This window comes from Lederbergia citri (assembly GCF_018343625.1).
Lineage (GTDB): Bacteria > Bacillota > Bacilli > Bacillales > Bacillaceae_C > Lederbergia > Lederbergia citri.
The window spans coordinates 1,280,351-1,395,693 of record NZ_JAGYPG010000002.1 but is presented as its reverse complement, the minus strand read 5'-3'; the positions used below and the strand labels follow the sequence as shown (position 1 = coordinate 1,395,693).

The window sequence follows — 115,343 nt, the reverse complement described above, 5'->3', positions numbered from 1 at the left end:
GAATCTGGCGAATTCTGATCTGTACCGACATAGGCATAAAAAAGATCCGGCCGAAGCTTTGCCATCATGATACCAATTAGACTGCCGGCAGAGCTTCCAATAAGAATTATTTTTTGATGACCTAATTTTCCACGCAAGTATTCTGCTACCTCTATCCCATCCTTTGCGAGACGCTCGAAAGTGATGGCGCCGCTGCCGTCTTTACCATTCTTTCCAAAAGTCGTTCCAGCTCCACGCTGATCCCACTGAACGACAATGAAGTGCTTCTCCCATGAACGCAACAACGGACTGAAGATGGAATACGTCGAAGCTGGACCGCCGTGAATCAATAACAAAACAGGGTGATTCCGATTCTCGCCACGAATCGTGATCCACTGATCGATACCGCCGATTTTAACGTAACCGCCTTCAACGATGCTGTTAGCTGTGGTGATTTGAAGTTCTTTGGCATTCTTTCTCTGATTTCTTTTTCTCAGAACAATTTCTTTCAGGATATTAGTTTGGCTCATTTGAACATGCCCTCTTTCCTTTTTTAATGAGTGAGTGACTTACTCATTATTAGAATGAGGTATTTTATGGAAACTGTCAACAAGAAATTTCCATCAATTTATTCTCACAGAAGAACGATGTTTTGGAATCAATCTACCCTCTATTCGATTTGATGGTGAAGTTATCGCAAACTAAGTAAACGGGGTTTTTGTGTCAATCAACAAATTTATTACTTTTATGCTTTTTCCCTTTGAAATAAAAGGGGTTAATTTGACTTGTTTCTTCTTTTGAATACCTTCTTTACATTTATACTACTTTTTTAATGGTTATAAAGTCTGAAAAAGGGCGAATGCCTCATTGCTAAGCGAAAAACGCTTATGTATGATAGGAAGAGAATTTAAAGAAGTATTTAACGTTAATGCGTGAGAAAAATATGAAAAGGCAGCTCATTTCTATCCTCAAGCCCGCTTTTAAACCGAATGTCACTGGACTTGTTATTCAAGGTATTGTTGTCATTTTTTATCGATAAAAAGATTAAATATATGGTTTACAAAAAGATATTTCCTTTTATAATAAGAGTTGAGTGTTTTTTAAAGAACGAAGTGTTCTTTAAAAAAGTGCAATAAATGTATTTAAAACAAAGAGTGGTTTATGAGAGGGTAGGATGGTTATGTGCAATGTATCCGAATCGTTTTCATGTTAACTACAGTCGAACAGAACCTCAAATATTCTTTTTAAAAAATACTCTTCATACTTATTGTCATGTAGTACGCACTCCGAATACATTCGCTTTTCGTGGATGAGTGCTAAGCCTCCTTAAGCTTATGCCCAAGGTCTTGCCAATTTAGTACGTTCCACAAGCAGTCTTTGTATATTCGAACTGCTTAGCGCATCATCAAGGTTTTTTATCAATATTGTCGCCCCATTCAATGGATCTGCTGTTGAAAATCATTTACAAAATCCCTCATTCTAAACGAAGGCTTATTTTTCTAGATTCTTATAACAAGAGAATCGCAGCCTTCTGGATTCAGACCTTGAGTTGAAAAATGGGATTGAAGGATATACTAGCTCGATATATCAACAGACAGGTGATCGATTCATATCAAAATATTTTTCCCTTCACTATTTTCCTTACACCAAACAGGGAACTAGGAATCTAGTACGAATTCAGCTAACCAAAACATCAAGTTGTTCTACAATATTCTTCTCAAAAGGTTAGAAAGCTAATAAAAGGGGCCGTTATGTTCTTTTCGTTCTTTATAAAGAATGACCTTTGCATTAGTTTGATCGTAAAAAGACTGATGAATATTTACTTCTTAATTTGAAGGTGGATGTATGACAAGAAAAAGATTAGTATTGATTCAATTTTCACGGGCATTGGTACCGATAATGGTAATGCTTTTTCACTTATCTTTAACGATGCATGAATATTTTGATTTCAATTTATTCGGCTTGCATGCACTTCCTATGTCGGGAGGGGTGAGTTACTTCTTTGCCCTCTCAGGTTTTATGATGTATTACGTTTACCGAAACCATTTTGGCCAAATGGACCAAATGAAAAAATACGTGATTAACCGCTTTATACGCATCTATCCGCTTTATTGGATTTTAACGATTGTATTACTGCCATTTCTGTTTATTTTTCCGTGGTATGGAGTAGGACATGAAACAGAGCTTGAAACGATTATTTCTTCTTTTTTATTAAGCCCGAATCCAAGTGGAGAGCCGCCGGTTCTTATACCGGCCTGGTCATTGAAATTTACTGTACTTTTTTATTTGATGTTTTCGCTTTTATTTTTACCAAGGCCAAGAATAGCAATGGCCATCCTGGCGATTTGGGGAGGTCTGTGTGCAGCCGTCTTCATTGGTTACATCCCTGTCTACAATTTTATTACTGAATTTTTGCTGAACGAGATCAATCTTATCTTGCTCGGAGGGATCCTGGCAGCTTATGTTGTCACACACGTAAGAATTAATTGGTTCTTTTCATTTCTGTTCGCTATAACAGGTTTTCTTGGCTTTCCGTTTATGTGGAAAAATTCACTGAATCCGATTATCAATATCAACTTTGATCTCGGAACTGGCTTTGCTTCCATTCTTCTCATTATAGGTATTGCATCAATCGATCTTAAGAAAGATATACGGATTCCTAAGCAATTGAACTATTTGGGAAATGCAGCTTTCTCAATCTATCTATCTCATAATCTTGCCCTGGATTTTTTCTCTGAAGTATTTAGCAGGTTCCCAATTTATGAAACCATTGGAGGCTGGATACTAAGCATTGTTTTCTTTGTCATTATGATCAGTTTCGGCTCCCTCGTTCATTCTTATTTTGAAACTCCGCTAATTAACATTCTGAGGAAGCGTCTATTAAGGTATAAGGTCAAGATTAAAGGAGTCAAAACAGTGGTTGTCAGGTATTAAAGAAAACACAAAATAAATTTTTGTGTTAAAAGCGAAAGAATAGAAAATGCAAATCCACGATATGTCATTTAATCCTTCGTGGGTGGACTTATTATGGGTGCCAGTTCATGATTCAGAAGGCAGCCAAATTGCCTGGAGTACATCATCTGCCAGGTAATGCAATCAGAATAAACAAGAAAGAGCATGAGAGGCAGGGGTCTAGGCCCATAAATAAGAAGAGGTGAAAACATGAGAGTATTGATTACGGGAGGTTATGGCTTCATTGGTTCTTTCGTTGGTGAAATGTTTGCGATGGAAGGACATGAGGTGCATATTATCGATAATCTCTCTACGGGGACGAAAGAAAATACAAAATTTAATCATATCCTTTACCAAATAAATGTAGAGGATCCGTTATGTGAAGAAATATTTAAGACGTTTAAGTTTGATGTAGTCATTCATTTGGCTGCCCAGGTCAATGTGGCAGTATCGATGGATGACCCTTATATCGATTCAAAATACAATGTCCTAGGACTGTCAAATATGCTTAACCTAGCAAAAAAGTATGGTGTAAGTAAAGTTGTATTTGCTTCTTCAGCAGCAGTATACGGACTGAATGAGGAAATTCCATTAAAAGAGGACTCTCTTTGTGATCCTGTATCACCATATGGAATGAACAAATGGATTGGTGAAATGTACTGCCAAAAGTGGAGTGAAATCTTTGGATTAGACACCCTATGTTACCGGTTTTCCAATGTTTACGGCCCACGGCAGGGAACGGTCGGAGAGGGTGGTGTTGTCTCCATTTTTATCCAAAGAGTCATTAACGGAAAAGATTTAATTGTTTACGGAGACGGGGAGCAAACGAGAGACTTTATATTTGTTCAGGATGTAGCAGAAGCAATTTACCGGGGGGTAATAAACAATCTTTCTGGGATATACAATCTGTCAACCAATACTGGAGTCAGCGTAAATCAATTAATTGAAACGCTCGGTGAGTTGACTGAAATAGAAAATGTAAAATATGAAAAAGAGCGGCAGGGCGATATTAAGCATTCTCGTCTAGACAATACCAAAATAAAAAATGACCTGGACTGGGAACCGTTTCATACGTACGAGGATGGCTTAGCAAAAACGTATCATTGGTTTAACGAACATAAACAAAAACCGGATCACCAAGCAGAGAAAAAGAAAATAAACATGCCAGAATGGTTTAACCGTTCAAAACCTATACTGCCGTATTTAGAGAATCTAGGAATATTCCTATTCATTTTCTCGATTAGTGCTTTGGTTGATATTCATTACTATATGGTAGATTACCAGCTCGTATACATCATTCTTGTCTCCATCTTAATCGGTAAATTCCAGTCGGTCTTATCAGTTGGAATGGCCTCGATGTGGTTCTTGACTGAAAATTTATTAATTGGAAGAGATGCGATTTCTTTACTTATTGACCCAAGTTCACTCGTACATATCAGTGTGTACATTTTTACTGGGCTTACAATCCGCTATGCGCTTGACAGAAGGGAAAGCTTGCTTACTAATTATCGCGAGGAAGCTACAGTTATAAAGGAAAAATACCATTTCCTTAACCAATCCTATGAGGATATGGTAAAGGTAAAAGAAGAGCTCCAACACCAAATTCTCTACACAGAAAATAGCATTGGAACTGTATATCGAATTATGAAGGACTTGGATAGTCTTGAGCCGCAAGAGATTTTTCAATCCTCCATTTTTACAGTCGAAAAATTGATGAAAACGAAAAAAGTTGCTTTGTATATGTATGATTCGTCATTCAGTAAGTTAGTGTTGCAAGAGAAATCAAAATTTTACAAAATTAATGAGATTATCAGTCTTGAGCAAGAAGAACATTTTATGGATGTTTTAAATAATAATAAGTTGTTTGTTAATAAAAACCTGAAAAAAGGTCTCCCATCATTAATCGTTCCAGTTCATGTAAATGGCACTGCGGTAGGAGTAATTTGTGCAGACGGATTAGATTTTGAACAACTGTCTCTATTCTATATCAACATGATAAATGTCATCGCGAAGTTAATTTCCTCGTCCTTAACTTGTGCCTATGAGCATCAGCTTATGTTGGAAAATAAAAGCTTGGAAGATCGAATGCTAGATTTAAGCAGGGTGAGAGTGAATGTTTAAGTGGCTAATTCTGTATTACCTTTTTTGTTTAGTCTATGGTTTCTTTTTAATATTGAAAAACCGAGAAAATGGGTTTATTAAAACCATCATTATCACCTTTTTTCCAGTGATCGGGTTTCTACTTTCATACTTGCTGTTCAAATCACAAAATAATGAAAAAAATGAAAATACAAACGAGGAAAAAAGTGATGAATTTTTATTACTTCCTCAAAGCACCGAAATCCAAGTGGAACGAGAAATTAACATCATCCCGTTTCAGGATGCTTTGCTATCAAATGATAATAACCTTAAGAGAGAGATGCTGATCGATAGCTTAAAGAACGGAGTAAAAGATATCGGGGTTCTAAATAAAGCCATTAAAAGTGATGATACAGAAACTGCCCATTATGCTGCCACAGCTATCATGGAAATTCAAAGAAAATATGTTACTGCTTTGCATGATTTAATGAAGAGGCTTGAGGAAAGTCCTTTTGATTACGAAGTGATGGATCGTTATGCAGAAACGCTAAAAAAATATGTTGATAGTGGCATGATTGATCAAGAAACCAAAATTCAATATCAGATGCAATTTTCAGATCTGCTCGAAAACCTCTTGAATAGCCCATTGCGATGTAAACAATATTTCGTTGATAAAATCAATTGTGATGTTGAATTAGGCAACTTCAAAAAAGCACAATTTTATAGTCAACAGTTTATCGAAGCATACCCCCTTGACGAAGCATCTTACTTAACAGCAATGAAGGTTTATTATGCAGTGCAAAACCGGAAAAAACTAGCTGAGATATTGAATACGTTGAGAAAAACACCAATTCAATTATCACCAAAAGGGTTAAAAGCCCTTCATTTTTGGTCATAGGAGGGTAATAGTGAGCAACAATGTTAGTTTGATCAAAATGATGATCATGGTCGCGTTCGTGATTTTGTTTGGAGGAGTCATCCTGATTACACAATTAGAATCTTTTCACTTGTTCAAGATGCATCAGCACAGTTTGGCAATGGCTAATAAAGCATCTCAAGAATCGTCTCCTCCTCCCGCAGAAATACAAGACATTGAACAGGATCAATTTTTGCTTGTTTATGACCCTGATACCGAGTTAAGTGTCTCGCTAAAAAATAATGTCGAGAAGACTTTATTGTATATGAAAAAAATGTTTGCTTCTGTACCAGTAAAAAAAATACCGAATGATATAAAAGAATATAAAAATATTATTATCCTGTTTCCTAACCTGGATCTAGTCAAAGATTTTACAATTTTAACAGATTACGTTTCCCACGGAGGGAAAATGTTTTTTGCGATAAGACCCGATATTGTGGAAACGTATGAAAGCATTCATGAGATGATTGGAATAAATGAGTCTGACCCGCCGTACAAAGATACATTCAGCGTCAAGATTGAATCAGATTTCCTGATCAATTCAAGGGGGTTACAAATCACAGATGAAAATTTAATTTGGAATTCTGTGTTGGATATTAGTCTCAAGGAAAATAGTACGGTTTTAGCGAGTACCGACAATATGATTCCATTTTTATGGAGTACCCCTTACGGGAAGGGAACATTTATGGTATTTAATGGAACGATGCTCGAAAGCGAAATGAATAGAGGCTTCATCGCAGGCTCGCTAAGCTATTTAAATAATAATTTTATTTATCCAATATTAAATTCCAAGGTTGTTTATATTGATGATTTTCCTGCACCATTTCCAGATGGTACCCACGATCTCATTTTTAGGGATTATAAAACGAATACAATGAGCTTTTTCCACAAAGTGTGGTGGCCAGATATGCTAAAAATGGCTCAGGAATATGACGTGAAATATACAGCTGGAATTATCGAGACCTACAACGATGATGTAGATGGTCCATTTAATGAACGATTAGCTGAGCATAATTTGAAAATTTTTGGCCGGGATTTGCTTAAGATGGGTGGAGAGTTGGCTGCACATGGATACAACCACCAATCATTGACTCTGGATCAGGGTCAAGTAGTAAGTCTGGGATATACAGCATGGAAAGACGAAAAGGATATGGTTGCTTCTTTGCAGGAATTAAATCAGTTCGTGCAAGGGATTTTTCAGGGTTACACATTGAAAACGTATATTCCTCCATCGAATGTCCTGAGTGAGGATGGGAAAAAGGCTATTAAGAAAGCAATTCCATCAATCTCCAATATTGCTTCTCTACATTTACCTGATGATGAAGGAATCTCTTATATCCAAGAGTTTGAATACTCGGAGGAGTATAATGAAATTCCTCGGTTGACCTCAGATTATCACTATGCACAAGAAGTTCAATGGATCGTTGCAAATGGAGCTACGTTATATGGCGTCTTCTCACATTTCATTCACCCTGACGATATACTTGATGAAGAACGAAGCGGGAATAAGACATGGCATGAAATGTCGTCGAGTTTTCGTAAAATGCTTAAGGATGTAAAAGAAAAATATCCGTGGATGAAAAGCCAGACGGCTTCTGAAAGTACGGAGTCATTAAGAAGTTTTCAAGATGCGAAAGTGTTTTTTTTACAAGATGAAAAGATCATACAAGGTTATATCGGTCATTTCCGAGGTGAATTGGATTTTATCCTTCGCAGCGATAAGAAGATTGTAGATTCTTTGGGCTGTGAAGTGGAAAAAATAGATAGTAATCACTATTTGGTGCACGCTGTATCACCTGAGTTCACTATAGAACTGGGGGATGAATCATGAAAATTTGTCTTATTGCAGAAGGTTCCTATCCCTATGTAGTCGGCGGAGTGTCAAGCTGGGTACAAACATTGATTACATCGATGCCGGAGCATGAGTTTATCATCTACGCGATAGGTGCAGATGAAAAAGACAAAGGAAAATTTAAATACGACCTTCCGAACAATCTGATAGAGGTAAGAGAAATTTTCTTAAATTCAAGTTTGAATGTATCCGTAAAATCAGGAAAGAGATATATGTTAAAGCAAGGGCAAAAACAAGCAATAAAATCATTGCTCGTTAATGGAGATGGAAACTGGGAGGAATTTTTTTCACTTTTTAAAGGAAGATACAGATCCATAAATACTGATACAGTTACTGAGTTTATAACAAGCAAGGACTTGTACGATATTGTAAAAGAGGTGTGCTTCGAGCATTTTCCTGAACTTCCTTTTACGCAGTTATATTGGTCAGTAAGATCGATGCTTTTGCCTTTACTGTCTGTCCTCGCAAGTCCACCTCCAGAAGCCGATATGTACCACAGTATATCAACAGGATATGCAGGCATCGTCGGTGCATATAGCAAATATTATTATGACCGCCCATTTATAGTGACTGAGCACGGAATTTATACGAGGGAACGTGAGGAAGAAATCATTAAGTCGGACGGAATAAAAGGGATGATGAAAGGCCTGTGGATCAAGCATTTTCATAGTTTATCTAAAGGGGCATATGCATCAGCTGATCAAGTTATTACATTGTTTAATAAAAACAAAGAAATTCAGATTGAAATTGGCTGTCCGGAAGAAAAAATAAGAATTATTCCTAATGGAGTTAAACTCGAAAGCTATTCATTTCTGCCTCAAAAAGGAAAAGAGGATGAAGAATTTGTTGACATTGGAGCAGTCGTAAGGGTGGTTCCAATAAAGGATATTAAAACAATGATCCAAAGCTTCGCCATTGTAAAGAGGGCAATTCCAAATTCAAGATTCTATATTCTTGGTCCAAAAGATGAGGATCCAGACTATTACGAGGAATGTTTGCAATTAGTAAATTTTTTGGACCTTCAGGATATTTATTTTGCAGGTACGGTTAATGTTAAACAATACATTGGCAAAATGGATATATTGGTTCTTTCCAGCATTAGCGAAGGGCAGCCTCTCGTACTACTTGAAGGGATGGCTAGTGGAAAACCTTTTGTTTCCACAGATGTAGGAAGCTGTAAAGAATTATTGTATGGATTGGATGATCGCTTTGGATCTGCTGGATATATTGTTCCGGTTATGGATTATGTGAAAATGGCACGGGCCATTATAAATTTGGCCCAAAAACCAAACATTCGTATAAAAATGGCGGAGAACGGCCGTAACCGTGTGAAAGCTAGCTATTCCTTGGAGACCTTTATTCAGCAGTATAGAAAAATTTATGGAAAAAGAGGTTATTCCGATGGCGGGAATAGGATTTCAACTAAAAAAGTTAGTCGGTAAAGAAAAGTTTTACGGTGGTCTCAGAGCCTTTGTCTATTCTTCAGTGATTATTTCGGGTCCGATGATATTATGTATTGTCCAGTTACTAATAGGCCAAAAACTTCTATCTCTGTCCGGTGCTGAGCTTTTTGAGCGGGAACTCTTATTATCGACTACGATGTACAGTTTTGTTTTTTCGCAAGTAATAACCGGAGGATTACTAATGGTTGTTACTAGATATGTTTCCGATCAAATTTATATGAATAAAGAAGAAAATGTTATGTCCTCACTCTATGGTTCGATAGCGATTATTTTAGTAATTGGCGGGTCGATATCGACCGCTTTTTATAGTTTTTCTCCATTAGGGACGACATTTAAAATAGTTGCATATCTGCTTTTTATTGAATTGTTGATTACGAATATACTGGCCATCTATATATCTGCAGTAAAAAAATATATGCATATCGTTAAAGCATATGGTTTCGGAGCCATTACTTCTATTTCTGCCATGGGGTTATGTCTTAAGATTTTTAATACATTAAAGGCTGAGTATTTTTTAGTTTGTATGGCTGCAGGCTTTATAATCGCCATTGTTCTTTTAATTAGAAGTGTAAAGGAACGCTTTCCAAAAGCTAATAAGAATTACTTTGACTTTTTATCATATATACAAAAATACCCATCGTTATTCTTTATCGGATTATTTTATGTCATAAGCTTATTTGGACATATATTTATCGTTTGGAGCAGTGATATACAAGAAAAAGTCGGCGATACTTTTGTGATGGCCCCACTCTATGATGTACCTATTTTTTACGCTTATTTATCCATCATCCCTGCGATGGTCATGTTTGTCGTATCTATGGAAACATCGTTTTTTGAAGCGTATAAAAAATACTACGAAAAAGTATCAGGAGAATATTCACTCGGTGAAATAAGTGAAGCTAGAAAGAAAATGTTCCATGTATTAACGCGTGAATTAGTTTATATCATGGAGTTTCAGTTAATTTTTACAATCCTTGCGATTGCTCTTGGTACTACTATCATACCTCTGACAATAGAGCAAAGAGCTATTTTTAATGTCTTAGTCATCGGAAATTACTTTTTTATTATCATGTTTGTCCTCATGCAAATCCTTCTCTATTTTGATGATCGCAAGGGAGCAGTTATTGTAATCTCTACGTTTATGTCTGTCAGTTTGTTAAGCATGACAGTTATCGTTTTATTTGGAGGCAACTATGGGTTGGCCAGCTTCATATCTGGAATGATAGGTTTGATTACAGCCTTTTTGAGACTTTTTCATTACGTGAAAAATCATGAGTATTATACATTTTGTTCCCAGCCGCTGTTTCCAGTAGACAAAACAAGCTTTATGGACAGATTTGCTCATAGGATGAATCGGTTGAATGGAGGAGAAAGGGGAAACTAACAACTTCCTCGAAAAGTGTTCTGGCCAACCTTCTTTAAGGTCTTTCAAATAGGATAACGAAGGGGAACATGGAGTGAAAAAGCACATGGTTATGGCACTGATCATTTCAATACTTTTGCTTTCGGTTTTTAGCAATAAGGAGACGTTCAAGATTGAAAAGGACGATGAAGTAGTTATTAATCCTTTTATGGGGTTTGCTCCTCCTGCAGAAGGAGGGCCTTACGTTCAGCCTCATTCACTCGTTTATGCCAACTTTAGCTGGAAGGACCTTGAGCCAGAGAAGGGATTTTATGATTTTGAAAAAATAGAAGAAAAATATCAGTTTGATTATTGGAAGAAAAATAATAAGAGGTTGATTTTTCGAATAGTATTGGATTATCCAGGAAAAGTAGGTCACAAAGATATACCTGAATGGCTTTATAATGAGATTGATCAGGATGGTACCTGGTATGAGCATGAGTGGGGGAGCGGATTTAGTCCAAATTACGATAACCCAAAGCTGATTGATTATCACAAAAAATTAATAGAGGCACTCGCTAAAAGATATAATGAGGACCCCTATATATCGTTCGTAGAATTAGGGAGCCTAGGTCATTGGGGTGAATGGCATACTTTACAGCAAGACGGGATTCAGATTCCTTTTCCGAAGCTGCCTGTTGTCGAAATCTATGTAAAACACTATATTGAAAACTTTACAAATAAAATATTATTAATGAGGCGCCCCCATCAGATCGCAATGGATAACAAGATGGGATTTTACAATGATATGTTTGGAAGATTGGACCATACTGTTCAAGAGTTTCATAGCTGGGTTAAAAATGGCTATAAATTTTGGTTAACAGGTGAAAATCATCCTCCTATGCCGGATGCCTGGAGGACAGCGCCAATTGGGGGAGAGTTTGCGCCAACGCGCAATTGGGGGGATTATTTTTCCTCTACTGCCATTTCTTCTGTCATGGAGCAGCTAGAACTAACTCATGTCAGCTGGTTAGGTCCAAGTTCCCCGGCGAATTACAGTCCTTCTGGAGAACATCAAAACGCAATAAATCGTTTTTTAAGTAAAATGGGTTACCACTTCAGATTAACTGAGGCAAGATATCAAAAGGCCGCTAAGGCAGGGTCTAAATTCTCATTGGAGATGAAGTGGGAAAATAGTGGAGTCGCGCCTTTCTATTTTGATTGGCCTCTGGAAATTTCACTTGCGAATCAAGATGGGAAGATTGTCCATAAAGAGAAAGGGGCGGCAGATATTCGGGAATGGCTGCCAGGCGAACATTCAATAAAAGAAGTGATCTCCATTCCACGAAATTTGAAAAAAGGTGTTTATGAGGTAAATGTTGCTATATTGGATCCTGATAAGGAGGAGCCGGCGATTTACTTGGAAATGAAAGGTAAGAGAGATGATCTGAGGTACAAAGTAGGAGAAATTAACGTCAAATAGAAAAGTAAAACTCGTCTGTGTACAATGAGAAGTAACAAGCTCTACTGCTTTTTAAAGGTAGAGAGCGAAAGACACCCTGTTCGGCATATAACAACATTATCGAGTAAGTGGCAGCTAATTTTACTACTAATTAGCCCCTTACTCGAGTTTTTTTATCTACGCTTTAAATCCCTACAGACTTAATAACAATCACTATCAAGGCTGCAGCACCCATCCAATAGAGTAACGAAATAAAGTTGTTTTACACCAGAAATAAAAAGGTGTTTTCTGCCTTTTGGGAGAATATAAGATTTATTCGCAAGGGAACAGGGGGAAAGAGTGGAAAAAGCAATCTTTTGTGAGATTCTGCCGAATTATTATGTCTATATAAGATGAGGATGAAATGCAAATGGTCAAAAAGAGGTTGATTTCGATTCCTGCTAAAGTAGTCAGTATTGTATTTATCGTAATTGCTATCCTTGGACTTAGCGCAAGCACAGCATCTCAAATTTTAACTGGCGGCCATGGGGTTCTTTTATACATTATCAATGCAGTAGGAGATCTATTTGTATTGTTTGGAGCCATCCAGCTTTTTCGCGGCAATCAAAACGGGAAGGCTCTAGTCATTGTCGGTAGTATTCTTTTTGGTGCCTACGGTATCTTCAATCTAGGAGAGTCGCTTTTGGGTGGAGCAGTGACAGTTTTTATCGCATTGATATTCATCCTATTAACGAGATATGTAGTGTTTAATAATTGAAAAATAGAAGTGCTTTAAAGTAAGGCTTTGTTACTTAGATTAGTAATAACCATAAAAAAACACTCAATATACGGGGCAAGATAATCTGTTTGAGGGGGAAGGTATATGCAAGAAAAGGAATTTGTTACACATAGAAATCCAGATAGTAAATACGAAGGGCTTATTACATATGGTAATAGAGATATTGAGGTACCTAAAAATGCACTGATTTCGATAACATTAGGTGATAAATTTCCTGTTTGGAAAACGATCGTGAATGGAATTGTAAGTCAATTTGTAATGAAACAAATGAAGAAATCTCCTAGATTACTTTATGCCGAAATGAAAGGTAATGTAAAGGAAGGATACGGACTTACTATGACTGTGTGGGAGCCTAAATCAATGAAGCAATTTAGAGATAATGGTGCTCATAAATTTGCAATGAGATTCTTTAGTTGGGTTTTTTATGGGGGAAAAACCCATGCTTACTTTTTATCATACAAATATAATGGTTCTATCCCAACAAGCGACGAAGCCTATGATTTAGTAAAAGAATATGGCAGATTTTATGATGGTGGGAAGTTGATTCGTCATAGTCGTCCTCCCATTTTTAATGAATAGTTGATAACTGGAATGGAACATTTAAAAATAACTTCGCTTTTTAATTTTTTTTTCAAGTTCCGGGCCGTCATATCGGAAGGAGGAGACTATGAGTACAATAAACTTTAAAGTTATACCATCACCACACATTTTGAGTCGTGATATTGAGTGCATCCGGATAACGTCACAAAATGATACAAAAGCACTCGAAGTTAAGGTATGTCCTAGCGGTTTTCCCGGTATTGTATTCAATGTTGCCTCTGACGGCTCTTCTGCTATTGAAAGTATTGCCACCCGAATGGCAAAAGCCTCGAATGTGCCCCGATTGTTTATGCATGGGCAAGGTTCGGAACCGAGTATCATGTGTTTCAAAAGCGAGCCATACATATCAATACAAGTGGTGTTCAAGTCTCACGCTCTTTATACTTTGTTTGGCATGGATGCGTCCTCACTCAACCAAGGATTTCTATTACCCGAACAATTTGGTGCAACAATGCTTGAGATACAGCTTTTGGACGCTAATACAACTGCCGAGCGGGTTAATATACTCGGTGAATTTCTAATTGCAAAACTGCAGCAAACCAATAAGAGAGACGAACTAATCGAGCAGATACTGGATTATATTCGTGAACACATAGAATCAGTTACAGTGAAGAACTTAGTGTCGGCATTTCATATATCGGAGCGGCAATTCCAGAAGCGATTTGCCCGAGTCGTTGGCATGCAGCCACAGGTGTACATTAGGGTAAAGCGTATAAATGAGGCACTGCGATTGATGAATACGGGGCAATACGAGCGATTGTCGGATATCGCATACATCCTTAATTTTTATGACCAATCTCATTTTATTCGGGATATGAAAGCATTCTCCTGGGTGAGTCCAAAGAATATTATGATGAAAGTAAGTGAGTTTCATAGTGACCAGGCTGGGTCGTCGTATTTATAGAAAATGACGGTTTCTTAATTTATAAATCACTTTTTCTGACTATAATGGAGTGTGTAAAACACAACGAAGGGTGCTTAACAATTTCCAAAGTCAAAGGATAATTATTGTGAATTTAAAATCATATGGTAAATTTGCGGAAGGGTCACAAGGTAGGTGCGCACTTGATATTGTAAAATGCTATTAGGTCAAGCTCAAATGCGACGGGATTATACAATTATTTACTCAGACGCGGTAGTAATATGTACTTATCCAATGGCTAAGGAGCGATTTAGCATGAGAAGAATTATTATGTTAAACAGAATTTCTATTGACGGTTATTTTGCAAGTTTAAACGACGCAACCTTCGGAATGGATTGGTTTGTTCATGATCCTGAAGTTGACCAAGCCGTGCATTCCAACAGGCACTTGGACACTCTCATATTGGGCGGGGTTACATACAGGGGTTTTGAGCATAGCTGGGTTCCTTTAAGGGACGATCCCCATGCCTCCCAAGAGATGAAGGCTGTCGCTGAAGAGTTAACTAACATGACGAAAGTGGTCTTTTCGAAAAAGCTGAAGGAAGCTACCTGGGAGAACACCAAACTATTCGATGGTAATATTGTCGAAGTGGTAAGGAATCTAAAAGATGAAGCAGGCACCGATATTCTTATTATGGGCAGTGGTACAATCGTCCAGCAACTTGCGGACGAAGGATTAATTAACGAATTTTTGTTTATTGTTACTCCAGTTGTTGCAGGAGAAGGTAAGCCACTGTTTAAACATGTTAAACAGTTTGGTCTTACACTTGTAGAGACGAAAGCCTTTAAGTCTGGAAACGTTTTGCTACATTACGAGGTAAAAAAGTAGAGCTGAGCCTACATTAGAACCTTGAATATGCAGATTATTTAAGAATAGGTCGCGTTTATGGAAGATCATAAGCCTAATTCCTCTGTAAAAACATTGAGGGATTAGGCTTTTTCATATTTCAAAATCATTGAATTTATCCTAACGGTTGGCAGCAAGCGGTACATTACATGGAAACTTCTGGTGAAAAACAATCCAAAGCCGTTCTTAAATTATCAATTATGAAATTTTTTGAAAAAACTAACAAAAGCTTTACACTCTGTTAATAAGGTCAAAACATTTAACTATTAAAATGAGTGTAAAAGGGAGGGTTTTATTTGAGTAGATTGGCATTGTGGCTTCATAAAAAAGAATTGGGGCTGTTTAACTTTATTAATCATTCATGCAATCATAAAAGTTTAAATTTGTTTTTTCGCTCCATCACCCATTTAGGAGGAGCAACATTTACCATTTCAGTTGTTCTGCTAGCTTCCTTATTGCGCCTTTACCATATAGCAATTGGGGAATTGAAAGTATGATTGCTCTCACGATCAGTCATATTTTAGCTTCAATTATCAAAAAAAAATATCAGCGAAATCGACCATATTTAACCTATCCTGAAACAAAGACACTTTCTAAATTACTTAAAGATCATTCGTTCCCTTCAGGGCACACAACTTCAATTTTTTCTATCGTAACACCTTTTATGTATCATGTGCCGTCGATGACGATTTATTTGTTTTTACTCGCTAGTATTGTCGGTGTTTCAAGAATATATATTGGTTTGCACTATCCCTCTGACGTAATGGCGGGTGCTATTCTCGGCGTAGGAACAGGAATCGTCATCGTTTATTTCAATGCAGTTGTTTTTACAATATGAACATCTGGAGGGTTAAGTGATGAAAATCGCATTGTTTACAGATACGTTTGCTCCTCAAGTGAACGGCGTTGCAAAAACGTTGAAACGATTAGCAGCTTACTTGGAACGTGAACAAATTCGACACCAAATTTATGCCCCTCATTTTCCGGGCGAAGATTTATTTATTGATCAAATCCACCGCTCTATTAGCCTCCCTTTTTTTCTTTACCCCGAATGTAGGATTACTTTTCCAAACATGTTAAAAATGCATAACCAACTTGGAGCATTTCAGCCTGATTTAATTCACATCACCACTCCATTCAACCTTGGGCTAACCGGGCTTCACTATGGGAAAAAAAGCGACATCCCTATGGTCGCTTCATATCATACTCACTTTGACCAATATTTAAAATATTATCGGATGGAAGTACTTTCAGATTGGATATGGCGTTATTTTGGATGGTTTTACAAACAACATTTTTCAAAAATTTTTGTCCCGTCCAATGAAACGAAACAGTATCTTCAATCGAAAGGGTTTACTAATCTTCAATTTTGGAAAAGAGGAGTAGATTGTCACTTTTTTCATCCTCACTATGAAACAAATGACTTCAAAAGTCGGTACGGCATTAAGGAACCATTTGTCTTTCTTTTTGTTTCACGCCTCGCCCCAGAGAAAAATTTGGACACACTTGCACAAATTATTGAAATGATGCCCGAATCGATTCGCCATTCTTCCCATTGGCTTATCGTTGGAGACGGACCGATGCGCTTAAAATTGGAAAACCAATTTGCTGATTGGGTGACTTTTACGGGATACCTCGAAGGTGAGGAACTTGCCAAAGCGTATGCGGCAGCTGATTTATTCGTTTTTCCTTCCGCTACAGAAACATTTGGAAACGTCGTGTTAGAATCTCTCGCTTCTAGTACTCCGGTCATCGGCGCTAATGGAGGAAGTGTAAAAGAAATAATCGAGCACGGGAAAACAGGCTTTCTTTGCAATCCTTATGAACCGAGCGATTATATCGAAAAAATAATAACCCTACTGGATAACCCTATTATGTTAAAGACGATGGGAATGGCAGGTAGACAATATGCACTTAAGCAATCATGGGACACCATTTTTGGTCAATTGCTATCGGATTATGAAGAAACAATTTATAGTAACAGAAAAGAAAAGCTGCTCGCTTAACCTATAAAAACATTGAAAACGATACAAAAAACGCCAGGCTTAGATTAAAATCCGCTGGCGTGTATTTGTGTTAAAAAAAGCCCAATTAGTATAACCCTCGTATTTGGACTATAACAACATTATCGAGTAGGGGGCTAATTTTACTATAATTAGCCCTCCTACTCGATTATTTTTTTATTTATGATCTTTGTAATCGAGCCACCACACCAGTAATTATAACCACTAATAACGCCGGAAGCAGCCAACCTAAGCCTTGGTTATATAGTGGTAATGTCTTCTCATAGAAAGAAACAATCGGCACCATCCAACCAAAATAATCAATTTCTAGTGACTCACATAATGATTTCAAACCATCAAAGATGCTGATCAAGAACGTAATCGCAATCGTTAAGATATATACAATTCGTTTATGATGAAATAATGGTGATAAAAAGGTCAATATCATTAATACAATCGCAAGTGGATAAAGGAACATGAGAACAGGGACGGAGAATGTAATAATGTTCGTTAATCCAAAGTTAGCAAAGATGAATGATATAGTCGTAAAAAATATGACTAACGTCTTATAGTTGAACCTTGGTAGTAATGTTTGAAAATATTCAGCACATGCTGTTGTTAAGCCAATCGAAGTCGTTAAACAAGCAAGTATGATTAGAACCGCCAGCATGATGAGTCCAAATTCTCCAAAATAATGAGAAGCCGCATTGCTTAGAACTGGCCCACCGTTCTCAGTGATTCCAAGGGTTTCTGTGCTTGTTGCACCCATATATGCAATTCCAATGTAAATGGCTCCGAGTATAGAAATGGCAATTAGACCTGATTTTACAGTTGCACCAAGAATCCCTCTTTTTGATGTGATTCCTATTGAACGAATGGCATTAACCACAATAATCCCAAATACGAGGGAAGCAATGGCATCCATCGTGTTATATCCGTCTAAGAATCCTTTTACAAAAGCCCCGCTCACATATGCCCCCACTGGAGCCTGAATCGCTCCCATTGGATGTAGGACAACCGCAAACAATAGAATAGTAAGAAGAATCACAAGGCCTGGTGCCAATATTTTTCCTACGTTATCAACAATCTTTGCCGGGTTTAGCGAAAACCAAAGGGTCACAGCGAAAAATAGCAATGTAAAAATGAGTAATCCACCTTGGTGAAATCCTGCATTTACAAAGGGTGCAATTCCAATTTCATATGCTACTGTGCCGGTACGCGGCAATGCAAAAAATGGACCAATGGTTAAATAGAGAAGGCAGGTGAAAAAGATAGCATAAGCTGGATTCACCCTACTAGCAAGCTCTTGCAAGTTGCTGCTACCGGAAAAACCCATTGCTAAAATCCCTAGTAATGGCAAGCCCACTCCAGTAATCAAAAATCCCGCTACAGCTGGCCAAAGATCCGATCCTGCTTGTTGGCCTAATTGTGCTGGAAAAATTAAGTTCCCTGCACCAAAGAATAAAGCAAATAACATTACTCCAATGGCGATATATTCTGAAAATTTTACTTTTTGATTCATCTTATTTATTCCCTTCTTAGATGCCTTATTGTATATTAAATTCATCTTCTAAATGAAATGTAGAATAAAATTTATGTTACTATCTATTAATCTAAAATTCAACAGATGGAAAATTTTTAGTTAATTGTAAAAAACAACATTCACTATAAAAGTCCCGCCCGTTTTTCCCTATATAAATGGCTCTGATCTTTGGTGAAATAAAAAAACAAGTGAGTCTTGTCACTTGTCACATCCTTCATATGGATCACGTATTATTCATTATTCAATAAAAAATGACTTTGAAAGAGGACAAAAATGTGGAGTTTCCTTAGTTTGTGAGGTTTTTTAGCTGTGTTGAGGATTTTGGGTTTTGTGATTTCCGTTATTGCAGTCATATTCAATATTGCCACAGCAGCTGAATACTTTGTTGGTAACTATTTGAAATGTTACGCTGAACATTATTATAAGTTATCCATAAAAATAAAGCCCGATTAAGGAGCCTCTAACGGCTGTTAATCGGGCTTTATCAATTAAAAATTATTTTACAACTGCCAATGAAAATGCTTTATCCCACGATACTGGAACCTGTTAAGAGTTTGAAGGCGAACTTGCAGAATCATCGATTTTTAGGGCTTTTATGCATAACCAAAAAATGGCTACAGGAGTACCGAGGTATGCAATAAGTCCAAGTATATCAACATAGGAGTCGAGAACAGATGATACTCCGGCAAGAATAAGCAGTACTCCCGGCCAGCGTGTCAGCTTGTTATACAGAAATACGGATAATCCGAATAGCGCAGGTCCCGCAAACATTAGGATGGAGCTTGTTATTTCCGCTTCTCTTATCGGTGAAGGCAGTGCATTCTCAGCAACGTTTGCGAGATCCATAGACGAACTAAGTTCATGAATAATAGGGAAAGAGAACGAATGAACTGAGACGATGCCGATTGTCCAAGCAATAGCGAAAAGCGTGATGATGATGCCGATAAATCCGAGTTTTCCAAGATCTTCGATTCGACTGAAGTACGCCGCAATCATCCCGAACATTATAAAAATCCATGCCGTAATGTCCAAATAGTTAAGAATGATAGAATCGGCTCCCCCAGTCGAAACAACGAGAATGAAGTGTGCAATCGTAAATAAAAATCCTAAAATTCCGAACACCGAAAATACCCTAACAGCCTTCGTGAACGTCATGTTCTCAACCTCCTTTAATAATTAATATTCCAATTGTTCAATAAGAACATATGAGTTAAAATTGGTTAATATTACCTATGACATGAGGTAAATAACATTCTGATATTCTCCTATCAATTTATTGGTGATACGATAAAATGAATATAAGCATGGAAAGGGGGATATGTATGTTCCTAGATAAACTGCAAGAACAGTTAAATCAAAATAAATCTCTGTTTATAGGGGAGGACACAGCTTTTCGTTCAGCCGTTTTGATTCCGTTAGTTCAAGTGGAAAATGAATGGCATGTCCTTTTTGAAGTTCGTGCAACTACTATGAGAAAACAGCCAGGTGATATTTGTTTTCCCGGTGGTAAAATTGATGCTACTGATGAATCCCCATTGGCGGCCGCTTTACGAGAAACATATGAAGAATTAGGTGTTGATACACAAAAGGTCACGGTTTTAGGACAATTAAGTCCCTTTGTTGCTTTTCCTTCTTTTGTGATCTACCCATTTATAGGAATCATAGATTACGATCAAATCATTCATTCATATAACAAAGAAGAAGTTGCAGAGGTATTTACGGTACCCGTCAAATGGCTATTAGATTATGAGCCTTATATGCATTTAGTTTCCCTTCAACCAATGCCTTCAACAGATTTTCCTTTTGAAAAAATAATGAACGGTGCCGGGTATCAATGGAGAACTCGTTCAATGGAAGAATGGTTTTTCGATTATGAGAAGTATACCATTTGGGGGTTTACAGCCAGGATTTTAAAGCATTTTATCGAGATGATAAAAGAAGGATAATTTTGATATGCCTCTATCGCCTTGGAACATTCTCTTCGAATTAATTATCGTTACTCCCATGAATAAAATAGAATAATGCTTGCATTCTTCTATTTTATTCATGTTTAAAATCCCTCAATTGAAGCTTTAAATAATTGATTCCCTAAATAATTTGTGTGGTCAATAAAGGATTCCTACCCCAACATGCTGTGCATCTGGAATAATACGATTTTTTATTGTAGGTAAAAATAAATGTATGACTAAAGTATTTATCATAATCAGCTCGCACATGCGTTGGAGATCCCGTTAGGTAAGGAATCCACCATGAGTTGCGTCAGTTTTTACTCTCCATCACCTTAACCGTTCTATTTATTCCCTCTCACTTTTTCTATAAGAAATTGAAATCCATATAAAAGCAAAGTGTCTATAAATAATAGACAGGATAATTGTATTTTTTTCATTCGCACTAATGAGGCAATCCCCCATTTTGTTAGCCACTTATCAATTAAAATATAAACGAAAATCGAATCAGCTATTAAATTTACTAGTAGATATCGGAAAGGCTTGCCATATGTAAATTTTAGAATCCATATGGAACTAACTATAAATGGACCCCATACAAAAGGAAATGAGCCTGATAATTTAGGATGGAGTTTTTCATACCACCACCACCAAGTTCTTTTTTTAGCCATAACATTTTCTAACCGTGTAATGAAGGCAATTAATATCCCTGCTGGAAGAAACCTTTTGAAGGAGCTTTTTCCTAACGAAAGAAGTGAAAGCCACGAAAAGACCATCATTAATATTAGTATTAGCTTGTTATATCTCATTAATTTCATCATTTCAAGTTCCCTCCAGTAAGATCTGTAGAGATAGCGTCCCCTGAAATAGGAAAAAATATGAATGCAGAAACAATCGCTAAGTATCTAGTAATTCACACTCATTAATGGGAAAATCAGTAATTTTTGTGGCTTTTAAAAGATTTTGCTTGACCCTATACAAGAAAAGCCAATTTCAGACCACTTACAATTATCTATGATAGGTAAGAAGGGGATACACATTCTTTGCATTTGAATATGATAGGAATAATTAATTAATTGAGGTGGACTATGGATTGCAATCCTTTACGTTATCTCGCGATAGGCGATTCACTTACTGCGGGTATTGGTGTTCCTTTTTTTGAGCCCGGATTTGTTGAATATTACAAGGGCATAAGTCGGCAAATTTTAAAAAGGCCTATCCCTTATCAAAAATATGCAAGGCCAGGAGCAACGACAGAGGATATTTTAACGATGCTTCATTCCCCGATTGTTATGGAAGCTGTCAGCCATGCAAATATCATTACGATAACAGCGGGAGGGAATGATTTAATAAACGCAGCAAAAGGATTTATAACAAATACAAACGCTGAAAGTGTGGCTCAGGCTATTCAACAATCTAGGGATCATTACTTAAAAATATTAGAAAGACTACACCATCTAGACAAACAGGAACATTACATCATACGGCTAACGAATTTATACAATCCATTTCCCGACATTCCGATAGCAGAGGCGGGGATTAAAGAGTATAATTCGATGATTGCTAGTTTTAATTCGGAAAACAATGTGAAAGTAGCTGATATCTTTAGTATTTTTAAAGGGAAGGAAAAGGCTTTATTGTCCCACGGAGGTATTCACCCCAATGGTGAGGGGTATTATCAAATGGCATTAGCTATTAGTAGATTAGGATATTCCCCGTTGGAGATTTGTCAGGGGGAGAATTGAATTGAAGCTCTTTGCAAGCATGGCATTCGGAGTGGGAAGGTGTGAAGTTTTAGCAACACGAAAAGGGGCTGCCTTTCTGTACATTAGCTAAAAAGTAAGCTGCCCCTCTTTTGCTGATTAACTTTAGAAACAACATTATATTCGATTAGGCTCCTCCAATTTTGCGGCGATAGCCATAACCATTTCTTCCGTCACTTTTGGAACATAAGATTTTAAAACCTCATTAACCATTCGTCCCATTGCGCCTCTTGCAGTGATGTCAAGATGGCCTGTTATCCTCGTTTTATTTTTACCGATTGATTCCGCTAGATAATATCCTCCGCCTGAAAGTTTTCCACTTTCTCCCTTTAAATCGAAGGTGACCTTTGTCGGTTCGATCCATTCTTTTATCGTAACCATTAGACTCATCTTTTTCTTTATAATTCCAATATCACTATAAAATTCCCAGATCGACTGACGGTTCGTAAATTTCCGATGTTGAATATATCCAGGAATAAGTGGGGCCCAGTTATCCATGTCCTTCACAAAATTCCAAACCTTATAAATTGGTAAATCCACCTCAACTTGATGCATTCCGCTTGGCATACCTTTTCCTTCTTTCTATATCGATATGACGACCTTCATGTAATATATGTTCGTTCCAACAAAAGGGGATTTGTCCCCAGCGTATATAGCTTTTTTTGGGAGGAACATGCCAACTGTCATAACCTTCGATTGTTTAGCATAATATTCTTTATTCAATAAAATATGACTTCGAAGGGAGGACAAGAATGTGACGACTAATCAATTTGTACGGTCTTTCGGTGTGATGGGTGTTTTAGGTTTTGTCATTACTGTTATAAGCGTTATCATAAACATTGCAACAGGAGCGGAATCTCTTGTCGGTAACTATTTGAATATCTTGGGATTGGTCTTGATCTTGTTTGGAGTTATGGCAGCATATTTTAGTCAATCTGTTGCTTTAGGGGTTTTTGGTTTTATCGGCTTCATTGTTATGTTCATAGGGTCTATTTGGACAATTGGTATTGTCGAGATAAATTCATTTTCCTATCCTGTAATTAATGATCTTAACTCATCGATGAATATTGGGGAACTTGCCAACAGTGAGCTGCCTTCACCAATAAAAGAGGCAATGATGACATCCAATTATTTAGGAGGTGTAGGCTCAGTTCTTTTCGGTTTAGCCATTTTAATGAAAGGTAATATTATGCGTTGGCCGGGCTTGCTGCTTATTTTAGCAGGGGTAGCATCCTTCTTTGAAAGTATGAACGAATTTTTTGGTTTTATTGGTTTTATACTTTCATTAGTAGCCGTACTTTGGATGTCCATTAAAGTTTTAAAAACTAATAACATTAGTTAAATCGTGTCAGTTACGAGTTTTATTTAAGATCTCTTGGCAGTGTCTTTTAGCACAAAGATTATCCTGAATAGGAGCCTTTTTAAAATAATATAAGGCTCCTTTTGTTGAGAGTTCATCATTTAGTGTATGGATAATTAGAAAACAAGTCACCCTCTACGAAAGCAAGTAGAGGATTATTTTTTATGTTACTTACACCAATTCTTTTGATATTTAGTGAGTAGAAGGTAATAGTGTTTTATTCTCAGAAAAATGAAGGAAGGGATGCATTTTTAATTAAAGTGTATTCCTTTTTTGATTTTAAACCCCATTTTGCCTTGTTTCTTCATCCACTTTTATTATTAAAATAGGAACAAAAGACTTGAAAATATGCAACCAATTGGCCCATTTACAAGAAATGACATTAAATTATACTATTAAACTATCATATTCAATATCACCACGAGCTGTTCCTTTTTATGTAGAAGAGAGGTGGTTAGTGCAGAAAATTGTAAGCGCGAACAATCACTTTCAGTCTTTAAAAACATTAGAGGAGTGGGAAAATGAAAAGGAAAATTGCAGCTAGTTTCCTATGTGGAAGTTTGATATTTAGTAGTTTTACAGCGGTGCAACATGCATTTGCAGAAGATAGTGCTCCTACATCTACGATACAACAACATGACAGCAAACTTTATGAAAAAAGGGGTTATCAATTAGAAGTAATTGCAGATCCTAATAATCCTGATCTTCAAACTATTATTCCGGACTTTGTGGAGCTTTATTTTAAAATGTTTCCAAAACTGCTAAAGGATTATTCGGCTGATTGGAAAAATGCATCCACAAAGGTCATATTGAAATTTGATCCGACCTATGATGGCGTGGCTTATGCAAGTAACGGTACGATTGTTGTAGGCGTCGACTACATAGTGTCTCGCCCATATGATATTGCCCTGTTTACACATGAATTATCCCATATCGCCCAGGCGTATCCTCGTTATGATGATTCCAACTGGTGGTTAGTCGAAGGGATATCAGATTATATTCGTTATGCCTATGGCCCCCATGATGGAAAGTGGATATTACCAGAGGTAGTAAAAGACACAGACAACTATAATAGTGGATACCGGGTTACGGCTCGTTTTCTATTATGGCTAGAACAGCATAAAAATAAGAAGATTGTTGATGAATTAAATGCTCAGCTCCAACAAAATACGTATGATTTAAATTCTTTTAAAACATTAACCGGAAAGTCTATTGATGAACTATGGCAAGAATACAAAGAAAATCCAGACGTAAAGGTAAAATATAAAATAAAAAACGACAAGTGACATTGGTAAATACACATAAACACAAATGACCCTCTACTAAAGGAAGTAGAGGGCCGTTTTTTTAAGCAATATTTTCTTGTTTATTGATATCATCAGCTTCTTTTTTAATATAGAATTTGCCTTTCGTAAAGATCGCAATGATGACGGTAAGTATGGCTGCGAGGACCGAGGCAAAGAAGGCGGCGGTGCTTTGAAGGAATGTTCCCATAAAGCCTGATGCAGCAATGGTGCCTAGGACACTAGAAATCACGAGGGACCAGACCCCGACAGGATTCCATTTATGCAAGTTTTCTTGCCGTGCTTCATAATACACAGGGCCAATTTTTAAAAGCTTTTTTACGATCGTTGCATCTGTTACTAAGATTGACGCCCATGCTAATAGAAATACTCCTTGGAATGTCATGACGGCTTCCAGGTAATCGACAATATTCATGAGCATTAAAATAATCGCCGATACGCCAGTAACAATGACCCAAAAACGTCTGCCAGGAGTAAACTTAAAAATATTTTCAAAGAAATTCGATAGCGATAAAGAGCCGCTATAAATGTTGGTCACGTTAATTCTTACCTGAGTTAAGACGGTAAATAACGCACCCCAAATGCCTAGAAGAAGGACGATATAGACTCCGGGATTCGGTTCACCGAGACGAACACCAAACCAGATTCCAAGACCTCCCATTACTCCGAAGCAAAAAATTTGTGGAATGAACCCAATCGCAAAGATGCCGATTTTATGATCTTTCGGTTTTAAAAAACGTGAATAATCGGATGCGAGAAGGGGAGTAAGTCCCATAATTCCGTGCTGCATTCCGATACAAAGTAATAAGGCAGTTCCTCCTACGTGGACACCTTCCGGCATATAAGTCCAAAATATCCCATCGAAGCTTGATGGCTTCATCGCGGCCATGATGATGGCTGCCAATAAGAATAGAAAAAATAAAGGCAAGGACCATTTTTGTAATTTATCGAGTTGTTTTATTCCAAACCAATTTAATGGAATAACGATCGTTCCGAAGAAAAGAATGAGTGCCCATTTGGGGATTGAGGGGAAGAATTCGTGTACAGCTGTAACTAATATTAGTCCTTCCAATGCACAATACATAATAAAGTTTGTTGCGTAAATAAAGGAGGTTAAGGATGCTCCAATATATCCAAATCCTCCGCCTCTTGATAGGAGGTTGACATTCATTCCCGACTTTGCAGATAGGTGAGCAATGAACGTTCCGAGAATTCCTGCAACAATAATAGCATAGACCGCGGAAATGATAGCATTAACTGCGCCAAATTTAAGCGCCATTACACTACCCATTTGAAAATAGAAGATGGCAGTGGCAATTCCAAATGTAATATTGGTAATACTCAGCCACCCCATGTTTCTCTTGTGGCGGGGGACACTATCTAGTGAGTAATCATCCCCTAACTTTTGGTTGCCTTCTTTGTAATCTTTAGTTTTAGTCAAATCCAATATGAATCATCTCCTTTTTGTGTATGTCTTCACATAGTGGACTTAAACAGCGTCTCTATTCACAAAAAATGCAACGTTTTAATGTTATCAAAATAATGTATGTTACTCAAATTCTAATTTTCTGTAAGTTGTAGAAGGAGCCTTTACTATACTAAGCTAACCAACCATATCCTCCGTCTTTCGTAGAATTCCTCTAGAATACTCGGAAAATCTTTATTAAATCATTGAAATAGATATAGGATTGAGGGGAAAAACGTAATAACAACTCGTTAAACCATAATCGGAATTAGGGTCTTATAAAAACAGACGAGGTAAAAATCCTATTCTCTTATAGTGATTTCCCTGTCCCAAATTTCAGGTACTCTACCTAAAACAAGGGAAATCCACGAAAAAGAATGGTTTTTGCACTCGTCCGATTAGTTGGTTAAATTTCAAGAATGGAGTGATTATGTTCAATTCGTATTCTAAAATGGTTCATGATTCGTACTTGTTCTTCAGTTAACTTCTCTTTGTTCCAGTACATATGCATTAAGCTGTATTCGAATATTTCCTTTAATTTAATAAACAGAGGAAGCTTACCTAACATATCTAGAGATAATTCATTTTCCGTTTGATACCCGTCGATTATTGCTTTTGTGATCGAACGCCCATAGTCAACAATATTTCCATTCCCAACAAACGAATACTCTAATGCACTATAGATTGGTACGGCTAAATCAAAAATATAAAAATGTTTCTCACAATCTTGGAAATCAATCATCGTCAATTTCGAATCGTTATCTACCAAAATGTTTTCTAACCATAAATCACCGTGCAGCAAGCCATAGGTTGAATGAGATTTTGGCAATTTTTTTATTGTAGATAAAACCTCATCAGCAATTTCTCTAATACTGCTCTCTTCTTTAGGGATATATGTAAGAAACGCATACTCCTCATTATCATGCCAATCTTTGATATATTTAATCGTCTCTATATCTTCAAATTTCTTTGTTAAACGATGTAATCTACCAATTTGCCGACCCAATTCATTAAATACACTAGCATTCCATTGATTTTTCGGTAAGTGTATGCCAGAAGCGGCTCTATATAAAACAGTTAAAAATTCCTTGTCTAGCATGATCTTTTCTACTAGATTACTGTTTTTAGAAAGGATTATTGGTGGCACACCAAATCCTTCATTATATAAAAAGTTTGTATAAGTAACTTCTTCTAACTGCTCTTCATATGTTTTATAGTTCGTTATTCTAGCGAAAAAGATACCTTGTTCTGCAATACATCGATACATTTCATTGGTTACTGGCTCAATTTTTATAAAATCTACTGGATATATTTTATTTAAGGATTCTAGTATCTTTTTTTTCATATAGCTATTCTCCCGTCAATATAAATAAGTTCATCATTTTGAAATCTAGATTTTGTTAGCTCACTAGTAATAGACAATATTTTTTAGGACTCACTCAAATACGATCATAACATAAATATCCAGATTTATTTGAAAACTGTAGTAATAGCTAGTAGAAAGAGAGCCAAAAAATCCTAAATGCATTATGTGGAAACCGGGATATAGGTTTAATCTTTGTAAGATTCTTTGTATGAGCCAACTCTATGTTTTAGAGGTTTTTGTATGAATACTAAAATGAGAAAAATATTGTTCCTATTATATAGAAAACCTTGCAAAAATAAGCAATCATTGTGACCGAACACCGATTAGATTATTAATGGCTAACATTTTTCGGGTAGGCAATGTTATAATTTGGTATATATAATACTTTTTACCTATTATTACACTTAGAATATTCCGATACATCGAATTTCATATTTCCAAATTGTGCTAAAATATACAAAGGCTTACTAAGGAAAGGGTGATACATCTCTTGCGTAAGTTCGTGATCGTTATACTTGGTTTAGTTTGTGTCGTCCTTTTTTATTTTACGATCGTTTCTGGAAGTAAAGTTTTTACAAAAGATTGGGAGCTGCCTCGAACGACAGAACAAGTGGATACGAAGCACCGTCTCGTATTGATTACACAGGAGTTGGAGACTCCTTTTTGGGACAAGGTTGCAAATAGTGCCAAGGAAGAGGCAAAGAAGGAGTCTGCTAGTCTTGAAGTTTGGGGAAGCTATGGTAATAACCAAGAGGATTTTTTAAAAAAGATTGAAATCGCCATCTATTCGCAAGTGGATGGAATTATCGTGCAAGGATTAGATACAGATGAGTTTAAAACCTTGACGAAAATAAAAGCGGCTTCATACGGAATTCCGATTATTACTGTCGCAAACGACGTTCCGATGGGGGATAGTCTTAGAAAGTCGTATGTAGGGTCAGATCAATACTTAGCCGGAAAGATGATCGGCGAACAGTTACTCGTTGATATGGGGACTGAGGGAGAAGTAGCGATCATGATTGATATGCAGCATCAATATTTTCAAGAACAGCGCTTGGAAGGGATTAAAGATGTCTTAAAGGAATATCCAAACATTCAAATTACTGAAATAGAGATGCAGGATGCGAGAGAACAAGTCATCGCAACGACGAAAGATGTCTTAAACCGACATCCGAATATAAATGCTTTTATTGCTATAAATGCCGATATACTGGCCGCTATGGTACAAGAGATTGAGAGCAGATCGCAAATTGAGCGCTATTTTATTTATTCATGTGACGATGATTATGAATCTATCTCTTTGCTGAATCAGGGGAAGATTGATGGAATCATCGAGCAGTCTCCGGAAGAGATGGGAACGATGAGTGTGAAACTAATTTTGGACTGGCTTAACAATGAGAAAGTTCCACTCGATTTAAATGGATATAAAACCGATATTCGGATTGTAAAGGCGACGGATGTAAGATGAACAGTATTCAGAAAAAAATATTAGTGCTCGTCATAGCGGTTCTATTCATTATGGTAGCGATTTGGGCTTCACTTACGTATTACAATCAAAAAATGCAAAGTCAGTACAATTATATATTGGAACGATATTTGATTATGAGCGAGGTCACGAGTGAAAGCCAGCAAATGGTAGCAGCTCTTAATAACTACTTAATTGAACCGACAGCGGCTAATTTAGATGAGATCACTGCTAATAAGAAAAAGATCGAGAAAACGAAAAATAAAGTTTCAAAGTTTAGGAATATAGATAATGATTATGCACTCACGAACTACGAAAACTTAATCGATAGTCTTCTTGAAACGACGAATCAATCCGTTTTAGCCCTTACGGAGCAACAAACAGAAGATTACTTGAGTGCCTTTTCCGAAGCGAGTCGGATTTCAAAATATATTTCCGAAATGACGCTTACTTTAATTGATACGGAACTAAAAACGTATGATCGTTTCTACCGCGGTATTATTGATAGCTCGCAAGAATTAAAGAAGCTCGGAACGTGGCTATTGCTTTTAATTACATTGCTGCTATTGCTATCGGCTCATTGGTTTTCGAAAAGAATCACAAGGCCGGTCAATAAGCTGACACAGGCGGCACATGATTTATCAATGGGGCGCTTTGATTTGAAAATAGAGGTTGATTCCAATGATGAAATTGCATTCCTCGCTAAAATGTTCGATAAGATGCGTATAAATATTAATAACTATTTATCTGAAATAAAACAGAAGGCGCAATTGGAGCATGAGCTGCAGCAAAGTAAGCTGCTTTTACAGGAAAGTCAGCTTCGCAGTCTACAAAGTCAAATTAATCCTCATTTCCTTTACAACACACTAGACATACTTTCTAAAAAGGCTTATCTAGAAGGATCTGAAGAAACGAGTGATCTTTTAGTCAGTGTGGCGGGGCTATTGCGTTATAACATTAATAAACTGGAAAATTCTGCTTCGCTTTTTGAAGAGGTACAGGTTCTTAAACAATACATAGATATTCAAAATGCTAGATTTACAGATCGACTGCAATTTCAAATGGAGATTGATGAATCGTGTTTGGACGTGGAAATTCCCCGTCTAACCTTACAGCCCATTGTAGAAAACGCCGTCATACACGCGATTGAACCTGCAGAGAATGGTGGAAGCATATGGTTTCGTGTAATTGATGGTGTTGATCACGTAAGAATTGAAATGGAAGATGATGGTCCGGGTATGACGGAAGAGAGAGTTCAGCAAATGCTCCAGGTGAATACGAAAAAACCAGAAGGCCATTTTACAGGAATCGGAATAAATAATGTGGTCAAGCGATTGAGCTTGTTTTACAACCGTAATGACTTATTTGATATAGAAAGCAATATTGGAGTCGGCACAAAGGTTATTTTAAAGATACCAAAAACAAAGAGAGGGGAATGAAATGAAGCGACTTCTTATCGTTGATGATGAACAAATTGTAAGGGAAGGTTTACGAGCAATACTATTAAACAACTTTCCGGAAATTAAGATAGAAGAAGCAAAAAACGGAAAAATGGCTTTGGAAATAGCAGAGTCATTTAGACCGGATTTGGTATTAATGGATATTAAGATGCCGGGAATGAGTGGGCTTGAGACAATTGAGACAATGAGTGAAGCAAATCCTAATACCAAGTTTATTATGATTACGGCATATGCAGAATTTGATTATGCAAAATCAGCGATAAAACTAGGTGTGAAGGATTATTTGCTAAAACCGAGCAAGGCCAATGAGGTCGTGCAAACGGTTAGTAAACTATTCAACCAAATTGATGAAGAAGAAAAGTCTCAACAAGAGAGCCTCCTTCAGCAAAACGTATTAAAAAAAGCATTAACGATTGTTGAAACAGATGTTGTCACACAGTTATTATTCGATCACGTTCACGAAATCCATTTGGACGAGTTAGTAGGGTTGTTACATACTCCGATGACAAGTGAAAAGTTTGTCATGAGTGTTGTATTGCCGCATGATAATGGAAGCCTGTACGCAGACATTAAACAAAGGGCTAGAAAAATAGGAAGTGCATGGGTTGGTACGTTATATGGACGCCAAATTCCGATTATCGTGTTTAGGCAGCAAGGTCAATCTTTTCGCAACCAAGCGATTACTCTTGCAAGAGAAATTTTATCTGTAGCCAAAACCGACGATAAGACGGGGTGGTTTATCGGGATTGGGAATGTTTGCAATTCCTTGGAGAAAATACGGCTATCATATCAAGAATCGCTGATTGCTACGAAGGATAGCACGCTCCCTGTTAAATATCGTTTTTATTCAGATATACCTATGGACAACAAAAGAATAGACGGATTTAATTCGAAAAAACTTGAAAATAAGTTTTTTGATTTGATTCGCAATGGCCAATGGCAGGAAATCATGAAAGAGGTTTCGGAGTTAATTGAGTTTTTCGAGAAGAAGGGTGTCAGTTTAATAGAAACGCAGCAACGCGTCTTGGAACTGCTTTGGATTGCATCACGGGTGTTAAATGAAATCGGAGTGGAACCAGATACTCCTTTATATTCTTTTCTAATAAAAGATTTCCGGCAATTACGTACGGAAACGAATCATTTACTCAACCAAATGTGGCAGTCTTGTATCGAGTATCAAAACCAGGTTGAAGACGACACGATTAAACAGATTAAGCAGTATATCGTTGAACATTCCCATAAAGAAATTTCCTTAGACGGGATTGCGCAAATCTTTGAACTAAGCCCTATTTATATTAGCAAGCTTTTTAAAGAGCAGTTAGGTGTGAACTATATAGCTTTCTTAACGGAATGCCGATTAGAAAAAGCAAGAAAATTGATGTTGAATCCTGAAAAAAGCCTGAAAGAAATCACATTTGAAGTTGGATATCAAGATCCCAACTATTTCAGTAAGGTTTTTAGAAAGATGTATGGCGCGTCGCCTACCGAATATCGAAAATCACTACTGGGGGTAAAGGCGTAACGAGATAGAAAAAGGGTGAAATAAATGAAATTAACCTTTCTAAAGGTAACTCTCCTAATGTGTATGCTTGTTTTAATCCAATTTGCCACTGCCTGTGAACCAGATAAGCATCCCTCGAGTAATCAGAATTTGAACGGAGTTTCCTCTGTAAATAAAGAAACTAAAGTAAACGTTCCTTCTGAGGATGATAAAATCGTTATTGGTTTTTCGATGGATACGTTAGCTGAAGATCGATGGCTGCGCGATCGAGAGTTGTTTCGAGAAGCGGTGGAAGCACTAGGTGCCGAGGTGAAAATTTTTGCCTCAAAGGGAGACGACGCATTACAAATTTTACAAGCAGAAACGCTCATTAATGAGGGCATTGATATACTAGTCATCGTCCCTCATAATGCAGAATCAACAGCAATGATTGTCAAAAAAGCTCACTCAGCAGGGATTAAAGTCCTCTCTTATGATCGATTAGTTCGAAATTCTGAAATTGATTTGTACGTTTCGTACGACAACGAAATGGTCGGAGAGCTTCAAGCAAATGCGATCACAAAACAAGTGCCTAAAGGGAAGTATGTATATATCGGCGGAGCGGAAACGGATTACAATGCCCATTTATTTAAAAAAGGTGTTTTTAACGTACTCCAACCTCTCATTGATAAAGGCGATATCACGATTGTATATGACCAATGGACAAAAGATTGGTTCCCTGAAAACGCGTATGCCAGTATGGTAGAGGCTTTAAAGGCAAACAACAACGAGGTTAATGCTCTTATTTCCGCAAATGATGCCACTGCGGGAGGAGCGATTCAGGCACTGTCGGAACAAGGGCTGGCAGGAAAAATCCCTGTTGCCGGGCAGGATGCTGACCTTGCCGCAGCACAGCGAATTGTGAAAGGCACTCAAACGATGACGGTATATAAGCCATTAAAAGAACTTGCTGACTTAGCCGCTGAACTTGCAGTAAAGCTTGCTAAGGGGGAAGAAATAACGGTAGAAAGAATGATAAACAATGGAAAATCAGAAGTGCCATCCATTCTCCTTTCTCCAATAGCGGTCGATTTAGAAAATATAGATGACACGATTATAGCGGACGGCTTCCATTCTAGACAGGAAGTGTATGAAGGGAAATGATTGTTTTTGTTGTGAACCACCAGGATTTTGTGACCTGGTGGTTTTTGGTGTACGTTACTAGTGAATACCAGAAGATCAGTCCTGATTCGGCTCCAATCGAGACAGAAACCATTGAAAGTATGAAGATTTGTCCCGATTCAGCTCCAATCGAGACCGAAACCATTGAAAACCTAAAGATCAATCCCGATACAGGCCCTATCGAGACTGAAATCCATGAAAACTTGAAGATTTGTCCCGCTCCGACTCTAATCGAGACAGAAACCATTGAAAAATTGAAGATTAGTCTCGATTCGGCCTCAATCGAGACTAAAACAATTCAAAATCTGAAGATTTGTCCCGATTCAGCTCCAATCGAGACAGAAACCATTGAAAACATGAAGATCAGTCCCGATTCGGCCTCAATCGAGACTGAAACTATTCAAAACCTGAAGATCAGTCCCGGTTCGGCTCCGATCGAGACGGAAACCATTGAAAACTTGAAGAACACTCTCGATTCGGCTCAATCGAGACAGAAACTATTCAAAACCTGAAGAACTGTCCCGATTCAACTTCAATCGAGATAGAAATTATTCAAAACCTAAAGACCTGTCCCAATCCAACTCCAATCGAGCTTCAACCAAACTATAAATCCCGCAAAATATTAAAAAAACACAGACGATACTAAATAATTACTAGAAGAAAGCGTTTTTATGGTCCTAAAGCACTGCTATATTTAAAGAGAAGTTAAAAAACCTATAAGTGAAAGGGGTTTCAATATGAAGAAGGTTAAATTGATTTCTGCTATGCTCGTTGCTATGTTGATGGCCTTTATGGTAGTTGGTTGTAGCAATGATAGTGCTGGTGGAGAAAGCGGTAGTGGCGAAAAAAGTAGTGGCGGCGGAAAAAAATCTGGCGGTAAGGTAAACGTTGGTATTGTCTTACCTACTAAAGACGAAACACGATGGGTACAAGACGAAGCCCGTTTTAAAGATGCGTTAAAAGATTCGGATTATTCGACGGAAATACTATTTAGCCAAGGTTCATCTGCTAAGGAAAAAGAAAATGTTGAAACACTGATTAGTAAAGGAATAGATGTATTAATTATTGCTCCTCATGATGGGGCAGCAGCTGGTGCAGCGGCAGAAGCTGCTAAAAAAGATAAAATTACTGTAATTGCTTATGACCGTCTTATTACAGAGACAGATGCAGTCGATTATTATGTTACGTTTGACAGTGTTGCTGTAGGTGAAGCCCAAGGCCAATACTTAGTTGATAATGCTGGCGATGGCAAAGGTATTCCATTATACCTTTATGGCGGAGCGGTTTCCGACAATAATGCCTTCTTATTCTTTGAAGGTGCTTGGAAAGTGTTACAACCAAAAATTGCTGACGGTACTTTTGTTATTGCTAACTCAAGTGAAGCAGAAGCTTTCAAAGATAAAGCTGAACTTTCCCGTGATGAAATGGGTAAGATCCTTGGACAAATCACAACAAGCTGGAATGCAAATGAAGCAAAAAATAAAGCTCAAACTCACTTAACTGCTGCTAGCAAAGACAAAAAAGGCGATGTTCTTGTTCTTGCTCCAAATGATGATACTTCTCGTGCTATCGCAGATGTATTCGCATCTGACCCTGATGTATCAAAATACGTGATCACTGGTCAAGACGCTGAAAAAGCCTCTATTCAATACATTATTGATGGTAAGCAATCGATGACCGTATTTAAAGATGTTCGTACACTTGTTGCGGATGCGATGGGAATAGCTGTTGATATTCTAGACGGCAAAACACCTGAAACAACTGGTTCTTATGATAACGGAAGTAAAGAAGTTCCAGCGAAACAAACAGATGTTATTGTTGTTGAGCAAGAAAATGTTAAGAGTGAACTTATTGACTCCGGTTACTACGAAGAGAGCGATTTCTCTGGACTATAATAACGTAAATAACTAGAGCATAGAAATAGTGATAGATGTATGTCTATCACTATTTCCCCATTGTAATAGTTGTTTTGTTAAGGAGGAAAAACATGAGCGAATATATTCTGGAAATGAAGCAGATAACGAAGGAATTTACAGGAGTCAAGGCGCTCAGCAACGTTAATTTTAAAGTGAAAAAAGGTGAGATTCACTGTTTAGTTGGTGAAAATGGAGCCGGCAAGTCTACGCTTATGAAAGTGCTTAGCGGTGTTTATCCTTATGGCACGTATGAGGGAGATATCATTTTTGATGGCAAGGTTCAACAATTCAACAAAATCAGTGACAGTGTTGATACGGGGATTGTCATTATTTATCAAGAGCTAGCCTTATTCCCAGACCTTTCTGTTTATGAAAATATTTTTATCGGCAATGAAGTGAATCAAAAAGGGGTTCTAGATTTTAACAAAACAATTGTTGAATCTAAAAAATTGTTGGAAAAGGTGAACCTAAGGATCAATCCGGAAACGCTGATTAAAGATTTAGGAGTCGGTAAACAGCAGCTCATTGAAATTGCAAAAGCGTTAAGTAAAGATGTAAAATTACTGATTTTAGATGAACCGACTGCTGCGCTAAATGAAGACGATAGTGAGAACCTCTTAGACTTGTTGCGTGAATTAAAAAAGCAAGGCATCACCTGCATCATGATCTCCCATAAGTTGAAGGAAGTTATCTCCATAGCGGATAAGGCGACCGTCATTCGGGATGGACAAACAATATGTACCTTGGACGCTTCCAAGGGAGAAGTGAAGGAAGCTGCGATTATTAAATATATGGTCGGCCGAGAAATTGAGGATATTTATCCGAAAAGAGAGAAGAAATCTTTTGGCGATAAAATTCTTGAGTTATCGAACTGGACTGCTTATGATCCGCAATTAGGACGTAACGTCTCTAAAGGTGTCAATTTGTATGTCAGGAAAGGTGAGATTGTTGGCATTGCAGGATTGATGGGCTCGGGTCGGACCGAACTTGCTCTTAGTATTTTTGGTAACTCAAAGTCTTATAAAATACAGGGTGATCTATATGTTGATGGACGTCCTGCCATTTTTAAACATACTAGCCAAGCCATTAAAGCAGGGATCGCTTACGTGACGGAAGATCGTAAAGGTGACGGGTTGTTTTTATTACAGGATATTAAGAGTAATATCTCTGCTGCAAACCTCAAAGGAATCTCTTCGAATGGAATTATTAATCAAAATGAAGAAATCAAAATTGCTGATCATTATAAACGTTCATTAGGTGTTAGAGCCTCATCAATACTACAGCTCGTTGGTAATTTGAGCGGTGGTAACCAACAAAAAGTTTCATTAGGTAAATGGCTATTTGTAGGCCCTAAATTGCTTATTTTAGATGAACCGACACGAGGAATCGACGTGGGTGCTAAGTTTGAAATTTATTCAGTCATGAATGAACTTATAGATCAAGGTATGAGTATTATAATGATTTCTTCAGAACTTGGTGAAGTTCTTGGTATGAGTGACCGCATCTACGTGATGGCTGAAGGAGAAATTAAAGGTGAGTTGTCATCTGCGGAAGCTGATCAAGAAAAGATCATGGAACTTGCTACGCAATAGGAGGTTAATGTTATGAAACTATTGAATGAAGCGAAGCACTTAATTAAAGATAATATTCGTGATTACGGGATGTATATCGCTTTAATCGTTATAATGATTACTTTTACAATTTTAACAGATGGTTTATTTATATCCTCAAGAAATATTAGTAACTTACTAGATTCAGCTGGATATATTGCCGTGTTAGCTGTCGGTGTTATGCTCGTTATTGTGATTAGACATATCGACTTGTCGATTGGTTTCTTAGCTGGATTTCTTGGAGCAATCGCAGCGATATTGCTAATGCAAGTTGGAATGCCGGTCTATCTCGTTATTCCAATTATCCTGATCCTTGGAATATGTGCAGGATCGGTTACAGGTTTCCTGGTAGCTAAAATCGGAATTCCCGCTTTCGTTGCTACGCTTGCTGGATGGCTGATTTATAGAGGTGCGATTCTTTTAGCAACAGAAAAGACAGGAACTATCATTGTTAATAATGATGCATTTAATGCGATTGGTAATGGATATATTCCATCGCTCACAGTTGTTAATGGTGTCCATCTATTATCGTTGATCATTGGTGCATTGGCGATTGTATTCTATATTTACAGTATGTTTAATAACCGTAGAAATAAAATAAAATACAATTTTGAAGTTGTCTCTAAAGAGATTTTTATTCTGCAATTAATTTTTGTGTCAGCTATTATTGGTTATATTACATGGATTTTAGCTAGCTACAACGGATTATCTTGGACCGTTATCATTATGCTTCTCGTTGTGATGGTCTATCATTTCATTACGACAAAGACAGTGGTAGGGAGACATATTTATGCAGTAGGTAGTAACCCGGAAGCAGCACATCTTAGCGGGATTAATGTAAGTAAAATTACATTCCTAGTATTCGGATCAATGGGAATGCTATCTGCGCTATCAGGTATTTTATTTACCTCTCGTTTACAATCCGCTACAACGACTGCAGGTACGCTATTCGAACTTGATGCAATTGCAGCAGCCTTCGTAGGAGGTGTTTCTGCCGCAGGTGGAGTCGGGAAAGTAACAGGAGCCGTTATTGGAGCACTTGTTATGGCGACCTTAACAAACGGAATGAACTTGATGAACGTCGGAATTGCTCCCCAATATATCATCCGTGGTGGAGTGTTGGCGTTGGCGGTTATTTTTGACGTATTTACTCGTAGACAAAGAGCTTAAAATCATGACTTGAAAAATAGGACAACTATGAGTAAAAGTGTAGTACAGATAAAGTGCAGACATAATAGAAATAACATATAAAATCGAGTATGAAACCACAGTGGTTTTATACTCGATTTTTGTTGTTATTCGTTATGAATTTGTATCCGAAGGTTGACCGAAATGAAAAAACCTAAAATACAAATTAGATGATTTTGGCGATGAACCCAGTCTGTAATAGGCATATTTTGGAAACTATAAAAACTATTCTACTATAATAATAGTATGATATAATTTTACACGGAAGTACATATAAGGGGGAAAATAAAGTAAATGGAAAAAAAGGAAAAACAGAAAAAACCGTTTTATAAAAAATGGTGGGTATGGGTAATTGCAATTATTATTATTGTTGCGGCCGTTAATAGCAACGATGACGATGCAGACGCTAGCAAAAAGGAAAGTAAGCCGGCTGTCACCGAACCAGCGAAAGATCAACCAAAAGAGAAAAAGGAACCTGAAAAGATAAAAGAGGAACCGAAAAAAGAAGATGCGAAGGCAGAGGATGACGTTCCTGCTGAATATAAATCTGCTTTGAAAAAAGCTGAATCGTACGCAAAAACAATGAACATGTCCAAAAGTGCTATTTTTGAACAATTAACTTCAGAATATGGCGAAAAGTTTTCTACAGAAGCAGCCGAGTATGCAATGAGCAAACTCGAATATGACTGGAAAGCAAATGCTTTGAAAAAGGCTGAATCCTATTCAAAAACTATGCACATGTCAAAACAAGGAATCTATGAACAACTTATTTCTGAACATGGCGAAAAATTTACTGAAGACGAAGCACAGTATGCAATTGACAATCTGAAAGCCGACTTTAATGAAAATGCCTTGGCAAAAGCAAAAAGTTATCAAGAATCAATGAGTATGTCACCTGAAGCGATAAGAGACCAATTAACCTCTGAGCACGGTGAAAAATTTACCCAAGAAGAAGCAGATTACGCTATTGAGCATTTAGATAAATAAAAACGTAAAACCAAAACATTTCGAGAAACTGACGCATGGGAACTCGAAGGTGAGGACATACGAGTAATGGAAAGAAGGATTTCGATCCTTCTTTTTTGCGTGTTCCAGGCAATGTAAATTGAAACGCCGTATACGAGACCCGTAAGTAAGGTGTTGTGAGAGGAGCGAGAATAAGTTAACTTATTTTCCCTCTACTGAATTCAAGGTTTTAATAATATCTTTCCTATACTTTTTCGACTTTCTAGTAATTCATGTGCTTCGGAACCTCTTTCTAAACGAAAAATGGTTGGTTTCGTTATGTTTAATTTCCCTTTCGTGATCCAGTCAAACAGCTGTTGTGATCGTGTTTTTCTTTCTTCATAGGAAGTTAGGACATTCCACAGGTCTCCTCCTGTCAAGGTTTTGGAAGTGTCCATAAGAATACGTGGATCTACTGAAGAAGGATTGCCCCCAGACATTCCAAAAAAAACAACAGTACCGCCGACTTTTAAAGCCTCTAAGCTGCTTTTTAAAGTAGAGCCAACTGAATCATAAACGACATTTACACCAAGCTCATCTGTTACTTCTTTTACTTTCTTAACCCACTCTTCTTTGTATAAAAAGACATGATTTGCTCCCAGTGATAAAGCCGTTTTGGACTTTTCCATTGAAGAAGTAAGACCAATCACTTTCCCGCCTAGTTGTTTACATATTTGAATGAGATTTTGACCGACTCCTCCAGATGCAGCATGAATGAGGACGGTATCTCCATCTTTAATTTCGTAACTGTCCTTGGTTAAGTACTGTGCTGTTAAACCTTGCAATAAAACAGACGATGCTACTTCAAATGATATGTTTTCAGGTAATGGGATTGCTTTTTCTTTAGGTACTGCTACAAGCTCAGCGTTAGCGAAGGGCACATCGGCAAATCCAACACGGTCACCTATTTTAAAGTGGGTGACATGTTTACCAACTTGCTCCACGATACCTGATCCTTCATATCCCAATATGTAAGGGGCTTTTCCTTGTAAATGATAATCTCCTCTTCTTCTGTATATATCAGCGAAATTCAGACCAATTACATTCATTCGTACCAACAATTCCTTTTCCTTAATGATCGGGTCAGGAATATCTTTATATTGCAAAACTTCCGGACCGCCAAACTCTTCAAATACGAGTGCTTTCATCATCATCCTCCCAAAAATAGTCGATCACTCCTTTATCATCTTATCCAGAGTAGATAAAAATTAAATTAGAATGAGACTATTTTTATTAGCTTTCTTGTTCAATTTTGGTTAGCGAAATTAAGAAAAACCATTGATTTCAACCTATGTGCTTTTTAAGGAATCTAATCAAAAGTCATTGAAACGTAAGGTTATTGATAAACTTACAATCGACAACGTAAAATCTTATTTTAAGAAGATCTATGTAATAAACTTAAAGAAATATAATAATTGAATTGTAAGCGGTATGCCTCAATCCGAACGCAGGGTTAAGGCATTTTTTTATTTAATATTTCAACGTAAAGAGGTATCAAGAATAGAAAGTGAACATTAAATATTTTAAGGAAACTAAAATATTTAAATGGGGTATGATGCATGAGTAAACGAAAACCAAAGTTACTAAATAAACTTTTTCTGATGTTTGCGACCTTCTTGATGTTTGTTTCCATTAGTGGATGTAGTAAAAGTGAAGGAAATGGAGGAACAGAGGAAACAGATCCTGTTAGTAAAGAAGAAGAAAAAGAAACACCTCCAAAAAAGGACGATGAAACAACTCCTCCAAAGAAAGATGAACCTGCAGATTTAGCTATCCCGCCTGTGGCTGATGGAATGACAAAATATTTGGAGGTTAAACGAAAAGCATATGAAATGTTGGACACAATGATGGATACCATATCAGTACAAAATCCAATGGTCTCTATCACCTTGATGGGCTTGTTCAGCACAGATATTCCCTTGGCGCCATTAGCTTCGTTGTCTAACGTACCTAAATCAGGACAAAATGTTTGGGAAGGGCCACTGATGAACCAAGATAGTAAGGGTCACGTTGAATTGAAAGGTGATATTTGCACGTTCAACCTGGAAATGAAATCAGAAGAAGAGGAAATTCAAAATATGATTATTTCGGGTGAATACGATACGAAAACGGAATCGCTGCAAGCTAGTTTTTCAGTAGATGGCAAAGAAACAATGGTATTCGAGTATGTTCCTTCTGGAAGTGGATATGCGAGTCAGGTATTTAACAAGGAAAACGAAGAAACTACTCTGATAAAGCAGGTTTTTAATGAAAATGCACTTTATATAGGAGTCTTTAAAGATAGCAGCAAACAGGATAGTATTTATAAACAAAACGTTGAGTTCAGTGAGGACTTTGTGAAAAATGATTTCTTGATGATTGCGATTGAAAATGGAAAAGGCTATACAATCATAGAGAATGAAAAGTACGAATATTAACTCGTGGACAGCCCGATGCAAATAAGCAAAGGGCTGTTTAATTTTATAGAAGTTTTATCCTTCTAGAGTTGTGTACGAACTAACCACTTTTTACCAATATTTACATAGATTTATGACTATTTTATTAGAGTAATTATTTTAATCTATATTTAATAGTGGTACACTATAATAATATAAGATTACAATTCATACAAAAAAGGTAGGAAATAGATTGCCTATTTCCTTCTTAAAAATATTAGGTTAGTAAGGAAGAGAGACATGAGTAACAAACAAACGAAAACAGACGTTATCTTAATTGGTGCTGGCATCATGAGTGCAACCTTGGGGACTCTTTTGAAAGAACTAGCACCGGATTGGGAAATTAAAGTGTTTGAGAAGCTCGAAAGTCCAGGAGAAGAAAGCTCTAACGAATGGAATAATGCGGGTACGGGCCACGCTGCACTGTGTGAGCTTAACTATACTCCCCAAAAATCGGACGGATCGATAGATATCACGAAAGCGATTAAAGTGAATGAACAGTTCCAGCTTTCAAGGCAGTTTTGGTCTTATCTTGTTAACAGCAATTTGATCAGCAATCCACATGACTTTATCATGCCAATCCCTCATATGAGTCTAGTGGAAGGAGAAGAGAATGTAGCGTTTTTGAAAAAACGGTTCGATGCTCTATCAAATAATCCTTTGTTTCAAGGAATGGAATTTTCCGATGATCCTGAAAAACTGAAGGATTGGATTCCGCTAATCATGGAAGGCCGTTCAACGAATGAACCGATTGCGGCTACGAAAATCGATTCAGGCACGGATGTTAACTTTGGTGCTTTAACGCGTATGTTGATTGAACACCTAAAGAGTCAAAACGTCGAAGTTAACTACAAGCATAATATTAAAAATATAAAACGTACGGACGACGGTTTGTGGGAAGTGAAAGTGCAGGATATCGATAGCGGTAAAATTGAGTATCATACTGCAAAGTTCCTCTTTATCGGTGCTGGGGGCGGAAGTCTTCCTTTACTGCAAAAAACTGGTATTCCTGAGTCAAAACATATTGGTGGTTTCCCAGTAAGTGGACTGTTTTTGGTCTGCAACAATCCGGAGATTGCAGAGCAGCACCATGCCAAAGTGTATGGAAAAGCGAAGGTTGGTGCTCCTCCAATGTCTGTTCCGCATCTTGACACAAGATATATCGACAATAAAAAATCATTGCTATTTGGACCGTTTGCCGGCTTCTCGCCAAAGTTCCTAAAGACAGGCTCGTATCTTGACTTAATCGTTTCAATAAAACCATCTAACATCCTCACGATGCTGGCAGCAGGCGTGAAAGAGATGGCTTTAACCAAGTACTTAATTCAGCAAGTGTTGTTATCACATGAAAAACGCATCGAAGAATTACGCGAATTTATTCCAAACGCCAAAAGCGAGGATTGGGATATTGTAGTAGCTGGTCAACGTGTACAAGTCATCAAAGACACAGAATCTGGTAGAGGAACTCTACAATTTGGTACGGAAGTAGTTACGGCTGGAGATGGTTCAGTCGCTGCATTGCTTGGTGCTTCACCAGGAGCATCCACTGCCGTTCACGTCATGCTTGAAGTAATGGAAAAATGCTTCCCGCAATATATGAACGAGTGGAAACCTAAAATTAAGGAAATGATTCCTTCTTACGGCGTGTCACTAACTGAAAACCCAGAGCTTTTCCAAGAAATTCATGATTCTACAGCGAAGGCGCTTGGGTTAAGTGAACAAGTAGCCGTTCAGGTAGGGTAAAAAAAGCATATTAAGATAATAAAATAATGTGTAAAAAAGGGCTTCTCATTATATAAGAAGCCCTTTATTTTTATGGTAAAAATATCTAAGTGAACTGTGTTATAAAATACTCATTTATAGAGCGATCATAGGGCTCGGAACACAGGCACCCTTTTTATTGTTCATATAATCATATTAGTATATACTTATATATTGATAAAACAGGAGGTATTATAATTGGCCACATCAACAGTTGGAATCGAAGAAACGGCTGTCATTTTGAAATTGTTAGGTGACAATACACGATTGACTATCGTTAAACTGCTAGACAATCATGATTGTTGCGTTTGCGAATTGGTGGCTTTGTTCAATACAAGCCAGCCGGCAGTTAGCCAGCACCTTCGTAAATTGAAAGATGCTGGACTTGTCAGTGAAACGAGAAGGGGACAATGGATTTTTTACTCACTAAATAAAGCGAGTGAATATTATTCACTAGTTCAGGAGATCCTAGAACACCTTCCAGATCAGGAGTACAAATTGAAAGAACTAGAGAAGCAAGGCTTAAGAATTTCATGTAATTAATTGGAGGAATACTAGTTGGTTTTAACACTGATTGCATCATTGATATTTTTGATTACCCTTACGCTAGTCATTTGGCAACCAAAGAATCTATCGATTGGGTGGTCAGCGTGCGGTGGAGCAATCCTAGCACTCATCGTAGGAGTAGTCGATCTTAGCGACGTAATGGAAGTTACACAGATCGTTTGGAATGCGACCTTTTCTTTTATTGCCATTATTATCATTTCGTTAATTCTCGATGAAATTGGATTTTTTGAATGGGCTGCTTTACATATGGCACGAACCGCAAAAGGAAACGGAATAAAAATGTTTATTTACATTTGTATTCTTGGCGCCCTTGTCGCTGCCTTGTTTGCAAATGACGGTGCCGCCCTTATACTTACACCAATTGTCCTTGCAATGGTTCGAAACCTTAATTTTAAGGAAAAGATGATCTTCCCTTTTATCATTGCCAGTGGCTTTATTGCCGACACTACTTCTTTACCGTTAGTAGTAAGTAATTTGGTCAACATCGTGTCGGCAGACATGTTTGGCATTGGATTTAATGAGTTTGCTTCGAGGATGATTATTCCAAACCTGTTCTCCTTACTGGCAAGTATACTCGTTCTATATCTTTACTTTAGGAAAAACATCCCCCGACAATACAATTTACAACATTTAAAGAAACCAACTGATGTATTACGGGACGAGAAAATGTTTCGATTATCCTGGGTTGTTCTTGCGGTTCTACTTGCTGGTTACATATTAAGTGAATTTTGGAGTATTCCCGTATCCATTATTGCAGGTATTGTTGCCATCTTCTTCTTGTTGATGGCTAGAAAAAGTCAGGCGGTCCATACAAGAACAATTATAAAAAATGCGCCGTGGAACATTGTTTTCTTTTCAATAGGGATGTATGTGGTGGTATATGGATTGAGGAATGTTGGTCTTACTAATGTTCTTTCCGATCTTATTAACTGGACAGCTGAACATGGATTATTTGCAGCAACGATAGGAATGGGCTTTATCGCTGCCATCCTTTCTTCCGTTATGAATAATATGCCTACTGTAATGATTGACGCGCTTGCGATTGCAGACACGAATACGTCAGGAAACATAAGAGAAGCCCTGATTTATGCCAATATAATCGGTTCAGATTTGGGACCGAAAATTACACCAATCGGTTCACTTGCAACACTGTTATGGTTACACGTTCTTTCTTTAAAAGGTGTGAAGATATCTTGGGGCACTTATTTTAAAACAGGGATCATTTTAACACTCCCTACTCTGTTCATTACATTGGTTGGTCTCTATATATGGCTAATCATTATTTCATAATAAGGAGCACGTAACATGTCAAAAAAACTAATCTATTTTCTATGCACAGGTAATTCCTGCCGAAGCCAGATGGCAGAAGGATGGGCAAAACAACTTTTGAATAAAGATGAGTGGGATGTAAAAAGCGCAGGTCTTGAAGCTCATGGGTTAAATCCTAACGCAGTAAAAGCGATGAAGGAAATTGGAATTGATATTTCGGACCAGACATCCGATGTAATAGATTCACAAATACTAAATAGCTCAGAGCTAGTTGTTACTTTATGTGGTCATGCAGATGAACATTGCCCTACGACTCCACCTCATGTAAAACGTGATCACTGGGGTTTTGATGACCCGGCAAAGGCGGAAGGCACAGAAGAAGAAAAATGGGCTTTCTTCCAACGTGTACGTGATGAAATTGGAGATCGTATTAAAACATTCTCTGAAACTGGGAAGTAGAGAAAAAGCCAAGAAAATCTCTTGGCTTTTTTGCATCAGCTATTTATTTGAAAAAATCTACCTTTGATTTTCCAGAATCGCAGTCGTTTGTGGAAGATTAGACATTTTTTATTAATACTTTATCATCGTTGTGATGGAACGACAATTTTCCAACACCCTCAATGGATACTTCAATAGGGTAGAACTTTGCTGCTTTATGTGAGAAAAGCCAACGCCGACCACTCTTTACCGTAATAAAAAGACCTATTTCATCTCCTACTGGGGTCAACCCTTCGCTATCTTCTTTCCAATTAGGGATGCCCATTTCATTTAATTTCCTTACAAAAGGAATCACTTCATCAACGACGATTCCAATTTCACTAATATTAAGTAAATCTTCGGAAGAGAAATGATGCTCTACTCCATTTTTCAGATTATGACGAGCAATAAATTCTATTATATTTCCAGAAGGATCTTCAAAATAGATAGCATGGGAGTTCCAACTTTCGAAAAACACTTCATCAGAATCTTGCTCCGTATTTAAAGTAACTTTTGATTTAATCCAGGACTTGGCCTCTTCCATTTTGTTCTCAGGTATATTTATAGCGAAATGATAATATGGATTTGAATATGACTTCGATTCCTGGAAAGTAACAGCTGTTGAACCTATTTGTACTGTAAATGTATTTGAATCTTCTTTTATAATATGAAGCATAAGGATATATTTATAGAAATCCCTCATATCATTTATTTTGTTTGATAATAAGGTTATCTCAGTAAAATTCATAAAAATTCCCCCCTCATTTTTATGGATAATATTTAAGAGGCAATCTTTTTTATAAAACACTGCCCCTTTATTTTAAATCGTCAACAGCATTTAAAAAGTTCATATATGTCTCGTTACCGAAAGCATTTTTGTCCTTTTTGAAAAATAGTTCAAACGTCAGTGATTTAGCCTCTGAAACATTACAATTTCGAAAGTTCATCACTAATTTAATATAGGACAGAAAATATTCTTTTTTTAACGTTCCCCCATGATTGACTGGCATTAACAGCACTCCTTGCCAACTTCCTCAGAACAGTAATCTTGTTTTGGAATACAACAATCATCCTTTTCTATAACTTCCTCGATTTTCAAGTTACAACAGTTAGAATTTTCAACATTTTTCTTGAAGAGATTAAACATGAAAGATCACCTTCCAAAAGTATTTATATAAGGAAAATAAAACCTGAAACGGTCGACATTGTTATAACAGATAAGACAAACATTAAAACGAGTTCTTTTTTAAAAATTGATTTTTGCTAAACAAGTTCTGGGAGCTTATTCAGCATACGCAGGCACAGTTGCACTCCTTGGTTGGAATAGCTTTTTCTTTGCTAAATCTTGTGAATAAAGACTTCAAATAACTTCTTTTATGGATATCTTGGTATTTCCAAGCCTCCCTTGCCCATTTTTCAATTTCCTTTTTTCTCATTTCAGCCATGAATTCATATTCGTACATCATAATACCTCGCCTTCATCAAATTATTTTGATATATTAATCAAAAAAAATTGATTAATAAGTTAAAAAAACTTTAGCAGCAGTTCGGACGGAAGAGACAACATAGCTGCTCGGATAATAAATGATTAATCTCTGACTCATTTAACTTGTAATGACTCCAAGTACCTTCCGTTCTTTTAGTAATAATATTTGCATCTAACAATATTTTTAGATGATACGATAATTTGGATTGAGTCATATCCATTAAAGGAGCAAGATCACAAACACACATTTCACCTCTTTCAGTTAAGAAGTTCATGATTTGAAGTCTTTTTTTATCGGCGATTGCTTTAAACTTTAGTTCATACGTTTCAAATATTTTGTCTTTAGAGACGTCGTGTATAGGAACTTGTATCTCCAATTTGATTTCACCTCTTTAATCAAATAAATTTGATATATTTATAATATACCCATAATTTTCTAATGTCAATCACTAAATCAAAAAAAATTGATTTAATAATTGTAAGGGACGTTGGACGTATGTCGTTGTAAAATACTGAAAAATACTTTGGTATAATATATATGAGAATTGGAGAATTATGATTTTCCATGTTTTTATGAAACTCCTAATGTAATCATGTTAAATTTAACGAACATCAACTAATAAAAGGAGTGTTTATTATTAAAGCATTTATTTTCGATTTTGATGGAACTTTAGCGAATACTTTACCGATTTGTTACGTTGCTTTTCAAAAGGTTTTTAAAGAGTTTGATAAAAAAGAACTTACTTCTAATGAAATCAAAACGATGTTTGGACCTTCTGAAACAGGTATCATACAAGAAAATCTGTTAAACAGTAATAAAGAACAGGCTATTGAATTGTACTATGAAGCATACACCGAACATCATACCGAATTAGTAAATCCAAATAAAGAGATTAATGGATTACTAGAGTATTTAAGAGGCAAGGGAATGAAGTTAGGGATTGTGACTGGAAAAGCAAGAAGAAGTTTAGATATTTCCTTAAAAGCTCTTCAAATGGAAAATATATTCGATGTCGTTATTACCGGGGATGATGTAATTAAGCCAAAGCCTCATCCAGAAGGCGTCATGAAGGCTTTATCCATTTTAGATGTGGATTGTAGTGAAGCTATGTTTATTGGAGATAGTGATGCTGATATACAAGCTGGAGTTCAGGCAAATGTATTTACTGTTGGTGTTCAATGGCTGCCAGATTATCAAACAGAGCAATTTTCTATAGAGGCTAATGCCTTGTTTAATAGTGTTACTGAATTTACTGATTTTGTAAAAAACAAGATATATAAATAGCTATTGCAAGTGAGTCGCGAAAAAATGAGGGAAATACAGATGATGAAATGGAACATAAGCCAAGGGAATTTCCCTATGGCTTTATTTTTTGAATACGCCGTCCGATACAAAATTTAATTGTTTAAAGCCAAATGACTAAGCTGTGCGTCTAATTAGTATGGAGCAAGTTCAAGAGGTGAGTAAAATTATTAATTTGGTAAAAAAAGCCCAGCTTGGCGATGATCAAGCATATTTATGCTTGTTTCAGAAATTTGAAGAAGACATCTATCGGACAGCCTATGTGTACTTAAAAAATCAAGAAGATGCTTTAGATGTCGTTCAGGAAACCGCATATCGATCCTTTAAATCTATTCATCAATTAAAAGAACCTAGATATTTCAAAACTTGGCTTATAAAAATTGCCATCAGTTGTTCGATCGATGTATTGAGAAAACGAAAGAAAGTAATTCAATTAAATCCCGAGTTTGATGAGTTCCTAACAAAAGGTGAAAATCAAGATATTTCACTCTCGTTATCATTAAAAGACTTGATTTATTCGTTAGATGAGGATGAAAAAGGTGTCATTATTTTAAGGTATTACCATGATTACACCATAAAGGAGATTGCGAAAATCTTAGGTATTCCACTCGGTACGGGAAAAACAATTCTTTATAGGGCTTTGAAAAAGCTTCGGATCCTATTAGAGGCGGGTGATATGAATGAGCAATGAAATTAAAAGAGAAATTGAAGAAATCCAGATTCCTCTAGAGCTCCATCGAAGAAGTAAAATGGGAATTCAACAAGCATTGTCGGAGTATAAAGGAAATAAGAGAATAGTAAAAAAATGGGCGAATAGAAGAATCCTCGCAGCATCGGTTTTAGTTGTAATTATACTATCATCAGCTGTTTTCAACACGCAAGTATTAGCTACCATTCAAAAAGCTCTGCAGTATATACCGGGAATAGGCACGGTCGTTGAAGATGATGCCCCACAGGAAAGATATGTGTTAGATCAGCCCATATCAACCGAAGTGGACGGAGGATCACTTGTTGTAACGGGTATGGTAGTCGATGATGAAATGACATACATTACGATGAATGGGACAAATGTAGAAAAATATCAAAGTGTAAAATTAGTGAATGGAAAAGGGGAGGAATATACAATAAAATCTTCCCAAATGGTATGGGGAAGTAATGGAAAATGGACTGGATCCTATTGGCATGAAGGAAAGTTGGATCTAAAAGGTCAAATGAAACTTATAATAGCAGAGAATCCAGAAATAGTTATTCCACTTACCTTAAATAAAGCAAAATCATTTGATCGTTATCAGGATATGGGTGGAACTGCGGCAGTTAACGGAGTGACCATTACTGCTATTGCTAATAAGATGGATGGGCTGGCAAGAGTTGCTTTAGTATCTCAGCAACCAAAGGATTTAAAAATAATAGATTTTGGGATCGATGGTGTTCATGAGGATAAAAGGTTATATGTAGCCGATGTGGCAGGCAAAGTATACCCCATCCAGTATGATTGGGGACTTTCTAACCCTGTGCGTGAATTTTATTTTGATTTATCAGGAAGTGATGGCAAAACGTATAACATGACCATTCCTGAAATTAATGTAACGTATGATGATAAGGTTAAGCTTTCGCTAGATATTCCTTCTCATGGCGTGATAGATGTTGAAAAATCTTTCGAAATAGCAGGTTTTCCTGCTACGATTACAAAGCTAGAACGAATAAACGATGATCAGCTAAGACTCTATGTAAATCTAAATTACAATGAGCAAACTTCAAAATCCTTGCATAACTTTAGGATTGATTCAATGAGTCATATGGCTAAAATTAATGAACAAACGAAAGAGTTAGAGTATCTCGAGTTTGATATTAAACCGAATAGTAAAAAGGTGAAAATAACACTAACGGAGCCGGAAGTGATCATAAGGGGGCCTTGGAAGTTCGAATTACCGTATGATAAGTATTTTTCTAATTGAAGAACATGGAAGTTCTGTGTCATGTTGTAAATGGAGTGCACGACACAGAACCTTTTCTTCCTTTTTTTGATTCTTTTTTACTACAAAAAATATATCCTAAACCACATATGGCTCAAATGATTTAAGTAGATAACCTTCAATAAACTCAGCTAATCCATCATTTTCGTGGTGTCCTGTAATAAAATTAGCTGCTGCTTTAACCTCTTCGCTAGCGTTGCCCATTGCCACTCCAATACCAACATTACGAAGCATCTCTATATCATTTGGTCCGTCTCCAATGGCTGCGACTTCATGTGGATTTATTCGAAATGCCTGTAGTAAGCTTTTTATAGCAGACCATTTGGAGACATTAGGGGCAACCATTTCAAACCCGTCATCCCAATTGATGACTTCTGCTTCCTTTTTAAACAAAATGGATAATTCAGGATTTGGTACACCAGTTCGAACACTATATTTAAGAACATCTTGGTAATTTGCCTGTCTTAAATCTCCAATATACTGTGGCGGAATTTTACCAACTGTTGTCCAATAATCTATTTCTTCATTTGTTTCCTTACAATAAACCCCATTTGCTGTATGAATAATAACATTACAAGGATTTTCAGCTGTCAGATGGTGGAATCGTTCCTCGTTCAGTCGGAGGGTTTTCGTTTGTATAGCAATTCCTGTCTCTGCATCGTGAATAGCTGCACCATTCAAACAGATCATAGGAGTTCGTAAATTATTTCATAATGTCGGCCAGTCGCTAGAAAAACCTTGACTCCCTGATTAATAAGCCTATAAAGGGCTTGAATATTTCGTTGAGAAATCTTGTTTGAGGCACTTAGTAGTGTACCATCCATGTCAATAAATATTGCATGCACATCCATTCATACCGCCTCCTCATTCGTTGGTAAGCCAATCATAACACCTGAATATTAAAGCTTTGTAAACTCAGTGTACAGATTAAATAAAGTTTATTAGGAAACAAGGGCCGGCTTTGTAAATCGCTATAAATTAAGAAAAGCACAAGCTCTTTTCTTTTGAAAAAACCCCGCTTCAAAATGAAGCGGAGTCCACAATTATTTCATCCCTTGTAGTAGGGATGAGATAGGGTATATTTTATTTTTTTCAGGTAAGAACGTTTGATATGGCCCTTTCAGCAATTCAGGTGTGAAACCGTGTAATGGAATGGTGACCTTCGCTTGCAGAGCATCCGCCATCCATTTAATTTGTTCAGCTGCTGCATGACCAGAAACACCAAGTACTACGAACTCCATGCCTAGCGTTTGAATCCGTTCCAATAAATCGGCATACATAGGGTCAAAGCTTCCTAACGGTACACCGTTAGAGTGAACATACGTTGCACCTTCTACAGGTAATTCTAATAAGGTGTTAATGAGATGGTAGGAAGATTGAAACCATACAGAGGAAAAACGGTCACGTACTTCATCTAAGGTGATTGGCTGTATCCTCTGTATTTGATTGGCAATCTTTGAAGTATCTTGTCCATCTATTAAATATCGTACATGTGGTGCATCCAAGTTGAATGACTCGATTAAATAAGCCGTTTCAGGTTCGAACACAATCATTTTTTCTTTTTGTCTTGCTGCCTCGATTAATATTTCCAAACGTTTCACATTTCGATGATAAATATTAAAAATAATTGGAGACTCAATCTCCAGTAAAGCTGGTATTAACGCATCCGCTTCACTTGGAATGAAGGGATTAACATCGAGAAATTCCTCTTGCACATTCGTTGTCTCAATGATTAATACGTCAGGAGATCCCGCAATCTTAGGCAAATTTGCCGTATCTACATCTTTTTCATGGAGACGGATATCACCAGTGTAAACAATCTTAGTATCTGGAGTTGTAATCTTTATTGCACTGGCACCCAAAACATCGTGATTAACTGGGAAGAACTCTATTTGTATATGTTGGGATACTTGAAAAGGCTGATGAAAAGGTACACTTTTTACTTGTTGTCCTACATTTACATTCGGTTCTTCCTCAATTGTATGCAAATGCTCATACAATGTTTTGCTTTCCTCACTCATGATGATTGGTACATCTGGATGTACATACTGTAACAGCCCCATATGATCTAGATGTAAATGTGAGATTGCAATAGTCGCATTTTTATCAACCTCATCGGATTTCAACACACCGCTAATCATGGGAATCACACCAAGTGCTTGTAAATCTGAAATCATCGATTGAGGGCGTGCTTGGACTCCCTCTTTGTTTTGAAAAACCATCCCGAAATCAGCTATAAATCTTTCTTCTTTATACTTTATTTCAAAAATAGTTCCTCCAATTGTTTTTAAGCCAGCATAAAATTGGATGGTAGTAGCACTATTTTCGATTGTTTTTTCAATCATCATTTCGCTTGATCCAAAGCTTCTTGACCTTTTTTAGCCATTGCTTCTAATGTTTCTGCTGGCGTTGCGTTTTCATATAGCATTTTATCTAATTCTGCTTGCATCGCATTTTTCATTGCAAAAGAACCAGGTAAACGAACATCGATAAATCCATAAGCGTATTGAGTATTACCAGCTTGATATGGCTCGTTCTCTGCAATGAATGACGTCCAATCGGAACCTTGTTGAGCGGATGTGCGGACTGGAAGGTAACCTGTTGTTTTTGCCCAATCTACTGTGTTTTCAGGTGTAATAAGATATTTCATGTATTCAAATGCTGCTTCTTGCTCTGCTTCTGTGCTATTGGCAAACATCGTAATATTGGTTCCTTGGAAAGGAGCTGCCTGTTTAACGCCTTTAGGAAGTGGAGTTGTTGACCATTCCATATCTCCAGCATCTTTAGCTACGTATGCAATCCCTGCACTTGAACCAATATACATCGCAACGTCGCCTCTCGTGAAAGGACCAGACATGTAACCATCTTCGCCAGCCATACGAGCAGATCCATCTTTTAGCATATCGTTGATAAAGGTTAAAGCATCTAATCCTGCATCCGAATTAAATAAAACTTTTCCTTGTTGTTCATCTATAAAATCTCCACCTGCTTGTTCAACCCACATACTAAATTCAGAACCCATTCCGTTTTCAAAGCCCATTCCAACAACTTTTTTACCATCGATTTCTTTTGTTAATGCTTTCGCAGAAGCTGCTAATTCTTCCCATGTTGTAGGAGGTGTTAAGCCGTTGTCTTCAAAATACTTTTTGTTGTAAAAAAGTACGCGTGATGATTTATTAAATGGTAATCCTAAGATTTTATCTCCAAACGTATTGTCGTTACGGAAAACTTCGCTAATATCCTCATAGCTTTGGTCTGCTGGGAATCCATTTTCCCCCTTAATCATTGGAGCTAAGTCAACTACAAGATTGTTTTGGTTATAATCAGTCATCCACTCAGCATAAGCTTGTGCAATTGTCGGTGAAGCTTTAGCTTTCGCAGCAGCCAGTAATTTCTGTGACAAATCACCGTAGCTACCTTGGTTCACTAATTTTACTGTAATGTTTTTATGTTCTGCATTGAATTTTGCAGTAGCATCTTCTAGCCATTTTTCGTGCGTATCACTCATGGCATGCCAGAATACAACCTCTACCGGCTCCGCAGTGGCTGTTTCAGTTGTACCAATTTTTTCTGTTGCTGTTGCTTTATTATTTGAAGTATTGCTTTCATTCGTACCGTTACCACAAGCGGCAACGAACACACTCACCATCATTACAAATAACAATAAAGATAATCTTTTCATGCTTTACTCTCCCTTGTTGTTTTATAAAGTACTGAAACATGTCTGAGTTTATTGTTATCTTTTACTTCAAAATCGCTAAGCAACACCTCCCAAAAAGTCCTACATCTCAACCTTTAATGCCTGCTCCCGCAATTCCCTTGATAATATGTTTTTGTAAGAAAATAAATAAAATAATCATTGGAAAAATAATCATCGTTGATGCCGCCATAAGGAGCTCATACACCGTTCCTGCTTCTGTAGTGAAGCTTGTTAGACCAACAGGCAAAGTTCTCATTTCTTTTGAGTTTGTTACGACCAAAGGCCATAGGAACGCATTCCATGATCCAATTGCTTTCAGTAAAATAATCGTAATTAACGCTGGCTTAGCAATTGGAACCATAATGGACCATAAAAATCTGAAATTGTTACAGCCATCTACACGGGCAGCGTAATTTAACTCTTTGGGAATCTTAAGGAAAAACTGGCGTAATAAAAAGATAGAAAAAATGCTTGCAGTCCAAGGAACAATTATTGCTTGATAGTGGTCAATCCAACCTAAATTTGAAAGCAAAACAAAGTTAGGCACGAGTAAAACTTCACCTGGAACCATCATTGTTCCAACTAATATTGCAAACAGCACATCTTTTCCCCAAAAGTTCAAACGACTAAATGCATAAGCAGCTAAAATGGTTGTAATGACTTCACCTAACGTACTTAAAACCATCACGATGACTGAGTTCATAAAATAAGTCGCAAAAGGAGCTTTATCAAATGCTTTTGCATAGTTATCAAAATGAAGAGTTTCTGGAATCCAAATAGGTGGCATAATCATGACCTCATGACCACTTTTAAGTGATGTAGAAATCATCCAAATGAAAGGGAGGAGCATTAAAATGCTGCCGATTCCCAGCATGACGTATATAAATGTCTTCGAAAGCGGGTCGATTTTCATGTTCTTTCTCCCTTAATAAGTTATTTTTTTCTTGTTAATATAAAATTGAATTAATGTGATGATGAAGATGATGAGGAAAAGTACATAAGCCGCTGCAGACGCCACACCAAAGTTCCATTCACCATAAAATTTATCAAATACATAGTAAACAACGGTTAACGCACTATTAGATGGACCAGCCTTTCCATCAAATAATGCATATATTTCATCGAACACTTTAAACGAATTAATAATCGAGATAATGAATACAAAAAATGTCGTAGGTGCTAACTGTGGAAGTGTGACATGTATGAATCGATTCCACCGCTTTGCACCATCAATTCTTGCAGCGTTGTAATACGTATCGCCGATTGTTTGTAAACCCGCTAGAAAAATAATAATGTTATATCCTAATCCCTTCCAAATAGATAAAATGATCAGCGCAGGCATTGCCCATTCTGTACTCGTTAGCCATTGGATTGGCTCAATTCCAAAGAAACTTAGAAAGTAGTTCATAATTCCATAGTTCGAGTGAAAGATCCAACGCCATACGATAGAAACTGCTACAACACTTGTAACAAATGGTATGAAATAGATGGCTCTGAAAAACTTATTTAACAAAGTAATAGAATTAAGCATGATTGCAATCCATAAAGACAAAATAATTGAAATGGGTACGACTCCTAATACGAAAATAAATGTATTTTTCAACGCTTTATGAAAGACGGGATCATTCCACAAAAAAATAAAGTTATCAAAACCATAACGGTGGACGACATCATTGAAAAAGTCGTAATCTGCATAAAAACTCATTAATAATGATTTAATGATGGGATAAATGACGAAAACCCCGATAATGAGTAACGCAGGGAATAAGTACAGAATAGCCTTAACTGATTCTTTGAATTTCATCTTTCATTTGCCCCTTTAAGTAGATTCTTTCCCCCGTTTTTTGAAAGACTCGAATAGCTGCTTTGTCTGCTTGAACATATATAGCTTGACCCACATCAACTTGCTCCCCTTTTTGGAGGAAAAAGCGAGTTTTTTCTTCTTCTGAGCCAACAACCACTAACGTATCTTTGCCTATGCGCTCTACATATTGAACTTTCTTGTTTAGCCCAGTAGTAGAAAGATAGATATTTTCAGGTCGAACGGCAATTTGAACTGGCTGATTAGGTGCCTCGACCGTTACTTCATATCCGAAAGGAGTTTTTAATACATGATCGATAATTTCCCCTTCAAAATAATTGATAGGTGGCGACCCTATAAAACTAGCTACAAATTGATGATTCGGTTCATCATATAAATTTTCAGGAATATCAAATTGCATAAGCTCCCCTTGATTCATCAATAAAACATGATCCGAAATACTAAGGGCTTCTTCTTGGTCATGCGTAACAAAAACAGTCGTAATTTTTAATGCTTGTTGAATTCTTCTAATCTCCTCACGCATGGTAAGACGTAAGCGTGCATCTAAATTAGATAGTGGCTCATCGAGTAATAGAATCTCTGGTTCTCTTACTAAAGCACGTGCAATAGCAACACGTTGTTGCTGACCACCTGACAACATACTTGGCTTTCGATCTAATAAGTGATCAATTTCCACAAGCTTCGCCATTTCAATTGCTTTGATTTTGGCATCTGCTTTTTTCACTTTATGCATTTTTAAAGGAAACATAATATTTTGTAAAACGGTCATATGAGGATATAAAGCGTAGTTTTGGAAGACCATCCCAATACCTCGCTTTTCTGGGGTCAATTTTGTGACGTCTTTCCCATTGAATAAAATGGATCCATCCGTTGGTTCATAAAGTCCAGCGAGCATAAATAATGTAGTGCTTTTTCCGCAACCACTAGGTCCTAATATAGAAACCAGTTCTCCTTTAGGAATCGTGACAGATAACTGATTCACTGCTGTTGTATGTGAAAATTTCATCGAAACATTTTTCAACGTAATGGTCATTTTAATTCTCCTTACATACCTTTTTAATAGGAATTTAGTATAGCAAGGGAAAGTTAATGTTCAGTTGTTTTGCTGTAAAGGTTCTATTAACCTTCTGTTAAAAAAGAAGAGTTTATTTGTTCAACTCTCCTTATGAGGGTGGTCGATTGCTTGGAAATTGGAGTTACCTTTTTTTCTAATTGAAGAACTTTGGAGGTTTGTAGTCAGGAAATAGAAGGAGTTCCTGACACTGACAATTAGTTCACTTTTACGAGCCGTTTCTTTGAATTTTTCTATATTGCTCTCTCTGGTAAAACAGCAAAGCGTTATCATAAAGAAAAACCATCCAAAAATATGATAAAATCTTCATAGTTAGAATTTCCAGAGGAAGGAGTACGTTCTTTGGATATCGCAATCAATCACAAGATTATTCAAGAAAAATGTGGGACTGTCTCCTTCAAAAGAGGAGACTCCTTTTATCGTTCAAATAAAGTTATATTTGAAAATTACAGTTCTGATAGATGTGATGCGGTCGTTAAAGGGAAAGAGGATTCCTATGTGACAATCAAGAAGAGTCCGGATGGGGGATTTCATTCGACATGCAGCTGCCCGACACTAGCTTCGTATAAATGGGATTGTCAGCATATCGCCGCCGTTTTACTGGCGATTTATGAACATCAACGACAAGGAATCACTCCAAATAAAAGCGTTAATGATAATCAAGCGTTGACAGATGGTTTGATGACCATTTTCAATGAAAATCCAATACGATCGAGCAGGCACCAGCTTCATTTTGAAAAAAGAAAAGTCATTGATTTAGAATTTATTTGTAGAACCATCCCGATTGAAAACGGAATGGATATGCTCGGAATTGAAGCGATGATAGATTCGAATAAAATCAAAAGTATCCGCGAATTCCTGGCTCATGTGAAAAAAGGCGGTACAAGTGTGCTTTCCTCCTCTTTCACTTATGATCCGCTTTTGCATTGCTTTCAAAAGGAAACCGATGATGTCATTCAACAGCTCATTCATGTGATGGACGATGAAGCTGTTTATTTTCAGACACATCAAGACAACACAGCTTACACATCTCACCAACATACTATGCTCATTCCGCCATCTTCCTGGGAACGGCTTATGCTTTTACTAACAAAAGCACCTTCGGTAAGGTTAGAGTACAAGGGGAATTCGTTTGAAAGAATTCACTTATCGAAAGAACAGCTTCCCTTACAATTTAACTTCATTGATGAGGGAGGTGGCTACAAGCTTAGTGTTAATGGTCTGGATCAGTTACAAGTCTTAAATTCATATAGATATGTGTTGTCTGAAGGAAAATTCATCCGGCTGGAAAATGAGGACTTCAACCGATTAATTGAAATAAAACAGATGCTAGATGGTTCAGGGACAAATCAGTTTTCCGTTCCTCAGAAGCAACTACATGTGTTCATCGAAAAAGTGATACCTGGTTTGAAAAAACTAGGCGATGTTCATCTTCCTGCTGCTATTACTAAAATGCTTGAAGAGACCCCTCTCGTAGCCAAGCTCTACTTGGATCGTTTGAAAAATCGGCTTCTTGCGGGAATAGAGTTTCACTATGGAAATATTGTCATTAACCCGTTAGAAAATCGTGAATTTCAAGCGAATTCTATCCTTATCAGGGATGTAGAAAAGGAGAACTTGATTTTACAGATTATGGAGGAAAGCTCGTTTGCTAAGACAGAAAGTGGCTATTTTTTGCATAACGAGGAGTTGGAATTCGAGTTTTTGTACCAAATCGTCCCGAAAATGAATAAGCTTGTACAGCTATATGCAACGACTGCAGTGAGAAACCGCATCTTCAGAGAAAATCCTCGCCCTCGAATAAGGGTGAAGGTCAGTAAGGAGCGGACAAATTGGCTTGAATTCAAGTTTGAAATGGATGGGATTTTTGAGAAACATATACGTGAAATTCTATTGGCATTAGAGGAAAAACGAAAATATTATCGTCTGCCGAACGGATCACTGCTTTCTCTTACAACAAGGGAGTTTGAGGAAGTCAATCGATTTTTGACGGAAATTCCGACACAACCGGAGGATTTGGAAAGTGGCTTGAATGTTCCCATCGTCCGAGGACTTCAGCTACTTGATTCTGTAAGTGATGATCATATTTTCGAGCTGGAAAAATCATTTCGTCAGTTTTTAGATAACATCTATAATCTAGAAAAAATCGAGTACGAGGTACCAGTAAGCTTACAATCTGTGCTGCGGGAATACCAAAAGAACGGCTTCAAATGGATGAAAACCATTGCAAAATATGGCTTTGGAGGAATTCTCGCAGACGATATGGGATTAGGCAAAACGCTTCAAAGCATCACGTTCATCCAGTCAGAAATCTCTCAGATCCGTACAAGGAAACATCCAGTACTCATTGTTTGCCCATCTTCACTTATGTATAACTGGTATAGTGAATTCATGAAATTCACTCCAGATGTACAAGCCGTTATTATAGACGGCGATAAAAAAGAGAGAGTGAATGTACAGAGTGATGCGGTAGAAAATGACGTTATCATCACCTCGTATACCCTTTTGCGGAAGGACATTATGTGGTTTGAGAAACAAGCTTTTCATACTGTATTTTTTGACGAGGCTCAAGCCTTTAAAAATCCAACAACCCAGACTGCGAGATCAGTGAAGAAAATTCAAGCGGATCATCGTTTTGCACTAACGGGAACACCTGTTGAAAATGCACTAGAAGAGCTGTGGTCTATTTTTCATATTGTATTTCCAGAGCTTTTTCAAGGTTTACAGGAATACAGTCAACTCACGAAGAAAAAAATTGCTCGGCGAATTCGTCCGTTTCTGCTTCGGAGAATGAAAGAGGATGTGCTTTCAGAGCTTCCTGAGAAAATCGAGTCGAGAGAGACAGTTGAGTTGCTTCCGGATCAAAAGAAGCTGTATGCTGCCTACTTGGCCAAGCTTAAACACGAGACGCTGAAACATTTAGATAAGGATACACTCCGGAAAAATCGAATTAAAATTCTGGCAGGTTTGACTCGGCTTCGGCAGATTTGCTGTCATCCTGCATTGTTTGTAGACGGCTATAATGGAAGCTCAGCTAAATTGGAACAACTTATGCAAATCATAAAAGAATCTCAGCTTTCAGGAAGAAGGGTATTAATCTTCTCACAGTTTACAAAAATGCTTCAGATCATCGGGAGAGAGTTAGCGTTTCAAGGCATGCCTTTTTTCTATCTTGACGGACAAACTCCATCCGAAGAAAGATTGAACATCTCTAATCGATTCAATGCAGGAGAACGCCATCTCTTCCTCATCTCCTTGAAAGCGGGCGGTACAGGCCTTAATTTGACAGGTGCCGATACCGTGATCCTATACGACTCTTGGTGGAACCCAGCCGTCGAGGAACAAGCAGCTGACAGAGCCCATCGTATCGGTCAGAAAAACGTAGTAGAGGTTATTAAGCTTGTCGCTAGAGGAACAATCGAAGAAAAAATGAATGAGCTACAGGAACAAAAACGCCATTTAATTGAAGAAGTGATCGATTCTGAAGAGAAGTCGCTATCGACTCTGACAGAAGAGGATATTCGGGAGATATTGATGGTATAAAGGAAATTAGAACCCTACTTTTATGGATATGTTACGGTGAACCTTACCATAAATAGAGGCATTTTTTTCATAAAATAAATGCCTGTCACCACCCGCTTTTTGTCGATATCCTCGACGTTGGGAGTGACAGGCGCTGTTTTATCAGCGGAACGAAATTTTAAGTGCGTGAATGCTTGTCAGGAGTTCATGGTTCTTTAACCGGCTAGTTTTTGTCCGGACGCCAAACTTTTTCCGACTGAACCGAGTGCTAGTGCAATTGAAATGGAGAACAACAAGTTGACAATGGCAAAGGATGTTCCGTCTTGGAAGGCGACCTGCGCGACATCGAAAAGAGCGGAAACGATAATCAGTACACCTACAAATGTTGGATATACTTTTGCCCGAATAACCGCGCTTCCTAGAAGAATGAACCCGATGAGGCAAAGCAGCATTCCGCCGAGCGGAAAAATTGCAAAGTTAGATTCATAGATTGGGTCGATAACCTCCGGTGATTGTTTCGCCAGTAGAGGAATAACTGAAACGAAGAACGCAATCGTTGCCATTTTTAAAAAGATACCAACTAGATAAAGAAACAAACCAATTAGCCCCATTTTGCCCCCACGTTCTCCCGATTGACGCAAATACATCGCAGGGAGCCCGATTAGAAGCAGCACAAATATAATGAAGGACAAACTGTAAAAGGTCGCCCACTGTGGGCTTTGAAGTTCACTCATTGGGGCATTAAGGCTGGTGTCAACGAGAAATGGCCAAATTGATGCAACAAGGTTTAGTCCAACACTTATCAATAATATAATGCCGGAAAAACGATACAGACTTGCAGTTGACATTGGTTTCCCCCTTTATTATAAATATTTTATTCTTTAAGCCTTTGATACTGGGTCCGTAGCTCTATTAAATTGTATTCAAACCCGCCAGGATTTATGAAACTCCAGAATAATCTCCAAGGAGGCACGGGGACATAATTCTGCTATGTTGCAGAAAGGTGACTTTCTGGACACTAATGTTATGGGAGACCCTAAGCTTCGGATCACTTTATATTTTACTTATCGATGCCGCCTAGTTTTCTAATGGAGAAAAATTGTACTTGCAGTAGCATGTCCATCATTGGAAGTAAAGCTAAATGCGGGGAAAATGGAACAGTATTTTGTTACAGTACAACAACTATCAAAAAAATAAAATCGATGTAATCTATAATTTTATCCAGGAGTGAGGCAAATGAATGAATATATTCAGCGGATAATTGATTGGATAGAAGAAAATTTAAAAAATGAATTTTCGCTAGAGGGCTTAGCTAGTTATATGGGATATTCCCCTTATTATTGTTCTTTTAAATTTCATCAGGCAACAGGTATAAGCATTAGACGCTACATTCTTCTTAGAAGGTTGTATTTATCTACAGAAGATTTAGCAAATAATCGGAAGATAATTGATATTGCCTTTGATTATAGTTATTCATCACAAGAAGCCTATAGTAGGGCTTTTAAAACAGTTTTTGGTGTTAGTCCAAGAGAATTTCAACTCAATCAAATGCCTGTTCAATCATTTGCTAAGCTCACTATTAATCAAGGTGAGGGTGGTTTTAGAATGAATATATTTAGAGAAACTGAGGTTGAACAATTAAAAAATAGGAAGCAAGAATTGTTTGACCAAGATGTACTGAACATATTAAACGGTCAAGTAATGTATGAGGAATTTAAAAATAAAAAGCTTATGGGAGATTCTGATTATATACCGTTCAATGAAGCAATGTGTGTAAATGCGACTACGACATCTATTTTCGACCATGCGTTTATTCAAACAAGAGCGGCAGGACATGATGAGTCTGAAGAAAATTACAGGAACAAGGTAATAAAGCCCTTAAGTAATCTTTTCGAGAAAAACTATAACTATATTGTTTTATGGTTTGGGGAAGATATGTTTTGTCAGATGAATCTTCTAACTATCCTTGCCTATCTTGAACAGTCTCAGTATAATGGTAAAGTTTTTTTAAATAGCTTTAGAGAGGATGAATTTAAAGTGAGCCAAACAGAGCTTACTTTAGGTAGCTATTATTCAGTCTATAAGGAAGTATTGGTCAATCATAGGAAGCCAACAAATGAACTACTTCCAGTGATGTACCAGGCAATAGAGTTATTTTTAGAAATGCAGACAGAAAATAATAGGGTCATAAAATACATTTCAAAAAATAAACATTTACCTACATCCGAATTGCTTAAGCGGTTATTCGAGGTTTTCCCGACAGTAGGATATGGAGATTCACAATATATAGAGTTGATTGATAAAACGAAGTGAATGAAAATACTAGATTGTCCTTGGAAGGTTATTACCTCTTCACATTCAGAAGATAACAATTGATAAAGATAGAGAAAATTGAATAACGAAGTTTTAAAATAATTGAAGAAAGAAGAGGATAGCATATCTAATGAGCTATCCTCTTCTTTTTATATGTTTATAGTAATTTAAGAAATTGATATGTAAGTATCAAACTTTTTATTCTCATGTTTAGAATCTATCAGAGATATTCAAAAAGGAATCGAATTTGGATTGGAGATACAAATTTAACAATTCTTATAACGAGAAAGGTATTATATTATTTCTCTTCATTACCAAAAAGCCAATCCCCGCCAATTGCTATTAAATTATTAAGGTTCCCAAAGTTATTGTTATGGCACAAAGCTTTATGATATAATAATTATAAAATTTAGTCATTTCAGAATATTCAACAAAATCGGACAATAAACGACAGTAGGTGTATATATGAAAAATGAACATATTCTACAAATAAAAGATTTAAAGATCTCATTCCAATCGGGAAAGAAGCTCTTGCCTGCGGTAGATGGGGTTAGTTTTGAATTAAAAGAAGGGGAGATTCTTGGGATTGTCGGGGAATCAGGCAGTGGTAAAAGTGTTACTTCACTTGCAGCAATGGGTTTGATCCCATCACCACCCGGAAAAGTTGAAACAGGTGAGATCTATTTTTCAGGAAAGGATTTAACTAGTATTTCCGAGAGCGAGTGGCGAAAAATACGTGGAAATCAAATTTCGATGATCTTTCAAGAACCAATGACATCGCTTAATCCCCTATTTACAATCGGCAACCAATTAATGGAGGCCATTCGTTTACATACTGATTTTTCAAAGACACAAGCAAAAGTGCGGAGTATAGAATTATTAAAATTAGTAGGGATTCCAAGAGCAAAGGAGATTCTCACGGAATATCCACATCAGCTGTCGGGTGGGATGCGGCAGCGAGTTATGATAGCGATGGCGATGGCTTGTCACCCAAGAGTTCTGATTGCTGATGAACCGACAACAGCACTTGACGTAACAATTCAAGCACAAATCCTTGCTCTAATGAAGGATTTAAATCAAAAAATGAATACATCCATTATTTTAATTACACATGATTTGGGTGTTGTTGCTGAAATTTGTGAACGCGTCATCGTTATGTACGCCGGTCAAATTGTCGAACAGGGTGATGTCCGAACAATTCTAAAAAATCCCCAGCACCCGTATACAAAGGGATTGTTAAAATCTGTTCCTGATTTACGTGAAAAAAAAGACCGGCTTTATAGTATTCCTGGGACGGTCCCTACACCGGGGGCCGTTATAGCAGGATGCCGTTTTGCTGCTAGATGCTCGGAAGTGTTTAGTACGTGCCATGTAGAGAAGCCGGAATTATATGAGACGGTAAAAGAGGGGCATGCAGTGCGCTGTTTCCTGCATACATTAAAGGGGGAGAGAGATGGGTATGTCGGAAATACTCCTTGAGGTAAATGGACTGAAGAAATACTTCCCAATTAGCGGCGGCTTTTTTGGGAGAAAACAAGGCGAGATAAAGGCGGTAGACGATGTCTCCTTTTTTGTAAAGAGAGGAGAAACATTGGGGATTGTAGGGGAATCGGGTTGTGGTAAATCAACAACTGGCCGGTTGCTTATGCGTTTAATCGAAGCAAGTGACGGGTCTGTGATATTTGAAGATCAAGCGATTACGAAGATGTCAAAACCGGAATTACGGAAAATTCGCCGAGATATTCAAATGGTGTTCCAAGACCCTTATGCATCATTGAATCCGCGGCATTCTGTAGAAAAAATTTTAGAGGAACCTCTTATTGTTCATGGAATTGGAAATAAAGAAGAGCGCAAAAGACGAGTAAAAGAAATGCTTGAGGTAGTGGGGCTAAGCAGTTACCATGCGAAGCGCTATCCACACCAATTCAGTGGAGGACAAAGGCAGCGGATAGGGATAGCAAGAGCTTTGATGACAAAACCGAAGCTAATTATTGCGGATGAACCAGTTTCTGCACTGGATGTGTCGATTCAGGCGCAGGTCCTTAACTTGATGAAAGATATTCAAAAAGAATTTCAACTGACCTATATCTTCATTGCCCACGATTTAGGGGTAGTACGCCAGATTAGTGACCGTGTAGGTGTAATGTATTTGGGGAGATTAGTAGAATTAGCAGATAGCGAGGAGCTGTATGAGAACCCATTACATCCATATACAAAAGCCCTTCTGTCTGCAGTCCCGGTTCCAGATCCGGATTTAAAAAAGGAAACAGTTCTCATTGCAGGGGATATACCGAGCCCGGCAAATCCGCCATCAGGCTGTGCCTTTCATACTAGATGCAGTGAACGCATGGATATTTGTAAAACAACAAGACCTGCCGATCACATAGTCAACGGTCATTATGTTTCCTGTCATTTATATAATGGGTGACAGACAACATTTATGATAAAAAAATGTTTTGGGGGAGAAAAAATGGCGAATAGGACGCTGAAATGGCTGATAATTTCCTTATTGGCTATCAGTATGTTTTTAGTTGGCTGTGGCAGTAAAAGCAATAATCAGGCTTCTGAAAATCAGACGCCTTCTGGTGGGAATGAGTCGCCCTCCGGTGATAAAGGGACACCTGAAGATAATAGTGGCGGCGGTTCTGGTAAGGACACACTTGTCTACGGGCGGGGCGGTGATTCTGTTACATTAGACCCAATCACAACAACTGAAGGGGAAACCTTTGCAGTAACCATTAACATTTTTGAAACATTATTAACATATGGATTGCAGGATACAACAATCCAACCCGGTCTTGCCGAAAAGTGGGAAGTTACAGATGATGGGCTGGAGTATACCTTCCATCTCCGTCAAGGAGTAAAATTCCATGACGGTACAGACTTCAATGCTGATGCCGTTATTTATAACTTCAATCGTTGGATGAACGGAAATGAAGACCAATTCCCGTATTATACAATGTTTGGCGGTTTTAAGAAGGATGAAGGCCACGTTATTAAGGAAATTAATGCTCTTGATGAACATACAGTTCAATTTATCTTGAAAAGACCGCAAGCACCATTCTTGAAAAACATTGCAATGGACATGTTTGCAATTGCGAGCCCAGCAGCTCTTGAAAAATACGGTAAGGATTTCAGAAACAATCCCGTAGGAACGGGTCCATTCAAATTTGTTGAATGGAGACAAGAGGATCGGATTGTCCTTGAAAAGAACACGGATTACTGGAATAAGGAAGAGCCAAAGTTAAATAAACTTATTTTCCGTGTAATCCCGGAAAATACCGCCCGGCTCAATGCTCTTGTAAACGGCGAACTTGATGTAATGGATGGTTTGAATAATTCAGACGAGGCTACCGTATTAGCCAATGAAAATCTGCAAATCATCGAACGTCCATCTATGAATGTAGGTTATCTTGGAATGACAACTACTCGTAAACCATTCGATAACAAGCTTGTCCGTCAGGCAATGAACCATGCAATAGATAAAAAGACAATTATCGACGCATTCTATGGCGGGAAAGCAATTCCAGCTAAAAACCCAATGCCTTCTTCTATTGAAGGGTACAATGATGATATAGAAGATTATCCATATGATTTGGATAAGGCAAGAGAATTGCTGAAAGAAGCTGGATATGAAAAAGGTTTTGAAATTGATCTTTGGGCAATGCCTGTAGCACGTCCTTATATGCCGGAAGCACAAAAAGTTGCTGAAGTCATCCAAGAAAGCTTAAGTCAAATCGGTGTAAAAGCAAACATCAAAACTGTTGACTGGAATACTTACTTAGAAAAGGCAACGGCTGGTGAATTTGATATGTTTATGCTTGGCTGGACTGGAGATAATGGGGACCCTGATAACTTTATCTACACATTGCTTGATAAAGACAGCATTGGAAGTAATAACTATTCTCGATATAGCAATGATGAACTCCATGATATCTTAATCGAAGCGCAAACGATTACGGATCAAGAAAAACGTAATGAGCTTTACCGACAGGCGCAAGAAATCATTCACGAGGATGCCCCGTGGGTGCCGCTTGTTCACTCAACACCATTATTAGCGGCAACAAAAGATTTAGTAAATTATTTTCCACATCCAACTGGCTCTACAGTGTTAAGCAGAGTTGAATTTAAATAGGTTTGTTGTTTCAGAGGGGAGGTAACTTTATGCCTTCCCTTTTTTAAAAAGTTAGAATGTACAAGTTTTTACACTCCCTATAAATCGAACTTAAGAAATGTAATATCTAGCTATAGGTGCCATCAGCTCAAGGCCTAATAATTTGATGCGCCAAAAGCAAAAATTGGACTTTTAGATTATCAGAACATTTGCTTGTCGGTGATGACGGCGCCTTGCACTTTTCGTACAAGGGTAGTATTTTTGGATGATTTGCGCTTACGCTTTAAAAGAAATTTCCAACAAAAGGGGTGAGTCAGTTGCTTACATATACAATCCGGCGAATCTTTTCATTAATACCTGTTTTGATTGGAATGACGCTGGTTGTCTTTGCTATCATCCATGCAATTCCAGGAAATCCGGCGCGGGTAATTCTTGGACAACGTGCAACAAAAGAAGCAATTGCGGAGGTAACGAAACAATTAGGTCTTGATCAGCCATGGTACATACAGTATTTCAGCTATATTAAAGCCTTACTTCATGGAGATTTAGGAGTTTCGCTTCGTACAAGAGGGCCAATTAACGAGGAGATTTGGCCATTTCTAGCCGCAACATTGGAATTAACTATTGCTGCCATGATTATTGCCATTATGATTGGTGTAAATGCTGGTATTATTAGCGCATGGTTTTCTAAATCATGGTTTGACTATGTGGCAATGATATTTGCATTAATTGGTGTATCAATGCCAATATTCTGGCTCGGTTTAATGGCGCAATGGGCATTTTCAATTGAATTAGGCTGGCTGCCGACAACTGGGCGTGAGAATGTCAGGGATCCGGTCAGCGCTATAACAAATTTATATTTAATCGACACTCTCATACAGGGAAGATTCGATCAATTCCGTGAGGTTTTCAAACATTTAATATTACCAAGTATGGCACTTGCAACCATTCCAATGGCAATTATCGCAAGAATGACACGTGCAACAATGCTTGAGGTGATGAATTCAGACTTTGTCCGTACAGCACGGGCAAAAGGTTTAAGAATGTTTTGGGTAGTGTATAAGCATTCATTAAAAAATGCAATTATTCCCGTTTTAACGGTTATCGGACTCCAAACAGGACTTTTATTAGGTGGGGCTATTTTAACTGAAACAATCTTTGGCTGGCCCGGGATTGGCAGATATATATACGATGCCATTGGCTTTCGCGACTATCCAGTTATCCAGTCTGGGATTCTTATTACTGCTGCGATCTTTGTTCTAATCAATTTAGTTGTGGACCTATTATATGTTCTAATTGATCCGCGAATAAAATATATGAAATAAGGAGGGGCCGTCATGGCAGAAATTGCAAGAAACACAGCAGATTTACATGGGATGCCCGCTGAAGAAAAGTTGATCCCTCCGTGGAAGGAAGCATTCCTTTCATTTTATAAAAATCGCTTGGCGGTAATCGGCCTTGTTATTGTTATCTTTTTTATCATTATTGCCGTCATTGCCCCATTGATTGCCCCATACGGCTTTAAAGAACAAGTCATGTCAGAACGAATGCAAGCGCCGTCAAGCAAACATTGGTTTGGGACAGATGATTTTGGTCGGGATATTTTTTCACGGGTGCTTTATGGTGCGCGTATCTCCCTTTGGGTTGGATTTTTCTCGGTGTTGGGCTCTGTAATGATCGGGACCTTTTTGGGAATCGTGGCTGGATACTACGGTCATTGGGTAGATACTATCATTTCACGTATTTTTGATATTATGCTTGCGTTCCCAAGTATTCTATTAGCGATAGCAATTGTGGCGATTCTCGGACCATCCTTGCAAAACGCGTTAATTGCGATAGCCATCATTAATGTGCCGAATTTTGGGCGGCTTGTCCGTTCCAAAGTGTTGAGTGTTAAGCAGGATGAATACATTATGGCTGCCAGCGCAATCGGGATGAAAGATTCGCGAATCTTATTCAGGCATATTTTACCGAATAGCATCTCACCAGTTATTGTTCAAGCGACTTTGGCGATTGCTACAGCAATCATTGAAGCAGCGGCCTTGGGCTTTCTCGGTTTAGGGGCAACGCCGCCGACACCGGAATGGGGTAAAATGCTTGCAGATTCAAAAAATTATATTACGAATGCCCCTTGGACACTTTTTTTTCCTGGAATGGCGATTATGCTCACTGTCCTTGGTTTTAACCTAATGGGAGATGGACTGCGGGACGTACTTGATCCAAAGATGAAGAACTAGGAGAAAAGAAGAGAAAAGGATTTTTATGACACGGGGTCAGTGTACCCCGTTTTCATTTTATGGTGACACATTTTTGTGAAATAGTATAGCTGCAGGGTGCCTGGTATCGCCGCAGAGGCATGAGATCTGACAAAAAACGCCTGCTCAAAACTGAGATCACCTTTACACAGCTGCCTAGTCTTTTTGGTACACTTTATACTTTAAATTGTGCACCCTCTCTTTATTTACCTAAGAAAATAAACATAGCTTATTTAGTTTATTCACTATTCGCTGACTCCGAAACGGCTGTTACTTTGCGTGTCCATACTTTCCAACATATCCAGATGATTGAAATATTGATGAAATACCAAGCCTTATCGTCCATTGGCGGGGCAAAGTTGGCAGCAATTGCGATGATAAAGAGAAAACCTAGCCAGCGTGAAATTTTGCTTGATTTTAGAAGAGAAATACCGAAAAGAAGTAAACCGATATTGAATGTGAGAAAGGAAGCAGCCATTCCTTCAATTAACGGAGATGGTAGATTATCAAAATTTATAGATGGAGAAAGTGATTCCAATACAGGACCGGCAAAAGTGATCGTCCATTCCAAACCAGAAACCAATATAAAACCAATAGATAAGACGATAAAGCTGATTAAACCAAATCCTCCAAGCTCTTTAGTCTGTACCAAGTAAGAACAAATCAAACCGATGAAAACAAGACCGGACACAAAGGCATTAATAATGTTTGTGACATTTGTTTCAGGATCGATATATGCATAAGTAATCGAGGCGATATTTGCGATAGCGGCAATGATTCCTATGATAGCAAAAGTGCGAACAACCTGATTCAACGTCATATTTTTCCCCTCCAGTATATACTTTTAAACCAATTATAATAAAAGGAAACCAGAAATAAGTGATATAACGAAAACATGTTAAATGAATTACTATAAAAGGGTTAAGGAAAAAGGCAAGGAGTATCACATCCTTACTAATCCTTACCTTATTTACCATTTCACCCTGCAGTGCTAACGTCCCCACCCGTGGACAAACGTTCGAATGAAGAAGCACTAGACCAGATGGAATATCCGAGTAGAATCCATGTGACACTCCAGAACCCAAGCAGTATTGGTGAAGGTTCTCCGTTAGGGATAATAAAGAAGATGATTTGGAACGGGATCATTGCTACGTAGTACACCCCGACGAAAAGCGGCGCTATTCTATGCCATCCCGTTAGCCTTCGTGCTACGAACACCGCAATCCCCAGCATTAGCATTCCGACTCCAACCAGTAATGCACCTACGGGATAAAAGAACTCCACCTCGTACCCTACGATGTATTGTGACAAGGTAGCTGCCAGATAAGAACAAATCCCTAGTAGAGTGATAAACGTGCCGATAAATCCGACCCGCCTCATTCGACCCTTCCCGCTAGCACGGAGTATTAAAAGTCCCAGCGGTCCGCATGCCAAGCAAAGCAACATCGGTAAAGGTATAAGTAAACCAGGGACTAATGGAGGTACCGCCTCTAGAAGATCGACACTAACAAGAACCGCCCATAGTAACCCGCCAGTAAGGCATGCTAGACCGGCGAGACGAATCCGTTCCACCGATGGCTTCACATTACTATCCATAAAAAATCCCTCCTTTTAAAGGAATGAACGGTATGAACATAGAACAATAGAACTATGAATATTTTATTGAGTTAAAAGAGAGACTCCTTGGCCAATCACCATTGTTCAAGACTTTCAATCCCTTTAATCGGATTATAACTTGCAGGTAAATAAAGCGGGAGGATGAACTTTCTTCACCCCCTACATATGTTTATGTGGATGTTCAATGAAAATGGATCGAGTCAGGGGGAAGGCCTATGTTATTTCGTTTCATAGAAATTTCCATTCTTTTGTATTCTACATTCATGTTATGGCGTAAAAGTGAAGGAAATTTATTTTTCCGCTGGATGAGTGCTTGTCTAATTCTTATCGCTTTGCAGCGGTTAACAAGCGTCTTTCAAGTTTTCACACTTCCCTATGTATATGCTACTTCATATCCCACCATTTTGATTGAGGAGCTTCAACTGTTTATATTTATTGTCTATTATTCGTTTGTCGTGTTGTTTCCCTTTATCATTTTGATGGGCTGGATTGTATTTTCCGATGCCATCTCCAGGTCAATCGGGGCGGTCTTTTTTATTCTTTTTTTTCAAACTGTTCCTTCCCTTTACCAAAATTTCAATTGGTTTTGGCTATATGCTGCCGGCTGTCTTTTAATCTTGATTCTTTTTATTGGTATCATGATAGGGAAGGAGAACGATGGTCATATTTATTTCAATAGAAAACGAACATTCATCGCAGGAACCATCTCCTTGTTGTTCAACCTCTTTTTCTTTTATATTCATAACAAAACAACGAATTATGGAATCGAGCTTCCTAAGTTTGAAAGTAGTGTGTTGCAGATTCATGGCCCGCATGATTATTTTAACTCCATCGCGTTTTTAATGATTTTTCTTTTTGTTTTTTTCGCCGGCAAGTACGGTATATTTGGAATCAAACTATATATTGAGAAGCAGCGTCTTGATAGCTCGATAACGGCTATAAAGTCCGGGACAGCTATTCTTAACCACACGATTAAGAATGAAATCGGAAAAATGGAATATTTAAGGGAAAGAATCAGAGACAGGCTCCCAACAAATGATATTAATCAAGTCGAAGAACACCTTGATCGAATGCAGCAGGTCACCGATCATTTGCAGCAAATGATCAACAGAATCCAAGATAAGACAGGGGAAATTTATCTCGTTAAAACGAAAAAGTCGCTGCATGCAATTCTAGAAGAAGTGATGAACCGCGCGGATGTTTATTTGGAAAAAAAGCAAATTCAAAAAATCGAGGAATTCGATAGGGATGTTACAGTGATTTGCGATCCCACCCATTTGCAGGAAGCGCTTCTCAATCTTTGCATTAATGCCATCGACGCAATGAAACCTTCTGAAGGGATATTGATCATCAGAATGATGTTAAGCAAGCGTAATGTAACACTTGAAATCCAGGATAATGGTAAAGGAATTCCGAAGGAGCAATTTTCTAAAGTGTTTGAGCCTTTTTACACCACTAAAAACAATGCGAACCACTATGGTCTCGGTCTAAGCTATTCCCACTCGGTTATTCGTAAGCATTCCGGCACACTTAAGATCGCTCATTCCGAAATCAATCAAGGAACAACTTTTTCAATATGTTTTCCAAGAAGTAGTTTTGTAGAGGAGGAGATTGGATGATTCGTGTCTTAATTGTGGATGATGACCCGTTCTGGCAGGAACAGTTAAAAAAAGACTTAAATGAGGAATCGGATATCACGGTTGTGACGGCAGTAGCCAGTAAGGAAGAAGCGCTTTTAATGATTCAGGAGCGGGATGTAGATATTGTGCTGATGGATATTAATTTAACCGAAAATCTATTGGACGGGATTGATGCGACCCGGCTAATCGACCGTCTTACAAATGTAGAAACAAAAGTAATCATGCTTACCTCATTTCAAGAACCAGAAATTATTGTCGAAAGTTTTCGCAAAGGGGCAACGAACTATATTCCAAAGTCCAACTACGCCCATCTCGTAACCTCTATCCGTGAAGCCTACCAAGGCAAATCCACTTTCCATACTGACATAGCTGAAGTCCTTCTCTCAGAAATACGCTTATCGGTATTAACACCAATGGAACGGCAAGTGTATCAACTGAGGAAGCAAGGATTAAATAACACTCAAATTGCGGAAAAGTTATTTAAATCTTTAAACACCATTAAGAGCCAAATCAAAAGCATTCGGAATAAAATACGGTTTTAATAAAATACAAAAAGTCACTGTACTTCCCGGTTGGCAAGCACAGTGACAATTGAGGTTTCATAGAAAAGGTTATATATGAGTTGATCATAATCTACCATTCTACTTAATTTCTTACAAGATAATCAAATGCGCCTAAGGCAGCATTCGCTCCGGACCCCATTGAAATAATAATTTGTTTGTTCGGTGCATTTGTACAGTCACCTGCAGCAAATACGCCAGGGATGTTTGTCGCTCCGTGTTTATCTACGATAATCTCTCCGAAACGATTGCGTTCAACTGTATCGCCTAACCAATCTGTATTTGGTACAAGACCGATTTGAACGAATACACCTTCTAATTGAACATGCTGTTCTGTACCTGTTTCACGCTCAATATAGGTAATACCGTTTACGCTGTCAGTTCCGGTAATTTCCTTTGTTTGGGCATTTTTGATGACCGTAACATTCGGCAAGCTATACAGACGATCTTGAAGGACAGCATCTGCTTTCAGCTCATCCATAAATTCAAGAACTGTTACATGTTTCACAATCCCTGCTAGGTCAATGGCCGCTTCAATACCTGAGTTACCACCGCCAATAACGGCTACGTGTTTGCCTGCGAATAATGGACCATCACAATGCGGGCAGTATGCTACGCCTTTGTTTTTGAATTCAGCTTCGCCAGGTACACCAACATTGCGCCAGCGGGCACCTGTTGAAAGGATGACGGTTTTACTTTTTAGTACAGCACCGTTTTCCAATTCAATTTCGATGAGATCCTTCTTTTCCAAACGAGTGGCACGCTGTAAATTCATAATATCAATTTTATAGTCTTTTGCATGTTCTTCAAGACTTGCTGCAAGTTTTGGACCTTCTGTGCGCTTGACACTAATAAAGTTTTCAATCCCAGCTGTGTCTAGGATCTGACCGCCAAAGCGTTCAGTCACAATACCTGTACGGATGCCTTTACGCGCTGCATAGATTGCTGCACTTGCACCACCAGGACCACCGCCGACAACGAGTACATCAAACGGATCCTTATTTTTGAACTCAGAAACATCCGGTCCGCTGCCAAGCTTGGCAAGAATTTCTTCCACTGTCATCCGGCCGCCGCCAAATTCTTCTCCGTTTAGGAAAACAGTCGGCACAGCCATGATGTTCTTGCTTTCGGCTTCTTCTTTATATGCCGCACCATCAATCATAGTATGCGTAATATTCGGATTCAGCACGCTCATGATGTTTAGTGACTGTACAACTTCAGGACAGTTCTGACAGCTTAGGCTAATATATGATTCAAAGTGGAGCTTGTCTTCAAAACTATTGATTTGATCAATAACTTTCTGATCAACTTTTGGAGCTCTACCACTTACTTGTAATAGCGCAAGCACCAATGAAGTAAATTCGTGGCCAAGTGGAATACCTGCAAATGTGATTCCAGTATCTTCTCCGATCCGGTTTACACTAAAGCTCGGTGTTCTTTCTAATTTTGTGTTCTCGACTTTAATATGGGATGACATGGTGGCTAGTTCGTCCACTAGAGCCACCATGTCACGGGAAATTTCGTCCGTTCCCGCACTTACTTTGAGAAGCACATCGCCCTCCATCATTTCAAGATATTGGGCTAATTGTGCTTTTAAATCTGCATCTAGTATCATTTATCGCACTCCTTAAATTTTACCTACAAGATCAAGGCTTGGTTTCAATGTTGCTGAACCTTCTTCCCATTTTGCAGGGCAAACTTCGCCTGGATTGTTGCGGACGTATTGTGCTGCTTTAATTTTACCAATCAATGTGCTTGCATCACGGCCAATTCCGTCTGCATTGATTTCAGCTGCTTGTACAATACCGTCTGGATCAATGATAAATGTACCGCGTTGTGCCAAACCTTCTTCTTCGTCTAGTACTTCGAAGTTACGGGAAATTGTTTGTGAAGGATCACCGATCATAATATATTCAAGCTTGCTAATAGCTTCTGAATGATCATGCCAAGCTTTATGAGTAAAGTGAGTATCTGTTGAAACAGAATACACTTCCACGCCGAGGTCTTTTAAAGTTGCGTATTGGTTTTGAAGATCCTCTAGTTCAGTAGGGCATACGAATGTAAAGTCTGCTGGGTAAAAGCATACAACACTCCATTGTCCTTTTAGGCTTTCGTCAGTAACTTCGATAAACTCTCCGCTACCGCTATTGTAAGCTGATGCTTTAAATGGTTGAATTTCTTTTCCGATAAGTGACATAAATGATCTGCCTCCTGATGAATTTTTTTAGAATATTACAGTAGGTAGGTTAGAGCTGATGTAATCAACTCATTCCCAAATAATGAATTTAAACTTATCATTATTATCTAACTATAATAATTCTAATTTAATTACTATTGTTATATAAAGCTCGTTTTTTGTCAAGGAATCAAACTTTTAATTGTCGATATATGTTGAAATTATGTATTTATTGTTACATTTCATACTCGGAAAATGAGAAAAAAGAAAAATGAACAATTATATAAAACACTTTCATTCTCAATTACAATTAAATTTTAACGATTAGAAATGATTTTGAAGAACTAAAGTCTATGTTGAATTACCCTATAATTCAACCCTATAAGTTTTAAAATATGTGATTTAATTAAATCAGAACAATAGTATACTTTTAGTACTACGCTATATTGAAGGGGGTTTAGGATGAAAGAGCTATATATAAAGCAAAAGGTATTTAGTCTGAGTGGTAAATTTACGGTAAAGAATCAGCAGGAGAATGATGTTTATTATGTTGAAGGGAGCTTTTTGAAAATCCCAAAGACATTTTCCATTATGAATACAAATGGGGATGAAGTCGCGCTCATTTCGAAAAAGATGTTCAGTTTTTTACCGAAGTTTTTAGTTGAGGTGAATGGGCGAGAGGTATTAACCATAAAGAAGGAGTTTTCCTTCCTAAAGGCACGATACACGATTGATGCGGCAGGTATCGAGGTACAAGGCAATTGGTGGGATATGGATTTTGAAGTGTTACAGCATGGAGATGTCGTCGGTCGCGTGAACAAAAAGTGGTTTACTTGGGGCGACAGCTATAAGGTCCAGATATTGAATGAAGAGATGGAGACCATCATCATTGCGTTAGTTATCGCAATTGATTGTGTAAAAGCTGACAATGCCGCTGCTTCATCAGCAGCTACGATGTAACAAATTGATGTCCAATATGTAACTAATCAAGGGGGACACGATTATATATATTGGTCGAGTAAAATTACAAAAAACGTGCCCCGAATTGTTCCAGCTAGTTTAGACATCTAACAAAAAAAATGAGCTTACATTGTCTCTGTATGACATCGTAAGCTCACTAGTTGCATTTCTTATTCTTTATTCATTTCGCTATGCTTTTTACCATAAGCAAAGTAGAAGAGTAATCCAAATACAAACCAAATACCGCATGAAATCCATGTATAAACAGAGAGCTGAGTAATTAAAAATAAACATAACAGGAATGAACAAATCGGTAAGATTGGAAAGAATGGTACTTTAAAACCACTGGATGGTATACTCTTATTCTTTCTTAAGAAAATAATTCCGATTGAAACGATTGAAAATGAAAGTAATGTTCCTATGTTTACTAGTTCTGCTAGTTTAGATAACGGAACGAAGCCGGCACAAAAAGCGACAAGTGTTGCATATACCCACGTATTTTTAATGGGTGTTTTATATTTTTTACTAAGCTCATACATACTTTTCGGCAGCAATCCATCACGGCCAAATGCGTAGAGAAGTCTAGTTCCGCCATATAACATAACAAGTATAACGGTCATCATCCCAACAACAGCACCAAGGGAAATAACGCCAGCTACCCAATCTTGATGAACTATCTGCATAACAAAGCTGACCGGATCACTTACATTTAGCTTTGTATATGATACCATCCCAGTCAAAACAAGCGAAACAGCTACATAAAGTATTGTGCAAACAAATAATGATCCAATAATTCCAATTGGCATATTACGTTGTGGGTTCTTTACCTCTTCGGCAGCTGAAGAAACAGCATCAAATCCAAGATAAGCAAAGAAAACAAGAGCGGCCCCACTCATAACCCCGTTCATTCCGAACGGTATAAATGGTTGCCAATTAGCAGGCTCTACATAAAAAATACCTACTCCAATAAATAAGAGAATAACACCTACTTTAATAAATACCATGATCGTATTAATCTTTGTAGATGCTCTTATTCCGAGCGTTAATAAAAAAGCAGTGGCTAATATTATGGCGATAGCCGGTACATTTATATATGTACCATCTGCTGGATTAAAAGAACCAGAGATAGCCTTTGGAATAGTAATATTAAAACCTTCTAATAAAGCACTTAAATAAGCAGACCAACCAGTTGCAACCGCTGCAACTGCTAAGCCATATTCCAACAGCAAAGCCCATCCAACTAACCAAGCGACTAATTCTCCAAATACAATGTATCCATACGTATATGCACTACCCGTTACGGGTACGGATGAAGAAAATTCTGAATAACACATAGCTGCGAATGCACAAACAATAGCAGCAATAATAAAGGAAAAAACTATAGCCGGTCCAGAGTGCGCCGCAGCTACTGTACCAGGAAGAATAAATATACCTGTTCCGACAATGGCACCTACCCCAAGCAGAATTATATCAAAGGCTCCTAACGTTTGCTGTAGCTGGACATCTCCCTTTTTTTTCAGTAAATCCTCGAGATTTTTTCTCCTGAATAATACATTTTTCATACTGAACCCTCATTTTTGAAAATATGGTAAAGATTCTATATGTTTATATCTTAAAGGTCAACCGTGTTTGTCGAATTACCAATATTTTTGCCGAATGAAACCTTACCACAAAGTAGGAAATAAAAAAGTTAGTGATCAGTTTACAGTGAAATAGAATTTAAAAGTGGAGCCCAATTTAGCTTCACTTTTTTTGTTCTCTGAAAAGACAGACCATAAGAGCAAGAATGAGGACGAAATGGATGTCGATTGCTTGTTAAAATGGCTCCAATAATATTAGGAGGAAATGAACAAGATGCAGATATTCAATGAGATTCATTTTTCAAAGGAGATATTATTTCTGGGAAACGCCTGCATTAATATATTATCTTTACCTGGACTAACAAATTGTAATAAGCTTAAAGAATTAAGTGTAAGACGTTTTAGCTTTGGAAATGCCTTATCGGATAAAGTTATTGCTTTTAAAGAAAAGAATGCTCGTCAATTAATAGAGTTAATGGATACTTCCCATTTGTATCAGAACTACTAGTGCAGGAAAGGTAGGGAGTTATATGGTGACTAATATCAATCTTTCATTTGAAGAGATGTGGGAGAAAATTATCGCTTGTGATCGTAAATATGATGGGATATTTTTTACAGCTGTAAAAACAACCAAAATATACTGCCGTCCTTCCTGTAGATCAAGGAAGCCTAAAAAAATGAATGTAGAATTTTACTCTGATATGAATGAAGTTGAAAAAGCTGGTTATCGTCCTTGCAAAAGATGCCAGCCAGAAGTTGAGCAATCCCCAAATATTGCGCTTGTTAGGAATATCATTACGTTCCTAGTCAATCATTATAAACAAAATCTGGTATTAAAAGATATAGCAGATCAGGTTGGATTAAGTCCCTTTTATTTAGAACGTTTATTTAAACAAGAGACCTCTGAGACTCCGCGTACTTATTTAGAAAAAATACGCATAGACAAAGCAGCCCATCTTCTTAAATGCACTACTCTAACCAACCTTGAAATCTGCTATGAGGTGGGATTCCAGAGCCCTTCCAATTTTTATAAAGTATTTCGAAACTTAAAAAAATGTTCACCTAGTGAATATCGAAAGGGACTCCTAAATGAATTGGATGGATCATGAAACGTATATGGTTATTTATCCTCCTAAGGAATTTAATTTTGAAGAGTGTTTAATTTTTTTAGGCAGGTCCAACCAGGAAGTACTTTACCAAATAAAAGACGGGTCTGTATATAAACTGATAAAAGTTAATGAATCTTTGAATTTATGTAAAATTGGATTCATCAATAATTGCTTAAAGATTGAATTTCCCATAATACCCCCATCTATTCAGTCTCGTCATAAAGTGGCAGAATATATTTGGGAATGGTTTGATTTGGAAGAGGATTTAGGGAAATTTTATCAAGTAGCTAGTCAAGATAAGGTTCTAAAGATACTTGCTCATAAATATTATGGGCTTCGGATTATGTGTATACCAGATTTATTTGAAGCCCTAGTATGGGCGATTATCGGACAGCAAATTAATTTGACATTTGCTTACACATTAAAAAAACGCATCGTCGAACAATATGGCGGGAGTCTAACTTTCGAGGGGGAAACGTTTTGGTTATTCCCCTCATTTGAAAAAATCGCTTCTGTAAATGTAGATGATTTAAGGAAACTTCAATTTACTAATAGGAAAGCGGAATATATCCTTGACATCGCGAAAGCTATGACAAATGGCGAGTTAACAAAAGAATCGTTGCTTCAGAAAAAAGATTACCAGCAAATAAAAAAATCACTAATGATGATAAGAGGTATCGGAGCATGGACAGCAGATTATGTGATGATGAAATGCTTGCACTGTACCAATTCCTTCCCAGTCGCAGATGTCGGCCTTCATAATGCGTTAAAGAATATTTTAGGTCTCGAGAAGAAGCCGACTATAGCAGAAATAGAAGAATATGCAACAGATTGGGAAGGTTGGAAAGCATATGCTACTTTTTATCTATGGAGGTCATTATATGACAAAAATATATAAATTAGATTATGAATCACCGATTGGGATAATAGAAATAGTTGGTACCCATGAAGCCATTAACTCCATTTTGTTCTCTGAAGAGAGTAAGAATGTAAATTTTTTACAAGCAGAAACGCCTCCTGTTTTAGTAGAATGTTATAACCAACTTGACGAATATTTTAAAGGCGATCGCTTTGACTTTACATTCCCTTATCAATTTGAAGGGACTGACTTTCAAAAAATAGTATGGGAAGCTTTAAAAGAAATTCCATACTCGGAAACGGGGTCATATAAGGACATTGCTGTTTCTATTGGGAATGAAAAAGCCATTAGAGCTGTAGGGAGTGCAAATGGGAAAAATAAGTTAAGCATTGTCATTCCTTGTCACAGAATTATTGGTTCTAATGGGAAATTAACCGGTTATGCAGGAGGTCTGTGGAGAAAAGAATGGCTGCTTCGGCATGAGAAGTCTTTTACTAAGAATCAGTAAATGAAGCTTAAACTTTTTAATGATTGTAGGTTTAAAAATCGTGATATGATGGTAGATGCGAATGTCGTGATGCATTAGGTAAGGATCATGTTATTTTTTCGTTAAAAGATTGTGGACTAAAATAAGTCTCTAATTAATATGCCCTAAGTTACTGGGCTAATTTTTTTGAAGTAAGGAGTTTACGAATCTATGAGTAAAAAGAAAGTAGCGATTATTGGAATAGGTGCTTTAGGTGAGGGGATGGTAAAGGTGTTTTTTGACCACCCATTAGTAGAATTAGTTGCTGTTTGTGACACGAACAAAGAAAAGGTAGAACAATGCGCTTCCCTCTATAATGTTGAAGGCTTCACGAATCATACTAAGTTACTAGAAACAGTAGATATAGATATGGTTTATGTGGCCGTCCCACCAAAATGGCATCATGATATTGCTGTTGATGTCATGCGAGCGGGTAAGCATATCTTATGTGAAAAACCATTAGCCAATTCATTATCAGAAGCTGAAAACATGCTGCGAATCGCAAAGGAACAAAACATTGTCCACGCAATGAATTTCCCGCTCAATTACTTACATAACACTCGCAAGTTTGAAGAGTTGTGGTTGGAAGGATATATTGGCAAGTTACGTAAAGTGGAACTAACTATGCAGTTCCCTAAATGGCCGCGACCTTGGCAACAAAATAGCTGGATCAACACAAGAGAACAAGGCGGTTTTGTTTTTGAGGTAGCAGGGCATTTTGTTCAACTGATTCAACGGTTCTTTGGACACATTAGCAATGTAGAGAGTGAGCTTGAATTGCCTAGCGACTCTACGCTCCCTGAATTGGGAATCATAGCGAAAATGAGACTGGCTAATGGTGTTCCCGTCTCCTTTAATGGCATTAGTGGCATAGCGGGAGTGGAAGAACAATATCTTTCTTTAACGGCATATGGAACGGAAGGTACGTTATCTCTCATAGATTTAAAGAAAATTAAGGCTGGGAAAATCGGGGAGGAGTTTCAAGAGATTAAGGTTGAGAACAACCATTTCTGGAATGAATTAATCAATCAGTTTGTTGATGCTATTGATGGTAAAACGAGTGAATTGTATGATTTTCAGGTTGGCTACGATGTTCAGGTAGTACTCGAAGAACTTCGGAAGTAATATTTTCAATCGGGTGTTTAATAGATGAAGCCTGCAATAGCTTTTTTTTGAGCTATTGCAGGCTTCGCCTATTCCTATATTATCGTTAATTAACGTCGACAAAGTGCAAAACTACTAGAATAAATCAATATGTTTCTTTGGCACTGAAATGGCCAATACCCTTTAATTCTTGGTCAAAAAATTGTAGGATTAAATCATTTTCAGCTTCAATACAGTAATATTGGTCAATGTCCGCTTTTCCGCCTTGCAGCACATTTGCAAGCACTGGAGAGAACAGTGGAAAATCGGTCAAGCTTAAATGTTTTGCCCCTTTAAAATGAACGGTATTTGCTTTTTTGAACTTTTCGTTATTGAGCTTGTTTGCTACATAGGTGGAGTTGCTATCTAGCTGCTCCCAAACGTCGTCAGAATAAATGTTAAGAAGTGGAATCGTGTAGGCTTCATCGCGTGCCACAAAATCATCGATATCTTTTTTATAAACGAGCTCACTGAAGAACGGAGCGTCAATATTTACAACTGCACTGATATCATCGCGTTCCTTGCCTAGCCAAACACTTGCTGCGCCACCCATTGAGTGCCCAAACACACCAATTTTCTCTACATTGATCTGTTGATAAATAGGGTTACTGTCACTTTTGGTTTTTTCAAGTATCGTATCAATGACAAAATTCATGTCTTCTGTTCGCAGCTTCATCCATTTTTGAATGAGTTTATAGGTTTCTTCCTTCGTGTAAAAGCCGTCTTTATTGGCATTGGTGAATTCACGGTTATAGTCTCCATTGATGAAGACAGGCGTTCCATCCTCAGAAGCCGTATAGAAGGAATGATAGGGATGATCGATTGAAACTACGATATAGCCGTGACTTGCAAGCTCATTATAAGTAGAGGCATTGCTTGCCTTAATCCCGAAGGCTCCATGTGAAAACACCAGTAGAGGGTACTTGCCATCTGCATGCTTAGGATACCAAAATTCAACATTAACAGATCTGTTTTTCCCCTCATCCGTAAATTCTTCCATTCGGTTTTTGTCAATATATGTGTAAGTGGCTGTTGCAACTTTATAATCACCAGTCACTTTTGGTGATGAATGCTGCGGAAAAACAAGAGCAGGTATCAGTGCAAATATAAATGCCACGATTACAAGAATAGATTTCCATACAATTTTAGAAGTCTTATATTTTCGGTGATTTGCTTTTTTGCGAATAAGTGAAACTGTTGCTATTAACGCTAAAATGAAAAGTAGTATTGCAAGCATAACCCAGCGGAAACTCCAAACAATCACAGATGAAAGTGTCAGTATGACAAATGCTAAAAATATAGCAATCCTACTCCAGTTTTTTATTTTATTATGGTTTTGCCTAGTGACTATACAGAAGATTGCAAAACCTATCTCTAAAAACAAAACGATACATAATATTAAAGTTGCCATTGTAGATACTCCTTCTTTCGAATAATTTCTAATGAACTCATCATAAAAAATGGCTGAAAAGATGTATATAGAAAAATGGTAAGTTGTATCTACGAGCAAATAAGATGCAAAAAAAGGCGTAAGCTAAAAAGCTTAACGCCTCATCATCTTTTGCAGAGCAACTGCTTATTCATGATTTACTGCTCAAAAACGTCTTTCTTAAATGCTTTAAGTTTTTCATTGATTTTTTCGGCTTCTTTTTTATCTTTTTGTAATGATATAAGACGAACTAGTATATAGATCACAGCAATTTGTACTGCCATTATAATTACATCTGATGGACGATTTACAATGCCAAACAGGCTTCCAAGCGAAATTAATAGAATCTCCAAAGTGAAAAAATGAATGGCCATTTTTATACGCATTTTCTTCTCACTTATATCACGAGGAGAATACAAAATAAATTCTGTTAATGCACTTAAAAATGAAAAGGCCATAATGATGTAAATTGATTTCAAATCAAAGGTCATAGTGGGATAATAAATTTGCCGCAAAAACGTAAGAACAATCATGATTAATGCAAAGATGATCAAGAAATCCTTAATCATCTTTTGTACAAATTTGGTACGCTTCATCTTTATCCCTCCCTTTACAATCCAAGCATATTTTTAAGCACAGGTACATACTGCCTTGATATAACAGCACGTTCCCCGTTATCAAGCACTGCTTCGAATCGGCCGCTTATGGATGGATAAATAGAAGATATCTTAGCTATGTTCAAAATAGTCGATTTGGATGCACGGAAACAGTTCTTTTCTTTGCATAATGCTTCTAACTCATAGAGCTTTTGTTTTACCTCATAAACGTTGTCTTTGCCGTAACTAAAAACCTTTCCGTCCACCGCCTCGAAATAATAGATATCACTAAGCTTGATACGGTGTACTCGATCATTTTGATATCCGAGTAGCGTGAGACTTTCTGTTTTTAGCTTGTTTACGACTTCATATATTTCGTCATCTACCTCATGACATCTGATGAGGATTTCCTCTTCCAGTTCTTTATTAATTTCTTCTATTGAAATTTTCATACTATCACCTGCGAAAGTTCAAATTATTTCAGGTCGATTACGGATTCTTCTATCGTTGTTTTCAAGTTATTCGGTTTTAAAAATTGCAAACTTCATTAACAGTTTTTTTTATTTTATCAGATTATTATTGTTTGGAATATATACTATGATATTAGCCAGAGGATATTTATTGTGCTAAACCAAATATAGAAAAGGAATGTTGGTTATCTATCGATTCTCATTTTTGATCTTACATAATTTTGTCGATACTATACAATAGGCAATAGAGCGGCTGCTTCATAGCTAGAAGTTTGTGTTGTGATGACGATATTTTATAAATAGTAGTAGGAATAAAAATGAAAGGATGATTAAGATGGAACAAAAAACAAAGGCAACTATCTCTCTTAAAGAGCTAGCAGTGTCGTTCCTGCAACTCGTAACATCGGGTAGAGTAGACGAGGCATACGACAGATACATAGGTCCTGGCTTCAGTCACCATAATCCCTATTTCCGTGGCGATGCTGATTCTCTAAAGGCAGCGATGAAAGAGAATGCAGCGGTGACACCGAACAAAACATTTGAAGTCAAACATGCAATCGAAGAGGGGGAGATTGTTGTAGTTCACTCCCATATAAAACAGAAACCTGAGGACCTTGGAGCTGCAGTTGTCCATATTTTTCGCTTTAATGAGGAGCAAATAATAGAAATGTGGGATTTGGGCCAACCAATACCTGAGAATTCCCCGAATGAGAATGGCATGTTTTAACTTATAAGAAAAACACTGCAAAAACTTGAACTTCAAGATTTTGCAGTGTCTTATGGAAAATTAGAATCTTAGGAAAGGATGACTTTGGATCAGTTTAAAATTTTTACTTTTAATTGTTTTACACCAAAATTAATTGCATCTTGTTTAGAAGGAATAAACACATCAATTTTATTACCTTTAATGGCTCCACCAGTATCTCCGGCAATTGCTTCCCCATATCCTTCTACATAAACTTTACTGCCAAGAGGAATAACAGATGGGTCAACTGAGATAACCTTTGCATTTGGGTTTTCTTTAAGATTAATTCCAGTTGCCGTAATACCGGAACAACCTTCACATGAAGCTGTATAAGCAGTAGCTTTCACTGTAATTTCCTTGGAACTTGTATTATTTGTGGGTGCAGCTGGTACAGCAGAAGTACTTTTCTCTGGTGTTTCTGTAGCTGGTGCCACACTTTTACTTTCCTTTGGTGCTACTTCAGCAGCCTGTATCGGCTTTTCTGCAATATTATTGGTGGTAGCTTTTACACCTTCAAAGATTAATAGATTCAATCCAGGATGGATGAGATCGGTATGTAGTTGGTTCCATTCTTTAATTTGCGATACGGTTACTTGATAATCCTTGGCTATATCCCATAATGTGTCACCTTGCTTAACCGTATATTGTTTATGTGGTTCAATTGTAAGTGCATCTCCAGGGTGAATTACGTCTGTATCGAGATTATTTAATATTTTGATATTTTTTACAGATGTATTATTTGCTAGTGATAGATCCCAAAGTGTATCTCCTTTTTGTACTGTAATAGTTGAAGCTTGTACATTAGCACCTACTGTTACTGAGAGTACAGTAACTGCTAAAATAGATAACATTTTTTTAAGCATTCTTTTACCTCCATGTTCTAAGTTGATAATTGTTTATTATCGTAACATAGATTTTGTCTAGAAAAAGAACAGGGAAGTGTTAATTTGATTACATCCATGGCAGCTATATTGCAACATTGTTTCGAGTATTAAATAGTAATCAGAAGATTTTTGAGACATTATTAAACCTTTATTCAAAAAGACAAAAAAACCAGTAGTATGCCTCGGTAAACATATACTTTGATTCGTACCAAAGTAAATGAAGTTTTTTATTATAGGGAATTTTTAGTGTAGGTAAAAGTTAGCTTTAAAAAACTCCTCATTTAGATATAAAGTTTGTTTTGGTTCCTAGTAAAAGTGAATCAATTTTGTTTACAACACTCGTATACATGTACACAAAAGGTAAACATGATGTGTACAAATCTGTATACATGCAAACAAATGCGTTTACTTCTTATAATGGCAATGTGTATACGGATTTGTGCAAAACGTTTACAGAAATGTTTACAAAAGGTGGCGTGTTTACAAGGTGTTTACAGGTTTACAGTTTTATTTCTTTTCGGCGAGAGTCATTGTTGAATCTAGTAAACTCTTATAACCTTAAATAGAAGTCATCAGATGTACATAGCAAATTTATAAAAAAAGGAATGATTGGAATGTCTATGCCCAGAATTGCAGCAGTGGATGTTGGAAATGACTCGTTAAAGGCTATTTTCGGAGAACTAGAGCATGAATTAAATATACCTAACATTGTCGCAATAGATACAGAAGACCGTCCTGTAATTGGGATGGAAGAATTAAATAGTAAGGATCCTGTAGAGGGGATTCATATAAAGGTCCACTCCCCAGCTTTGAAAGAGAATAACGTCATTTATCGTGTAGGTCACTTAGCAACCAAGAGTAGCAATGCAGCCGAGTTGGACCCTGGAAGCAGTAAATCGGAAGAAGATCAAACATTGGTTATGCTTTTTGCAGCATTGGCATTAGATGCAGCGAGGGAGGAAAATTCATCTAATTTCCCACAAGTAAAAAATGTCATTGATGCCAACTATACGTTGGGAACCGGTCTTCCTCTTCGTGAAGTAAAGGAAGGCAAGGATTTGGGATATCGATCAAAACTAACAGGCTCCGTTCATCAAGTGGAATTTCTCGTTACACCCAAATACCAGGGATTAAAGGTGAATATTAAGTTTAATGAAGTAAAGGTCTATCCGGAAGGCTTTGCGGCCTTTATTAATCTTGTAATGGATAATAATCTTAAAATCATCAATAAAGATTTAGTCGATAAAAGAATCTTAATTCAAGATATTGGGGGTCTGTCAACAGATATTGCGGTTATAAGGAACCGGAATGTCGATGATGATAAGGCTCAAGGGTTTAATCTTGGGGTATCTGAATCATTAGAGGCGATAAGAGAAGAAATTAGGTCTAAGCATGGAGTAGAATTGGACAGCCGCCGTGATGTCGTTGAAATTATTACAAGAAAGAATAACCGTAATCATATTATGGTAAAAGGGAGCCGGACAAGTGTCCACGATATTACGGACCGCATCCTACTTGAATTAGCCAAAAAGCAATATCGATTACTCCGTAATGTCTGGCAGAAAAACTCGCAAACAGAAATCTGCTATTTTGTTGGCGGTGGCTCAATTGTACTGAAAGAATATTTAAAAACGCTAAATAATAACCTAGATGGTTATAATATTGAATTTTTTGAAGATGAAGAAGAGAGTATTTGGATGATGGCAAATGCTTATTATAAGCTCATTTCCGATTTTGTGAGAAAGTCAGAGAAGCAGCAAAAGGCGCCAAAGGAACAAAAGGAACCGGTAAAACAATAAGATAAGGTGATTGTATGAAAAAGTCTGCCTCGACCGAGGTGAAGAGGGGCCAAGCGATTTCATTTCGTGTCCCCTCCGATACACCTGATTATTTATTAAAACATCTACAAAAGCTAAAGGAAACAGAGCGAAGGAATTTTTCCAGTAAAATTGCTGAGTTTGTGATGCAGGGAGTCGGTCAGTCTTTTTCAAGGGAACGGGAAACCATTACTGTCCCTCTCCCCAAAAAATTAAGTAAATCACAACGAAATTGGCTTAAACATGAACATTCTGAGGCGTTGCTCGGGAGTATTATTTACCAGCTATTAAGTGACCCAGTTCGTACAGCTTCTCTGCTAGCCTCGTTAAATAGTAAATCCTTGAATCTGGATGAGGCCTTGTATCTTCAAGAGGATGTAAAAATGGAAGACCGACCGTTTGAAATTTCAAAGGATGATGACCATTTACAATCTGTTGGAGAACCAGATTTAACAGATGAGGTTGATGATTTACAATCATTTGATTGGAATAGTGCAAAATATTCTCACTCAGTAAGTGCGGAAGAGGAAAATGATGAAGAGGAGGATGATTTAGAGAGTCTATTAGGGGATTTTCTTGCTGAGATGAATAAGTAGTATGCTGTTAATCAGGTGATTTTAGGATCAGTTTCCGTTACTTTATAGTAACGGAAACTGATCCATTTTTAAAAAACTAAGTACTTTTTCGATCTACTTAATAGGAGCATTCGTCAACTCCGAAAGTTTGGAATTGATGGCAAAGATTTTTGCATTGACCTCTGGAATACCGAAGCCGGCCAGCCTTTTGGAGTGCATATCAATATATTTTTCAGCTGTTTCTTTCGTTTCGAAAAGATAAATTCCGCCTGCTTCTTTTGTGTCCTGATTTTCCGTCCAAATTTTCCAGATGAAGCCTTCTTCTTCTTTAATGCTTTTCGCCAAATCAGAAAACGCTTCTGCCATTTCATCTCCGAATGGCCCGTCCATCTTGAAATCGACTTGCAATACGAATGCCATGGTTATCCTCCTTTTTATTCAAGGCTCTTTTCGCAATCATTGTTGCTATAAGATGTAAATCTAAAACGAATAATAGATTTGTCCTTGGAACTGATATTTAAAATGGGAAAAGAGCTACCAGCTTAATAAGAACCGCTAAACTTCCTTATTAGGCGAAAAAGCCGGCTCTTGGGCTTTTTCAAAAACAACAAACTTTAGAAAATAGCATTATTCAACAATGGTTAAATAAAGTTCCCCTAGAAGTTCTTTAACTTCGTAACTTCCTGGCTTTAATTCTTTTTGAACAAAAGCATTGATATCCTGCTGGTCAAGATCATACATCACTTCAATTTCTTTTGAAAACAAAAGCTTTTCCTTTTCGAGCAGGCTGGAAAGAGGGGGCTGCTGTTTTGGTATCAGATTTTCTTCATCCAAAGCACGCTTGAGTCCGTCAACATAATAGTCGAAAGGACGACCGCCTACTATTTTCACGCCTTTATTTTCCTCATTGATCATGATAATGGATGGAAAACCTCTTACCCCAAGGTTTCTGGCAAGAGCAAAATCTTCATGCAGCAATTGCTCTCCGACTGGCTGTTCGGCTTCATTTACAATCGCTTCCCCATCAAGCCCAAGGTGATTTACGATATCTACCATCACTGATTTTTCACCAATATTTTGATTGAATGCGAAAAGAGCTTCTCTCGCACGGCGCAGATAATCATATGCTATTTCATCGCCATGATGTTTTTGAATCACTTTAAAAACACGGGATGGCGGGAAGGATGATTGAACGGGATTATGAATCATAAGTGTGCCATCAATTGGCATGCGGGAATATTCTCCGACTTCCCTCCAATGCCCTGCCACATCAGCAGGTCCATTTATTCCGTTGGCAGGATCGACAGGACCGTCCCCCCATTTTTCCAGCAATCCACCCATCACGGTATGGAAATTAAAGTACTGTCCATACTGCTCTTTAAAACGGCGGAGAACCGGTTCGATCGCCCAGCAATGAGAACAGATCGGATCCGTCACATAATACACATCGATTGATTTTTGCGGCTGATTAAAATCAATGACCTCCATTTCTTCCTCACCAGCTACTCCGCATACACCTGTTTCCAAATCACAAATCATATTGTTGTTTATGTTCTTCATTATTTTGCCTCCTTTAAAATAGTTATCCGAGCTTCATTAATCCCTTATGGTTTTCAGTCCAGTAGACCAAGCGACAACTTCATCCAACATTTTTTGAACGGTATCTTCATGAAATGGCGCGGGCTTAAAGATACTCATTTCTTCAAAATCAGTAAAAAGGCTGAGGGCAGGCTGTGTTCCAACTGTTGCAACCTTTGGTACTGTTAAGATCAAACGTAAATTATTTGCTGCTGTCACGCCAAGAGATGAGCCATAGCTAACAATTCCTGCCGCTTTGTGATTCCATTCAACGTATAGATAATCAATGGCATCCTTCAAACCGGAAGTGATGCCTTTGTTATATTCCGGAGTGACAAATACAAATCCATCAAGTTCACTAATTTTTTTCGACCAAACTTTGGCTTCCGGTGTTTGATAATCCTGAGTCATGATAGCCGGAATAGCCTCATTATATCTTGGCAGATTGTAATCCTTAATATCTACCAATTCAAATTCTGCATCTCCTCTTTTGTCAGCAATGGATTTTACCCATTCTGCAACTTGAATATTTACTCTTGAATCCCTTGTACTTCCAGTGATAATGCCGATTTTAACCATAATGTTTCCTCCTATTATGCTATTTAATTTATAGCTACTTGTATTTGAGAAGTTTGGTATTTGCTGTACAATTACATTGTAGGGAATATTAATTACGATCAACACCAATAAACCATTGGATTTGTCGCTTATACAACACATTAACGAATTTGTCTAAAAAGTAGGAGGGACAGGAAATGACTCAAACAAAGACAGATCCCCGAATACTGCGTACACGCAAACTAATCATGGATTCTTTTATCGAGCTCTCCAGTCAAAAGGAATTCAAGGATATAACGGTGAAAGACATCACAACCGAGGCAATGATCAACCGGGCCACATTCTATTATCACTTCGAAGACATCTATGATTTATTGGATAAAGCTTTATCAGAAGTATTGTTTATCAACTTGAATTGCAACAGCTTCGAGGAATACGAAATAAACGAAAAATCACTAACTCAAATCTTCAAGGCCATCACAAACTTTCAAACATCATTATCCAATCGTTGCCATAGAGGGTACGAAGACACCATCGCCCGAATTATTAGGGAACAGCTCGAGATCATTTTCTATAAAATGTTGTTAAGGCAATATAAATTGGAAGAAGATGAAGGGCTGAAGATTTCAGCTATCATGCTTGCATGGGGAATGTACGGAGCTTCCGTAGAATGGAGAAGAAATAGCCAAAATAGATCACATGAGGAATTTATAAAATCTGCTATTCCGCATATTTTGTCCGGGGTTGATGTTACTGCTGAAAAATAGCTAGATGATAAAGAATAATTGTATAGTAGAACATTTCTTACAGATTTTCCGAACGACAAAGACCCCTACGGTACGATAGTGCCCCTTTATGGGTGGGATCAAAGTGAAGTCAAATACGAAGTGGCACAGAAAACCAAAGATTTGTGCCACTTCAAGTATTTGAAATCCTTTTGTAGACGTTGCAGTTTTAGCTGTGGGAGTCTCAAACGAGGTATGTAAAAGCAGAAGTTTGCAATATGGAAAAAGTGATTCAGTTGATGTAAAAACCTTTAAACATTCGCTATATGTTTAGAGGTTTTTGCATAGAATAAGTAAGTTCTAAGATTACATAACAAAATCCTCATTTGGATACATGACAGTAAGACTATCATAAATAGAGACAGTATTTTACGCGACAGGGGGCTGCGGCTATGCATTCAATTAATAAAATAGGAAAGAGTTTTTGGTATATCACTCCAATATCTGAGACCGACCGGCCCATTCTGGGGATGGTGGTTGGTAATAACAAGACATTAATGATTGATGCAGGAAACTCGGAAGACCATGCAAATTATTTTTTAAAAGAACTTTTAAAAAGGGGGGTCCCAAATCCTGATATGGTTGTTCTTACTCATTGGCATTGGGATCATATCTTTGGTCTTTCAGCTTTACCTAATACAGTTTCAATTGCTTCCAAAGAAACAAAAATAGAAATGGAGAAGCTAATCCCGCTTTCATGGTCAGATGAGGCATTAGATGCACGAGTGAAAGAAGGATCGGAAATTGAATTTTGTGCAAAGGCAATTAAGATGGAATATATGTCTCACCGCGATATCACGATTGTCCTGCCTGATGTAACCTTTGAAAAACGAGTAGAAATCGACCTTGGAGGGGTGACCTGTATCGTACAACACGTTGGAGGGGATCACGCTGAAGATTCAGTAATTGTGTATATCGAAGAAGAAAAAATTCTCTTTCTTGGTGACTGTATTTATCCTGATATTTTTTCCGAAAAAGAAAACTATACGATTAAGGAAACACTTCGACTATTAGACGACTTAGAATCATTTGATGCAAATACCTATATACCTTCGCATCAAAAGCCAATTTCAAAAGAGGAATTTAATCAGGAAGTTGCCAAACTTAGAACCATTGCGAAATATACAGATATTTGCGGTGGTGATAAACAGAAAATAATGGAGGAATACGAAAAGTCCGTTAAAAGGGAACTAACAGAAGACGAAAGGGAAACAATAGCTGACTTTGTAAATGGTTTTTAATCATTCCTGTGTTTAGCTGGGTTAGAAATTAGTGCCTGTCACCTTCCGCATTTAATTGAATTAATCGGAGAGTGGCAGGCACTATTCTTTGTTGTTTATGTATGTAAAAAGCCCAGTGAAAAACTGGGTTTAAAAAACCAAACTAACGATGATACCTGAAAGTATGCTTACAAGTGTAGCGCCATATAACAGTTTCATCCCAAAACGCGCGACGACATTTCCCTGCTTTTCATTTAGACTTTTGACCGCCCCAGTAATAATACCGATGGATGAGAAGTTGGCAAAGGAAACCAGGAATACAGAAAGAATCCCGAGTGTACGAGCACTAAATTGATGATTACCTCCAGATAAATCCATCATCGCGACAAATTCATTGGTCACCAGTTTAGTCGCCATAATCCCCCCGGCACTAACCGCCTCCGATAAAGGAATCCCCATAATGAAGGCAATTGGAGCAAAGAGATAACCTAATAGCCGCTGAAAAGAAATGTTAAACAAAAGCTCAAACACATGATTGAATGCCGCTACTAAAGCAATAAACCCAATCAGCATGGCACCGACAATAATAGCAACCTTAAAACCATCAAGGATATACTCCCCGAGCATTTCAAAAAAGGATTGCTTTTCAAGATGTTGTATTTCCAATATATCTTCATTTGGATTTATCTCGTACGGATTAATAATAGAAGCAATGATAAAACCGCCAAATAAATTTAAAACTAAAGCTGTGACAACGTATTTTGGCTCCAGCATCGTCATATAAGCACCAACTATGGACATCGATACAGTAGACATCGCCGAAGCGCATAGAGTATACAAACGCTGTTTCGAAAGCAGGTCGAGCTGTTTTTTTAACGTGATGAAAACCTCTGATTGTCCGACCATTAGCGAAGCAACTGCATTATATGATTCAAGCTTACCCATCCTATTCACTTTACTTAATACCCATCCAATTCCCTTCATGAAGAAAGGCAGGATTTTCAGATGCTGAAGAATTCCAATTAATACAGAAATAAATACAATTGGCAGTAATACATTTAAAAAGAATGGAGTCTCTCCCTTGTTCGCCATGCCGCCAAACACAAAGGAAACCCCTTCGTTTGCATATTCGAGCAGTGTGCTAAAAAAATTAGCTATTCCCTTGATGATGATTAAGCCAAATTCTGTATTTAACAGAAAAACGGCTAGAATAATTTGAATGACAATCATCGTGATAATTGGTATAAATTTTACCTTTTTTCGATTGTTACTTGCCACCCAAGCCAAAAACAATACAACTAGAATACCTAAAATTGAGATACCGTAATGCATTTGTTACCTCCTGATGATATTAAACATGATGTACACGCTTCTAGTATAGTCACCACTAGTAAAATTACCCTTAGTATGGTGATTGTAATCGATATTTTGTCCACATTGTTTAAAAAAGAACCGAACATATTTAAATAAAACAATATCTATTGTGTAGTTTATCCAATCATATCAAGAAGCTTTGCTAAGGATTGGTGATAATAAGATGTAAATTGAAAGAATTGCTAAATAGGAAGAAACAGGATTAGAGAGTAATTTCAGGGTGGGAAAATCAGGAAATAAAAGGAGAAGAACTGCGGATTAAACGGGTATGGTGAACCTAACATAAGTAATGAGGTTTTATGAATCTAATTAAGAGCTTTCAAAACAATATATATATCCTCGCCTTTTTGGTAATAAATATTATTTTTTTGATATGATCTACACAAATTTCAAAATAACCCAACTGCTTACCTTTTCCATCAATCAATCCTTCAACAAAAAGAATAAGACATTAGCATAGCGACTCCAAAAAGGAATACTATGTTAATGTCTCTTTTTGATTTTTAATGATCTTCATAACATTCCCTCTGATTTTTAGGTGAATCTAATTCCTCGTTAACCCAAAGTTGAGACCAGTTCTCAATTGCTCTTAAAATCGGTTCCATTGAATGTCCTTTTTCTGTTAAAGAATACTCAATGATGACTGGAGTTTCAGGTATAACTTCACGCTTTACCACCTCTTGGTACTCTAATTCCTTTAAACGATCTGATAAAACCTTTCCACTTATACCAATAGAAGATTGAATTTCATTAAATCTTTGGGGTCCCAATAATAATTGATATATAACTAAAGCTGTCCATCTCTGGCTCAATAACGAGACTGCCTTTTCAAATCTTGGGCATATAGTAGGTTGTTTCATTTTTTATCCACCTTTCTAATCTGTATTGTACCATAAAATAGAAAGTAAATTACAAATTAAAATTTAGTTACTTGACATTATATAATTATATAAATATACTTACTTACGTAAAGTAACCTAATTAAAAAAGGAGAATGGATAAAATGAATAAAAACGAAATTGGGAAACTTATATTAAGAGCGATAGTAGGACTTACGTTCTTGATTCATGGGGTATCAAAGTTCCAAGGTGGAATTTCAAATACAGTTGGCTTTTTTGATAGTTTAGGAATTCCTGGATTTATGGCATATGTTATTGCGTTAGTTGAGTTAGTGGGGGGTATTGCATTAATTCTAGGGCTTGGAACACGAATTGTTTCCTTTTTATTTGCACTAATTATGATAGGGGCTATTTTTACTGCAAAACTTTCAGTTGGTTTTCTTGGCAATGGACAAATGGCAGGATATGAACTCGACCTTCTTTTACTAGCCGGATCAATTTATTTCCTTTTTGCTGAGAAGTCAAAATTATCATTGGATCAAAAGTTGTTTCAATCATAAAAAATGAACTCTAGGAGGGTTAAGATGGGATTCCACAACAAGCCTACCACATTTGTTGGGCATGTCAGAATTAAAGTAGAAAATTTACAACGTTCAATAAAATTTTATCAAGATGTCCTGGGATTCGATATTTTAGAACAAACCTCTTCAACAGTAAAACTAACAACTGATGGGAAAACAAGTATCTTATCACTGGAACAACCTGAAGATGTTATACCAAAACAGGGAAGAACTACTGGTTTATATCATTTTGCAATTTTATTACCGGATCAATCGACTTTAGCCAATATTGTAGTTCATTTAGTGAATAAAGGAATTCGCTTTGGGTCATCTGATCATCTTGTTAGTGAAGCATTGTACCTAAAAGATCCGGATGGAAATGAGATTGAAATTTATCGTGATCGTACTCCTTCTGAATGGAATTGGAACGTCGATGAAGTGGATATGGCCGTTGATCCATTAGATTTTGAAAGTTTGCTAAAGCATGCTACACCAGATACGCCTTGGAAAAGAATGCCTGCTGAAACAGTAATGGGTCATATTCATTTACACGTGTCAGAACTACAGAAGACAGAAGAATTTTATGTAAAAGGACTGGGAATGGACGTAGTTAATCGCTTTGGAGAGCAGGCCTTATTCCTTTCCTACGGAAAATATCACCATCATGTAGGGGTCAATACATGGAATGGCGTAGGGGCAAAAGCTCCTGCCAAAAATAGTGTAGGTCTAGAATCGTATACGCTCGTTTTTGATAATGAAGGAGCGCGTAAACAAGTAGTAACGAATTTGAAGCAAATTGGTGCGGAGGTATTAGAAGAAGATAACCATTTTGTCACCTTTGATCCTTCTGGAAATCGTATTGAGCTAACAATATAAAGTGGGAGGTATCGGATTGGTTGCTAAAAAAAGTACTGGTATTGAAATTGGTATTTACACACTTGCCGATATTGGTCCGAACCCTCTGACAGGAAAGACGATAACGGCTAAGGAAAGAGTAAAAGAAATCATTCAAGCTGCAAAATTAGCTGATGAGGCAGGATTAGATGTATTTGGAGTAGGAGAACATCATCGTCTGGATTATGCTTCTTCTTCTCCTGCGGTTATATTGGCTGCTATTGCACAAGTAACAAAACAAATAAGATTAACAAGTACAACGAGTGTTTTAAGTACACTTGACCCTGTTCGCCTATTTGAAGATTTTGCTACATTGGATTTACTTTCGGATGGTCGCGCCGAAATACTGGCTGGTAGAGGGGCATTTATAGAATCATTTCCTCTTTTCGGTTATAGTACAAACGATTATGATGATTTGTTTGAAGAACATATGGAACTTCTATTACAACTGACCCAAAATGAGTCCGTCACATGGTCGGGGAAGTTCCGTTCTTCTTTAAGGAATGCTGAAATTGCCCCAAGACCTGTACAAGAAAAGTTACCTATTTGGATTGGAGTAGGGGGTACACCTGAGAGTGCCGTTCGTGCTGGAAGATTCGGGGTGGGAATGGCTTTAGCTATCTTAGGTGGTAATCCAAGACGTTTTAAGCCACTTGTCGATCTTTATCGACAAGCTGGAATAGAAGCTGGACATGCACCAGAAACATTCAAGGTTGGTGTAACAGGCCATTCTTATCTAGCTAAGACAACTCAAAAAGCAAAAGACGAGTTTTATCCTTATTACTCCAATTACTGGGAATATGTGAACCGTCAGCGTGGAATGGGGACAAGGATGTCAAGGACCGATTTTGAACAAATGGCTAGTCCAGATACTGCTTTGTTCGTAGGAAGTCCACAGCAAGTCATCGAAAAGATCCTTAAGCAATACGAACTCTTTGGGCACCAACGTTTCTTGGCCCAGTTAGATATAGGTGGACAACCGTTTGAAAATGTAGCAAAAGGCATCGAATTGTTAGCAACGGAAATTGCTCCAATCGTTAAAAGAGAAACAGGTAAATAACTTTTTATAGGGATGATAGGTATGGGTTTATTAGAAAAACTATTTGGTAAACAAACCAATGAAGAAGAAACAATGACAAATGAAAAATTAAACATTGGAATTATCTTAGGAAGCACTCGTCAAGGACGTGTCAGCCCACAAGTAGGAGAATGGGTAAAAGGAATTGCTGACAAACGCGGAGATGCAAATTATGAAATAGTAGACATTGCTGACTTTAATCTTCCGTTTTTAGGAACAACAGATGGAACGGAGCCAGGTATTGCTGCTTGGAATGCGAAACTGGCAAGCCTTGATGGGTTTGTATTCATTGTTCAAGAATACAATCACAGTATTACTGGTGTGTTAAAAAACGCCATCGATTTCGCCCGTGAAGTTTGGTACGACAAAGCAGCTGGTATCGTAAGTTATGGTTCTACTGGCGGTGCTCGTGCAGCTGAACATTTACGAGGTATTCTTGCAGAACAGAAAGTTGCAGATGTTCGCACGCATCCAACTTTAAGTCTATTTACCGATTTTGAAAATGGATCGGAGTTTAAACCACAAGAGATACATCTCGATAATGTAAATGCGATGTTGGAAGAAGTTGTTGCTTGGAGCAGCGTATTAAAAACACTACGATAAGAAATATATAACGGGCATCCACGTAAGTGGGTGCCCTACTTTTATAATTCATAAAAATGTATGGCTGAATCAGAAATCCATTCTTATGATTTGTAATTTGTACTGCTTAAAATGTGCAAGCAAAAATCCAAATCTGCTTGAAGATGATTTTCCATCAGCTGTTTAGCTGCCTGACCATCTCTTGCTTTAATAGCTTCATAAATCTCTTCATGTTCTTCAATTAGACGAGGGCGTTGGTGTAGCACTACAGTCTTGCGAAAAAGATAGATAATGGACTTCATGCGGTCAATGAAATACCTAAAAGGGCTAAACTCTTTCAAAGTTTAGGTTTCCAATTTTTCTTAATTAGTTATCCCTCATTATAGGATTAACGAAGCAAGTTCAATCTAATTAAAAAAAGAGGCAGTTGTAGCTAACTGTCTCTTTTTTACTATTTTTCTATCAGATTATTAATGAACACTACCAGTTTCGAGGTTTTAGTTCTGGTCCAAGTATGTGCGGAACTTCTTCTCCACTTGATTCATCATGTATGAAATGTGCAGAGTACCAAACTACTATATCTTTCCCATTAATATTCTCACTATTTACGAATTTGTCTATATTAGCTCTAGCTTTATTTATATTTGTAGTAAAACCCTGTCCATCGTCTAATTCATTATTATGGTAGCGAAGAAGCCATACATCTCCAACCCCAAAACTATCTGCTTTACCATCGTTCTTACCAGGGATCAAATAATATCCTTCACCTGTTAGTTTGTTTGAAACTAGCCATTTTCTATTATGAAAATTGTCACGCGTTCTTTTGATTTCATAATTAATCGTTCGAAAGTTTGAAGTTCCAGTACTAATCTGGTCGTTAATCTCTTGTATAAAGTTATTATCAGCTTCTCGAATATCAAAATCAAATCTCCAATATGCGTGGTGAATATGAGGGTTGCATGTACAAGAATTGGCTACTGCACTAAAGCCAAAACGTGGCCGAATAGTACCATCGTTGTGGAAACGCCATTCACTGATATATCGATACCAGCCGGCTTCCATTTCACTTACCAATACCATTTCTTCCCCTTTAGTATAAATCCCTACACCAAGAAAGTTACCGGTATCCGTACCATTATCAAGAATGGTTCGTGCAGGGGTGGAGCACATACGAAATCCGGGTGCAATATCTGTTCCAATTGCTTCGATCCTTCCTTCCTGCCACTGCCAATCACGGTAAGGACCACAAACATCATTCACGTAACGGACATTCAGGATTGGTACATGAGCACGGGATAATACTTTTTTACCTCGATAAAATACATCTCGAAGTTCGATCCCTGAACCAACTATACCTGAAGAAGCAGCTGGTCTCACTGCGAGGAAGCTCCAAATCTCCTTACCACCTTTCGACACTCTAATTTGAGCTTGTCCGGCAGTTCCTCTTCTTACTGTAGGTTGATGCGCATCAGGCGGTGGTTGACAAATGTGAACACTTGCTGTAGAAGATGGCGGTGCACCCGTTTCATATATAATTGCTTCACGTCTAATCATATTAACTCCGACAATCTGATGTAATAGCTCTCTGTTAACTTCTTGATCCTCCTCAACAGGAAGAAGTCCAACCGCAAGGGTCCTTTCAATACATCCGTTTCGAACCTCTGTATCGATGATCGCTGGCATTGCTCTGTAGGGACGTACAAGATTTTCTTGAATGAAGTTGCCAAGCTCAGGATGATCTCGAACAATATTTACCGCTAACTCGAATTCCTCAGTACTTGGCAATGGCTGAATATCTAATTGAGAGGCTTTGAGGTTTTCTGGATTATTAATCGGTCCAGTAGCTATTACTGTTCGATTGTTGGTGTAGTCATAGTATGTGGCTAGAAAATCACTGGGGTGTCTAGGTTGGGAATTTTTTGGGCTGTTTATTAATTGGTTTCCGGGAATATCCTCAGGATGAAGTAATTCCAACGAAAGCAACAGATGCCTGGTTCCCTGTAAATATGATTGGATAGAAGGATGATTGCTACAGATGCTTTTTAATTTTTTTATTGTTTCTTGGTCCAGACCAAATGAATCTACTTCTATAATAGGTTCTCGACTTAATCCCATTGAATCACTCTCCAATTATACTTTTTTATTACAACTCTTCTAGCATCATATGTTAATAAGATGTGAGAAGAAACCGTTTGTTTACCTATTTTAAAAGCTTTTCCTCAATCCACATGCAAAAAAAGAAGCTAAGAAACGTAGCTTCCATCTGTCTATTGAGAAATTAATAAAATCGGTACTTGATTTCTAGATAAATCACAATAAAAATCTAAAATAAAAAAAGACCGTTTCACTATACTAGCTGGTATATAAATTAATGATACAGAAACAAAAAAGCGAATTCCTTATATCAAGGAATTTGCTTAATTAAAGAAATTTTTTCTAAAAATACGGGGAATCAAAGAGGAAATTTTGCTAATTGTTATGATGTTCTCCCTTTGCGCTCAAATTTATTTGTAGCAATACCGATATAACCAATTCCTCCTAAAATAGATAAAATGCCGCCATAAATTCCCCAGCTGCCCTCCTGATCCGGCACTGTAATGGCTGCTGCCCCCAAATAAAGATATGCTAACCCTATAAGGAAAGTTAGTTCTTTCCATCCCGGTTTTCGGGTTGAAGCTAACACGCTGGCCAGAATCATAATTAAGAAAAGCTGAACACTTTCAGCCCATCTATTAAACTGTGCAAATTCACTGACTACATTAAGTTGGGAATGAAGCTGATTCCAAGTTGTAGGGGCCATTAAAATAAAGGCAATTACAGTTAGAAGGAGTAATGGACGATGATAGTCGGCTTTTTTAAATATATTTTTCCATACATTTGTTCCGGGGTAAGTTAATGCCAGTATTAGAAGAGGGACTAAAAAAATAAGTTCAAGAAAGGGTGCTGCGTCTGGATTTTCAGTTCCAATTAAAAAAAAGGCTCCGATGAAAATAATATGACCTAAGATATAAAACTGCAGCAATAGAGGTTTCATCCATGATTTCCAAAGCAAAGTAATCAAGCTGCCGCTAAACAGTATGCCCACAAGAGCTCCATGTTCCGCACCAAACCAGCGATAATTCTCTAAGTTATATGCAGAATCCGAAGCACAACCTGGACATCCAATCGTAACCCATGGCATTAATCCTTCTTGTAATGATTCAAGTATGATTAATCCGCCAAGCGCAAATAATGAACCGAAAACAATAAATAAAATTGATTTCCAACGTTTATTAGGGCGTTTGGGTGAAACTTCCTCCATTTAAAATCACTCCTTCAAAATGTAGTATTACAAGCACAATGTATGAAAATGGCTTGTTTTTTATAACTGATAACTCAACTTATAATATAAAATTGCGGGTATATGAGGCTTCGTTAAGAAGGAATTGTTGTTATGGAGTTTATTCACTGGAGGTAGGTTTAAACTCGGCAGCCCAACCACCGAATTGGTAGGCAGAGAAGAATTTTGTCACGAGTTGGAAACCAGCTTCATTAAGCAACGGCATTCAATATATTTTTACTATATGAGGAATTCAACTTGATTTAGAATTAATTTACACGAATGATCGCAGTTAGTGGGCAGCGCGTGGACCGTATCACAAATAGAGGCCGTTTTTTGAAAAGTATCAGGTTTTCTTATTAAAATGCCGTGGATGAAGGCAAATTTGTAATTATAGGAGGATCTGTCTTTCAGAGCAAATTTATTAATGTAATATTTATGCACCTTGAGTAATAACCAAATTTTTTTGAACATATATTAGCTCAGGTATTATCAAAAGGGGGAAAACAGATGTCCGGTTTAAAAAGTTTTAAACTGTACAGTGTGTTAACATTACTATCCGGTATTTTACTTCTTATGGCTTGGGTTCTTTTTACATTTGGTTATTTCGAAAGAGACTATAGCTCGGCTCATTATTATATCCCAATTTACATTGAATATTTCGGAACAACATTATTTCTTTTTGCATTAATCGGTCTTTATTTATATCATTTAAATTCGAGCGGGAAGTTTCTTACTTTTAGTTTTATTATTGGGATAACAGGTACAACACTTTCACTTGGAGCAAAGTATCTTGGTTTATATATTAACCCCTACATCAATAAAGTAGCCCCGGATGTGTTATCAGCTCCTCCCGAATCAATAGTAGGGCTGGTCGTTTCTTTTCTTGTATATGCTATAGGTGTAATCTTAATTGGAATTAATATAATGAAGTCAAAAAAACTTCCTTTACTTGGTGGTTTAGTTCTTGCAGTATCACCATTATTTGAGTTTGTACCAGTAGCAGGAATCCCATTAAGTTCTCTAATACTTGGCTTAGCACTTGTTTATCTTGGTGTAAGTCTTTACAGAAGAGATACTGCCATATCACCAAGTTAAAAACGTGGTACAATACCTGTTTTATAATAAATAAAATGAACGCTGGGATATTGACATTCCAGCGTTTTTATTTATTTGATAATTTTTTAAACAGTAGCTAAATGAATAGAATGGTTTCTTCCGCGGCATCAATTAGAGAATTTGAAGAGTTTGGTTATGTCTATCAATTAGAGCAAATAGCCAACTAGGTAAATTACCAGTTGGTGGATAAGGGAAGTATTAAATAATAATAGTTTGTAACTATATGGGTGCAGGAGTGCAAGAGTATGCTGCTAAATAGGCATTGCATTTATTATTCGATGAACGAGGAGTTTAAATAAAGAAGGAATATAGTTAAGATTTGAAGAAATAAGCAAGTACACTTAATCCCGAAATGGGGGGGTAATATGAAGGGTTTTAATCTAAAGATCGAAGATGTAAATGTTCATTTTTATGAATGGGGAAAGCATAACAAGCCAACCATCGTTTGTTTACACGGACTAGGGAATAGTGGTGCAGCTTTCTTTGAGTTGGCTGAATATCTAGAAGAACAATATCATGTATTGTCTTTTGATAATCCAGGGCACGGAGGGACACCTTCTTTTGTAAATGAAGACGACTATCTATTTTCAAACATTGCCCAATGGTATGACCATGTATTTCAGCAAGTATTAAAAGAACCATTTTATATTTTGGGCCATTCCTGGGGTGCTGATATTGCATTACATTATGCTAAAAAGTATCCCGAAAAAATTAATGGAGTTATCTTACTCGACGGTGGCTATACATTTCCAGATTTCCAGGAGGATATGACCTTTTCGAAAGTATATGAAGGTTGGAATCATTACATGGACCATTCTTCAGTCTTCCACAATTGGGAAGATGTGTTAAGGGAGTATCAACAATTTACAAAACGATGGAATGAAAAAATTGAACTAATGGTAGCAACACTTTTCAATCATAGCGGAAAATATGAACTTATTAGTTCAAAGTTTACTGTATTATCAATTATTAAAGCCTTTTTTAAAGAAAGCTTTAAAACTGCTTATCCTTACATAAAATCACCCCTGATTTTAATCTACGCAACTCTACCAAAAGAGTTAACTGAAGCTAGAGTAGCTGGAATAACCACATTAAAACAGAATATTCATGATGTCACAATTGTTTCAATGGAAGACACTAACCATATAGTTCATTGGGATAATCCTAAAGAAGTCGCTAATGAGATTCGCAACTGGGTAATTCAAAATAGTAGATTAGGGGTGTGAGCAACTTGTTCTATGATAGCTTTATTTCAGCTATTTATGCTGTGCTATTTTGGTGGGCATTATTTCTTGAATTTCAAAGAATAAATAATCGCTACCCAAAAAGTAATACATGGAAAAAAGACATTGTTTTTACATTTATCCAAAGTGTAGTAGTTTCCTTACTTTTAGTTCCTATATTGGCTTTTTTCCTTAGAAACTGAATTGGATATTATCAATAAAGCTTCTAAGGCTTTTTTTTCTTTGGAAGAATATTAAAACTGTATAAAATTTGTGTAAATACTATAAGTTAGGAGGAAACTCGTGTTATTTAGATTTTTTGGATTATTATTCCTTTGGAGTACAATCATCTTTACTGTCTTACAAAAGAACGACATAATATGGGTCATTTCTGCCTTTTGTTCCATTTTTTTAATGCACTTTATATGTAAATGGCTCAGGCTTGGCGGGCTGTCCCAATTAGGTCTACAAGTGAATAAAGATTGGTTACGTTATTTACTTTTTGGTTGCTTAATAGGAGTAGTCTATCAAATATTTCGATTCAGCGTAATGTACAGCACAGGTACAATTAGAATACAGAACCTATCTGTTGATACGAATGCCTTCATTGTTTCGACTTTTATTTTATTGATTTCAACAGCATATATCGGTTTTGCTGAAGAAATAGTATTTCGTGGTTATATTGTAAGCGTGTTACCTTATACATCTAAGCTCGTTGTAGTCATTAGCGCAGTTTTATTTACTTTAGGGCATTTGATAGATGGAAATTTCGATTTTTCTAGAATGTGCTATCTTTTCTTTGCAGGATTATTTTTTGCTATTTGTTATTTCGTAACTCGATCCCTATGGTTTGTGGCAGGAATTCATTGGTTCTGGGATTTTTCATGGTTTTACCTCGGTGCCGATGGCGGGACCTCAAGTTCTAAAATAGTCAACGTAGCCATTAATAACGACATGTTGCCGTATTATGTATGGATTGATGCCGTAATGGTACTTGGCTTGCTTTTACTAGTACTATTTCTAACGAGAAAGTCTTTTTTGTTACAAAAGTCTTGAAAATGACGAACCTTGTTCAGCTATTCGCCAAACCTGTTATATAAAAAGTTTGTGAGCCACTTAACTATATAATGTCATCATAGGAATATTCAAATTTATTAATAAGTTAGTACCTAACAAGGAGGGGAGAAAAAATCACCCTACCTTCCTTTATAACCTTCCGTTATTATTACTCTAAAAATGGTGATGGAGGTTTTTGAATGAACAACAAAGCTTCGGTAGACTTTATAACAAAAACGGCGATTTCTGTTGCTTGTTTCCTATGTATATTGATTTGTATAATTTGTAATTTTTCAGTTACAGGTAAACTCACATGGTCCCTATATCCAATTACGAGTATTTTGTTTTTATGGCTTATGATCATTCCTTTATTTCAGTTTAAAAGGAATAAAGTCGGTAAGGCTCTTGTTTCTTTTAGTATTTTTATTATTCCATTTTTATTGATCCTAAATATTATAATGGGTGGTACAAAATTAATGCTATCCCTTGGAATTCCTGTATCACTAGTTGCTATTTTCTATATGTGGGTTATTTATTTTTTGTTTTTAACTATTAAGACTGTTAAATGGATTACAGTCTCAGTTTCAATTCTTTTAGGAATTCCTGTCGGTATTATAATTAGTACAATTATTTCAAAGTTTATTAATCAGCCAATTATTGATGCTTGGGATATATTGTCGTATGGAATAATGATAATGATTTCAATAATAATCTTTTTCATAGGAAGAACTCGTAAACGCTTATCAGTTAATCATGGATGACGGAGATTTTGTTTTCATTTTTAGATTCTTTTTGAAATAACAAAAGAATGTTGATTGAAAAATTCCTTCTTCTCAAAATTATGAAGAGAGGAAAACAAAATACCAGCTTGTGTCTGAAGTTTCTCAGGATAAGCTGGTATTTTTAATTTTATGGTTTTTGTCAGGCCATGCATTTTAAAAGCTATTAAACTAATTTTTTTGGAGGTTTGTCCGTAGAAGTTGGCCCTCTTTTTTTAAGTCTTTAACTAAAAAACGAAATTAGAAACGGATGGTAATTAAATTTTTTTTAATATTACGTTTTGGGATTAATCAGGTGAAGCGGATCATGGGTAAATGGACTTTTTACAGTTTTTGAATTGGAAATACTGGCCATTTTGTTACCGTATAATTTTTCAAATAAAATAGCAGGCTTTTTAACACACAATTAGCCTGCTATTAATTTAGTTTTCCCTTATTTTATTCTAAACAGACAGGAATTAATGGTAAATAGATAGGGTATGAAAAATTTGTTATGCTAGCTTATATTCCTCACCAGAAAAAAAATGGAATAAAAGCTAGTGTGGCAATTACTCCAAATGCGATTCCGGCTGCAAAGCCAAAGCCCCAACCCCAAGGAGATCCATATCCTCCATAGCCATAACCTCTATATCCAAACCCACCATATCCGCAGGGAGGACCGCCTAATGGTCGAAGGAATACTCTATCTGGAGATACTCTTTCAATAATGCCTCGATGAACAGCTCCGTGAATCGTGCGAATTTCAACTGCTCTCCCAATACCTCGATTACACATATGATAATAGTGTGCTGACAACTTATTACACCTCCTTAATTACAACAGTCATGTTGACTATATTAAGGTATTCCTACAATTTGTTATTGGAGTAGTCGACAACACAAGGCGATAGTGGAAAAGCAGTTTTTAATGTAAGAAGTATGATTCATATGGTTTTTAACATAAGATCGACCATCCTATAAACTAAATGTGTGGCGCTGTGGAAATTTTCTATCAAGATGCTTTAGCCTATTTGATAATGAAATAATTAAAGGAAATATAAAATTCGAAAATGTAAATCCGGAGGTTGATAAAGTTATTGAAACCCGTCAAAGGTTACTACTTATGGGGAGAAATTAGGGTACCGAGTATTTAGAGGGTGAACCTTATCATAATAGAGTCGGCTTCTTGAAATATAGATTTTGGTGCCAGTCACTTTCACGCCCAGATTTTAAAGGAGGAATTGGCATTATTCAGGGCGTGAAGGCACTTTTCTATGAATGATTATTTCCTCAATTTCTTCGGTATAAACAGCGGACATGAACAGGGATAAAGGTAAGGATAACGTTCTTGTTTTTAAGAAATCCGCTCTAGTCAAAAAAGGACCGCACGTGTTATGCATATCGCATATGTGTGGTCCCTATATCGTAGCTTAGAAGGCTAGTATAAAACCGAGTCTTTTTTGATCATTATTGACTTATAGTACCTGTTGCTTGGCTCCTCTGCAGCCGCTGTTTTTTTGACTTCCGGAAATGGAATAGTTCATAGAATGTCGGAATGACGATCAGTGTCAAGAGCGTAGACACGATGAGTCCGAAAATAACCACAACCGCAAGTCCTCTTGAAACAAGATTTAAGCTCATCGCCGATTCATGTGCGAACAGAAGTGGCAGCATCGCAAATACCGTGGCGAGGGCGGTCATCAAAATCGGTCTTAGACGTACACTGCCCGCTTCCAAAATTGCTTCTCGAATCGTCATGCTTTCCTCATTGTGACGGATTCGGTCAACTAGCACGATGGCATTCGTTACCACAATTCCGACAAGCATGAGCATACCGATACCGGAAGAAATATTGATACTTGTGTTGGTAACAACAAGCCCTAAAAGCGAACCGATCGCTGCAAGCGGAAGCGAAATCAAGATGGCGATGCTTGCCCGGAACGACTTTAAGGTCACTAGCAAAATCATAAACACGATTCCAATGGAAAACATCGACAGTTTAGCGAGCTCAACTAATTGATCGGATGATTGCATTGAAGAACCAGTAAGTTCTGCACGTGTATCTTTTGCAAACGAGTTATCTTTGTTCCAAGTTGGTAGCTGTTGCTGAATTTTGCTGGTAACATTGACCATTTTGTCAGGATTTACTTGAGCTGTGACTTGAAGATAATGATGGGCATCCTTAGTAAAAATAGTGCCTGGCTCCTCGCTTTCTTTAATCTTTGCAATGCTTGACAATGAAACAGGTCCAGTTGGCGTCATTAACTGCAGATTTTTTAGATCGTCCGCCGTTTGGATCTCTTGTAGTGCGCCTAATTTGACGGTAGTAGTCCTTCCTTCAATTTTAATGGCTCCAATCATAGCAGGCTTAATCATCGCATAAACAGACTGGGAGATTTCCTGCGCATTGGCTACTTTAGAATCCACCTCAATGATAACGGTTGGTTTAGTATTTTGATCATTGCTTTCTACTTTTTCCACACCATCGATGCTGCCGATTTTATCCTTCACAAAATCAGCTGCTTTTTTAATATCTGCATCATTCTTGCCAATGACATCAATGGAAACAGTCGTTTTATTGGCCCCCATTAATCCTGCTGTGTCAGCTGTCAGCTCAGAATTTGGAAACTGATCTTTTGTTTTTCGGATGTCTCTCACAAATTTTGCCGAATCGGTCCCTTCATCAGGAAAAACCATAAAGCGAACGACATTTGCATCTTGCAGATTACCGTATTGTGCAGCTTCCTCATTGACTCCTGCTATTGTAATATGTGTTTTTACACCTTCTTTATCTGCAAGAATGCTCTCCATTTTCGCAACGCCTTCTTCCATTTCACTAAATGGAGTTCCGCTTTGATAGCGTAGACTTATATCAATATAGGCCGAATCCTTCTGATCGACAGACCCTTTAGGCATGCTGATAAATAACCCGATTGACCCGACCACAACGAGAACTGCTATCGTGATTGGAAGCCATTTATGGTTAAGCGACCATTTCAATAGAGATGGGTAGAAGGACTTCCTCTTGCGTTCTTTTACCTTTACCTTTTTCATCATCCGGGCGCTGAGTGCCGGTACGACTGTCAGCGACACAAGCAATGAAGCTAGTAATGAGCAAGTGATTGTAATCGCGAACGGAGCGACAATATCTCGTAAACCTCCCGAAACAATCAGCATTGGAAGGAATACTGCCACTGTTGTGAGCGTGGATGATGTGATTGCTGCGCCGACTTCTTTAACTGAATCAATCAGAAAGGCAGGGGTTAATTCATTATTGCTTTTTCTTCGGTAAATATTTTCTACGACCACGATACTGTCATCGACCAGCCGTCCGACAGATACCGCGATTCCTCCAAGAGTGAGAATATTTAAGGTAACGCCAAAGAAGGAAAGCATAATCATCGTAATGAAAAGGGACAGCGGTATACTGACAATCGTGATCAGGGTCATGCGGAAACTGCGCAGGAATAACCAGATAATGAGCGTGGCAAATAATGCCCCGGTCAAGACTTCTCTTGTCATTGAATTAATGGAATCAAGAACGGTATTCCCTAAGTTCATCACGATCTCTGCTTGTAGCGTTCCCTCGTAGTCCTGGTTGATTTTTTTAACAACCTCTTCCACTTCTTTTCCAAGGGTTACGGCATTGGACGTCGAATCCTTTTGGATAACGACATCAATAAAATTCTTCCCATTCAAATGGGTGATGCTTTCGGTATCTTTTTGCATCGTAATATCTGCAACATCTTGTAGTTTAGTGTTACTGTCTAACTGGATGTTTTTGAGGTCATCGAGTGATTCTAATTTTCCCGTTACGATAATGCTTGTTGCTTCGTTATGTAATGTTTGTTCGCCCATCGCAACAGAGGCATTTTTTCCTTGAAGAAGGGTGTAAAGTTTTTCAAGCGGGAATTGTGCTGCAGCTAGTTTCTCTGAGTCGACTTCAATCATGACTTGTTGATTGCTGCCGCCGTTTGTGATGACATTGCCGATACCTTTTAAGTCTTGGAACATCGGCATAATCTCGTTTTCTACGATATTTAAATCATTATTGTTAATTTCCTTATCAAAGGTAAGACCTAATTCTACGATGGGAATTTCGGATGTGTTGAGATTGACTACGTATGGTTTCATAACACCATTAGGGAGTTGGACCATCGAAATTCTTTCTTGAATTTGCTGTTTTGCTTCTTTTATATCAATGCTAGATTCAAAGGTGACCGTCATCTGGGTGAAGTTATTCCCTGTTTGAGCTAAGACATTTTGTTTTCCCCTTACGCCGCTAATTGCTTTTTCAATTGGCTGTGTAACCTGTTCATCCATGCTTACAGCATCGACGCCGTTGCCCACGACTGAAATGGTTACGTAAGGCTGATCAGCTGAGGGCATGAGCTCCATTGGAATAGTAGTGTAACTAAAAAACCCAAAAATCATCGAGGCCAATACGGCGAAAGTCAAGGCGGCTTTGTTCCGTAACGCCCACTTGGTAAACCAAGTCATAAAAAGCATCCCCTTAGTACAAATGTAATATAAGCAGGTAAATTATACCTTTTATATCACACCGTGAATAGGTAGTTTTTACTAATTTTACAAAAACTTTACCTTGAAGAGGTGGAGTGCTGTTGTTAGGAATTGGTGTGCTATCGCGCGAATAATTTAAGCAATCGCCCAAAAGAATTACTCGTTTTTTCAGTAAGACTGTCTGTGGAGAAAAGAATAGCTGCATCAACATAAGAGATCTTGTCATAAGGAAAAAAGAAGATATAAGACGCTAAATTATCGCATTTTGATACGGTATGGTAATCCGTACTAAAAATAAAGGTGTTATTACGAATAAAACTAGCATTAAGGTCTTTTCCCCAATGCTAGTTTTTCTCTTTTTTATATAAAGTCATTTTAATAAAAGCATACAAAAACTCTTCCGCTAAATATGCTTCCTAACTCTTAAAAGAATACTACCAAGTTCATTTAAAGCAATCGCTGCTAAAATAATAGCCGTTCCTAACCACTGAAGCGACGTTACCGTTTCTGACAAAATAAGGCTGGCTGATAGGATAGCGATCGGTAATTCAATGGATGTTAATATATTGGCGATTCCACCTGAAACCAGTGGTGCACCGACTGCGAAAAATAGTGGGGGAAGGACTGCTCCAAATAGCGAAACCCCTACGGCAGTCGTTAATAAGTTTGCCTCCAATGGCAGTACAGATGGAATGTCACGCATGAATAGGACAAGTACTAAGATGGTTGACCCAGTTGCCATTATAGAAGTCCGAGTCCATGGGTCTACATTGACAGCGACCTTTCCGCTGAAAAAAATAAATCCTGCATAAGTAAACGCAGAGAGAATACCAAAAAGGAAACCTTTAAAGGGTAGCCCCTGTATGTCGCCATTTAATATATTGGAAGCAAAAAAGACCCCGATCAATATTAAAATGATAGACAATATGGTTACAGGGGCAGGTTTTATTTTGCTGAAAATCCATTCCAACAGAATTCCTATCCAAACAAATTGAAACATTAAAATGATGGCCAATGAGGCCGGCAGATATTGCATCGCACCATAATAAAAAATACTCGTTAATCCGATAAAACAACCGGTTATCATCATTTGAGGAACATTCTTCTTGGTAAGTCCTTTGAAACTGGAGCGTTTAAGTAGAGTGAAAGACCATAATAAAAATGAGGAAATAATCATCTGAACGATATTAATTTGGCCGAGTGAGTAGCCGTAGCTAAACCCCAATTTAGCAAATATCGGTGTAAAACCAAAACATCCAGCACCTAATAATACAAATAAGATACCTTTGTTTACTTTCATTATGAAACCTCCATGAAGCTCAAAACTACCAAACTATTATATCATAAATTGAAAAATGGCTTATATGGAATAAAAAGGATATATCGTAAGGCATACTAAGCACAATCTTTATTATATAAAGTTAAACTTATTAGGAGGTCTTTCAATGGAAGCAGGCTATAAAGGTACAAATAAGATGATTATAGGGATTGTGTTTGGTGTTATTACATTTTGGCTGTTTGCCCAGGCGATGGTTAACGTTGTCCCAGCTGTTCAAAAGGACTTAGGCATTTCGTTAGGGCCAATAAATGTTGCAATTAGTTTGACTGCGTTATTTTCGGGGATGTTTATTGTAGCTGCCGGTGGAATCGCCGATAAGATAGGACGTAAGAAAATTACCAATCTGGGTTTAGTGTTAAGTATTATCGGATCTCTTTGTCTCGTTCTTGCAACCGGGTCTGTATTGTTAATCATTGGTCGTGTTATTCAAGGCCTTTCAGCTGCATGTATTATGCCGGCAACAATTGCCTTAATAAAGGAGTATTTTGAAGGTGCAGAGCGGCAGCGAGCCTTAAGTTATTGGTCTATCGGTTCGTGGGGCGGTTCAGGTGTCTGTTCTTTCGCAGGCGGTGCTATAGCCACTTATATGGGATGGAAATGGATATTCATTTTTTCTATTATTTTTGCTCTATTGGCCTTGTGGCTTATCAAGGATACACCAGAAAGTAAAGCAGCGCAGTCAGGTGCCTTCAAGTTTGATTTTGGTGGGCTGACTATTTTCGCCATTACCATGCTCGCCTTAAACCTTGTAATTACGCGCGGAAAAGATTTTGGCTGGACAAGCCTATTAACTTTAGGTCTTGCTGCACTTACCATAATTGGCTTACTGGTTTTCATTAAAGTGGAAAAAAATAGAGAACATGCACTGATTGATTTCTCATTGTTTAAAAACAAGCCTTATACAGGTGCAACTGTTTCCAATTTTTTATTAAATGCCATTGCCGGAACGCTTGTCGTTGCGAATACGTATGTTCAGGTTGGCAGAGGGTTTACCTCTTTTCAGTCTGGAATGCTCTCAATAGGTTATTTAGTTGCTGTATTAGCAATGATTCGTGTTGGAGAAAAGATTCTGCAAAAAGCTGGGGCTAAATCTCCAATGATTTGGGGTGCAATCATAACAACCGTTGGAGTAGGACTCATGGGCTTGACCTTTTTACCAGACTTATCTTATACAGTTGTTGTATTTATTGGATTCGCCTTATTCGGGCTTGGTCTTGGAATTTATGCAACACCTTCAACAGACACAGCTGTAACAAATGCACCTTCAAATAAAGTCGGGGAAGCATCCGGAGTTTATAAAATGGCAAGTTCTCTCGGCGGTTCGTTTGGGGTTGCTATTTCTGCCGCTGTTTATGGTGCGATTGCAGCTGCGGGGAATATTGATGTAGCCGCAACCGCAGGAATTATTGCAAATGTAGTTTTCGGTATCCTTTCATTATTGTCCATTATGACTATGGTCCCGGGGAACGCCGGAAAGAAAGGAACAAAAAGAACGTCACCCGCGCCAACACCTGTCTCAGAATAAGAAAGTGGAACGTGCCGCAACAAGGACAATTGAGATTTTAGGAGGTATTAATATGAAGCAACAACTAATGGAAATGTTGGAAAATCGTAAAGATGAAATAATTCAAATTCGCCGTCATTTACATGAGAATCCTGAGTTATCTTTTAAAGAAGAAAAAACAGCACAATATATTTTAGATTTTTACAAAGACAAGGATGTTGAAATTCAGTCCAATGTTGGGAATGGTTTTGGGATTATCGTAACAATTAAGGGAGGAAAGCCAGGGAAAACGATTGCTCTTCGTGCCGATTTTGACGCCCTTCCAATCTTGGAGGAAACGGGACTTCCCTTCAAATCAAAGAATGAGGGCGTCATGCATGCATGTGGACATGATGGACATACGGCTTACTTACTGATTCTAGCTGATTGCCTTATTCAATTAAAAGATGAAATACCTGGTAACATCAAAATCATTCACCAGCATGCAGAAGAAGTACCACCTGGCGGAGCAAAAAGCATTGTAGACTCCGGGGTACTTGATGATGTTGAAAATATTTTTGGAATTCATTTACTCCCTATGAATCCAGCCGGTGTGGTTGGGTATCATAAAGGTTATTCGATGGCTGGCAGATCCTATCTAAAGGTAGGAATTCAGGGTGTTGGCGGACATGGTTCCTCACCTGATAAGGCAAACGATGCCATTGTTGCTGGTGCTTATTTTGTCACGGCTGTCCAAACCATTATTAGCCGCCGCTTGAATCCATTTGATATGGGTGTAATCACTATTGGCTCTTTTGATGGAAAGGGAACTTTTAATGTTATTATGGATCGTGTGGAACTTGAAGGGGATATCCGATATATGTCAGAAGAAACAAAGGAGATTATTGGGAAGGAACTACACCGTATTGCAGGCGGGATTGAAGCTGAGTTTGGTGTTCAATGTGATTTGACATTCGCCCCTGATTACCCACCACTATATAATAACCCGGAAATGACGGACTTAGTAAGGACGAGTCTTGAAGGTGCGAATGACCCGGATATCAAAGAAGTTATCGAGTATCCGATGATGTCCCCTTCTGATGATATTGCATATTATTTAGAGAAAATCCCTGGCTGCTATTTCTATATTGGCTGTACTCCAAAAGGTGTGGAAAAACCATATTTCAATCATAATCCAAAATTTGATATCGATGAAGATGCCCTGATTGTAGCTGCTAAATCAGTAGGTTATGTAGTTTGTGGGTACTTTGGACTAGAGTAACTCCTCACGATGAAGAAATTACATTGAATAAATTACTTAAGATTTGCAAAGTTTAACTAATGTGATTTATTCAAAACTAAAACAAAGTTTCTTGGAGGAATTATTTTGAAAAATATACTCATTACAAAAATAGCAGCGGTTCTTGCGTTATCTTTCTTTATCGGCGCGGTCACACATAATCATCAAGTTTTTGCTCAACAGCAAGAACTAAGTTATGAAAAATGGGGAAGAGTTGCAATAGAAAAATTAAAAGAAAGATACCCTAACGAAGAAATAAGTGATTATCTATTCGCGGGAAGTAAAAAAATTTCGGAAAAAGAAGTTGTAGACACATTCCTTTTTGTTGTTATAAAGAATGGTAAAGAGGTTGAGGTTAGGGTGAAAATATCTTATAATCCCAAAACCAATCAAGTTATCTCCTCAAATATCCAAGAAATTTCGTAAGCATGAATAAAGCAGGCTCGATAATTCAAGGATTTTTCCGGTAGTATCCGAAGTATTCATCTCTAGAGTTGGTGTATAGATGAATAACTGTTGAGTATTCCTATTCAATACATAGAAACGATAGCAGTATCCTTATTACCCTACTGGCACTATACTGGTAGGGCTTTTTTTATAGCAACGAACCTCTCGCCTCCCTATTCTTCAAATTCCTCACATAGTTCCCTAGCTGTTTATCATTTAAGCAGGTCTTCATTGCCGTATCATAGGTAGATAAAATTATTACCTCTATGTGAATGAAGGACCTATAAAAAACAATCAAATTATTAAGCTGATTCACTATCAATATTGATATAATAATAGGGTGTCCTTAGTCGTGAAAACGACAAATTGGATTCTCTTTTTTATTTTTGCTTCAAACCAGAACAAAGACCCTAAACAGCTAAGGAGTTGCACATTCATATGAACAAGAAGGATATTGCCAACATTCGTAAACAGTTCAAGCTAGATAATGATTTATTAAAAATCACCCATATCTTTAATGTCTATATAAGAAAAGAAAGTAGCGATATTTATCATCAGGAGAGCAATCCTTTTTCCATGTTGGATCGGGAACAGCAGGAGCTATTCATGATCAATTTTAAAAAAGTGCTCACCGGTGCATTGGATATAAAGTTATTTGAAGTAAAGTTTCAAGAACAGGCGGAGGATCATTCTCGGTTTATTCTCCATGAAGGTTTGCAAGCGGAGGATGTTGACGATTGGAAGGAGCAAATGCTTCTGATTGTTGAAAAGATGTTCAAGGATGTTCAGTATGAGAAGGATATGGTCGTCACGTTCATCCGCGGGGAATATTTTAAGCCGACGAAAAGGAACAGTGAGGAAGCGGAAGTAAGTGATCGGGATGAAGTGTATACACATCCTTTTATTCTCTGCAGCATTAACCAGACGGAACAGCCGAAAAGGTCGTTGGTGTTTGATTATATCGAGAAGGAATTTAAGTCCAGCGTTGTGGTTGATTCAGTTATCAATCTCAGAACTCCAGTAGGTGGATTTTTGTACCCATGTTTCACTGACAACGCGGCCGATGTAAACCGTGTTCTTTATTCGTCAGGGAAAGCAAATCAGCCTAATTATCACTTTATCGAGAATGTCTTGAATGGCGAAGAAATCATGACGGCTTCAGAAGATAAGGCGGTTTTTGAAGAAATTGTAAAACAAATCGTTGGAGACCAGGTTGATACTCATACTCTTGCCAATGTATATGAGGAAATCAATCGCATGATGGATAAGGATGAAGATGAAGAAGAAGAGGAAGACACCCCAACATTGG

General features: G+C 37.5%; 103 protein-coding genes and 3 pseudogenes (2 of these 106 running past the window's edge). 67 read left to right on the top strand and 39 right to left on the bottom strand.

Translation table 11 applies throughout. The annotated features are described in order from the left end of the window. A protein-coding gene (locus tag KHA97_RS15290) for an alpha/beta fold hydrolase (RefSeq protein WP_233713494.1) crosses the window boundary here: on the bottom strand, nt 1-509 show its 5' portion. 187 nt of this gene lie to the left of the window's left edge; 509 of the gene's 696 nt are visible here — the first part of the coding sequence; it begins with the start codon at nt 507-509; its stop codon lies beyond the left edge, outside the window. Between the two features lie 1,315 nt (nt 510-1,824). On the opposite strand from KHA97_RS15290, the gene KHA97_RS15285 reads away from it, so the two are divergent. The 14 genes from KHA97_RS15285 to KHA97_RS15225 all read left to right on the top strand — a co-directional run bounded on the left by KHA97_RS15285 (nt 1,825) and on the right by KHA97_RS15225 (nt 17,197). After that, entirely contained in the window at nt 1,825-2,913 is a 1,089-nt protein-coding gene (locus KHA97_RS15285) for an acyltransferase family protein (protein ID WP_213125563.1), read from the top strand. A gap of 228 nt (nt 2,914-3,141) precedes the next feature. After that, complete coding sequence (locus KHA97_RS15280) at nt 3,142-5,052, top strand: NAD-dependent epimerase/dehydratase family protein (protein ID WP_213125562.1); 1,911 nt, start codon at nt 3,142-3,144, stop codon at nt 5,050-5,052. Continuing rightward, nucleotides 5,045-5,908, top strand: coding sequence for a hypothetical protein (locus tag KHA97_RS15275; protein ID WP_213125561.1), 864 nt, complete (start codon nt 5,045-5,047; stop codon nt 5,906-5,908). Before KHA97_RS15280 ends, KHA97_RS15275 begins: the two co-directional genes overlap by 8 nt. Before the next feature lie 10 nt (nt 5,909-5,918). Next, nucleotides 5,919-7,757: a DUF2194 domain-containing protein gene (locus KHA97_RS15270; RefSeq protein WP_213125560.1), complete on the top strand. Its 1,839-nt coding sequence runs from the start codon at nt 5,919-5,921 to the stop codon at nt 7,755-7,757. Continuing rightward, nucleotides 7,754-9,220 carry a GT4 family glycosyltransferase PelF gene (gene pelF / locus KHA97_RS15265; RefSeq protein WP_213125559.1) on the top strand — a complete coding sequence of 489 codons (1,467 nt, stop codon included), beginning with the start codon at nt 7,754-7,756 and terminating at the stop codon, nt 9,218-9,220. Before KHA97_RS15270 ends, pelF begins: the two co-directional genes overlap by 4 nt. Next, nucleotides 9,180-10,625: an exopolysaccharide Pel transporter PelG gene (gene pelG / locus KHA97_RS15260; protein WP_213125558.1), complete on the top strand. Its 1,446-nt coding sequence runs from the start codon at nt 9,180-9,182 to the stop codon at nt 10,623-10,625. The genes pelF and pelG overlap by 41 nt, the downstream gene beginning before the upstream one ends. A gap of 73 nt (nt 10,626-10,698) precedes the next feature. Further along, the gene (locus KHA97_RS15255) at nt 10,699-12,066 is read left to right on the top strand and encodes a DUF4832 domain-containing protein (RefSeq protein ID WP_213125557.1); all 1,368 of its coding nucleotides are present in this window, start codon (nt 10,699-10,701) and stop codon (nt 12,064-12,066) included. A gap of 382 nt (nt 12,067-12,448) precedes the next feature. After that, nucleotides 12,449-12,802 (top strand): hypothetical protein, encoded by a 354-nt coding sequence (locus tag KHA97_RS15250; protein ID WP_213125556.1) that lies wholly within the window; start codon nt 12,449-12,451, stop codon nt 12,800-12,802. 105 nt (nt 12,803-12,907) lie between these two features. After that, nucleotides 12,908-13,402 carry a hypothetical protein gene (locus KHA97_RS15245; RefSeq protein WP_213125555.1) on the top strand — a complete coding sequence of 165 codons (495 nt, stop codon included), beginning with the start codon at nt 12,908-12,910 and terminating at the stop codon, nt 13,400-13,402. Between the two features lie 88 nt (nt 13,403-13,490). Continuing rightward, nucleotides 13,491-14,327, top strand: a complete 837-nt coding sequence (locus tag KHA97_RS15240; protein WP_213125554.1) for a helix-turn-helix domain-containing protein — start codon at nt 13,491-13,493, stop codon at nt 14,325-14,327. Nucleotides 14,328-14,600: 273 nt separating this feature from the next. Then, nucleotides 14,601-15,173, top strand: coding sequence for a dihydrofolate reductase family protein (locus KHA97_RS15235; RefSeq protein WP_213125553.1), 573 nt, complete (start codon nt 14,601-14,603; stop codon nt 15,171-15,173). Between the two features lie 314 nt (nt 15,174-15,487). Continuing rightward, nucleotides 15,488-15,688, top strand: coding sequence for a hypothetical protein (locus KHA97_RS24480; RefSeq protein WP_325167461.1), 201 nt, complete (start codon nt 15,488-15,490; stop codon nt 15,686-15,688). After that, nucleotides 15,685-16,029: a phosphatase PAP2 family protein gene (locus KHA97_RS24475; RefSeq protein ID WP_325167460.1), complete on the top strand. Its 345-nt coding sequence runs from the start codon at nt 15,685-15,687 to the stop codon at nt 16,027-16,029. Before KHA97_RS24480 ends, KHA97_RS24475 begins: the two co-directional genes overlap by 4 nt. A 19-nt stretch (nt 16,030-16,048) precedes the next feature. Beyond that, on the top strand, nt 16,049-17,197 hold the full coding sequence (locus KHA97_RS15225; RefSeq protein ID WP_213125552.1) for a glycosyltransferase family 4 protein: 1,149 nt from the start codon (nt 16,049-16,051) through the stop codon (nt 17,195-17,197). A 178-nt stretch (nt 17,198-17,375) separates the two neighbouring features. On the opposite strand, the gene brnQ is transcribed toward KHA97_RS15225, so the two are convergent. Next, nucleotides 17,376-18,716: a branched-chain amino acid transport system II carrier protein gene (brnQ, locus tag KHA97_RS15220; protein ID WP_213125551.1), complete on the bottom strand. Its 1,341-nt coding sequence runs from the start codon at nt 18,714-18,716 to the stop codon at nt 17,376-17,378. Between the two features lie 567 nt (nt 18,717-19,283). Then, nucleotides 19,284-19,892 (bottom strand): hypothetical protein, encoded by a 609-nt coding sequence (locus KHA97_RS15215; RefSeq protein WP_213125550.1) that lies wholly within the window; start codon nt 19,890-19,892, stop codon nt 19,284-19,286. Between the two features lie 167 nt (nt 19,893-20,059). Between KHA97_RS15215 and KHA97_RS15210 the strand changes: the two genes are divergently transcribed. Continuing rightward, on the top strand, nt 20,060-20,683 hold the full coding sequence (locus KHA97_RS15210) for an NUDIX hydrolase (RefSeq protein WP_213125549.1): 624 nt from the start codon (nt 20,060-20,062) through the stop codon (nt 20,681-20,683). Between the two features lie 344 nt (nt 20,684-21,027). Here KHA97_RS15210 and KHA97_RS15205 read toward each other — a convergent pair whose 3' ends face one another. Beyond that, nucleotides 21,028-21,504, bottom strand: a complete 477-nt coding sequence (locus tag KHA97_RS15205) for a hypothetical protein (protein ID WP_213125548.1) — start codon at nt 21,502-21,504, stop codon at nt 21,028-21,030. A gap of 267 nt (nt 21,505-21,771) precedes the next feature. On the opposite strand from KHA97_RS15205, the gene KHA97_RS15200 reads away from it, so the two are divergent. Next, complete coding sequence (locus tag KHA97_RS15200) at nt 21,772-22,428, top strand: GDSL-type esterase/lipase family protein (RefSeq protein ID WP_213125547.1); 657 nt, start codon at nt 21,772-21,774, stop codon at nt 22,426-22,428. Between the two features lie 135 nt (nt 22,429-22,563). On the opposite strand, the gene KHA97_RS15195 is transcribed toward KHA97_RS15200, so the two are convergent. Then, nucleotides 22,564-23,013, bottom strand: coding sequence for a CoxG family protein (locus KHA97_RS15195; RefSeq protein ID WP_213125546.1), 450 nt, complete (start codon nt 23,011-23,013; stop codon nt 22,564-22,566). A 187-nt stretch (nt 23,014-23,200) separates the two neighbouring features. Between KHA97_RS15195 and KHA97_RS15190 the strand changes: the two genes are divergently transcribed. Together KHA97_RS15190 and KHA97_RS15185 are read left to right on the top strand one after the other, a co-directional pair. Next, nucleotides 23,201-23,788 (top strand): hypothetical protein, encoded by a 588-nt coding sequence (locus tag KHA97_RS15190; protein WP_213125544.1) that lies wholly within the window; start codon nt 23,201-23,203, stop codon nt 23,786-23,788. 539 nt (nt 23,789-24,327) lie between these two features. Then, complete coding sequence (locus KHA97_RS15185) at nt 24,328-25,092, top strand: basic secretory protein-like protein (protein ID WP_213125543.1); 765 nt, start codon at nt 24,328-24,330, stop codon at nt 25,090-25,092. Between the two features lie 61 nt (nt 25,093-25,153). Here the strand turns inward: KHA97_RS15185 and KHA97_RS15180 are convergent, their stop codons facing one another. Then, complete coding sequence (locus KHA97_RS15180) at nt 25,154-26,551, bottom strand: purine-cytosine permease family protein (protein ID WP_213125806.1); 1,398 nt, start codon at nt 26,549-26,551, stop codon at nt 25,154-25,156. Nucleotides 26,552-26,981: 430 nt separating this feature from the next. Continuing rightward, the gene (locus KHA97_RS15175) at nt 26,982-27,920 is read right to left on the bottom strand and encodes a phosphotransferase enzyme family protein (protein WP_213125542.1); all 939 of its coding nucleotides are present in this window, start codon (nt 27,918-27,920) and stop codon (nt 26,982-26,984) included. Between the two features lie 511 nt (nt 27,921-28,431). On the opposite strand from KHA97_RS15175, the gene KHA97_RS15170 reads away from it, so the two are divergent. The 9 genes from KHA97_RS15170 to KHA97_RS15130 all read left to right on the top strand — a co-directional run bounded on the left by KHA97_RS15170 (nt 28,432) and on the right by KHA97_RS15130 (nt 39,229). Continuing rightward, the gene (locus KHA97_RS15170) at nt 28,432-29,409 is read left to right on the top strand and encodes a substrate-binding domain-containing protein (RefSeq protein ID WP_213125541.1); all 978 of its coding nucleotides are present in this window, start codon (nt 28,432-28,434) and stop codon (nt 29,407-29,409) included. Next, a complete protein-coding gene (locus tag KHA97_RS15165) occupies nt 29,406-30,845 on the top strand; it encodes a sensor histidine kinase (protein WP_213125540.1) in 1,440 nt (479 codons plus the stop codon). The genes KHA97_RS15170 and KHA97_RS15165 overlap by 4 nt, the downstream gene beginning before the upstream one ends. A 1-nt stretch (nt 30,846) precedes the next feature. Continuing rightward, the gene (locus KHA97_RS15160; RefSeq protein WP_213125539.1) at nt 30,847-32,388 is read left to right on the top strand and encodes a response regulator; all 1,542 of its coding nucleotides are present in this window, start codon (nt 30,847-30,849) and stop codon (nt 32,386-32,388) included. Nucleotides 32,389-32,412: 24 nt separating this feature from the next. Further along, nucleotides 32,413-33,510, top strand: coding sequence for a sugar ABC transporter substrate-binding protein (locus tag KHA97_RS15155; protein WP_213125538.1), 1,098 nt, complete (start codon nt 32,413-32,415; stop codon nt 33,508-33,510). After that, on the top strand, nt 33,507-34,040 hold the full coding sequence (locus KHA97_RS15150) for a hypothetical protein (protein WP_213125537.1): 534 nt from the start codon (nt 33,507-33,509) through the stop codon (nt 34,038-34,040). Before KHA97_RS15155 ends, KHA97_RS15150 begins: the two co-directional genes overlap by 4 nt. A 225-nt stretch (nt 34,041-34,265) precedes the next feature. Then, complete coding sequence (locus tag KHA97_RS15145) at nt 34,266-35,423, top strand: sugar ABC transporter substrate-binding protein (protein ID WP_213125536.1); 1,158 nt, start codon at nt 34,266-34,268, stop codon at nt 35,421-35,423. A gap of 92 nt (nt 35,424-35,515) precedes the next feature. Continuing rightward, a complete protein-coding gene (locus tag KHA97_RS15140; RefSeq protein ID WP_213125535.1) occupies nt 35,516-37,036 on the top strand; it encodes a sugar ABC transporter ATP-binding protein in 1,521 nt (506 codons plus the stop codon). A gap of 12 nt (nt 37,037-37,048) precedes the next feature. Then, complete coding sequence (locus tag KHA97_RS15135; RefSeq protein ID WP_213125534.1) at nt 37,049-38,224, top strand: sugar ABC transporter permease; 1,176 nt, start codon at nt 37,049-37,051, stop codon at nt 38,222-38,224. Between the two features lie 312 nt (nt 38,225-38,536). Beyond that, on the top strand, nt 38,537-39,229 hold the full coding sequence (locus KHA97_RS15130; protein ID WP_213125533.1) for an Ltp family lipoprotein: 693 nt from the start codon (nt 38,537-38,539) through the stop codon (nt 39,227-39,229). A 200-nt stretch (nt 39,230-39,429) separates the two neighbouring features. Here KHA97_RS15130 and KHA97_RS15125 read toward each other — a convergent pair whose 3' ends face one another. Further along, a complete protein-coding gene (locus KHA97_RS15125; RefSeq protein WP_213125532.1) occupies nt 39,430-40,395 on the bottom strand; it encodes a quinone oxidoreductase family protein in 966 nt (321 codons plus the stop codon). Between the two features lie 411 nt (nt 40,396-40,806). Between KHA97_RS15125 and KHA97_RS15120 the strand changes: the two genes are divergently transcribed. From KHA97_RS15120 to arsC, 5 genes are all read left to right on the top strand, one after another. Next, entirely contained in the window at nt 40,807-41,664 is an 858-nt protein-coding gene (locus KHA97_RS15120; RefSeq protein ID WP_213125531.1) for a hypothetical protein, read from the top strand. 234 nt (nt 41,665-41,898) lie between these two features. Next, complete coding sequence (locus KHA97_RS15115) at nt 41,899-43,425, top strand: malate:quinone oxidoreductase (protein ID WP_325167475.1); 1,527 nt, start codon at nt 41,899-41,901, stop codon at nt 43,423-43,425. A 216-nt stretch (nt 43,426-43,641) separates the two neighbouring features. Continuing rightward, nucleotides 43,642-43,986 carry an ArsR/SmtB family transcription factor gene (locus tag KHA97_RS15110; RefSeq protein ID WP_213125529.1) on the top strand — a complete coding sequence of 115 codons (345 nt, stop codon included), beginning with the start codon at nt 43,642-43,644 and terminating at the stop codon, nt 43,984-43,986. 15 nt (nt 43,987-44,001) lie between these two features. After that, complete coding sequence (locus tag KHA97_RS15105) at nt 44,002-45,300, top strand: arsenic transporter (protein ID WP_213125528.1); 1,299 nt, start codon at nt 44,002-44,004, stop codon at nt 45,298-45,300. Nucleotides 45,301-45,315: 15 nt separating this feature from the next. Then, nucleotides 45,316-45,738, top strand: coding sequence for an arsenate reductase (thioredoxin) (gene arsC / locus KHA97_RS15100; protein WP_213125527.1), 423 nt, complete (start codon nt 45,316-45,318; stop codon nt 45,736-45,738). 97 nt (nt 45,739-45,835) lie between these two features. Here arsC and KHA97_RS15095 read toward each other — a convergent pair whose 3' ends face one another. The 4 genes from KHA97_RS15095 to KHA97_RS15080 form a co-directional block, all read right to left on the bottom strand. Continuing rightward, entirely contained in the window at nt 45,836-46,504 is a 669-nt protein-coding gene (locus tag KHA97_RS15095; protein WP_213125526.1) for a ring-cleaving dioxygenase, read from the bottom strand. 67 nt (nt 46,505-46,571) lie between these two features. Further along, on the bottom strand, nt 46,572-46,766 hold the full coding sequence (locus KHA97_RS15090) for a hypothetical protein (protein ID WP_213125525.1): 195 nt from the start codon (nt 46,764-46,766) through the stop codon (nt 46,572-46,574). A gap of 276 nt (nt 46,767-47,042) precedes the next feature. Next, nucleotides 47,043-47,219, bottom strand: coding sequence for a hypothetical protein (locus KHA97_RS15085; RefSeq protein WP_213125524.1), 177 nt, complete (start codon nt 47,217-47,219; stop codon nt 47,043-47,045). A gap of 73 nt (nt 47,220-47,292) precedes the next feature. Next, nucleotides 47,293-47,619, bottom strand: coding sequence for an ArsR/SmtB family transcription factor (locus KHA97_RS15080; protein WP_213125523.1), 327 nt, complete (start codon nt 47,617-47,619; stop codon nt 47,293-47,295). Between the two features lie 257 nt (nt 47,620-47,876). Here KHA97_RS15080 and KHA97_RS15075 point away from each other — a divergent pair, with 257 nt between their 5' ends. The 3 genes from KHA97_RS15075 (at nt 47,877) to KHA97_RS15065 (ending at nt 50,500) form a co-directional block, all read left to right on the top strand. Next, a complete protein-coding gene (locus KHA97_RS15075) occupies nt 47,877-48,527 on the top strand; it encodes an HAD family hydrolase (RefSeq protein WP_213125805.1) in 651 nt (216 codons plus the stop codon). Between the two features lie 175 nt (nt 48,528-48,702). Further along, nucleotides 48,703-49,236 carry a sigma-70 family RNA polymerase sigma factor gene (locus KHA97_RS15070; RefSeq protein WP_325167459.1) on the top strand — a complete coding sequence of 178 codons (534 nt, stop codon included), beginning with the start codon at nt 48,703-48,705 and terminating at the stop codon, nt 49,234-49,236. Then, entirely contained in the window at nt 49,226-50,500 is a 1,275-nt protein-coding gene (locus tag KHA97_RS15065; protein ID WP_213125521.1) for a DUF4179 domain-containing protein, read from the top strand. Before KHA97_RS15070 ends, KHA97_RS15065 begins: the two co-directional genes overlap by 11 nt. Nucleotides 50,501-50,596: 96 nt before the next feature. Here the strand turns inward: KHA97_RS15065 and KHA97_RS15060 are convergent. The 6 genes and pseudogenes from KHA97_RS15060 to KHA97_RS15035 all read right to left on the bottom strand — a co-directional run bounded on the left by KHA97_RS15060 (nt 50,597) and on the right by KHA97_RS15035 (nt 57,073). Beyond that, nucleotides 50,597-51,342, bottom strand: a pseudogene (locus KHA97_RS15060) (HAD family hydrolase). 219 nt (nt 51,343-51,561) lie between these two features. Then, complete coding sequence (locus KHA97_RS15055; RefSeq protein ID WP_213125520.1) at nt 51,562-52,866, bottom strand: MBL fold metallo-hydrolase; 1,305 nt, start codon at nt 52,864-52,866, stop codon at nt 51,562-51,564. Next, the gene (locus KHA97_RS15050; RefSeq protein ID WP_213125519.1) at nt 52,863-54,200 is read right to left on the bottom strand and encodes an ABC transporter substrate-binding protein; all 1,338 of its coding nucleotides are present in this window, start codon (nt 54,198-54,200) and stop codon (nt 52,863-52,865) included. Before KHA97_RS15050 ends, KHA97_RS15055 begins: the two co-directional genes overlap by 4 nt. A gap of 106 nt (nt 54,201-54,306) precedes the next feature. Continuing rightward, nucleotides 54,307-55,131, bottom strand: coding sequence for a carbohydrate ABC transporter permease (locus tag KHA97_RS15045; protein ID WP_213125518.1), 825 nt, complete (start codon nt 55,129-55,131; stop codon nt 54,307-54,309). A gap of 12 nt (nt 55,132-55,143) precedes the next feature. Next, on the bottom strand, nt 55,144-56,022 hold the full coding sequence (locus tag KHA97_RS15040; RefSeq protein WP_213125517.1) for a carbohydrate ABC transporter permease: 879 nt from the start codon (nt 56,020-56,022) through the stop codon (nt 55,144-55,146). Beyond that, on the bottom strand, nt 56,000-57,073 hold the full coding sequence (locus tag KHA97_RS15035; protein ID WP_213125516.1) for an ABC transporter ATP-binding protein: 1,074 nt from the start codon (nt 57,071-57,073) through the stop codon (nt 56,000-56,002). Before KHA97_RS15035 ends, KHA97_RS15040 begins: the two co-directional genes overlap by 23 nt. Before the next feature lie 381 nt (nt 57,074-57,454). Between KHA97_RS15035 and KHA97_RS15030 the strand changes: the two genes are divergently transcribed. Beyond that, nucleotides 57,455-60,655 carry a DEAD/DEAH box helicase gene (locus tag KHA97_RS15030; RefSeq protein ID WP_213125515.1) on the top strand — a complete coding sequence of 1,067 codons (3,201 nt, stop codon included), beginning with the start codon at nt 57,455-57,457 and terminating at the stop codon, nt 60,653-60,655. A 194-nt stretch (nt 60,656-60,849) separates the two neighbouring features. On the opposite strand, the gene KHA97_RS15025 is transcribed toward KHA97_RS15030, so the two are convergent. After that, nucleotides 60,850-61,482, bottom strand: a complete 633-nt coding sequence (locus tag KHA97_RS15025) for a hypothetical protein (RefSeq protein ID WP_213125514.1) — start codon at nt 61,480-61,482, stop codon at nt 60,850-60,852. A 388-nt stretch (nt 61,483-61,870) separates the two neighbouring features. Between KHA97_RS15025 and KHA97_RS15020 the strand changes: the two genes are divergently transcribed. The 6 genes from KHA97_RS15020 to nikC all read left to right on the top strand — a co-directional run bounded on the left by KHA97_RS15020 (nt 61,871) and on the right by nikC (nt 69,298). Then, nucleotides 61,871-62,947 (top strand): helix-turn-helix transcriptional regulator, encoded by a 1,077-nt coding sequence (locus tag KHA97_RS15020; RefSeq protein WP_213125513.1) that lies wholly within the window; start codon nt 61,871-61,873, stop codon nt 62,945-62,947. A gap of 465 nt (nt 62,948-63,412) precedes the next feature. After that, complete coding sequence (locus KHA97_RS15015) at nt 63,413-64,426, top strand: ABC transporter ATP-binding protein (protein WP_213125512.1); 1,014 nt, start codon at nt 63,413-63,415, stop codon at nt 64,424-64,426. Continuing rightward, nucleotides 64,407-65,375: an ABC transporter ATP-binding protein gene (locus tag KHA97_RS15010; RefSeq protein ID WP_213125511.1), complete on the top strand. Its 969-nt coding sequence runs from the start codon at nt 64,407-64,409 to the stop codon at nt 65,373-65,375. The genes KHA97_RS15015 and KHA97_RS15010 overlap by 20 nt, the downstream gene beginning before the upstream one ends. Before the next feature lie 42 nt (nt 65,376-65,417). Further along, nucleotides 65,418-67,082, top strand: a complete 1,665-nt coding sequence (locus KHA97_RS15005; protein ID WP_213125510.1) for an ABC transporter substrate-binding protein — start codon at nt 65,418-65,420, stop codon at nt 67,080-67,082. 296 nt (nt 67,083-67,378) lie between these two features. Beyond that, the gene (locus KHA97_RS15000) at nt 67,379-68,386 is read left to right on the top strand and encodes an ABC transporter permease (RefSeq protein ID WP_213125509.1); all 1,008 of its coding nucleotides are present in this window, start codon (nt 67,379-67,381) and stop codon (nt 68,384-68,386) included. A gap of 12 nt (nt 68,387-68,398) precedes the next feature. Further along, nucleotides 68,399-69,298: a nickel transporter permease gene (gene nikC / locus KHA97_RS14995; RefSeq protein ID WP_213125508.1), complete on the top strand. Its 900-nt coding sequence runs from the start codon at nt 68,399-68,401 to the stop codon at nt 69,296-69,298. 256 nt (nt 69,299-69,554) lie between these two features. Here nikC and KHA97_RS14990 read toward each other — a convergent pair whose 3' ends face one another. Next, nucleotides 69,555-70,136 (bottom strand): hypothetical protein, encoded by a 582-nt coding sequence (locus KHA97_RS14990; RefSeq protein WP_213125507.1) that lies wholly within the window; start codon nt 70,134-70,136, stop codon nt 69,555-69,557. A gap of 158 nt (nt 70,137-70,294) precedes the next feature. Further along, nucleotides 70,295-70,912, bottom strand: a complete 618-nt coding sequence (locus KHA97_RS14985; RefSeq protein ID WP_213125506.1) for a hypothetical protein — start codon at nt 70,910-70,912, stop codon at nt 70,295-70,297. 236 nt (nt 70,913-71,148) lie between these two features. On the opposite strand from KHA97_RS14985, the gene KHA97_RS14980 reads away from it, so the two are divergent. Both KHA97_RS14980 and KHA97_RS14975 read left to right on the top strand, forming a co-directional pair. Next, nucleotides 71,149-72,552, top strand: coding sequence for a sensor histidine kinase (locus KHA97_RS14980; RefSeq protein WP_213125505.1), 1,404 nt, complete (start codon nt 71,149-71,151; stop codon nt 72,550-72,552). After that, on the top strand, nt 72,549-73,115 hold the full coding sequence (locus KHA97_RS14975; RefSeq protein WP_213125504.1) for a response regulator transcription factor: 567 nt from the start codon (nt 72,549-72,551) through the stop codon (nt 73,113-73,115). The genes KHA97_RS14980 and KHA97_RS14975 overlap by 4 nt, the downstream gene beginning before the upstream one ends. Nucleotides 73,116-73,218: 103 nt before the next feature. On the opposite strand, the gene ahpF is transcribed toward KHA97_RS14975, so the two are convergent. Next, the gene (gene ahpF / locus KHA97_RS14970) at nt 73,219-74,748 is read right to left on the bottom strand and encodes an alkyl hydroperoxide reductase subunit F (protein ID WP_213125503.1); all 1,530 of its coding nucleotides are present in this window, start codon (nt 74,746-74,748) and stop codon (nt 73,219-73,221) included. 12 nt (nt 74,749-74,760) lie between these two features. After that, nucleotides 74,761-75,330, bottom strand: coding sequence for an alkyl hydroperoxide reductase subunit C (gene ahpC / locus KHA97_RS14965; protein WP_213125502.1), 570 nt, complete (start codon nt 75,328-75,330; stop codon nt 74,761-74,763). A 441-nt stretch (nt 75,331-75,771) separates the two neighbouring features. Here ahpC and KHA97_RS14960 point away from each other — a divergent pair, with 441 nt between their 5' ends. Beyond that, complete coding sequence (locus KHA97_RS14960) at nt 75,772-76,269, top strand: LURP-one-related/scramblase family protein (protein WP_213125501.1); 498 nt, start codon at nt 75,772-75,774, stop codon at nt 76,267-76,269. A gap of 170 nt (nt 76,270-76,439) precedes the next feature. Here KHA97_RS14960 and KHA97_RS14955 read toward each other — a convergent pair whose 3' ends face one another. Then, a complete protein-coding gene (locus KHA97_RS14955; RefSeq protein WP_213125500.1) occupies nt 76,440-77,831 on the bottom strand; it encodes an amino acid permease in 1,392 nt (463 codons plus the stop codon). A gap of 343 nt (nt 77,832-78,174) precedes the next feature. Here KHA97_RS14955 and KHA97_RS14950 point away from each other — a divergent pair. From KHA97_RS14950 to KHA97_RS14930, 5 genes and pseudogenes are all read left to right on the top strand, one after another. After that, nucleotides 78,175-78,357: pseudogene (locus KHA97_RS14950) on the top strand (isocitrate lyase/PEP mutase family protein); the annotation flags it as partial. 22 nt (nt 78,358-78,379) lie between these two features. Beyond that, nucleotides 78,380-78,958, top strand: a complete 579-nt coding sequence (locus tag KHA97_RS14945) for a bifunctional transcriptional activator/DNA repair enzyme AdaA (RefSeq protein ID WP_213125499.1) — start codon at nt 78,380-78,382, stop codon at nt 78,956-78,958. Then, the gene (locus KHA97_RS14940; RefSeq protein ID WP_213125498.1) at nt 78,939-79,856 is read left to right on the top strand and encodes a DNA-3-methyladenine glycosylase family protein; all 918 of its coding nucleotides are present in this window, start codon (nt 78,939-78,941) and stop codon (nt 79,854-79,856) included. Before KHA97_RS14945 ends, KHA97_RS14940 begins: the two co-directional genes overlap by 20 nt. Continuing rightward, nucleotides 79,840-80,325, top strand: a complete 486-nt coding sequence (locus KHA97_RS14935) for a methylated-DNA--[protein]-cysteine S-methyltransferase (RefSeq protein WP_213125497.1) — start codon at nt 79,840-79,842, stop codon at nt 80,323-80,325. The genes KHA97_RS14940 and KHA97_RS14935 overlap by 17 nt, the downstream gene beginning before the upstream one ends. A gap of 189 nt (nt 80,326-80,514) precedes the next feature. Further along, nucleotides 80,515-81,468, top strand: a complete 954-nt coding sequence (locus KHA97_RS14930) for a Gfo/Idh/MocA family protein (RefSeq protein WP_213125496.1) — start codon at nt 80,515-80,517, stop codon at nt 81,466-81,468. A gap of 124 nt (nt 81,469-81,592) precedes the next feature. Here KHA97_RS14930 and KHA97_RS14925 read toward each other — a convergent pair whose 3' ends face one another. From KHA97_RS14925 to KHA97_RS14915, 3 genes are all read right to left on the bottom strand, one after another. Beyond that, nucleotides 81,593-82,897 carry an alpha/beta hydrolase family protein gene (locus tag KHA97_RS14925; RefSeq protein WP_213125495.1) on the bottom strand — a complete coding sequence of 435 codons (1,305 nt, stop codon included), beginning with the start codon at nt 82,895-82,897 and terminating at the stop codon, nt 81,593-81,595. Between the two features lie 176 nt (nt 82,898-83,073). After that, on the bottom strand, nt 83,074-83,511 hold the full coding sequence (locus tag KHA97_RS14920; RefSeq protein WP_213125494.1) for a DUF3021 family protein: 438 nt from the start codon (nt 83,509-83,511) through the stop codon (nt 83,074-83,076). A gap of 14 nt (nt 83,512-83,525) precedes the next feature. Continuing rightward, on the bottom strand, nt 83,526-83,963 hold the full coding sequence (locus tag KHA97_RS14915) for a LytTR family DNA-binding domain-containing protein (protein WP_213125493.1): 438 nt from the start codon (nt 83,961-83,963) through the stop codon (nt 83,526-83,528). Nucleotides 83,964-84,315: 352 nt separating this feature from the next. On the opposite strand from KHA97_RS14915, the gene KHA97_RS14910 reads away from it, so the two are divergent. Further along, nucleotides 84,316-84,708 (top strand): nuclear transport factor 2 family protein, encoded by a 393-nt coding sequence (locus tag KHA97_RS14910; protein WP_407658028.1) that lies wholly within the window; start codon nt 84,316-84,318, stop codon nt 84,706-84,708. A gap of 89 nt (nt 84,709-84,797) precedes the next feature. Here KHA97_RS14910 and KHA97_RS14905 read toward each other — a convergent pair whose 3' ends face one another. Beyond that, a complete protein-coding gene (locus KHA97_RS14905) occupies nt 84,798-85,589 on the bottom strand; it encodes a 3D domain-containing protein (protein ID WP_213125491.1) in 792 nt (263 codons plus the stop codon). Nucleotides 85,590-86,224: 635 nt separating this feature from the next. Between KHA97_RS14905 and KHA97_RS14900 the strand changes: the two genes are divergently transcribed. Both KHA97_RS14900 and KHA97_RS14895 read left to right on the top strand, forming a co-directional pair. After that, nucleotides 86,225-87,409, top strand: coding sequence for a ParM/StbA family protein (locus tag KHA97_RS14900; protein WP_213125490.1), 1,185 nt, complete (start codon nt 86,225-86,227; stop codon nt 87,407-87,409). Between the two features lie 14 nt (nt 87,410-87,423). Continuing rightward, nucleotides 87,424-88,023, top strand: a complete 600-nt coding sequence (locus tag KHA97_RS14895; RefSeq protein ID WP_213125489.1) for a hypothetical protein — start codon at nt 87,424-87,426, stop codon at nt 88,021-88,023. Between the two features lie 93 nt (nt 88,024-88,116). Here the strand turns inward: KHA97_RS14895 and KHA97_RS14890 are convergent, their stop codons facing one another. The 3 genes from KHA97_RS14890 to KHA97_RS14880 all read right to left on the bottom strand — a co-directional run bounded on the left by KHA97_RS14890 (nt 88,117) and on the right by KHA97_RS14880 (nt 90,159). Then, on the bottom strand, nt 88,117-88,422 hold the full coding sequence (locus KHA97_RS14890) for a monooxygenase (RefSeq protein ID WP_213125488.1): 306 nt from the start codon (nt 88,420-88,422) through the stop codon (nt 88,117-88,119). 207 nt (nt 88,423-88,629) lie between these two features. Beyond that, complete coding sequence (locus tag KHA97_RS14885; RefSeq protein WP_213125487.1) at nt 88,630-89,562, bottom strand: DsbA family protein; 933 nt, start codon at nt 89,560-89,562, stop codon at nt 88,630-88,632. A 36-nt stretch (nt 89,563-89,598) separates the two neighbouring features. Continuing rightward, on the bottom strand, nt 89,599-90,159 hold the full coding sequence (locus KHA97_RS14880) for an NADPH-dependent FMN reductase (RefSeq protein WP_213125486.1): 561 nt from the start codon (nt 90,157-90,159) through the stop codon (nt 89,599-89,601). A gap of 176 nt (nt 90,160-90,335) precedes the next feature. On the opposite strand from KHA97_RS14880, the gene KHA97_RS14875 reads away from it, so the two are divergent. Next, the gene (locus tag KHA97_RS14875; protein ID WP_213125485.1) at nt 90,336-90,905 is read left to right on the top strand and encodes a TetR/AcrR family transcriptional regulator; all 570 of its coding nucleotides are present in this window, start codon (nt 90,336-90,338) and stop codon (nt 90,903-90,905) included. Nucleotides 90,906-91,315: 410 nt separating this feature from the next. Further along, complete coding sequence (locus KHA97_RS14870; RefSeq protein WP_213125484.1) at nt 91,316-92,164, top strand: MBL fold metallo-hydrolase; 849 nt, start codon at nt 91,316-91,318, stop codon at nt 92,162-92,164. A gap of 129 nt (nt 92,165-92,293) precedes the next feature. Here KHA97_RS14870 and KHA97_RS14865 read toward each other — a convergent pair whose 3' ends face one another. Both KHA97_RS14865 and KHA97_RS14860 read right to left on the bottom strand, forming a co-directional pair. After that, nucleotides 92,294-93,475 (bottom strand): NupC/NupG family nucleoside CNT transporter, encoded by a 1,182-nt coding sequence (locus KHA97_RS14865; protein ID WP_213125483.1) that lies wholly within the window; start codon nt 93,473-93,475, stop codon nt 92,294-92,296. A 545-nt stretch (nt 93,476-94,020) separates the two neighbouring features. Then, the gene (locus tag KHA97_RS14860; RefSeq protein WP_213125482.1) at nt 94,021-94,377 is read right to left on the bottom strand and encodes a winged helix-turn-helix transcriptional regulator; all 357 of its coding nucleotides are present in this window, start codon (nt 94,375-94,377) and stop codon (nt 94,021-94,023) included. A 143-nt stretch (nt 94,378-94,520) separates the two neighbouring features. On the opposite strand from KHA97_RS14860, the gene KHA97_RS14855 reads away from it, so the two are divergent. The 4 genes from KHA97_RS14855 to KHA97_RS14840 are packed head-to-tail and all read left to right on the top strand — an operon-like array spanning nt 94,521 to nt 97,491. Continuing rightward, entirely contained in the window at nt 94,521-94,916 is a 396-nt protein-coding gene (locus KHA97_RS14855) for a DoxX family protein (protein WP_213125481.1), read from the top strand. 24 nt (nt 94,917-94,940) lie between these two features. After that, nucleotides 94,941-95,792, top strand: a complete 852-nt coding sequence (locus tag KHA97_RS14850; RefSeq protein ID WP_213125480.1) for a VOC family protein — start codon at nt 94,941-94,943, stop codon at nt 95,790-95,792. Between the two features lie 16 nt (nt 95,793-95,808). Beyond that, a complete protein-coding gene (locus tag KHA97_RS14845) occupies nt 95,809-96,870 on the top strand; it encodes an LLM class flavin-dependent oxidoreductase (protein ID WP_233713492.1) in 1,062 nt (353 codons plus the stop codon). A 21-nt stretch (nt 96,871-96,891) separates the two neighbouring features. After that, complete coding sequence (locus KHA97_RS14840) at nt 96,892-97,491, top strand: NADPH-dependent FMN reductase (RefSeq protein ID WP_213125479.1); 600 nt, start codon at nt 96,892-96,894, stop codon at nt 97,489-97,491. 83 nt (nt 97,492-97,574) lie between these two features. Here KHA97_RS14840 and KHA97_RS14835 read toward each other — a convergent pair. From KHA97_RS14835 to KHA97_RS14825, 3 genes and pseudogenes are all read right to left on the bottom strand, one after another. After that, nucleotides 97,575-97,781 (bottom strand): annotated as a pseudogene (locus KHA97_RS14835) (FCD domain-containing protein); the annotation flags it as partial. Between the two features lie 169 nt (nt 97,782-97,950). Beyond that, nucleotides 97,951-99,585, bottom strand: a complete 1,635-nt coding sequence (locus tag KHA97_RS14830) for a copper amine oxidase (RefSeq protein ID WP_213125478.1) — start codon at nt 99,583-99,585, stop codon at nt 97,951-97,953. 361 nt (nt 99,586-99,946) lie between these two features. After that, nucleotides 99,947-100,771: a hypothetical protein gene (locus KHA97_RS14825; RefSeq protein WP_213125477.1), complete on the bottom strand. Its 825-nt coding sequence runs from the start codon at nt 100,769-100,771 to the stop codon at nt 99,947-99,949. A gap of 528 nt (nt 100,772-101,299) precedes the next feature. Here KHA97_RS14825 and KHA97_RS14820 point away from each other — a divergent pair. The 4 genes from KHA97_RS14820 (at nt 101,300) to KHA97_RS14805 (ending at nt 104,948) form a co-directional block, all read left to right on the top strand. Next, nucleotides 101,300-101,887 (top strand): hypothetical protein, encoded by a 588-nt coding sequence (locus KHA97_RS14820; protein WP_213125476.1) that lies wholly within the window; start codon nt 101,300-101,302, stop codon nt 101,885-101,887. Nucleotides 101,888-102,273: 386 nt separating this feature from the next. Then, nucleotides 102,274-103,134 (top strand): alpha/beta fold hydrolase, encoded by an 861-nt coding sequence (locus KHA97_RS14815; RefSeq protein WP_213125475.1) that lies wholly within the window; start codon nt 102,274-102,276, stop codon nt 103,132-103,134. Between the two features lie 300 nt (nt 103,135-103,434). Further along, nucleotides 103,435-104,187, top strand: a complete 753-nt coding sequence (locus KHA97_RS14810; RefSeq protein WP_213125474.1) for a CPBP family intramembrane glutamic endopeptidase — start codon at nt 103,435-103,437, stop codon at nt 104,185-104,187. A 200-nt stretch (nt 104,188-104,387) separates the two neighbouring features. Then, a complete protein-coding gene (locus tag KHA97_RS14805) occupies nt 104,388-104,948 on the top strand; it encodes a hypothetical protein (protein WP_213125473.1) in 561 nt (186 codons plus the stop codon). Between the two features lie 528 nt (nt 104,949-105,476). Here the strand turns inward: KHA97_RS14805 and KHA97_RS14800 are convergent. The 3 genes from KHA97_RS14800 to KHA97_RS14790 all read right to left on the bottom strand — a co-directional run bounded on the left by KHA97_RS14800 (nt 105,477) and on the right by KHA97_RS14790 (nt 110,765). Beyond that, nucleotides 105,477-105,740: a hypothetical protein gene (locus KHA97_RS14800; RefSeq protein WP_407658040.1), complete on the bottom strand. Its 264-nt coding sequence runs from the start codon at nt 105,738-105,740 to the stop codon at nt 105,477-105,479. 671 nt (nt 105,741-106,411) lie between these two features. Next, nucleotides 106,412-109,444, bottom strand: a complete 3,033-nt coding sequence (locus tag KHA97_RS14795; protein WP_213125471.1) for an efflux RND transporter permease subunit — start codon at nt 109,442-109,444, stop codon at nt 106,412-106,414. Nucleotides 109,445-109,868: 424 nt separating this feature from the next. Further along, nucleotides 109,869-110,765 carry an EamA family transporter gene (locus tag KHA97_RS14790; RefSeq protein WP_213125470.1) on the bottom strand — a complete coding sequence of 299 codons (897 nt, stop codon included), beginning with the start codon at nt 110,763-110,765 and terminating at the stop codon, nt 109,869-109,871. Between the two features lie 145 nt (nt 110,766-110,910). On the opposite strand from KHA97_RS14790, the gene KHA97_RS14785 reads away from it, so the two are divergent. The 4 genes from KHA97_RS14785 to KHA97_RS14770 form a co-directional block, all read left to right on the top strand. Then, a complete protein-coding gene (locus tag KHA97_RS14785; RefSeq protein ID WP_213125469.1) occupies nt 110,911-112,329 on the top strand; it encodes an MFS transporter in 1,419 nt (472 codons plus the stop codon). Nucleotides 112,330-112,381: 52 nt separating this feature from the next. Then, on the top strand, nt 112,382-113,569 hold the full coding sequence (locus KHA97_RS14780; RefSeq protein ID WP_213125468.1) for an amidohydrolase: 1,188 nt from the start codon (nt 112,382-112,384) through the stop codon (nt 113,567-113,569). 105 nt (nt 113,570-113,674) lie between these two features. After that, complete coding sequence (locus KHA97_RS14775; protein ID WP_213125467.1) at nt 113,675-114,013, top strand: DUF3889 domain-containing protein; 339 nt, start codon at nt 113,675-113,677, stop codon at nt 114,011-114,013. Between the two features lie 459 nt (nt 114,014-114,472). Then, nucleotides 114,473-115,343, top strand: the 5' portion of a protein-coding gene (locus KHA97_RS14770; protein ID WP_213125466.1) for a DUF4317 domain-containing protein. The gene runs 311 nt beyond the window's last position; only the first 871 of its 1,182 coding nucleotides appear in the window; its start codon is at nt 114,473-114,475; its stop codon lies beyond the right edge, outside the window.

Bases quoted from the DNA above. Each gene is read 5' to 3' on its own strand.
- KHA97_RS15285 (WP_213125563.1), top strand. From the start codon at position 1,825: ATGACAAGAAAAAGATTAGTATTGATTCAATTTTCACGGGCATTGGTA.
- KHA97_RS15280 (WP_213125562.1), top strand. From the start codon at position 3,142: ATGAGAGTATTGATTACGGGAGGTTATGGCTTCATTGGTTCTTTCGTT.
- KHA97_RS15275 (WP_213125561.1), top strand. From the start codon at position 5,045: ATGTTTAAGTGGCTAATTCTGTATTACCTTTTTTGTTTAGTCTATGGT.
- pelF (WP_213125559.1), top strand. From the start codon at position 7,754: ATGAAAATTTGTCTTATTGCAGAAGGTTCCTATCCCTATGTAGTCGGC.
- pelG (WP_213125558.1), top strand. From the start codon at position 9,180: ATGGCGGGAATAGGATTTCAACTAAAAAAGTTAGTCGGTAAAGAAAAG.
- KHA97_RS15250 (WP_213125556.1), top strand. From the start codon at position 12,449: ATGCAAATGGTCAAAAAGAGGTTGATTTCGATTCCTGCTAAAGTAGTC.
- KHA97_RS15245 (WP_213125555.1), top strand. From the start codon at position 12,908: ATGCAAGAAAAGGAATTTGTTACACATAGAAATCCAGATAGTAAATAC.
- KHA97_RS15240 (WP_213125554.1), top strand. From the start codon at position 13,491: ATGAGTACAATAAACTTTAAAGTTATACCATCACCACACATTTTGAGT.
- KHA97_RS15235 (WP_213125553.1), top strand. From the start codon at position 14,601: ATGAGAAGAATTATTATGTTAAACAGAATTTCTATTGACGGTTATTTT.
- KHA97_RS24475 (WP_325167460.1), top strand. From the start codon at position 15,685: ATGATTGCTCTCACGATCAGTCATATTTTAGCTTCAATTATCAAAAAA.
- KHA97_RS15225 (WP_213125552.1), top strand. From the start codon at position 16,049: ATGAAAATCGCATTGTTTACAGATACGTTTGCTCCTCAAGTGAACGGC.
- brnQ (WP_213125551.1), bottom strand. From the start codon at position 18,716: ATGAATCAAAAAGTAAAATTTTCAGAATATATCGCCATTGGAGTAATG.
- KHA97_RS15215 (WP_213125550.1), bottom strand. From the start codon at position 19,892: ATGACGTTCACGAAGGCTGTTAGGGTATTTTCGGTGTTCGGAATTTTA.
- KHA97_RS15210 (WP_213125549.1), top strand. From the start codon at position 20,060: ATGTTCCTAGATAAACTGCAAGAACAGTTAAATCAAAATAAATCTCTG.
- KHA97_RS15205 (WP_213125548.1), bottom strand. From the start codon at position 21,504: ATGATGAAATTAATGAGATATAACAAGCTAATACTAATATTAATGATG.
- KHA97_RS15200 (WP_213125547.1), top strand. From the start codon at position 21,772: ATGGATTGCAATCCTTTACGTTATCTCGCGATAGGCGATTCACTTACT.
- KHA97_RS15195 (WP_213125546.1), bottom strand. From the start codon at position 23,013: ATGCCAAGCGGAATGCATCAAGTTGAGGTGGATTTACCAATTTATAAG.
- KHA97_RS15185 (WP_213125543.1), top strand. From the start codon at position 24,328: ATGAAAAGGAAAATTGCAGCTAGTTTCCTATGTGGAAGTTTGATATTT.
- KHA97_RS15175 (WP_213125542.1), bottom strand. From the start codon at position 27,920: ATGAAAAAAAAGATACTAGAATCCTTAAATAAAATATATCCAGTAGAT.
- KHA97_RS15165 (WP_213125540.1), top strand. From the start codon at position 29,406: ATGAACAGTATTCAGAAAAAAATATTAGTGCTCGTCATAGCGGTTCTA.
- KHA97_RS15160 (WP_213125539.1), top strand. From the start codon at position 30,847: ATGAAGCGACTTCTTATCGTTGATGATGAACAAATTGTAAGGGAAGGT.
- KHA97_RS15155 (WP_213125538.1), top strand. From the start codon at position 32,413: ATGAAATTAACCTTTCTAAAGGTAACTCTCCTAATGTGTATGCTTGTT.
- KHA97_RS15150 (WP_213125537.1), top strand. From the start codon at position 33,507: ATGATTGTTTTTGTTGTGAACCACCAGGATTTTGTGACCTGGTGGTTT.
- KHA97_RS15145 (WP_213125536.1), top strand. From the start codon at position 34,266: ATGAAGAAGGTTAAATTGATTTCTGCTATGCTCGTTGCTATGTTGATG.
- KHA97_RS15140 (WP_213125535.1), top strand. From the start codon at position 35,516: ATGAGCGAATATATTCTGGAAATGAAGCAGATAACGAAGGAATTTACA.
- KHA97_RS15135 (WP_213125534.1), top strand. From the start codon at position 37,049: ATGAAACTATTGAATGAAGCGAAGCACTTAATTAAAGATAATATTCGT.
- KHA97_RS15130 (WP_213125533.1), top strand. From the start codon at position 38,537: ATGGAAAAAAAGGAAAAACAGAAAAAACCGTTTTATAAAAAATGGTGG.
- KHA97_RS15125 (WP_213125532.1), bottom strand. From the start codon at position 40,395: ATGAAAGCACTCGTATTTGAAGAGTTTGGCGGTCCGGAAGTTTTGCAA.
- KHA97_RS15120 (WP_213125531.1), top strand. From the start codon at position 40,807: ATGAGTAAACGAAAACCAAAGTTACTAAATAAACTTTTTCTGATGTTT.
- arsC (WP_213125527.1), top strand. From the start codon at position 45,316: ATGTCAAAAAAACTAATCTATTTTCTATGCACAGGTAATTCCTGCCGA.
- KHA97_RS15095 (WP_213125526.1), bottom strand. From the start codon at position 46,504: ATGAATTTTACTGAGATAACCTTATTATCAAACAAAATAAATGATATG.
- KHA97_RS15090 (WP_213125525.1), bottom strand. From the start codon at position 46,766: ATGCCAGTCAATCATGGGGGAACGTTAAAAAAAGAATATTTTCTGTCC.
- KHA97_RS15085 (WP_213125524.1), bottom strand. From the start codon at position 47,219: ATGTACGAATATGAATTCATGGCTGAAATGAGAAAAAAGGAAATTGAA.
- KHA97_RS15065 (WP_213125521.1), top strand. From the start codon at position 49,226: ATGAGCAATGAAATTAAAAGAGAAATTGAAGAAATCCAGATTCCTCTA.
- KHA97_RS15055 (WP_213125520.1), bottom strand. From the start codon at position 52,866: ATGATGATTGAAAAAACAATCGAAAATAGTGCTACTACCATCCAATTT.
- KHA97_RS15050 (WP_213125519.1), bottom strand. From the start codon at position 54,200: ATGAAAAGATTATCTTTATTGTTATTTGTAATGATGGTGAGTGTGTTC.
- KHA97_RS15045 (WP_213125518.1), bottom strand. From the start codon at position 55,131: ATGAAAATCGACCCGCTTTCGAAGACATTTATATACGTCATGCTGGGA.
- KHA97_RS15040 (WP_213125517.1), bottom strand. From the start codon at position 56,022: ATGAAATTCAAAGAATCAGTTAAGGCTATTCTGTACTTATTCCCTGCG.
- KHA97_RS15035 (WP_213125516.1), bottom strand. From the start codon at position 57,073: ATGACCATTACGTTGAAAAATGTTTCGATGAAATTTTCACATACAACA.
- KHA97_RS15025 (WP_213125514.1), bottom strand. From the start codon at position 61,482: ATGTCAACTGCAAGTCTGTATCGTTTTTCCGGCATTATATTATTGATA.
- KHA97_RS15020 (WP_213125513.1), top strand. From the start codon at position 61,871: ATGAATGAATATATTCAGCGGATAATTGATTGGATAGAAGAAAATTTA.
- KHA97_RS15015 (WP_213125512.1), top strand. From the start codon at position 63,413: ATGAAAAATGAACATATTCTACAAATAAAAGATTTAAAGATCTCATTC.
- KHA97_RS15010 (WP_213125511.1), top strand. From the start codon at position 64,407: ATGTCGGAAATACTCCTTGAGGTAAATGGACTGAAGAAATACTTCCCA.
- KHA97_RS15005 (WP_213125510.1), top strand. From the start codon at position 65,418: ATGGCGAATAGGACGCTGAAATGGCTGATAATTTCCTTATTGGCTATC.
- nikC (WP_213125508.1), top strand. From the start codon at position 68,399: ATGGCAGAAATTGCAAGAAACACAGCAGATTTACATGGGATGCCCGCT.
- KHA97_RS14990 (WP_213125507.1), bottom strand. From the start codon at position 70,136: ATGACGTTGAATCAGGTTGTTCGCACTTTTGCTATCATAGGAATCATT.
- KHA97_RS14985 (WP_213125506.1), bottom strand. From the start codon at position 70,912: ATGGATAGTAATGTGAAGCCATCGGTGGAACGGATTCGTCTCGCCGGT.
- KHA97_RS14980 (WP_213125505.1), top strand. From the start codon at position 71,149: ATGTTATTTCGTTTCATAGAAATTTCCATTCTTTTGTATTCTACATTC.
- KHA97_RS14975 (WP_213125504.1), top strand. From the start codon at position 72,549: ATGATTCGTGTCTTAATTGTGGATGATGACCCGTTCTGGCAGGAACAG.
- ahpF (WP_213125503.1), bottom strand. From the start codon at position 74,748: ATGATACTAGATGCAGATTTAAAAGCACAATTAGCCCAATATCTTGAA.
- ahpC (WP_213125502.1), bottom strand. From the start codon at position 75,330: ATGTCACTTATCGGAAAAGAAATTCAACCATTTAAAGCATCAGCTTAC.
- KHA97_RS14960 (WP_213125501.1), top strand. From the start codon at position 75,772: ATGAAAGAGCTATATATAAAGCAAAAGGTATTTAGTCTGAGTGGTAAA.
- KHA97_RS14955 (WP_213125500.1), bottom strand. From the start codon at position 77,831: ATGAAAAATGTATTATTCAGGAGAAAAAATCTCGAGGATTTACTGAAA.
- KHA97_RS14945 (WP_213125499.1), top strand. From the start codon at position 78,380: ATGGTGACTAATATCAATCTTTCATTTGAAGAGATGTGGGAGAAAATT.
- KHA97_RS14940 (WP_213125498.1), top strand. From the start codon at position 78,939: ATGAATTGGATGGATCATGAAACGTATATGGTTATTTATCCTCCTAAG.
- KHA97_RS14935 (WP_213125497.1), top strand. From the start codon at position 79,840: ATGACAAAAATATATAAATTAGATTATGAATCACCGATTGGGATAATA.
- KHA97_RS14930 (WP_213125496.1), top strand. From the start codon at position 80,515: ATGAGTAAAAAGAAAGTAGCGATTATTGGAATAGGTGCTTTAGGTGAG.
- KHA97_RS14925 (WP_213125495.1), bottom strand. From the start codon at position 82,897: ATGGCAACTTTAATATTATGTATCGTTTTGTTTTTAGAGATAGGTTTT.
- KHA97_RS14920 (WP_213125494.1), bottom strand. From the start codon at position 83,511: ATGAAGCGTACCAAATTTGTACAAAAGATGATTAAGGATTTCTTGATC.
- KHA97_RS14915 (WP_213125493.1), bottom strand. From the start codon at position 83,963: ATGAAAATTTCAATAGAAGAAATTAATAAAGAACTGGAAGAGGAAATC.
- KHA97_RS14910 (WP_407658028.1), top strand. From the start codon at position 84,316: ATGGAACAAAAAACAAAGGCAACTATCTCTCTTAAAGAGCTAGCAGTG.
- KHA97_RS14905 (WP_213125491.1), bottom strand. From the start codon at position 85,589: ATGCTTAAAAAAATGTTATCTATTTTAGCAGTTACTGTACTCTCAGTA.
- KHA97_RS14900 (WP_213125490.1), top strand. From the start codon at position 86,225: ATGTCTATGCCCAGAATTGCAGCAGTGGATGTTGGAAATGACTCGTTA.
- KHA97_RS14895 (WP_213125489.1), top strand. From the start codon at position 87,424: ATGAAAAAGTCTGCCTCGACCGAGGTGAAGAGGGGCCAAGCGATTTCA.
- KHA97_RS14890 (WP_213125488.1), bottom strand. From the start codon at position 88,422: ATGGCATTCGTATTGCAAGTCGATTTCAAGATGGACGGGCCATTCGGA.
- KHA97_RS14885 (WP_213125487.1), bottom strand. From the start codon at position 89,562: ATGAAGAACATAAACAACAATATGATTTGTGATTTGGAAACAGGTGTA.
- KHA97_RS14880 (WP_213125486.1), bottom strand. From the start codon at position 90,159: ATGGTTAAAATCGGCATTATCACTGGAAGTACAAGGGATTCAAGAGTA.
- KHA97_RS14875 (WP_213125485.1), top strand. From the start codon at position 90,336: ATGACTCAAACAAAGACAGATCCCCGAATACTGCGTACACGCAAACTA.
- KHA97_RS14870 (WP_213125484.1), top strand. From the start codon at position 91,316: ATGCATTCAATTAATAAAATAGGAAAGAGTTTTTGGTATATCACTCCA.
- KHA97_RS14865 (WP_213125483.1), bottom strand. From the start codon at position 93,475: ATGCATTACGGTATCTCAATTTTAGGTATTCTAGTTGTATTGTTTTTG.
- KHA97_RS14860 (WP_213125482.1), bottom strand. From the start codon at position 94,377: ATGAAACAACCTACTATATGCCCAAGATTTGAAAAGGCAGTCTCGTTA.
- KHA97_RS14855 (WP_213125481.1), top strand. From the start codon at position 94,521: ATGAATAAAAACGAAATTGGGAAACTTATATTAAGAGCGATAGTAGGA.
- KHA97_RS14850 (WP_213125480.1), top strand. From the start codon at position 94,941: ATGGGATTCCACAACAAGCCTACCACATTTGTTGGGCATGTCAGAATT.
- KHA97_RS14840 (WP_213125479.1), top strand. From the start codon at position 96,892: ATGGGTTTATTAGAAAAACTATTTGGTAAACAAACCAATGAAGAAGAA.
- KHA97_RS14830 (WP_213125478.1), bottom strand. From the start codon at position 99,585: ATGGGATTAAGTCGAGAACCTATTATAGAAGTAGATTCATTTGGTCTG.
- KHA97_RS14825 (WP_213125477.1), bottom strand. From the start codon at position 100,771: ATGGAGGAAGTTTCACCCAAACGCCCTAATAAACGTTGGAAATCAATT.
- KHA97_RS14820 (WP_213125476.1), top strand. From the start codon at position 101,300: ATGTCCGGTTTAAAAAGTTTTAAACTGTACAGTGTGTTAACATTACTA.
- KHA97_RS14815 (WP_213125475.1), top strand. From the start codon at position 102,274: ATGAAGGGTTTTAATCTAAAGATCGAAGATGTAAATGTTCATTTTTAT.
- KHA97_RS14805 (WP_213125473.1), top strand. From the start codon at position 104,388: ATGAACAACAAAGCTTCGGTAGACTTTATAACAAAAACGGCGATTTCT.
- KHA97_RS14800 (WP_407658040.1), bottom strand. From the start codon at position 105,740: ATGTGTAATCGAGGTATTGGGAGAGCAGTTGAAATTCGCACGATTCAC.
- KHA97_RS14795 (WP_213125471.1), bottom strand. From the start codon at position 109,444: ATGACTTGGTTTACCAAGTGGGCGTTACGGAACAAAGCCGCCTTGACT.
- KHA97_RS14790 (WP_213125470.1), bottom strand. From the start codon at position 110,765: ATGAAAGTAAACAAAGGTATCTTATTTGTATTATTAGGTGCTGGATGT.
- KHA97_RS14785 (WP_213125469.1), top strand. From the start codon at position 110,911: ATGGAAGCAGGCTATAAAGGTACAAATAAGATGATTATAGGGATTGTG.
- KHA97_RS14780 (WP_213125468.1), top strand. From the start codon at position 112,382: ATGAAGCAACAACTAATGGAAATGTTGGAAAATCGTAAAGATGAAATA.